The 115,343-nt window shown below is 54.5% G+C and carries 96 protein-coding genes, 1 tRNA gene and 9 pseudogenes (2 of these 106 only partly in view); 51 read left to right on the top strand and 55 right to left on the bottom strand.

Annotated features, from left to right (window positions below; genetic code table 11):
- The 4 genes from ACZ1HF_RS02860 to ACZ1HF_RS02845 form a co-directional block, all read right to left on the bottom strand.
- Window positions 1–1,784: the 5' portion of a penicillin-binding protein 1A gene (locus ACZ1HF_RS02860; protein ID WP_472656086.1), read on the bottom strand. It extends 757 nt beyond the left edge of the window; the window shows 1,784 of its 2,541 coding nt (coding positions 1–1,784); it begins with the start codon at window positions 1,782–1,784; its stop codon lies beyond the left edge, outside the window.
- Between the two features lie 91 nt (window positions 1,785–1,875).
- Window positions 1,876–2,496 (bottom strand): N-acetylmuramoyl-L-alanine amidase family protein, encoded by a 621-nt coding sequence (locus ACZ1HF_RS02855; protein ID WP_472656085.1) that lies wholly within the window; start codon window positions 2,494–2,496, stop codon window positions 1,876–1,878.
- A gap of 28 nt (window positions 2,497–2,524) precedes the next feature.
- On the bottom strand, window positions 2,525–3,079 hold the full coding sequence (locus ACZ1HF_RS02850; protein WP_472656084.1) for an AMIN domain-containing protein: 555 nt from the start codon (window positions 3,077–3,079) through the stop codon (window positions 2,525–2,527).
- A gap of 61 nt (window positions 3,080–3,140) precedes the next feature.
- The gene (locus tag ACZ1HF_RS02845; protein ID WP_472656083.1) at window positions 3,141–4,274 is read right to left on the bottom strand and encodes a pyridoxal phosphate-dependent aminotransferase; all 1,134 of its coding nucleotides are present in this window, start codon (window positions 4,272–4,274) and stop codon (window positions 3,141–3,143) included.
- 60 nt (window positions 4,275–4,334) lie between these two features.
- Between ACZ1HF_RS02845 and ACZ1HF_RS02840 the strand changes: the two genes are divergently transcribed.
- Window positions 4,335–5,675, top strand: a complete 1,341-nt coding sequence (locus tag ACZ1HF_RS02840; protein WP_472656082.1) for a M48 family metalloprotease — start codon at window positions 4,335–4,337, stop codon at window positions 5,673–5,675.
- Between the two features lie 82 nt (window positions 5,676–5,757).
- On the opposite strand, the pseudogene ACZ1HF_RS02835 reads toward ACZ1HF_RS02840, so the two are convergent.
- The 3 genes and pseudogenes from ACZ1HF_RS02835 to ACZ1HF_RS02825 all read right to left on the bottom strand — a co-directional run bounded on the left by ACZ1HF_RS02835 (window position 5,758) and on the right by ACZ1HF_RS02825 (window position 10,310).
- Window positions 5,758–8,420, bottom strand: a pseudogene (locus tag ACZ1HF_RS02835) (Rne/Rng family ribonuclease).
- 426 nt (window positions 8,421–8,846) lie between these two features.
- Window positions 8,847–9,560, bottom strand: a complete 714-nt coding sequence (gloB, locus tag ACZ1HF_RS02830; RefSeq protein ID WP_472656081.1) for a hydroxyacylglutathione hydrolase — start codon at window positions 9,558–9,560, stop codon at window positions 8,847–8,849.
- Window positions 9,561–9,632: 72 nt separating this feature from the next.
- Window positions 9,633–10,310, bottom strand: a complete 678-nt coding sequence (locus tag ACZ1HF_RS02825) for an HpcH/HpaI aldolase family protein (protein ID WP_472656080.1) — start codon at window positions 10,308–10,310, stop codon at window positions 9,633–9,635.
- Between the two features lie 232 nt (window positions 10,311–10,542).
- Between ACZ1HF_RS02825 and ACZ1HF_RS02820 the strand changes: the two are divergent.
- A pseudogene (locus ACZ1HF_RS02820) lies at window positions 10,543–10,758 on the top strand (TRAP transporter large permease subunit); the annotation flags it as partial.
- Here the strand turns inward: ACZ1HF_RS02820 and ACZ1HF_RS02815 are convergent.
- Window positions 10,759–11,850, bottom strand: a complete 1,092-nt coding sequence (locus tag ACZ1HF_RS02815) for a PQQ-dependent sugar dehydrogenase (protein WP_472656079.1) — start codon at window positions 11,848–11,850, stop codon at window positions 10,759–10,761.
- Between the two features lie 186 nt (window positions 11,851–12,036).
- Here ACZ1HF_RS02815 and ACZ1HF_RS02810 point away from each other — a divergent pair, with 186 nt between their 5' ends.
- From ACZ1HF_RS02810 to ACZ1HF_RS02780, 7 genes and pseudogenes are all read left to right on the top strand, one after another.
- Complete coding sequence (locus ACZ1HF_RS02810; RefSeq protein ID WP_472656078.1) at window positions 12,037–13,218, top strand: ABC transporter substrate-binding protein; 1,182 nt, start codon at window positions 12,037–12,039, stop codon at window positions 13,216–13,218.
- Window positions 13,219–13,282: 64 nt separating this feature from the next.
- Window positions 13,283–14,062 (top strand): ABC transporter ATP-binding protein, encoded by a 780-nt coding sequence (locus ACZ1HF_RS02805; RefSeq protein ID WP_472656077.1) that lies wholly within the window; start codon window positions 13,283–13,285, stop codon window positions 14,060–14,062.
- A gap of 45 nt (window positions 14,063–14,107) precedes the next feature.
- Window positions 14,108–14,821 (top strand): ABC transporter ATP-binding protein, encoded by a 714-nt coding sequence (locus ACZ1HF_RS02800; protein ID WP_472656076.1) that lies wholly within the window; start codon window positions 14,108–14,110, stop codon window positions 14,819–14,821.
- Window positions 14,822–14,823: 2 nt separating this feature from the next.
- Window positions 14,824–15,171: a hypothetical protein gene (locus ACZ1HF_RS02795; protein WP_472656075.1), complete on the top strand. Its 348-nt coding sequence runs from the start codon at window positions 14,824–14,826 to the stop codon at window positions 15,169–15,171.
- Between the two features lie 3 nt (window positions 15,172–15,174).
- Window positions 15,175–15,636, top strand: coding sequence for a hypothetical protein (locus ACZ1HF_RS02790; RefSeq protein ID WP_472656074.1), 462 nt, complete (start codon window positions 15,175–15,177; stop codon window positions 15,634–15,636).
- Window positions 15,636–16,646 (top strand): branched-chain amino acid ABC transporter permease, encoded by a 1,011-nt coding sequence (locus tag ACZ1HF_RS02785; protein WP_472658966.1) that lies wholly within the window; start codon window positions 15,636–15,638, stop codon window positions 16,644–16,646. Before ACZ1HF_RS02790 ends, ACZ1HF_RS02785 begins: the two co-directional genes overlap by 1 nt.
- Window positions 16,643–17,939: pseudogene (locus ACZ1HF_RS02780) on the top strand (branched-chain amino acid ABC transporter permease). The gene ACZ1HF_RS02785 and the pseudogene ACZ1HF_RS02780 overlap by 4 nt, the downstream one beginning before the upstream one ends.
- A 1-nt stretch (window position 17,940) precedes the next feature.
- On the opposite strand, the gene ACZ1HF_RS02775 reads toward ACZ1HF_RS02780, so the two are convergent.
- From ACZ1HF_RS02775 to recA, 3 genes and pseudogenes are all read right to left on the bottom strand, one after another.
- Window positions 17,941–18,228, bottom strand: coding sequence for a DUF1330 domain-containing protein (locus ACZ1HF_RS02775; protein ID WP_472656073.1), 288 nt, complete (start codon window positions 18,226–18,228; stop codon window positions 17,941–17,943).
- A gap of 1 nt (window position 18,229) precedes the next feature.
- A pseudogene (alaS, locus tag ACZ1HF_RS02770) lies at window positions 18,230–20,882 on the bottom strand (alanine--tRNA ligase).
- A gap of 182 nt (window positions 20,883–21,064) precedes the next feature.
- Window positions 21,065–22,156 (bottom strand): recombinase RecA, encoded by a 1,092-nt coding sequence (gene recA / locus ACZ1HF_RS02765; protein ID WP_472656072.1) that lies wholly within the window; start codon window positions 22,154–22,156, stop codon window positions 21,065–21,067.
- 246 nt (window positions 22,157–22,402) lie between these two features.
- On the opposite strand from recA, the gene ACZ1HF_RS02760 reads away from it, so the two are divergent.
- On the top strand, window positions 22,403–22,954 hold the full coding sequence (locus ACZ1HF_RS02760; protein WP_472656071.1) for a gamma-glutamyl kinase: 552 nt from the start codon (window positions 22,403–22,405) through the stop codon (window positions 22,952–22,954).
- A gap of 15 nt (window positions 22,955–22,969) precedes the next feature.
- Here ACZ1HF_RS02760 and ACZ1HF_RS02755 read toward each other — a convergent pair whose 3' ends face one another.
- The 4 genes from ACZ1HF_RS02755 to guaB all read right to left on the bottom strand — a co-directional run bounded on the left by ACZ1HF_RS02755 (window position 22,970) and on the right by guaB (window position 28,003).
- Window positions 22,970–24,346 (bottom strand): ATP-binding protein, encoded by a 1,377-nt coding sequence (locus ACZ1HF_RS02755; RefSeq protein ID WP_472656070.1) that lies wholly within the window; start codon window positions 24,344–24,346, stop codon window positions 22,970–22,972.
- Window positions 24,298–25,260, bottom strand: coding sequence for a hypothetical protein (locus tag ACZ1HF_RS02750; RefSeq protein ID WP_472656069.1), 963 nt, complete (start codon window positions 25,258–25,260; stop codon window positions 24,298–24,300). The genes ACZ1HF_RS02755 and ACZ1HF_RS02750 overlap by 49 nt, the downstream gene beginning before the upstream one ends.
- Window positions 25,261–25,381: 121 nt before the next feature.
- Window positions 25,382–26,554 (bottom strand): RsmB/NOP family class I SAM-dependent RNA methyltransferase, encoded by a 1,173-nt coding sequence (locus ACZ1HF_RS02745; protein WP_472656068.1) that lies wholly within the window; start codon window positions 26,552–26,554, stop codon window positions 25,382–25,384.
- Window positions 26,555–28,003, bottom strand: a complete 1,449-nt coding sequence (guaB, locus tag ACZ1HF_RS02740; RefSeq protein ID WP_472656067.1) for an IMP dehydrogenase — start codon at window positions 28,001–28,003, stop codon at window positions 26,555–26,557.
- 112 nt (window positions 28,004–28,115) lie between these two features.
- Here guaB and ACZ1HF_RS02735 point away from each other — a divergent pair, with 112 nt between their 5' ends.
- Window positions 28,116–28,583, top strand: a complete 468-nt coding sequence (locus tag ACZ1HF_RS02735) for a YaiI/YqxD family protein (RefSeq protein ID WP_472656066.1) — start codon at window positions 28,116–28,118, stop codon at window positions 28,581–28,583.
- Window positions 28,584–28,811: 228 nt separating this feature from the next.
- On the opposite strand, the gene ACZ1HF_RS02730 is transcribed toward ACZ1HF_RS02735, so the two are convergent.
- Window positions 28,812–29,525, bottom strand: a complete 714-nt coding sequence (locus ACZ1HF_RS02730; protein WP_472656065.1) for an RlmE family RNA methyltransferase — start codon at window positions 29,523–29,525, stop codon at window positions 28,812–28,814.
- 70 nt (window positions 29,526–29,595) lie between these two features.
- Window positions 29,596–30,738 (bottom strand): Ppx/GppA phosphatase family protein, encoded by a 1,143-nt coding sequence (locus tag ACZ1HF_RS02725; RefSeq protein WP_472656064.1) that lies wholly within the window; start codon window positions 30,736–30,738, stop codon window positions 29,596–29,598.
- Between the two features lie 256 nt (window positions 30,739–30,994).
- Between ACZ1HF_RS02725 and ACZ1HF_RS02720 the strand changes: the two are divergent.
- The 12 genes and pseudogenes from ACZ1HF_RS02720 (at window position 30,995) to ACZ1HF_RS02665 (ending at window position 48,643) form a co-directional block, all read left to right on the top strand.
- A pseudogene (locus tag ACZ1HF_RS02720) lies at window positions 30,995–31,293 on the top strand (virulence factor).
- A 19-nt stretch (window positions 31,294–31,312) separates the two neighbouring features.
- A complete protein-coding gene (locus ACZ1HF_RS02715) occupies window positions 31,313–32,233 on the top strand; it encodes a methylenetetrahydrofolate reductase (RefSeq protein ID WP_472656063.1) in 921 nt (306 codons plus the stop codon).
- Window positions 32,233–33,317, top strand: a pseudogene (locus ACZ1HF_RS02710) (methyltetrahydrofolate cobalamin methyltransferase). Before ACZ1HF_RS02715 ends, ACZ1HF_RS02710 begins: the two are co-directional and overlap by 1 nt.
- 35 nt (window positions 33,318–33,352) lie before the next feature.
- Window positions 33,353–33,583: an N-(5'-phosphoribosyl)anthranilate isomerase gene (locus ACZ1HF_RS02705; RefSeq protein ID WP_472656062.1), complete on the top strand. Its 231-nt coding sequence runs from the start codon at window positions 33,353–33,355 to the stop codon at window positions 33,581–33,583.
- Between the two features lie 165 nt (window positions 33,584–33,748).
- On the top strand, window positions 33,749–35,764 hold the full coding sequence (locus ACZ1HF_RS02700; protein WP_472656061.1) for an ASKHA domain-containing protein: 2,016 nt from the start codon (window positions 33,749–33,751) through the stop codon (window positions 35,762–35,764).
- Window positions 35,765–35,798: 34 nt separating this feature from the next.
- Window positions 35,799–35,872, top strand: a tRNA-Gly gene (locus ACZ1HF_RS02695).
- A gap of 495 nt (window positions 35,873–36,367) precedes the next feature.
- Window positions 36,368–36,757 (top strand): helix-turn-helix transcriptional regulator, encoded by a 390-nt coding sequence (locus ACZ1HF_RS02690; protein ID WP_472656060.1) that lies wholly within the window; start codon window positions 36,368–36,370, stop codon window positions 36,755–36,757.
- The gene (locus ACZ1HF_RS02685) at window positions 36,757–37,992 is read left to right on the top strand and encodes a type II toxin-antitoxin system HipA family toxin (protein ID WP_472656059.1); all 1,236 of its coding nucleotides are present in this window, start codon (window positions 36,757–36,759) and stop codon (window positions 37,990–37,992) included. The genes ACZ1HF_RS02690 and ACZ1HF_RS02685 overlap by 1 nt, the downstream gene beginning before the upstream one ends.
- A gap of 73 nt (window positions 37,993–38,065) precedes the next feature.
- Complete coding sequence (locus ACZ1HF_RS02680; protein ID WP_472656058.1) at window positions 38,066–40,273, top strand: ATP-dependent nuclease; 2,208 nt, start codon at window positions 38,066–38,068, stop codon at window positions 40,271–40,273.
- On the top strand, window positions 40,270–42,168 hold the full coding sequence (locus ACZ1HF_RS02675) for a UvrD-helicase domain-containing protein (RefSeq protein WP_472656057.1): 1,899 nt from the start codon (window positions 40,270–40,272) through the stop codon (window positions 42,166–42,168). Before ACZ1HF_RS02680 ends, ACZ1HF_RS02675 begins: the two co-directional genes overlap by 4 nt.
- 167 nt (window positions 42,169–42,335) lie before the next feature.
- A complete protein-coding gene (locus tag ACZ1HF_RS02670) occupies window positions 42,336–46,400 on the top strand; it encodes an Eco57I restriction-modification methylase domain-containing protein (protein WP_472656056.1) in 4,065 nt (1,354 codons plus the stop codon).
- Complete coding sequence (locus ACZ1HF_RS02665) at window positions 46,397–48,643, top strand: ATP-binding protein (protein ID WP_472656055.1); 2,247 nt, start codon at window positions 46,397–46,399, stop codon at window positions 48,641–48,643. The genes ACZ1HF_RS02670 and ACZ1HF_RS02665 overlap by 4 nt, the downstream gene beginning before the upstream one ends.
- A gap of 876 nt (window positions 48,644–49,519) precedes the next feature.
- Here ACZ1HF_RS02665 and ACZ1HF_RS02660 read toward each other — a convergent pair.
- Genes ACZ1HF_RS02660 through ACZ1HF_RS02650 form a run of 3 tightly spaced genes read right to left on the bottom strand, consistent with a single transcriptional unit; the run spans window position 49,520 to window position 52,953 of the window.
- Window positions 49,520–50,989, bottom strand: a complete 1,470-nt coding sequence (locus ACZ1HF_RS02660; protein ID WP_472658965.1) for a carboxypeptidase M32 — start codon at window positions 50,987–50,989, stop codon at window positions 49,520–49,522.
- A complete protein-coding gene (gene ctaA / locus ACZ1HF_RS02655) occupies window positions 50,989–52,125 on the bottom strand; it encodes a heme A synthase (RefSeq protein WP_472656054.1) in 1,137 nt (378 codons plus the stop codon). The genes ACZ1HF_RS02660 and ctaA overlap by 1 nt, the downstream gene beginning before the upstream one ends.
- A gap of 54 nt (window positions 52,126–52,179) precedes the next feature.
- Window positions 52,180–52,953 carry an RNA methyltransferase gene (locus ACZ1HF_RS02650; RefSeq protein ID WP_472656053.1) on the bottom strand — a complete coding sequence of 258 codons (774 nt, stop codon included), beginning with the start codon at window positions 52,951–52,953 and terminating at the stop codon, window positions 52,180–52,182.
- Between the two features lie 110 nt (window positions 52,954–53,063).
- Between ACZ1HF_RS02650 and ACZ1HF_RS02645 the strand changes: the two genes are divergently transcribed.
- Window positions 53,064–53,684, top strand: a complete 621-nt coding sequence (locus ACZ1HF_RS02645; RefSeq protein WP_472656052.1) for a thiamine phosphate synthase — start codon at window positions 53,064–53,066, stop codon at window positions 53,682–53,684.
- Window positions 53,685–53,794: 110 nt separating this feature from the next.
- Here the strand turns inward: ACZ1HF_RS02645 and ACZ1HF_RS02640 are convergent, their stop codons facing one another.
- The 4 genes from ACZ1HF_RS02640 to ACZ1HF_RS02625 all read right to left on the bottom strand — a co-directional run bounded on the left by ACZ1HF_RS02640 (window position 53,795) and on the right by ACZ1HF_RS02625 (window position 56,317).
- Window positions 53,795–54,226: a GFA family protein gene (locus ACZ1HF_RS02640; protein ID WP_472656051.1), complete on the bottom strand. Its 432-nt coding sequence runs from the start codon at window positions 54,224–54,226 to the stop codon at window positions 53,795–53,797.
- Between the two features lie 146 nt (window positions 54,227–54,372).
- Window positions 54,373–55,188: a lyso-ornithine lipid O-acyltransferase gene (gene olsA / locus ACZ1HF_RS02635; RefSeq protein ID WP_472656050.1), complete on the bottom strand. Its 816-nt coding sequence runs from the start codon at window positions 55,186–55,188 to the stop codon at window positions 54,373–54,375.
- Entirely contained in the window at window positions 55,185–55,952 is a 768-nt protein-coding gene (gene olsB, locus ACZ1HF_RS02630) for an L-ornithine N(alpha)-acyltransferase (protein WP_472656049.1), read from the bottom strand. Before olsB ends, olsA begins: the two co-directional genes overlap by 4 nt.
- A 176-nt stretch (window positions 55,953–56,128) precedes the next feature.
- Window positions 56,129–56,317, bottom strand: coding sequence for a DUF3553 domain-containing protein (locus ACZ1HF_RS02625; protein WP_472656048.1), 189 nt, complete (start codon window positions 56,315–56,317; stop codon window positions 56,129–56,131).
- 25 nt (window positions 56,318–56,342) lie between these two features.
- On the opposite strand from ACZ1HF_RS02625, the gene ACZ1HF_RS02620 reads away from it, so the two are divergent.
- On the top strand, window positions 56,343–56,939 hold the full coding sequence (locus ACZ1HF_RS02620) for a histidine phosphotransferase family protein (protein ID WP_472656047.1): 597 nt from the start codon (window positions 56,343–56,345) through the stop codon (window positions 56,937–56,939).
- Here the strand turns inward: ACZ1HF_RS02620 and ACZ1HF_RS02615 are convergent.
- From ACZ1HF_RS02615 to ACZ1HF_RS02605, 3 genes are read right to left on the bottom strand one after another with little or no spacing between them, the layout of a single operon-like run.
- On the bottom strand, window positions 56,928–57,458 hold the full coding sequence (locus ACZ1HF_RS02615) for a gamma carbonic anhydrase family protein (protein WP_472656046.1): 531 nt from the start codon (window positions 57,456–57,458) through the stop codon (window positions 56,928–56,930). The genes ACZ1HF_RS02620 and ACZ1HF_RS02615 overlap by 12 nt on opposite strands.
- Window positions 57,455–58,099 carry a guanylate kinase gene (gmk, locus tag ACZ1HF_RS02610; RefSeq protein WP_472656045.1) on the bottom strand — a complete coding sequence of 215 codons (645 nt, stop codon included), beginning with the start codon at window positions 58,097–58,099 and terminating at the stop codon, window positions 57,455–57,457. The genes ACZ1HF_RS02615 and gmk overlap by 4 nt, the downstream gene beginning before the upstream one ends.
- Window positions 58,100–58,103: 4 nt before the next feature.
- Entirely contained in the window at window positions 58,104–58,979 is an 876-nt protein-coding gene (locus ACZ1HF_RS02605) for a YicC/YloC family endoribonuclease (RefSeq protein ID WP_472656044.1), read from the bottom strand.
- Between the two features lie 164 nt (window positions 58,980–59,143).
- Here ACZ1HF_RS02605 and ACZ1HF_RS02600 point away from each other — a divergent pair, with 164 nt between their 5' ends.
- Window positions 59,144–59,836, top strand: a complete 693-nt coding sequence (locus ACZ1HF_RS02600) for a PAS domain-containing protein (protein WP_472656043.1) — start codon at window positions 59,144–59,146, stop codon at window positions 59,834–59,836.
- Between the two features lie 48 nt (window positions 59,837–59,884).
- On the opposite strand, the gene ACZ1HF_RS02595 is transcribed toward ACZ1HF_RS02600, so the two are convergent.
- Window positions 59,885–61,252 (bottom strand): class II 3-deoxy-7-phosphoheptulonate synthase, encoded by a 1,368-nt coding sequence (locus ACZ1HF_RS02595; RefSeq protein WP_472656042.1) that lies wholly within the window; start codon window positions 61,250–61,252, stop codon window positions 59,885–59,887.
- Window positions 61,253–61,421: 169 nt separating this feature from the next.
- Here ACZ1HF_RS02595 and ACZ1HF_RS02590 point away from each other — a divergent pair, with 169 nt between their 5' ends.
- On the top strand, window positions 61,422–62,411 hold the full coding sequence (locus tag ACZ1HF_RS02590; protein WP_472658964.1) for a GlxA family transcriptional regulator: 990 nt from the start codon (window positions 61,422–61,424) through the stop codon (window positions 62,409–62,411).
- A gap of 20 nt (window positions 62,412–62,431) precedes the next feature.
- On the opposite strand, the gene ACZ1HF_RS02585 is transcribed toward ACZ1HF_RS02590, so the two are convergent.
- The 5 genes and pseudogenes from ACZ1HF_RS02585 to ACZ1HF_RS02565 form a co-directional block, all read right to left on the bottom strand.
- Complete coding sequence (locus ACZ1HF_RS02585) at window positions 62,432–63,640, bottom strand: beta-ketoacyl-[acyl-carrier-protein] synthase family protein (protein WP_472656041.1); 1,209 nt, start codon at window positions 63,638–63,640, stop codon at window positions 62,432–62,434.
- A 1-nt stretch (window position 63,641) separates the two neighbouring features.
- The gene (locus tag ACZ1HF_RS02580; protein WP_472656040.1) at window positions 63,642–63,908 is read right to left on the bottom strand and encodes an acyl carrier protein; all 267 of its coding nucleotides are present in this window, start codon (window positions 63,906–63,908) and stop codon (window positions 63,642–63,644) included.
- 64 nt (window positions 63,909–63,972) lie between these two features.
- Window positions 63,973–65,039 (bottom strand): annotated as a pseudogene (lpxD, locus tag ACZ1HF_RS02575) (UDP-3-O-(3-hydroxymyristoyl)glucosamine N-acyltransferase).
- 51 nt (window positions 65,040–65,090) lie between these two features.
- A complete protein-coding gene (locus tag ACZ1HF_RS02570; protein ID WP_472656039.1) occupies window positions 65,091–66,047 on the bottom strand; it encodes a L,D-transpeptidase family protein in 957 nt (318 codons plus the stop codon).
- A complete protein-coding gene (locus ACZ1HF_RS02565; protein ID WP_472656038.1) occupies window positions 65,989–66,699 on the bottom strand; it encodes a L,D-transpeptidase scaffold domain-containing protein in 711 nt (236 codons plus the stop codon). Before ACZ1HF_RS02565 ends, ACZ1HF_RS02570 begins: the two co-directional genes overlap by 59 nt.
- Window positions 66,700–67,004: 305 nt before the next feature.
- Here ACZ1HF_RS02565 and mepK point away from each other — a divergent pair, with 305 nt between their 5' ends.
- On the top strand, window positions 67,005–67,574 hold the full coding sequence (mepK, locus tag ACZ1HF_RS02560) for a peptidoglycan L,D-endopeptidase MepK (protein WP_472656037.1): 570 nt from the start codon (window positions 67,005–67,007) through the stop codon (window positions 67,572–67,574).
- A 325-nt stretch (window positions 67,575–67,899) separates the two neighbouring features.
- On the opposite strand, the gene ACZ1HF_RS02555 is transcribed toward mepK, so the two are convergent.
- From ACZ1HF_RS02555 to ACZ1HF_RS02540, 4 genes are all read right to left on the bottom strand, one after another.
- Window positions 67,900–68,322 (bottom strand): cupin domain-containing protein, encoded by a 423-nt coding sequence (locus tag ACZ1HF_RS02555; protein WP_472658963.1) that lies wholly within the window; start codon window positions 68,320–68,322, stop codon window positions 67,900–67,902.
- A gap of 158 nt (window positions 68,323–68,480) precedes the next feature.
- The gene (locus ACZ1HF_RS02550; protein ID WP_472656036.1) at window positions 68,481–68,675 is read right to left on the bottom strand and encodes a hypothetical protein; all 195 of its coding nucleotides are present in this window, start codon (window positions 68,673–68,675) and stop codon (window positions 68,481–68,483) included.
- 249 nt (window positions 68,676–68,924) lie between these two features.
- Window positions 68,925–70,199 carry a phosphopyruvate hydratase gene (gene eno, locus ACZ1HF_RS02545; protein WP_472656035.1) on the bottom strand — a complete coding sequence of 425 codons (1,275 nt, stop codon included), beginning with the start codon at window positions 70,197–70,199 and terminating at the stop codon, window positions 68,925–68,927.
- Window positions 70,200–70,301: 102 nt separating this feature from the next.
- Window positions 70,302–70,706 carry a Fur family transcriptional regulator gene (locus ACZ1HF_RS02540; protein ID WP_472656034.1) on the bottom strand — a complete coding sequence of 135 codons (405 nt, stop codon included), beginning with the start codon at window positions 70,704–70,706 and terminating at the stop codon, window positions 70,302–70,304.
- Window positions 70,707–70,981: 275 nt separating this feature from the next.
- Here ACZ1HF_RS02540 and ACZ1HF_RS02535 point away from each other — a divergent pair, with 275 nt between their 5' ends.
- Window positions 70,982–72,298 (top strand): DEAD/DEAH box helicase, encoded by a 1,317-nt coding sequence (locus tag ACZ1HF_RS02535; RefSeq protein WP_472656033.1) that lies wholly within the window; start codon window positions 70,982–70,984, stop codon window positions 72,296–72,298.
- A gap of 50 nt (window positions 72,299–72,348) precedes the next feature.
- On the opposite strand, the gene der is transcribed toward ACZ1HF_RS02535, so the two are convergent.
- Genes der through ACZ1HF_RS02520 form a run of 3 tightly spaced genes read right to left on the bottom strand, consistent with a single transcriptional unit; the run spans window position 72,349 to window position 75,870 of the window.
- On the bottom strand, window positions 72,349–73,806 hold the full coding sequence (gene der / locus ACZ1HF_RS02530; RefSeq protein ID WP_472656032.1) for a ribosome biogenesis GTPase Der: 1,458 nt from the start codon (window positions 73,804–73,806) through the stop codon (window positions 72,349–72,351).
- Between the two features lie 50 nt (window positions 73,807–73,856).
- A complete protein-coding gene (locus tag ACZ1HF_RS02525) occupies window positions 73,857–75,245 on the bottom strand; it encodes a PQQ-like beta-propeller repeat protein (protein ID WP_472658962.1) in 1,389 nt (462 codons plus the stop codon).
- Window positions 75,223–75,870 carry a hypothetical protein gene (locus ACZ1HF_RS02520; protein WP_472656031.1) on the bottom strand — a complete coding sequence of 216 codons (648 nt, stop codon included), beginning with the start codon at window positions 75,868–75,870 and terminating at the stop codon, window positions 75,223–75,225. The genes ACZ1HF_RS02525 and ACZ1HF_RS02520 overlap by 23 nt, the downstream gene beginning before the upstream one ends.
- Before the next feature lie 250 nt (window positions 75,871–76,120).
- On the opposite strand from ACZ1HF_RS02520, the gene ACZ1HF_RS02515 reads away from it, so the two are divergent.
- The 11 genes and pseudogenes from ACZ1HF_RS02515 (at window position 76,121) to ACZ1HF_RS02465 (ending at window position 87,250) form a co-directional block, all read left to right on the top strand.
- Complete coding sequence (locus tag ACZ1HF_RS02515; RefSeq protein WP_472656030.1) at window positions 76,121–77,275, top strand: efflux RND transporter periplasmic adaptor subunit; 1,155 nt, start codon at window positions 76,121–76,123, stop codon at window positions 77,273–77,275.
- Window positions 77,272–80,951, top strand: a pseudogene (locus ACZ1HF_RS02510) (efflux RND transporter permease subunit). Before ACZ1HF_RS02515 ends, ACZ1HF_RS02510 begins: the two are co-directional and overlap by 4 nt.
- 67 nt (window positions 80,952–81,018) lie before the next feature.
- Window positions 81,019–82,050: an alanine racemase gene (gene alr / locus ACZ1HF_RS02505; protein ID WP_472656029.1), complete on the top strand. Its 1,032-nt coding sequence runs from the start codon at window positions 81,019–81,021 to the stop codon at window positions 82,048–82,050.
- Window positions 82,047–82,820, top strand: coding sequence for an MlaE family ABC transporter permease (locus tag ACZ1HF_RS02500; RefSeq protein WP_472656028.1), 774 nt, complete (start codon window positions 82,047–82,049; stop codon window positions 82,818–82,820). Before alr ends, ACZ1HF_RS02500 begins: the two co-directional genes overlap by 4 nt.
- Entirely contained in the window at window positions 82,817–83,563 is a 747-nt protein-coding gene (locus ACZ1HF_RS02495; protein WP_472656027.1) for an ABC transporter ATP-binding protein, read from the top strand. Before ACZ1HF_RS02500 ends, ACZ1HF_RS02495 begins: the two co-directional genes overlap by 4 nt.
- Before the next feature lie 81 nt (window positions 83,564–83,644).
- On the top strand, window positions 83,645–84,001 hold the full coding sequence (locus ACZ1HF_RS02490; protein WP_472656026.1) for a hypothetical protein: 357 nt from the start codon (window positions 83,645–83,647) through the stop codon (window positions 83,999–84,001).
- 76 nt (window positions 84,002–84,077) lie between these two features.
- Window positions 84,078–84,509 carry a paraquat-inducible protein A gene (locus ACZ1HF_RS02485; protein ID WP_472656025.1) on the top strand — a complete coding sequence of 144 codons (432 nt, stop codon included), beginning with the start codon at window positions 84,078–84,080 and terminating at the stop codon, window positions 84,507–84,509.
- Window positions 84,506–84,856, top strand: a complete 351-nt coding sequence (locus ACZ1HF_RS02480; protein WP_472656024.1) for a hypothetical protein — start codon at window positions 84,506–84,508, stop codon at window positions 84,854–84,856. Before ACZ1HF_RS02485 ends, ACZ1HF_RS02480 begins: the two co-directional genes overlap by 4 nt.
- Window positions 84,857–84,901: 45 nt before the next feature.
- Window positions 84,902–85,216, top strand: a complete 315-nt coding sequence (locus tag ACZ1HF_RS02475) for a hypothetical protein (protein ID WP_472656023.1) — start codon at window positions 84,902–84,904, stop codon at window positions 85,214–85,216.
- A gap of 34 nt (window positions 85,217–85,250) precedes the next feature.
- Window positions 85,251–86,620: pseudogene (gene radA, locus ACZ1HF_RS02470) on the top strand (DNA repair protein RadA).
- A gap of 12 nt (window positions 86,621–86,632) precedes the next feature.
- Window positions 86,633–87,250 carry a CvpA family protein gene (locus ACZ1HF_RS02465; RefSeq protein WP_472656022.1) on the top strand — a complete coding sequence of 206 codons (618 nt, stop codon included), beginning with the start codon at window positions 86,633–86,635 and terminating at the stop codon, window positions 87,248–87,250.
- A 60-nt stretch (window positions 87,251–87,310) separates the two neighbouring features.
- Here the strand turns inward: ACZ1HF_RS02465 and ACZ1HF_RS02460 are convergent, their stop codons facing one another.
- Complete coding sequence (locus ACZ1HF_RS02460) at window positions 87,311–87,847, bottom strand: pseudouridine synthase (protein ID WP_472656021.1); 537 nt, start codon at window positions 87,845–87,847, stop codon at window positions 87,311–87,313.
- Window positions 87,848–87,986: 139 nt separating this feature from the next.
- Between ACZ1HF_RS02460 and purF the strand changes: the two genes are divergently transcribed.
- The 3 genes from purF to ACZ1HF_RS02445 all read left to right on the top strand — a co-directional run bounded on the left by purF (window position 87,987) and on the right by ACZ1HF_RS02445 (window position 91,416).
- Window positions 87,987–89,474 (top strand): amidophosphoribosyltransferase, encoded by a 1,488-nt coding sequence (gene purF, locus ACZ1HF_RS02455; RefSeq protein WP_472656020.1) that lies wholly within the window; start codon window positions 87,987–87,989, stop codon window positions 89,472–89,474.
- A 58-nt stretch (window positions 89,475–89,532) separates the two neighbouring features.
- Complete coding sequence (locus ACZ1HF_RS02450; RefSeq protein WP_472656019.1) at window positions 89,533–89,955, top strand: HIT family protein; 423 nt, start codon at window positions 89,533–89,535, stop codon at window positions 89,953–89,955.
- A 246-nt stretch (window positions 89,956–90,201) separates the two neighbouring features.
- Window positions 90,202–91,416, top strand: coding sequence for an aminopeptidase P family protein (locus ACZ1HF_RS02445; RefSeq protein WP_472656018.1), 1,215 nt, complete (start codon window positions 90,202–90,204; stop codon window positions 91,414–91,416).
- A 166-nt stretch (window positions 91,417–91,582) separates the two neighbouring features.
- Here ACZ1HF_RS02445 and ACZ1HF_RS02440 read toward each other — a convergent pair whose 3' ends face one another.
- The gene (locus ACZ1HF_RS02440; RefSeq protein ID WP_472656017.1) at window positions 91,583–92,161 is read right to left on the bottom strand and encodes a biotin transporter BioY; all 579 of its coding nucleotides are present in this window, start codon (window positions 92,159–92,161) and stop codon (window positions 91,583–91,585) included.
- A 109-nt stretch (window positions 92,162–92,270) separates the two neighbouring features.
- On the opposite strand from ACZ1HF_RS02440, the gene ACZ1HF_RS02435 reads away from it, so the two are divergent.
- Together ACZ1HF_RS02435 and ACZ1HF_RS02430 are read left to right on the top strand one after the other, a co-directional pair.
- On the top strand, window positions 92,271–92,933 hold the full coding sequence (locus tag ACZ1HF_RS02435) for an SDR family NAD(P)-dependent oxidoreductase (RefSeq protein ID WP_472656016.1): 663 nt from the start codon (window positions 92,271–92,273) through the stop codon (window positions 92,931–92,933).
- Between the two features lie 54 nt (window positions 92,934–92,987).
- On the top strand, window positions 92,988–93,839 hold the full coding sequence (locus tag ACZ1HF_RS02430) for a trypsin-like serine peptidase (protein ID WP_472656015.1): 852 nt from the start codon (window positions 92,988–92,990) through the stop codon (window positions 93,837–93,839).
- A 25-nt stretch (window positions 93,840–93,864) separates the two neighbouring features.
- On the opposite strand, the gene ACZ1HF_RS02425 is transcribed toward ACZ1HF_RS02430, so the two are convergent.
- Both ACZ1HF_RS02425 and ACZ1HF_RS02420 read right to left on the bottom strand, forming a co-directional pair.
- Window positions 93,865–95,694 carry an ABCB family ABC transporter ATP-binding protein/permease gene (locus ACZ1HF_RS02425; RefSeq protein ID WP_472656014.1) on the bottom strand — a complete coding sequence of 610 codons (1,830 nt, stop codon included), beginning with the start codon at window positions 95,692–95,694 and terminating at the stop codon, window positions 93,865–93,867.
- A 34-nt stretch (window positions 95,695–95,728) separates the two neighbouring features.
- A complete protein-coding gene (locus tag ACZ1HF_RS02420; protein WP_472656013.1) occupies window positions 95,729–96,862 on the bottom strand; it encodes a LysM peptidoglycan-binding domain-containing protein in 1,134 nt (377 codons plus the stop codon).
- A 105-nt stretch (window positions 96,863–96,967) separates the two neighbouring features.
- Between ACZ1HF_RS02420 and ACZ1HF_RS02415 the strand changes: the two genes are divergently transcribed.
- Genes ACZ1HF_RS02415 through ACZ1HF_RS02390 form a run of 6 tightly spaced genes read left to right on the top strand, consistent with a single transcriptional unit; the run spans window position 96,968 to window position 100,470 of the window.
- Complete coding sequence (locus tag ACZ1HF_RS02415; protein WP_472656012.1) at window positions 96,968–97,531, top strand: LOG family protein; 564 nt, start codon at window positions 96,968–96,970, stop codon at window positions 97,529–97,531.
- Between the two features lie 56 nt (window positions 97,532–97,587).
- Window positions 97,588–98,034, top strand: a complete 447-nt coding sequence (locus tag ACZ1HF_RS02410) for a hypothetical protein (protein WP_472656011.1) — start codon at window positions 97,588–97,590, stop codon at window positions 98,032–98,034.
- A gap of 11 nt (window positions 98,035–98,045) precedes the next feature.
- Entirely contained in the window at window positions 98,046–98,615 is a 570-nt protein-coding gene (locus tag ACZ1HF_RS02405; RefSeq protein ID WP_472656010.1) for a hypothetical protein, read from the top strand.
- Entirely contained in the window at window positions 98,612–99,172 is a 561-nt protein-coding gene (locus ACZ1HF_RS02400; protein ID WP_472656009.1) for an SCO family protein, read from the top strand. Before ACZ1HF_RS02405 ends, ACZ1HF_RS02400 begins: the two co-directional genes overlap by 4 nt.
- Window positions 99,172–99,642 carry a rhodanese-like domain-containing protein gene (locus tag ACZ1HF_RS02395; protein ID WP_472656008.1) on the top strand — a complete coding sequence of 157 codons (471 nt, stop codon included), beginning with the start codon at window positions 99,172–99,174 and terminating at the stop codon, window positions 99,640–99,642. The genes ACZ1HF_RS02400 and ACZ1HF_RS02395 overlap by 1 nt, the downstream gene beginning before the upstream one ends.
- A gap of 6 nt (window positions 99,643–99,648) precedes the next feature.
- Window positions 99,649–100,470: a CE1 family esterase gene (locus ACZ1HF_RS02390; protein ID WP_472656007.1), complete on the top strand. Its 822-nt coding sequence runs from the start codon at window positions 99,649–99,651 to the stop codon at window positions 100,468–100,470.
- Between the two features lie 2 nt (window positions 100,471–100,472).
- Here the strand turns inward: ACZ1HF_RS02390 and mdoH are convergent, their stop codons facing one another.
- The 11 genes from mdoH to ACZ1HF_RS02335 form a co-directional block, all read right to left on the bottom strand.
- Window positions 100,473–102,371 (bottom strand): glucans biosynthesis glucosyltransferase MdoH, encoded by a 1,899-nt coding sequence (gene mdoH, locus ACZ1HF_RS02385; protein WP_472656006.1) that lies wholly within the window; start codon window positions 102,369–102,371, stop codon window positions 100,473–100,475.
- Window positions 102,368–103,891 (bottom strand): OpgD/OpgG family glucan biosynthesis protein, encoded by a 1,524-nt coding sequence (locus ACZ1HF_RS02380; protein ID WP_472656005.1) that lies wholly within the window; start codon window positions 103,889–103,891, stop codon window positions 102,368–102,370. Before ACZ1HF_RS02380 ends, mdoH begins: the two co-directional genes overlap by 4 nt.
- On the bottom strand, window positions 103,888–105,156 hold the full coding sequence (locus ACZ1HF_RS02375) for an OpgC family protein (protein WP_472656004.1): 1,269 nt from the start codon (window positions 105,154–105,156) through the stop codon (window positions 103,888–103,890). The genes ACZ1HF_RS02380 and ACZ1HF_RS02375 overlap by 4 nt, the downstream gene beginning before the upstream one ends.
- Before the next feature lie 23 nt (window positions 105,157–105,179).
- Window positions 105,180–106,553: a tetratricopeptide repeat protein gene (locus ACZ1HF_RS02370; RefSeq protein ID WP_472656003.1), complete on the bottom strand. Its 1,374-nt coding sequence runs from the start codon at window positions 106,551–106,553 to the stop codon at window positions 105,180–105,182.
- Window positions 106,554–106,763: 210 nt separating this feature from the next.
- Window positions 106,764–107,987: a CaiB/BaiF CoA transferase family protein gene (locus ACZ1HF_RS02365; RefSeq protein WP_472658961.1), complete on the bottom strand. Its 1,224-nt coding sequence runs from the start codon at window positions 107,985–107,987 to the stop codon at window positions 106,764–106,766.
- A complete protein-coding gene (locus ACZ1HF_RS02360; protein ID WP_472656002.1) occupies window positions 107,974–109,587 on the bottom strand; it encodes a thiamine pyrophosphate-binding protein in 1,614 nt (537 codons plus the stop codon). The genes ACZ1HF_RS02365 and ACZ1HF_RS02360 overlap by 14 nt, the downstream gene beginning before the upstream one ends.
- 57 nt (window positions 109,588–109,644) lie before the next feature.
- Window positions 109,645–110,112, bottom strand: coding sequence for a DUF302 domain-containing protein (locus ACZ1HF_RS02355; RefSeq protein ID WP_472656001.1), 468 nt, complete (start codon window positions 110,110–110,112; stop codon window positions 109,645–109,647).
- 69 nt (window positions 110,113–110,181) lie between these two features.
- On the bottom strand, window positions 110,182–111,006 hold the full coding sequence (locus ACZ1HF_RS02350; protein ID WP_472656000.1) for a metallophosphoesterase: 825 nt from the start codon (window positions 111,004–111,006) through the stop codon (window positions 110,182–110,184).
- Window positions 111,007–111,127: 121 nt separating this feature from the next.
- Window positions 111,128–111,727 (bottom strand): superoxide dismutase, encoded by a 600-nt coding sequence (locus ACZ1HF_RS02345; RefSeq protein WP_472655999.1) that lies wholly within the window; start codon window positions 111,725–111,727, stop codon window positions 111,128–111,130.
- A gap of 158 nt (window positions 111,728–111,885) precedes the next feature.
- Window positions 111,886–112,449: a sarcosine oxidase subunit gamma gene (locus ACZ1HF_RS02340; protein ID WP_472655998.1), complete on the bottom strand. Its 564-nt coding sequence runs from the start codon at window positions 112,447–112,449 to the stop codon at window positions 111,886–111,888.
- Window positions 112,442–115,343 carry the 3' portion of a sarcosine oxidase subunit alpha family protein gene (locus ACZ1HF_RS02335; RefSeq protein ID WP_472655997.1) on the bottom strand. 110 nt of this gene lie beyond the right edge of the window, so the window shows 2,902 of its 3,012 coding nt (coding positions 111–3,012); the start codon falls outside the window, past its right edge — the gene reads right to left on this strand; the stop codon is at window positions 112,442–112,444. The genes ACZ1HF_RS02340 and ACZ1HF_RS02335 overlap by 8 nt, the downstream gene beginning before the upstream one ends.

Raw genomic sequence — 115,343 nt, 5'->3', positions numbered from 1 at the left:
ATAGCGTAGGCTGCAACCATCTTGAACAGGGTCGTTTCCTGGCTGCCAAGCGCATTGGCAAGATAGCCCGGCAAACGGTCGTAAACACCAAAGCGCTCGGCGTAATTGGCAACGGTGCCCATGCCGATTTCTTCCGCAAGACGGACGGTCATCAGGTTACGTGATCTTTCAATACCAACCCGCAATGGCGCCGGGCCGTAGAACTTGTTCGAGGCATTCTTGGGCCGCCATAGGCCTTGCGGTGTATTCAGCTCGATCGGGGCGTCTACCACAATGGTATTTGGCGCAAAACCACTGTCCAAAGCAGCGGCATAAACAAAGGGTTTGAAGGACGACCCCGGCTGGCGTGTCGCTTGCGTGGCACGGTTGAAAACAGAGTGTTGATAGGAATAGCCGCCCTGCATGGCCAGAACACGACCAGTGTTCACATCCATGGCCATGAAGCCGCCCTGCACTTCGGGAACTTGCCGCAAGGACCATTCGCCGTTCTCGGCCGGGCGCACGTGGATCACATCCCCGACGGACAGAAGGTTGGTCGTATCCGCAGATTTCGAACCGAGCGTGCCGTCTTCCCGACGCGGTCTGGCCCATGCGACATCACGCCCCGGAATATAGCCAAGGCTTTCGCGCCCCTCGATCCCGATACGCGCGTCGGGACCGTCAAAATCAAGAACGACTGCGACGGACCAATCCGGGATATCACGCGGGAACCGCGTGGCCGACAAAGCCTTTTGCCAGCCACCTTCACCTTGCAATGCCTCGGGCTCAATCTGCACCTTTACCCTGTGAAAGACGCCCTGCCCCCGGTCATAGTTTTCCAGCGCAACACGCAGTGTTTTCTCAGCCTCTTTCTGAAGCTCCCGATCCACTGTCGCGCGGATCGTCAGGCCACCGCCGAAAAATTCGTCCTTGCCGAAATCCTTGGACAACTGACGTCGGATTTCATCCGTGAAGTAATCACGGTCCGGTAGGTTTTGACGAAACCCTGCAAAGGCACCGCTTTGAACCGTTTCCAGAGACTTGAATTTTGCAACCTCATACTCTTCCCGGGACAGATATCCGTTCTCAAACATCTCGCGCAAAACAAAATTACGCCGGTTCGTGGCCCGCTCAACCTGTCGGACAGGGTGATAGTTTGACGGTGCTTTCGGCAAAACAGCTAGATAGGCCGCTTCATGGGGCTCAAGTTGTGACAGTGTTTTGTTGAAATAGGTCTGTGCCGCTGCCGCCACCCCAAAACTGTTCTGGCCAAGGAAAATCTCGTTCAGGTAAAGCTCAAGGATTTTATCTTTGCTCAGCGTGTCTTCAATCCGCACGGCTAGGATAAGTTCCTTTACCTTCCGCTCTGCGGATCGCTCACCGCCCAGAAGGAAGTTTTTCATGACCTGTTGCGTGATCGTAGAGGCACCGCGCAAGGGCTTGCCTTGCGCGGCTTCCAGCAGGGCCTTGGCCATCCCTAAAGGATCATAGCCCGCGTGGGTGTAGAAATGCTTGTCCTCGGCCGAGATAAAGGCCTGCTTTACAATATCGGGAATTTCATCTGCAGGCGCAAAGAGACGGCGCTCGTTGGCGAATTCGTCGATCAAATCACCCTGGCCAGAATAAATCCGGCTAATCGTCGCAGGCGCATATTGCGCAAGCTGTTCGTGATTGGGCAGGTCGCGCGAATACATATAGAAAATGGCGCCCACCAACATGGAAGCACCAAGCGCGCCAATACAGGCCCAACTAAAAATAGCCCCAAAAAGGATAGTATCATCCGCAACATGAAGCGGCTCCTGCATCACAAGTATAATCGTTATAGTTTACATACTATATAGGTCAAAAGCAGTTTATGCTATATCCCCGCAAAAGGATTGATGTAAGGGGTGGGTTTTATTTCAACAGCCGCCCGCCAAGTGCTGCATCTTCCAGTGCCCAACGATCAAGTGCAGTAAGAATTCCGCGTGCCGCTTTCTGGCGCCAGCCTGCATCCATCAGATTGGACAGGTCTTCCTGTGACGACATAAAACCCAACTCGATCAGGATCGATGGAATATCCGGTGCTTTGAGAACCGAGAAGCCAGCTTTCAGATGCGGACGCTTGTGTAACTTGCCCAGCGTGTCTTGCAGCCCTTCTACCAGATACCCCGCCAGTAAATCCGTATGAGAACTTGTTTGCACCCGGGCCAGATCAATCAAAACACCTGCAATCTGATCGTCCTGTGCGCTGAGATCGATACCAGAGATGATATCCGTGCGGTCCTGCTGCGCTGCAAGGGCAGCGCTTGCTGCATCAGACGCATCTTCGGACAAGGTATATACCGCTGTCCCCGTTGCCCGGCCTTCCGCAAGCGCATCCGCATGCAGCGACAAAAAAATATCTGCCCCGGCAGCGCGCGCAATCGAGACACGGCGCGGCAGAGACACGAACTCATCCTTCGTGCGCGTCAGAACGACTTTGTAATTGCCGCTGCGTACCAGAGTTTCTTTCAGCTCCTGCGCAAAACGCAGCATCAGAGCGGCTTCTTTATGTCCCTGACGTTCAGCACCGGGATCTCATGCCACCATGTCCGGGGTCAAGCACGACGACAATCGGTTCGTCCGAGGGCTTGTTGATCGCAATATCGTCAGTCTGTGGAGGAATATCGAACACGTCGTCCTGCACCGCTGCGGCAAAATCTTCAGGGCTGGTGTTGCTCATGCGAACAACAAGCATCGCACCTCCGTCAATTGGGTCCACCTTCATACCAGCCTCAGTGATCTTCATCGGCTCTGTCAGATCCACGACCAAACGCGACCAGCCGGGTCGCACCACCCCTGCGCGCAAGCTGGTGACACTATCGGATTGATCAAGCCGGGCAATGTCACCGTCAAACGCAACCTCCCGGAAAGAGATCACCAGCCGTTGTGGATCATCAAGCATAAAGACCCGGTAAGGCACGGCTTGCGTCAGCGATAAGTGCAGTTCTGTCCCGCCCCAAACATCCTGTAGAGAAGAATTCCCCTGATCCACCCGCGCCAATGCGCGAAATTCCTGTGCAGTAGCAATACCAGCCGTGAAAACTGCTGTGAGAAGAAATAATAAAGTTTTACCCATGACCGCTCTTTTTTCCGCCAGTCATAACTCAAAAATATATCTGAGGAAACGGCAATAACGCTTAGCGCCCCGACATAAACTGTTGTAGCCGCATCAGGCCTTCGCGTATGTCTTCGGTGCTCCGCGCGTAAGAAAAACGTAGGGTCTGATGGCCTCGCACGGGATCAAAATCAACACCCGGCGTCACCGCAACCCCAGCCTCATCCAGTATCTCTGCCGCAAAGGTCACGCTGTTGTCGGTCATCTCAGAAACATCTGCATAGATGTAGAAAGCCCCGTCAGGTGGTGCGATACGGTCAAACCCGGCTTTTGGCAGCCCTTCCAGCATCAGACGGCGGTTCCTGGCATAGACTGCGCGCATCGCCTCGGTCTCGCCTCGCGCGCCTAATGCGCCAAGCGCCGCGATCTGGGCCGCATGAGGCGCACAGATAAACATATTCTGAGCCAGCCGTTCGATCACCCTGACATGATCTTCGGGAACGACCATCCATCCCAGACGCCAGCCCGTCATCGAGAAATACTTGGAAAACGAATTAATCACATAGACATCATCACTAACCTCCAACGCTGATACAGCGCGGCTGTCATACTGTACCCCGTGATAGATCTCGTCCGAGATAAATGCGATGTTTCGCGCTTGGCACTCGCCGGTCAGTGTCGCCAAGTCAGATTTCGAAAGCATCGTCCCTGTAGGATTGGCGGGCGATGCAACGATCAACCCAGCCAGATCCTCCTGCGGGATATGCGGCACATGTCGCTGTGCGACATTGGTTGGAATACCCACAGGCTCAAGATCAAGGGATTTCAATATCTGCCTGTAAGATGGATAGCCAGGCTCTGTCACGCCGACTTTATCCCCTGCATCAAACAAAGCGGTAAACGCCAGAATGAAGGCAGCCGACGATCCTGCGGTAACGACCACGCGGTCCGGCGACAGATCGATGTCGTACCAGTCTTTATATAATTGCGCGATGCCTTGCCGCAGCTCTGGCAGACCCAAAGCAACCGTATAACCAAGCGCGTCATTCTGCAGTGCAGCTGTCAACGCATCCCGCGCGGCCTGTGGTGCAGGTGTTCCGGGCTGACCAACCTCCATATGAATGATATGGCGACCAGCGGCTTCGGCTTTTCGTGCGGCCTCCATCACGTCCATCACGATGAACGGATCAACCTTGCCACGGCTTGAACTTCGCATAACTTCCCCTCAGACTTGGCATGAGTGGTCAAACCACACGCATTACCCGAAAGGAAGCCAATGTCCAGAGTGCTGAACCTGATTTGCGCAGCGGTCCTTTTTACGCTCACCGCCTTGCCTGCTAATGCACAGACTGTGATCCGTGACGCAGAACTGGAACAAGCGCTCAAGCAACTGGCGACCCCGATCCTTCAAGCGGCAGGGATGGGACCGGATCGGGTGCGCATTCTGGTGATCAAGGATAATTCGTTGAATGCCTTTGTCGTCGATAGCCGGCATATCTTTATTCATTCCGGCCTGATCACACGGCTGGACCGTCCCGAAGCCCTACAGGCCGTCATCGCCCATGAAATTGCGCATATTGCCAATGGCCATATTTCGCGTAGGGCCATTAACCAAAGGGTCGCCAATCGGGTCACTGCAATCGGTCTTGCCCTTGCAGCGGCTGCCGCGGCAAATGGCGAAGGACAGGCAGCAGCGGGGCTGGCAGCGGGCACCGCCGGGTCCGCCAGACGGGTGTTCTTTAGCCATACGCGTGCCGAAGAATCTTCGGCTGATGAGGCTGGTCTGCGCTACATGGCCCGCGCCGGGATCGACCCAGACGCCATGTCCGATATTCTGGAAATTTTCCGCGGTCAGGACGCTTTGCGCAGCCGCGTAGACCCTTATGCGCTGACCCATCCGCTTAGTCAGGACCGGCTACGGCGCGTGAAAGGTTTTGTGGCGGGCTTGAAGGCCAAAGCAAAGCCAACCTCTGCCGCATCCGCCTATTGGTATGATCGGATGGACGCCAAGTTGCAGGGTTTCCTGCAAAATCCCCGCTCGGTACTGCGTCGAAAAGAGGCCAAAGGCAACGGGGAAACCGCTGTGCTGCGACGCGCGATTGCCTATCACCGCAGGCCCAGCCCAAAGAAGGCCATATCAGAGATCAATACGCTGCTGAAACTGCGACCGCGCGACCCCTATTACCACGAACTAAAGGGCCAAATCCTGTTGGAAAGCGGGAATGCACAAGCCGCTGTAGCGTCCTACAAGAATGCTGTGGCCCTTGCGCCGGATGAACCGCTGATCCTGTCTGGTCTGGGCCGCGCCTTGATCGCAACGGATAACCCTGCCGCGTACCGCCAAGCGCTCAAGGTACTTGAAACGGCGCGGTCACGCGATCCGGGCGATCCGGGGTTGCTGCGCAATCTGGCTGTGGCTCATGCGAAGACAGGTCAAAACGGCATGGCCTCTGTCGCCACGGCTGAACGGTATGCAGTGCTTGGCCGTTTCAGTGAAGCCAAGCTTCACGCTGAACGCGCCAGCGGCGCCCTGCCCCGTGGGTCCGCCGGATGGCTGCGTGCGCAGGATATACTGGCGACGGCTGATGCCGCGGCAAAAGCAAGAAGACGGCGGTAGATAACCTACTGCTGATTATAAATACAATTTTACAGCGATATAATGCAAAACGCCGGGCATAGCCCGGCGTTTTTAAACTAACCTATCCGCGACCTAAAGACCACCAACCACGGCGTTTTGGTTTTTCCTTCGCCACCTCTTCGGATTTTGCTTCAACTGCGCCTGCATCTGCAGCAACAGTGGTTGGTGCGGCCATCACTTCGGCAATAGCCTTAGCAACTTTGTCACCATCATCCGCGGCTGCCTCTGTTTTCGGTTTTGCGGGTGCGCGTTTACGGGTCCGCTTGGGTTTTTCTTCAGCGACCGGCTTTTCCGCCTCTACCACCTCAGAGGTTTCGGCAACTGGTTCCACAGGCGATTTCTTCGCCCGCGACCGGCGGACGGGCTTTTTGGCCGGAGCGTCTTCTGTATCAGGTTTCGGATCAACCGGGGCTCCAACAGATGCCTCTTCTGATGCCACCTCTGTCTTCTTGGCGCGTGAGGTCCGCGTGCGTGTCCGAGACTTTGGCTTAGGCTTTGCCGCCACCTCTGGCGTTTCTTCTGCAGGTGTCTCCGTAGCTGCATCAGGTGCCTTCTCAGCAGAGGGAGCGTCAGCATCCGTTTGTTGCGCCTCAGGCGTGTCTGACGCTTCACTCTCAGCGTTCTGTTCATTCTCCGCGTTCTGATTAGCACGTGACCTGCCGCGCCCGCCCCGCCTGCGGCGACGCTTGCGCTTCTTAGGTTGCTCTTCGGCTTCGGCGGCTTCTTCTTCCGCCAGGTCTTTTTCAGCCGCATCATCAATGTCGGACATGTCGATGCTGTCCATCGACACGACGTTTTCGTTGACCACAGCCAAAGTACGGGTTGCCGTCTTGAACTTCTCGATCTCGAAATCAGGGCTGACTTTATGTGCGTCCCCTTCCAGACGAACAGACAGACCATAGCGCGCTTCGATCTGCGCAATATGCTCGCGCTTGGCATTGATCAGGTAGTTCACCACGGCAATAGGTGCTTTCAGCAACACCTCTTTCGAGCGGCGGCGTGTCCCCTCTTCTTCAATCTGGCGCAAGATCGACAAGGCAAGACTGTCATTAGACCGGATCAACCCTGTGCCATGACATGACGGACAAGGCTGCGTTGTTGCCTCCAACATACCCGGACGCAAGCGTTGGCGAGACATCTCAAGCAAGCCAAACCCGCTGATCCGGCCAACTTGAATGCGAGCCCGATCCGTTTTCAGTTTATCCTTAAGGCGTTTCTCAACCGCAAGATTGTTCCGCCGTTCTTCCATATCGATGAAATCGATCACGATCAGGCCGGCCAAATCGCGCAAGCGCATTTGTCGTGCGACCTCTTCGGCCGCTTCAAGGTTAGTATTCAGCGCCGTCTGTTCGATTGAGCCTTCTTTGGTCGCCCGCCCTGAATTGACATCGACTGCGACCAAGGCTTCTGTGATACCAATCACGATATAGCCGCCGGATTTCAACTGGACTGTCGGGTTGAACATGCCGGACAGATAGCTTTCCACCTGATGGCGCGCGAACAGCGGCATAGGATCGGAATAATGCTTCACGTTCTTTGCGTGGGACGGCATGATCATTTTCATGAAGTCCTTGGCAGTGCGATAACCCAGATCGCCTTCTACCAGAACCTCATCGATCTCTTTGTTGTAAAGATCGCGGATTGATCGTTTGATCAAATTCCCTTCTTCATAGATCGGCGCCGGCGCGATGGATTTGAGCGTCAGCTCACGCACCTGTTCCCACTGACGTTGCAGATATTCATAGTCGCGCTTGATCTCAGTCTTTGTCCGTTGCGCGCCTGCGGTTCGAACGATCAGACCTGCGCCTTGCGGTACATCTATTTCATTCGCGATTTCCTTGAGCTTTTTGCGGTCGGCGGCGTTGGTTATCTTGCGGGAAATACCACCACCACGCGCAGTATTGGGCATCAAGACGCAGTACCGGCCAGCAAGCGACAGGTAAGTCGTGAGTGCCGCGCCCTTGTTGCCGCGTTCCTCTTTGACAACCTGCACCAGAAGGATCTGGCGTACTTTGATGACTTCCTGAATTTTGTACCGACGTGGTCTGGGTTTGCGCGGAGTACGGATTTCTTCGGTTACATCTTCCTGGGCAATGGACTCGATATTTTCATCCTTGTCCGTTGCATCCATTTCGACAGCATCATCATCTTCGGCACTGTCATCATCCGCGTCATCTTCACCGGCAACGGGGGTTTCCACTGGCGTCTCAGCAACGGTTTCCATCGGGGAAAGTGCTTCATCCTCAGAAATCGCATCCTCAAGATCAACAACACCCATACCGGGAATTTCGGCATTTGCTGCGTCGTCCTGTTCTGCGGGCTCTGCCGTTGTAACAGCATCATCAGCTTTTGCATCCGCTGCCTTGGCCTTCGTGCGTGACCTGCCCCGCGAGCGGGTTTTTTAGGTTTATCTTCTTCCTCTGCAAGCGATTTGGCATATTCCAGCTCTTCGGCAATCAGCGCTTCCCGGTCAGCGACAGGGATCTGATAATAATCCGGATGTATCTCCGAGAACGCCAGAAAGCCGTGGCGATTTCCGCCATAATCCACGAAGGCCGCCTGCAAAGACGGCTCTACACGTGTTACTTTTGCGAGATAGATATTGCCAGCAAGCTGGCGTTTGTTTTCGGATTCAAAGTCAAATTCCTCAACCTTGTTTCCGTCTGCGACAACCACCCGAGTTTCCTCTGGGTGGGTGGCGTCGATAAGCATTTTCTTAGCCATGTTATCCGTTTGCATCCTGCATCAATACGCCCCCGTCGAAGGGTCCGTCTGAGGATGGGATGTCTTGTTTGGGCGAGATTCGACACGGGACAATTCGTGACCAACGGAGGCTGTGCCCCGGTTCTGTCATTCAAATTATCTCTTGCGCGTCGCATCGCAGTTTTATCTCCGACGCCAAAAAATGACGTCACATTTATGAAAGCCAATGCGTTCTTGAACGATACTGGCAAGGCCATAAGGCCGACTCTCCTGCTGCCTGCGCGTTGGTTTTGTCCTGCCAACGGGGCCGCAACGAAACTTCTACTGATTCAATGCCGATACCTAAGATGATCATCAAACCATAAAGCTACACTAAAGCTGTTCCAGAACGAATTACAATGACGAAGTTATAAAGGTCAGGAATGAGTTACCTTTTGCCATCAAAGCCTAAGCTCTGTCTTTCAGTCTGCGCAGCTCTGCAAAAGCCTCCGCATTGCCCGCACGCAAAAACGGGTTTGTGGCCAGTTCTTCTTGCAAGGTGGTTGGTATAGTGGCTACACCTTTCGCGCGTTTTTCAGTCACTTCTGCCATACGCAGTTTCAAAGCTTCATTGTCCGGATCAACGCTTAGGGCAAATTTGCCGTTTGACGCCGTATATTCGTGGCTACAGTAAATTATCGTCTCAGGCGGCAAAGCCATCAGCTTCTGAAGGCTGTCCCACATCATCGCAGCGTCCCCTTCAAACAGCCTCCCACAACCCATAGAAAACAGCGTATCCCCTGTAAAAACAACATCTTCCGATGCGATATAAAAGTTGAGCATATCCAACGTGTGACCCGGCGTGTGCAACACATCCACACGAAGTCCGGCGAACTCGAAATGATCACCGCCTCGCAGCACATGATCCACACCACTGATCCCATCCGGCCCGTAAACTTGCGCGCCTGTATCGCGTTTGACCTGCGCCACCCCAGCAATGTGGTCGCCGTGATGATGCGTGATCCAGAGCTGAGACAGGGGCCAGCCCGTGTGTTTCAGTGCGCTCATCACCACGGCCCCATCCCCAGCATCAACACAGGCGGTTTCACCACTGCTTGGGTCATGTATCAAGACCGCGTAATTGTCAGAGCCATATGGGAATTGATGAAACTGAAATGGCATGTGTCTCTCCTTGTTGGCTATCGTAGCGTTGGCGTCATCCGCCAATAGGTTTTCAAGTGATATCTGTGGGGATCAATCCGCATAGGTTTTCGCGACGGATCGCAGGGCATCCGCCATAATCACCAAATCACTGCCAACACCCAGAAAGCGTGCGCCAAGATTGGTATAATGGGCGATCAGCGCCGGATCAAAGGCAATGATACCCGCTATCTTGCCAGACGCGTGGATGCGCTTGATGGCGTCCTCTATAGCCTCCGTCACAACTGGCGCTGACGGATCAGCAATATATCCCATCGATGCCGCAAGATCAGATGGCCCGATAAACACTCCATCGACACCTTCAACGGCCAGAATAGCATCAAGGTTTTCCAACGCCAAAGGAGTCTCGGCCTGCACGAATAACATCACCTGATCATTCGCAGTCTGTGCATAATCGGCTTCGGCATTATAGCCAGAGGCGCGGGCAATGGCAGATGCCAACCCTCGCGCGCCATCAGGCGGGTAACGCATGGCGCGGGCCATCTTTGCGGCCTCTTCGGCGGTATCAATCATCGGCACCAGAACCGTCTGCACGCCCAGATCAAGGATCTGCTTCAGCATCCAGTCTTCCCCTTTCGGGACCCGCACCACGGGCGCAGCACCGCCCTGCATGGCCTGTAATTGCGCCAGAATGGCGGACAGGTCATTCGGGCTATGCTCCGCATCAATCAGGCACCAGTCAAACCCTGCCTGCGCGGCGATCTCAGCCACAATCGGGCTGCACAGGTTCAGCCAAAGCCCATGCAGGGCTTGCCCCCGTGCAGGGCCTGTTTCAATGGATTTAAATATGCAGGCATTGTGTGTCCTTCCCTCTGGCGCTCTGATTAGAGCCGCCAATTCACCCCAAGGCAACAGAAAGGCTGGAAACCTTGATGGCATCTCAATCGGCATGTTCGAAATGGCGCAATTCTGTGCTGACTATCATGCAGATAAAAACCCGACCATCATCGTGGTCAAGATGGCCGAGCTCTGTTTGATCACCCCGCCCATAGGTTTGAATTGCTTCGTCGTTGCAGGTGTGGCGCAAGATACCAAGATACCGATTTCGGTTCAGGGCGTCTTTCGTGGCGCATCGCCATTTTTTGTTGCAGACGTTGCGACTGTGGCGGTTCTGATCGCGTTTCCCGGTATTGTGCTGTGGCTTCCCAGCCTTCTGTGATCAGGGTGTAATCCGGTAAAGCGCGCCATCATAGACAGACAGAAACCAGATCGCGCCATCCGGCCCTTCAACCACATCGCGCACGCGACCTGTCGCGCCATCCTTCAATTGCTCAGTCTCAGTTACGCTGTCCCCGTCAAGGCGCGAAATATAGTCAAACTTCAACGAGCCGACAAACATATCGCCCTTCCAGTCCGGCCATAGCTTGCCGGAATAAATCATCATCCCCGATGGCGCGATGGACGGGTCCCAGTAATGGGCAGGTTGTTCCATGCCCTCTTTTTCGCTTCCTTCACCGATCTTGAGGCCCGAATAATGCCGGCCATAGGAAATTACCGGCCAGCCGTAATTTGCCCCCGGTTTGACCCGGTTGACTTCATCGCCGCCTTGCGCGCCATGCTCTACAACCCAAAGGTTGCCTCTTAGGTCAAGCGCAGCACCTTGGGGATTGCGGTGGCCGTAAGACCAGATATGCGGCTGCGCATCGCCCTGATTTACAAAAGGGTTGTCAGACGGCACGTCCCCATTCCGCGTGACGCGGATGACGGACCCGTTATGGCGACTAAGATCTTGAGCTGACGGCCTGTCGCCCCGCTCGCCAATCGTCAGAAAGAGAGTACCATCGCTGGCTTCAACGATGCGGCTGCCAAAGTGGCGACCTCCCGTGCTGCCGCGGGCCATCTCGAAGATTGTCTGAAACCCTTCAAGCGCAGTGCCATCTGCGCTTAGCGTACCAACACCCAAAGCCGTGCCAGCACCGCGCCCTTGTGCTTTGGAATAGCTTAGAAACACCTGCCGCGACGTGGCAAAATCTCTGGGCACCATCACGTCCAGCAATCCGCCCTGCCCTTCGGCAACGACATCGGGCACATTGCTGACCTCGATCTGCGTGCCGTCCTGCAGCAGATGAATCAGCGCACCGTCGCGCTCGGTGACAAGCAATCCACTGGATGGCAGGAAATCTACAGCCCAAGGCTCATCAAAATCATCTGCAACCTTTTGAACCGTGAGCCCCCCTTGAGAGCTTTCCATCGCAACCGCAGGAAAGCTAAAGGCCAGAATTACTGAACAGAGTATGTGTTTCCGGCTCATTTTATCCTCCTGCATATACAATTTCAGAGATATACCAGCATTCGCAATATTCCAGCACCTACGGGTGGCGAACACACAGACGTGAGCCTTCACCGCTTCGCCGAACATCATGCGTGAAGGCTTTTCTTTTCAAAAACTACAGCATAATCTCGCGCCGATAACAAAAGTTGATCAGGGAGATCAAAAATGAAAAAGCTGCTACTTGCCTCTGCCGCAAGTGTTCTCGTTTCTGGCGCGGCCTATGCGGAAGATATAAAACTTGGCGTTATTCTGGGCTTCACCGGTCCTATTGAATCGCTGACACCATCAATGGGTGACGGGGCTGAACTGGCCATGGCCGAAGTCAGCGAGTCCGGGCTGTTCTTGGACGGCTCCAAAGTGGAAGCCGTGCGCGCAGACAGCACATGCGTCGATTCCGCAGCTGCCACGGCTGCAGCGGAACGGCTTATCACATCTGATGGCGTCAAAGGTCTGATGGGGCCGGATTGTTCCGGCGTAACAGGCGCGGTTCTGGCCAATGTCGCATTACCCAATGGCATCGTGATGATTTCGCCCTCTGCCACATCACCGGGCCTGTCGGAAGCCGAAGATAACGGGCTGTTCTTCCGCACCTCTCCATCGGATGCACGCCAAAGCGTGATCATGACCGAGGTGCTGATGGAAGAAGGCGTTAAGGAAGTCGCGCTGACCTACACCAATAACGACTATGGCAAAGGGCTGGCGGATCTGTTTAAAGCCGCTTTCGAAGCCGCAGGCGGCACAGTCACTATCACGGCGGCCCATGAGGACGGCAAGGCGGACTATTCCGCCGAAGTCGGCGCACTGGCCTCTGCTGGGGGCGAGCGTCTGGTTGTCGCGGGCTATGTGGATCAGGGCGGATCAGGCATCGTGCGCGCAGCACTGGATGCAGGCGCATTTGATACATTCCACTTCCCCGACGGGATGATTGGCGCAAAGCTGGAAGAAAATTTCGGCTCTGAAATCGATGGCTCCACCGGGCAGGTTCCTGGCTCTGACAACCCCGGCGTAGACAAGTTCGCAGAAATGGTTGGCGATAAGTTCGACACCACTTCGCCATACACGGGCGAAAGCTACGACGCCGCAGCGTTGATCATGCTGGCCATACAAGCGGCCGGTTCAACAGAGTCTGCCGATTACAAAGAAAAGGTAATGGATGTGGCCAATGCACCGGGCGAGTTGATCTATCCGGGTGAGCTGGCCAAAGCCCTGCAAATCCTGAAAGACGGCGGCGAAGTGGACTATGTCGGCGCAACGGCGGTTGAGTTGATCGGCCCGGGCGAATCCGCAGGCAGCTTCCGTCAGCTAAAGTTTGAAGGTGGCAAGATGGAAACGGTCCAGTATCGTTAAAGCCCATACATAAACTCTTGAAACAGCCCGGACACGCTCTGGGCTGTTTTGGTGAAAGGCATCGATGATCACAGTTGATAATATCCACAAGCATTTCGGTGGCTTTCATGCTGTTGATGGCGCATCTCTGTCGATTGAACAGGGGTCCATCACAGGACTGATCGGCCCAAATGGTGCTGGAAAAACAACTTTGTTCAACGTGATCGCGGGTGTATTGCCCCCGACATCGGGTAGCGTGACAATGGCAGGTGAAGATATCACTGGCCTGCCCCCGCATGAGCTGTTCTCGAAAGGGTTGCTCCGCACGTTCCAGATCGCCCATGAGTTTTCCAGCATGAGCGTGCGCGAAAACCTGATGATGGTCCCCGGCGGTCAATCCGGTGAAACGCTTTGGAACACATGGTTCCGTCGCAGCCACATTGCCGAGGAGGAACGCAGTCTGGCCGCCAAGGCCGATGAAGTGCTGGAATTTCTGACAATTGATCATCTGGCTGATGAACGCGCGGGCAACCTATCCGGTGGGCAGAAGAAACTGCTGGAACTGGGCCGCACCATGATGGTTGACGCCAAAGTCGTGTTTCTGGACGAGGTCGGCGCGGGGGTGAACCGCACGCTTCTCAACACCATCGGCGACGCGATTATCCGTTTGAATAAGGAACGCGGTTACACGTTCTGCGTGATTGAACATGATATGGATTTCATCGGCAGACTCTGTGATCCGGTGATCGTCATGGCCGAAGGGCGCGTTCTGGCAGAAGGGACGCTGGACGAGATCAAAGCGAATGAGCAGGTAATCGAAGCTTATCTAGGAACGGGACTAAAAAACAAGGTTGCGGCGGGATGAGGTATCATCGGTGGAGCCCTTGGCAGAAGTATTTTGGAAAATTTGATGAGTGAGCCATTCCTGATTGGCGACACCATGTCTGGTGGTTACGGCACAGGCCCCGATATCCTGCATGAATGTACGATTGCCGTGAACGAAGGCGAGATTGCCGTGATCGTTGGCCCAAATGGTGCTGGCAAATCTACCGCAATGAAAGCTGTTTTTGGTATGTTGACGGTCCGTTCTGGTGCGGTGCGGCTGGCGGGCGAAGACATCACGGCGCTGTCACCGCAGAACCGCGTGGCCAAAGGCATGGCTTTCGTGCCGCAGACCTCAAACATTTTCACATCCATGACCGTCGAGGAAAATCTGGAGATGGGCGCGTTCCTGCGTCGTGATGATATTTCCGGTACGATGGAACAGGTCTATCACCTGTTCCCAATCCTTAAAGACAAGCGCGCACAGGCCGCGGGGGAACTGTCGGGCGGTCAACGCCAACAGGTTGCCGTTGGTCGTGCATTGATGACCCAGCCGAAGGTTCTGATGCTGGATGAGCCAACCGCCGGCGTATCCCCTATCGTGATGGATGAACTGTTTGATCGAATTATCGAGGTTGCCCGCACCGGGATCAGTATCCTGATGGTAGAACAAAACGCACGGCAAGCCCTTGAGATTGCGGATAAAGGCTATGTGCTGGTGCAAGGCCGCAACCGCTATACGGACACAGGGGCTGCCCTTCTGGCTGACCCGGATGTCCGCAAGAGCTTTCTTGGAGGATGACAATGACTATACGCAAAAGCCTTTGGGCAACAGTTACGATTGCAGGCATGTTTATTGCGCCCTCTGCTATGGCGGCCACTCAGTGTAATTTCACGACGGAATGTTTCGAGGCAGAGGCATGTTCCGAAACAAGTTTCGATCTGAGCATCGCAGATGGCGAGATGACAACTGATGCGGAAACGATCCCCGTCAGTATCGGTGGCAGCGACGCGGTGCGGGTATATGTGGGCGTCACCGACAGCGCCTTTCATGTTTTAACTCATGTGGCCAGTGGGTTTGCGCGCTATTCAACGCATATTTACGACGGGCCTCTGATGGTGGGCTACCTGGGCGCGTGTGAGGTCGAATAGCGGATGATCAGAACAGTTTTCATTTTGGCTCTTTGCGTTGGGACACCGGCAGATGCGCGCAGTTTTGGTTGCGTCTTCACCGAAACCTGCTTTGGTGCGCTGTTCTGCGAGACGATCGACAAGCGTATGATCGCAACCAACACCCCGCGCGGCCCGCTTGAAGCTTATGCAGGCGGGCGTAATCAGCTGTTGGTTATGGGTGACGCTGATCTGGTGGCAGGTGATCCTGTCGCGCGGCAATTTCGCAGCAATCTAAACCGTTGGAACAGTTTTTTGCCCAAACAGCCAAGTTACCACAACGACGGCAACTATGTATTCAACGATGCAGATGAAAGCGTCACAATCCAGTTTGGCACAGACAGTGCTGAGCTGCATATTGAACGGGACGGCAAGGCACAACTCAGCAAGCCAACGCAAAGCGATGCAAAACGCGTTTATAGCGGGCGGTGCGAGGATATTCTATGATCGACCTGCTCAATGCATTTGCAGCACTTGCCAATTTTGTGCTCGTTCCCGGTATCGCCTATGGGGCACAGCTGGCGCTTGGGGCTCTGGGTGTCACACTGGTCTATGGAATCCTACGGTTTTCCAACTTTGCCCATGGCGATACGATGGCCTTCGGGACAATGGCCGTTATTCTGTTCACATGGGGATTTCAGAATGCGGGTCTTAGTCTTGGCCCGCTGCCCACCGCCCTTCTGGCCTTGCCGTTCGGGATTGTTGTAACCGGGGTTTTTCTGCTTGGCACCGACCGGCTGGTCTATCGTTTTTACCGCCGCCAGCGGGTCAAACCTGTTGTCTTCGTTATGGCGTCGCTGGGCGTTATGTTCATCATGAATGGGTTGGTGCGTTTCATCATCGGCCCAAACGACCAGAAGTTTCTGGACGGAGAACGCTTCATCATCTCGGCCCGGACCTTCAAAGAGATGACCGGACTGAATGAAGGCATAGCCATTCGCACCACGCAAGGGATCACTCTGGTGACGGCTGTTATTGTGGTTGCCGTGCTGTTCTGGTTCCTCAACCGAACCCGTACCGGGAAATCAATGCGCGCGTTTTCCGATAATGAAGACCTTGCCCTGCTGTCTGGCATCAACCCGGAACGGGTGGTGCTTTACACCTGGTTGATCGTCGCGGCCTTGGCAACGATTGCGGGCACGCTTTACGGGCTGGATAAATCCTTCAAACCCTTCACCTATTTTCAACTGCTTTTACCAATCTTTGCAGCCGCCATTGTTGGCGGTCTGGGCAATCCACTGGGGGCTATTGCCGGGGGCTTCGTCATTGCATTTTCCGAAGTTACGATGACCTATGCCTTCAAGAAAGTCGCAGGCTATATTCTGCCCGATGCGTTGGCACCGGATGGGTTGTTGCAACTGCTGTCCACCGATTACAAATTCGCCGTTTCCTTTGCGATCTTGATAATTGTGTTGCTAATCAAACCGACCGGCCTGTTCAAAGGACAATCCGTATGACCCTGCGCGATGCTTTCCTGTTTGGTTTCGTGGCCTTCCTGATCATCATGACCGGCTTTATCCAGTCCTGGAACACTGCTGTGTTGATCCTCAACATGGGGCTGATCTCGGCCATCATGGCCCTTGGGGTAAATATGCAATGGGGCTTTGCGGGCCTGTTCAATGTTGGCGTCATGGGCTTTGTCGCCCTTGGCGGGTTGGCCACCGTTCTTGTCAGTATGCCAGTCACACCGGGCGCGTGGTCCGCTGGCGGGGGCGGGCGATCATCGCACTGCTGGCAGGTGCTGCGACAATTGCAACCGCTATAACGCTCTACAAACGCATGACGCCAGGACGGATACGCACCCTTTCGATACTCGCCACACTGGGGATCGGCTTTTACATCTACCGTTTCCTGTTTGATCCAGCTGTCATTGCAATCGAGGCGATAAACCCCGCTATAAGTGGCTATCTTGGCGGTATGGGGCTTCCGGTTCTGCTTGCATGGCCTGTGGGCGGCCTTCTCGCTGCCGGGGCAGCCTGGGCTATTGGCAAAACCGCACTTGGTCTGCGGTCCGATTATCTGGCGATTGCAACCCTTGGCATTGCAGAAATTATTATCGCCTTCCTGAAAAACGAGGATTGGCTGTCACGGGGGTCAAGAACGTGATCGGCCTGCCCCGCCCCGTTCCTTACGAGATTGACCTGCAAAACGATCCTGATTTCGTCGCCCGCGCAGCCTCTTTCGGGCTTGAGCCAACGATTGCCTCAACCCTGACTGTCAAACTTGGCTATGCGGTGTTGTTCACGGCGGTGCTGCTGATCCTGCTCTGGCTGGCACAGAAGGCGCTGAATTCCCCATGGGGCCGGATGATGCGTGCCATCCGCGACAATGAGGTCGCCGCAGAAGCGATGGGCAAAGACGTCACCGCCCGCCACCTTCAGGTCTTTATTCTGGGCAGCGCGATCTGCGGTATTGCAGGTGCAATGATGACCACACTGGATGGGCAACTGACCCCGGGCACATACCAACCGCTGCGCTACACGTTTCTGATTTGGGTGATGGTGATTGTCGGCGGGTCCGGCAATAATTTTGGCGCAGTCCTGGGTGGGTTTTTGATCTGGTTCCTATGGGTGCAGGTCGAACCCCTTGGTCTAGGTTTGATGAGCCTGATCACAGCCGGCATGTCTGATGGGTATTGGCTGAAAGATCACCTGATTAACGCAGCCGCCCATATGCGGCTGCTGACTATGGGGGTCATCTTGTTGTTGGTTCTGCGGTTCAGCCCGCGAGGGCTGATCCCCGAGCGGTAAATCAGTCCAGTTCCTCGACAATGACCAAATCACGTTCGGCAGCATTCTCTGCAAACTTCAGCGCAGCCTGATAAGCATCTGAATAATAACAGTCATGGGCTACCTGCAGGCTTGGGAACCGCGCGACAACATTGCGGGCGCGATCATTGCCTTCAAGCTGTTCATACGTGCCATTGCGCACAATAAATGTGCCGCCATGTTCTGCAATAGCTCCGGTCGCAAGCTCGGCATATTTCATGTAGCTATCCGGGTCCGTGACTTTTACATGTGCGATCCATAATGCACCCATTCTATCCTCCGATCACATTTTCTGCGGCGACAATAGCCGCATCTGCATTTTGTAGGCTCGGTCCGCCACCCTGCGCCATGTCAGGCCTGCCACCGCCCCCTTGCCTCCAAGTTCAGTCACCGCTGCCTTGACCAGATCAACGGCTGACAATTTGGGGGTTAAATCATCGGTCACGCCAGCCGCCACAGCGGCCTTACCGTCTGCATCGGCAAGCAATAGCACCGCGCCAGAGCCCATGCGCGCCTTGTGTTCATCAATCAATGCGGGCAAATCTCGACCGCTGACGCCTGACACGCTTTGCGCAAAAAACGACACGCCGTTGATCTCTTTGTCTTGTGTCTCTGCCGCTCCACCACCGCTCATCGCCATGTCCCGGCGCAGTTGTGCAATCTCGTTGCTCAGCGCCTTGCGTTCATCCAGCAAGGTTTTGACCCGGTCGCCCACATCTTCCGGGCGTGCTTTCAGCGCCAGCGCAACTTGCGCCAAACGATGGTCCTGATCCCGTAGGTAGCGGAAGGCGGCATCCCCTGTCAGCGCCTCGATCCGACGCACGCCAGCGCTGGAGGCACTGTCGCCAAGCGTTACAAACACACCTATATCGCCGGTTTGCCTGACATGTGTGCCACCGCATAATTCGATCGAGTAAGTCTGCCCATCCAGCCCCTTTCCTGTCTCGGCCCGTCCCATGGATACGACGCGAACCTCATCACCATATTTCTCACCGAACAAGGCCTGCGCGCCGATGTCGCGGGCATCGTCAGGCGTCATGATCCGCGTCTCGACAGGGCTATTCTGGCGAATATAGGCGTTTACATCCGTCTCTACCTTTGCCAATTCCTCAAGGCTCAGCGCCTTTCCATGGCTGAAATCAAACCGCAGCCGATCCTGCGCATTGAGCGATCCGCGCTGTGCAACGTGATCCCCCAATGCTTCCCGCAGGGCTTCGTGTAGCAGGTGCGTCGCCGAATGGTTTGCGCGTATTGCAGTGCGCCGGGCATGATCCACGGTGAGCTCCACGCCGTCACCAAGGTTAATCTGCCCCTCGGAAATGGTCGCAAAATGGATGAAAACATCCGCTGTCTTGCGTGTATCAGTGATGGTGGCCTGACCGCCCTCGCCTTTCAGCACGCCCGTGTCACCGACCTGACCACCGCTTTCTGCATAAAACGGCGTCTGGTTTAACACGATCTGAACCGTTTCGCCCTTCGAAGCGCTGTCTATCAGCGCACCATCTTTGACGATGGCCAGCACCTGTCCTTCAGCCTGTTCCGTGTCATAGCCCAGAAAATCTGTGGCCCCATTCGCATCGGCAATATCAAACCAGATTGTGCTATCCGCAGCCTCGCCCGAGCCCGACCAACTGGCGCGCGCCTTGGCTCTCTGTTCAGCCATAGCCGCATCGAACCCTTCCGTATCCACGCCGCGCCCTTTTTCGCGCATCGCATCCTGCGTCAGATCCAGCGGAAAACCGTATGTGTCGTAAAGTTTAAACGCCGCAGCACCGGGCAGATCGGCTTCTTCGGGCAGATCGGACAGTTCATCATCCAGTAGGCGCAATCCACGGTCCAACGTCTGTTTGAACCGCGTTTCTTCCAGCCGCAATGTTTCTTCGATCAGGGCTTGCGCACGTCCTAATTCCGGATAGGCGCCGCCCATTTGGCCGACCAAAGCTGGCACCAGCCGGTGCATCACCGGGTCTTTGGCCCCAAGCAAATGCGCATGGCGCATCGCACGGCGCATGATCCGGCGCAGCACATAGCCACGACCATCGTTAGACGGCATCACCCCGTCGGCGATCAGAAACGAGGTCGAGCGTAAATGATCCGCGATCACCCGATGATGCGTTTTACCGGGCCCATCAGGATCGCTGGAGGTCGCATTGGCCGATGCTTCGATCAGCGCGCGCATCAGATCGGTGGCGTAATTGTCATTCGTGCCCTGCAGCAACGCGGCGACGCGCTCTATCCCCATGCCCGTATCGATCGACTGGTTTGGCAAATCCTTGCGCGTGCCGTCCTCGAATTGCTCATATTGCATGAAAACAAGGTTCCAGATTTCCACGAACCGGTCGCCATCTTCTTCGGGGCTGCCGGGGGGCCACCCCAGATATGGTCCCCATGATCAAAGAAAATCTCGGACGATGGCCCGCACGGACCTGTTGGCCCCATCATCCAGAAATTGTCATCGGTGGCGATACGGATAATGCGGTCATCACTGAGCCCGGCAACTTTTTTCCAGATATCAGCGGCCTCTTCATCAGTGTGGTAAACCGTGACGACCAGTTTATCTTTTGGGATATCCAGTTCTTTGGTGATCATCTCCCAGGCAAAGGGGATAGCTTCGGTTTTGAAGTAGTCGCCAAAGCTGAAATTGCCCAACATTTCAAAGAACGTATGATGCCGCATGGTATAGCCGACATTGTCCAGATCGTTATGCTTTCCGCCGGCTCGCACACATTTCTGCGCGGTGGTGGCGCGTTTGTAATCCCGTGTCTCGACCCCGGTGAACAGGTTTTTGAACTGCACCATGCCGGAGTTGGCAAACATCAGAGTTGGATCATTGCGCGGCACCAGCGGGCTGGAGGGAACAATCGCATGGCCTTGCTTTTCGAAGTAATTCAGGAAAGTCGACCGGATATCATTCAGGCTGGGCATATTTCGGTGTCCACTCAGGCGTTTTACATTGTTCGTGCAGGTTTAGCCCTGCGCCTTATGCGAGTCCACCACTGCTGAACCCGCAATAAAAAAGGACGACCCTTAAAGCCGTCCTTTTCTAAACTAGTCTTAGCATACCGTTACGTCATGGCCGTTGGTACGGCCCATACGCAACATAATGGTCAGCTCTCGATCAGGCCATCCACGTCATCAGGTGTCGCAGCTTTTTCGCCTTCTGGCATTTCAAAATCCAAACCATGTGCGGCGCGGATTTTGTCTTCCAGTTCAAGCGCAATAGCTGAGTTTTCCTTCAGGAAGGTCTTTGCGTTTTCACGGCCCTGCCCGATCCGTTCATCGCCATAACTAAACCACGCGCCAGATTTCTCGACCACGCCAGCCTTGACACCAAGGTCCAGAATTTCGCCCATTTTCGAGATGCCTTCGCCATACATGATGTCGAATTCCACCTGCTTGAATGGCGGGGCGACCTTGTTCTTGACTACCTTCACGCGGGTCTGGTTGCCGACGACTTCATCGCGATCCTTGATCGCGCCGATACGGCGAATATCCAGCCGAACGGAAGAGTAGAATTTTAACGCATTACCACCGGTTGTCGTCTCCGGGCTGCCAAACATCACACCGATTTTCATCCTGATCTGGTTGATGAACACAACCATACAGTTGGAGCGCGCAATCGAGCCGGTCAGTTTACGCATAGCCTGGCTCATCAAGCGGGCATGCACACCGACGCTTGAATCGCCCATATCGCCTTCCAGTTCCGATTTCGGTGTCAATGCCGCAACCGAATCTACAACGACCATGCTGACAGCACCGGAACGCACCAGCGTATCAACAATTTCCAGCGCCTGTTCGCCCGTATCAGGCTGCGAGATCAGCAGCTCATCCAGATCGACGCCAAGCTTACGGGCATATTGCGGGTCAAGCGCATGTTCCGCATCGACAAACGCGCAAACACCGCCCTTTTTCTGTTCTTCCGCAACACAATGCAGGGTCAAAGTGGTTTTGCCCGAGGATTCGGGGCCATAAATCTCAACGATACGACCCTTTGGCAAACCCCCTATGCCAAGGGCAATATCCAGACCCAATGATCCGGTTGATGTCGCTTCAATTTCCTGAACGGCATTCCCGTCGCCCAGTTTCATAATTGACCCTTTGCCGAACTGCCGTTCGATCTGGGCCAGCGCAGAGTCGAGCGCCTTTTGTTTGTTCGCGTCGCGCTTATCGTTCATCTGAAGAAGTTCCGCTGTGGCCATGTAATCTGTTCCTTATTTCATACCGCCGAAGTGGCAGCAATGACTGCTTTTGTTCGCCTCTTGTTCTTTTTTCACTTATGAGATCAAAAGGAGAACATTTCAAGTTAAAACTTCAAAAGCCAGTTTTCCCGGTTTACCTTAAAGATGGGTTTACATGGGATGGGAAACGGAAGAAAAATCAGCATGCTAATTTTTCATAAACAACGGCTGGCATATCTGGCGGTCCCAAAGACCGGGACACGAACAATGCATCAAAGCTTTGAAGACAGCGCCAGCACGATTGTGCGCCACCCGCCTGAAGTTAAACATATGAATGCGCTGGTGTTTGAGCATCGGGGGCGCCGCATTTTTGACACGGCGGGCCTTGAGCCGCTTGAGACCGTTGCTGTAATCCGCCATCCACTTGCATGGCTGAACAGCTGGTATCGCTACCGCCAGCGCAAAGAAATCTTGAACCATCGCAACAGCACCGCCGGGATCAGCTTTGATGAATTCGTCGAGGCATATCTGTCAGACCAACAGCCCGCTTTTGCCAAAGTCGGAGCACAGGCTACATTTGTAACGGATAAGGAAGGCGATCTGCTGATCCATCATCTGTTTCAATATGAACGGATGCATCATTTTATAAAATTCATGAATAAGCGCCTCAGGACTAGCGTTGATATCCCTCTGATAAACCAGACGCATGACATCAACATTCCTCTTGATCCAGCGCTGGAAGCACAATTTCGGGGTCGCTTCGCTTTAGACTTTCAAATCCATGCTGCGTTGGATGAAGGGCCTCTTTCGTTCGGGTGACACTATAAAACCAACCTAGCTTTTCGTATCAGGTAATTGCGCACGGACCGTTGCTGTCAATTCGCTAAGTGAGAACGGTTTTGGCAAAAATACCGAATTGGGAATCATGGCTTTGTCATCGCCAAATGTGTCTTCCGCATAGCCTGATACAAAGACAACCCGTAGATCCGGTCGCGTCTTTTGCGCCTCTTTGACCCAAGTGGGACCATCCATGCCGGGCATCATTACATCGGTGACAACCAGATCGATGACAAGGCTCTGATCTTCCAGAATTTCCAATGCCCGTTCTGCATGTTCTGCCTCTAGCACATGGTAGCCGCGCAGTTGCAGGGCACGGCTTGCGAAGGCCCGCACCGGGGCTTCGTCTTCCACCAGAAGGATCACGCCTTCGGCAACGCCCGCCTCAATAACAGGTTTGGGTGCCTCAAGAGGCTTTGCCTCGGCAACGGCCGGTTTGTCATGGGTTGGAAAATAGATCGTGAAAGCCGTCCCCTTTCCGACTTCACTGTCCACAAAGATATATCCGCCCGATTGCTTGATGATGCCATAGACCGTGGACAAGCCCAGCCCGGTACCCTCACCTGTCTGTTTCGTCGTAAAGAACGGTTCAAACACCTTTGCCAGTTTGTCAGCCGGAATACCGCTGCCTGTGTCCGAGACCTTGACCAGCACATAATCGCCACGTGGTACAATGGCGCGGTCTCGGCTCAGGTCGCTTTTCAACCTCATATTAAGCGTCTCGATAGAAATCTCGCCCGTGCCGTTCATGGCATCGCGCGCATTCACCACAAGGTTCATGATCACCTGTTCCAGCTGACGCCGATCTGCGCGCACATGCATAAGATGGGGATCATGGTTCAGACGCAACGTGATCTGCGCACCGACCAGCCGGTTCAAAAGATGCGCAAGATCAGCCAGCGTGTCGCGCATGTCCAATACTTCCAATTGCAGGTTCTGCTTGCGTGAAAATGCCAGCAACTGCCCCACAAGTGCAGCCGCACGATTGGCGTTCTGGTTGATCTGTTCCAGATCACCGTAATCCGGATCGCCCGGATCATGGCGCAACATCAGCAGATCACAATGCCCTGAAATGGCCGTCAGCAGGTTATTGAAATCATGGGCCACGCCGCCCGCCAATTGGCCAATAGCCTGCATCTTCTGGCTTTGGACAAATTTCGCCTCAAGCGACTTTAGTTCAGTCGCATCATTGACGATTGCCATCAGGGACACTTCGCCGCCCTCAATAACGCGCCCCAGAGTGATCTGAAGAAACACATCCTCGTCCCTGGCATTAGAGCGCAGAATTTCCGGCTTATGCAGTGAGCCCCCTTCGGTTGCGTCTTTCAGCCAATCTTCAATCGGGCGATCCAGACCACTGACCAGATCCTGCAAACGCTCCCCCCTTTGCGGTGCAAGCCCATCAAATCACGCGCCTGAAGATTTGCTTCCAAAATGACACCATTGGGCGAAATCTTGACCAGCGCCACCGGGAAATCTTCCAGAAGGTTCAGCGGCGTTATTGCCCCGGTTTCATTGCCGACCGGCACGAAGAAATACTCACACCGCCCACTTTTGGTGCACTCCACCATTACAACCCGCACGGAAATGGGGCTTTTTGCCCCGGTCAAGTTGGTGATCAAACCCGAGCGAGTAGGAACATCTGTGAACAGATCATTGAGCGTTTTGGGGTGTCTGCCCACAAGGGCGTGCATGGCGTCGTTTATGAATGTGATCGCACCAGAGCTATCCGCAACCATCATTGGCAAACTGATCTTTTCGGCCTTACGCGACGCGCTGCTATCACGCTCCGTCGCATCTTCAAACGACCAGAACAGGAAATCCGGTGCAACTTCATGTACGGCAATCAGGCACCGCCCCTGAGCCGTTGCAACCTCTTCATGCGCCGCTTTTTGCCGTATCGCTTTTTGTTGCAAGCGGAATAAAAGTGCATTCGGCTTACTGATTGAACCATCCAAGGCCTGTTCCAGCGCTTTGTCCTGCAAGTCCCCCAATCGGTCACGGGCAGCACGATTATGCACAAAGATCTTGCCTGAAAAATCCGTGATGACCACGGCGCGCATATCATGCGCGATCACATCCGCAAGTTGGCGGCAATTCGCATCAGGCCTGTTTTTTCGGCTCAGAAAGAACAGCCCTAAAGCAACACCGGCAAGGGCGGCACCCGTAATAAGGACACCAACGGATATGTGTGGGTTTGATGTAAAAAAGCTGCTCAACAGCAAGGCCGCCGAAACCAACATCAACAAAGGCATATGAGCGGCAAATGACTGAATTGTTCTCGTCAAAATGGTATCCAACTTCGCTGCAAAATATAAAAAGCAGCCTTCAAAATACTGCGCAACAAACCGTCTGGCAAAAGAGTTAACGCGAGATTAATACCACAAAAAATTGCATAGATATACGCCGTCAGTACATATTCTTACGCGTCAAATACGCCACATAGAACCCATCCCCACCATCCAACGGGGTGAAGTGGCGTTGAAATTGCAAAGCCCAATCCGCGTTTTGGGACAGGAACCCGTTGATCTGGCACTGGTTTTCCAGATCAAGCAGCGAACAGGTTACATAGGCCAGACCGCCTGACGGCCCGACGAACTGACTTGCTGTGTTGAGAATATCGGCCTGCGTCCGCAACAACTCATCCAGCATATCACGGCTCAGGCGCCATTTGCTTTCGGGGGCACGCCGCCACGTCCCACTGCCCGAGCACGGCACATCGCACAACACCAGATCGAACGGAGCCTCTGCGGAGATTTGCTGACTGTCCAGAATTGTCACGTTGACGCCGGACCGGGCCGCGCGTGGCAAAAGATCAGACATGCGGGAAATATTGGCATCATGGGCAAAAACCTGCCCCGCACCGCGATCAGCCAATGCCAGCGACTTGCCCCCACCCCCGGCGCAATAGTCCAGCACACGCGCGCCGCGATCCATTGGCAGGCAGGCACATACCGCTTGAGATGCCACATCCTGCAACTCGACCAAACCTTGTGCCAAAGCCTTGCTCTGTTTGATCCTGCGGGGGTTTTCGGTCACGATCAGTGCTGCATCACTCAGATCATGAGGCTCCGCCATGATCCCGTCTTGCGCAAGAACGGCAATCGCGGCATCGACCGAGCAACCCGACAGATTGACACGCAAGAACACGGATGCACGATGCTGCAAAGCCGCCATTACAGGTGCAAACTCATTCCCCAGAGACCGGCGCAGATCTTCTGCCAGAACCTCTGGGCAATCCAGCGCAGCATTTTCGGGCAGCTCTTTGGCCTCGATACGCTCACCCGTGCTCAGCTTTGAAGGCGCGTAGCCTTCACCGCTGAACATCTCGTCCAAATCGAGCCCCTGCATCCGCGCATATCCAAGAACCAATCCTCTGCCCGTCTCGGCCCCGCCGCGCGCTGCAAAGGACCTGCGACAGCGCAAACAGTCAAACACGATGTCACGCACCTGCGCCCGGTCCTTGGAGCCTGCATAGCGTGACCCGCGCGCCCAGTTGGTCAAGGCTTTCTCGGCTGGCTGCCCCCCTAAATAGGCATCCAACACTTCAATCGCGGCTGACAGCCGCGCGGCGGGCGTCATTTAACCAACACGGTAATTCGGCGATTCCCGCGTGATCTGGACATCATGTACATGGCTTTCGCGCAGCCCCGCACCTGTAATCCGCACGAAATTCGCCCGACCGTGCAGATCAGCAATCGTAGCAGCGCCAGTATACCCCATGGCGGCCCGCAGACCGCCAACCAGTTGATGGATGACAGTGCCTGCGGAGCCTTTATAGGGCACCTGCCCCTCGATCCCTTCAGGGACCAGCTTGTCACTGGCGGCATCCTTCTGAAAATATCGATCCGCCGAGCCCCGCGCCATAGCCCCAAGCGAGCCCATACCACGGTAGCTTTTGAAACTGCGCCCCTGATACAAGATCACCTCGCCGGGGCTTTCATCCGTCCCGGCGATCATAGATCCGACCATGGCACAGGATGCACCCGCCGCTATCGCCTTGGCAAAATCACCCGAGAACTTGATTCCACCATCCGCAATCACTGGGACACTGCCCGACGCCTGCGCGCAATCTATGATCGCTGTCAGCTGCGGCACACCGACACCCGCTACCATCCGTGTCGTACAGATCGAGCCCGGCCCGATACCAACCTTCACAGCATCCGCCCCGGACCCGATCAGCGCCCGCGTCGCCTCGCCCGTGGCCACGTTGCCAGCCACAACCTGCACCTGATTGGACAGCTTCTTGACCCGTTCCACAGCGTGCCCGACCCCTTCGGAATGGCCATGCGCGGTATCGATCACAATCAGATCGACGCCTGCGTCGATCAATGCTTCGGATCGCTCGAACCCGGCATCGCCCACAGTGGTCGCTGCAGCGACCCGTAAGCGCCCCAGATCATCTTTGCAGGCATGGGGGTTCAGCACCGCCTGTTCGATATCCTTTATCGTCAGAAGGCCCGTTAGACGTCCTTCCCCATCCACAACCAACAGCTTTTCAATCCGGCGGGCCCGCATCAGGCTTTTCGCCTCGGCCAGATCCGCAGGTTCGCGCAGCATTGCCAAGTTATCTGCGCTCATCATTGCTTTCACAGGCGTCTTGTCATCGCTTGCAAACCGCATATCCCGGTTGGTCACAATCCCCACGACACGCCCGTCTTGTTCAACAACCGGAAAGCCCGACACATTATAACGGTCCTGTAATGCCTTGGCATCTGCCAGTGTCTGATCCGCAGTCAGTGTAATCGGGTTATAGACGATCCCGCTTTCAAATCGTTTGACCCGCCGCACCTGTTGTGCCTGTTCGTCGACCCCAAGATTGCGATGCACGACCCCTATGCCACCGGCCTGAGCCATGGCAATCGCCATGCGCGCCTCTGTTACTGTATCCATGGCGGAACTGAGCAGCGGAATATTCATCGCCACTGATTTGGTCACAAAAGTGCGGGTGTCTGCCGTTGATGGCAGCACATTCGATGCCCCCGGCACAAGTAAAACATCATCAAAAGTCAGGGCCTCGCGAATCTCCATGGGTCTCTCCTTGGGAGGTGCTCGTTTGGCAGTTTCCTATTACATGGATTGGGGTGGTGCGAAAGGTCGTATTTTATGGCAGAGCTAACCTTGTCACATAAACGGAGCCTTCATGCCTCTTTCTATTCTGGTCGATGCCGATGCCTGCCCTGTGAAAGAGGAAATATACAAGGTGGCCTACCGCCTTAAAGTTCCTGTTACACTGGTGGCCAATAGCTACCTGCGCACGCCCGCACATCCGCTCATTTCGATGCAGATGGTATCAGACGGGTTCGACGCCGCCGATGACTGGATTTACGAGCACAGCAATGCGCAAACATTGGTGGTCACAGCGGATATTTTGCTGGCAGGCCGATGCCTTGAAAAAGACGCGACAGTTCTGTCCCCAGCAGGCAAACCTTTTACCACCGCTAATATCGGCGGTGCCATCGCCACGCGCGCGATCATGGCCGATCTGCGGGCCGGGTTAGAGCAGACAGGCGGCCCTGCGCCTTTTTCTGCTAAAGACCGATCGCAGTTTCTCAATGCCCTTGATCGAGAACTCGGGCGGTTAAAACGCGAAGCAAATGCATCAAAGTAAATATCACTTCATGTTTATAAGAAGGAACCAATTAAGGCCATTTCAGAACAAAACCCAAGATTCTTGTCCAAAACCAGCCATTGTGGACACAATATAATCATAACCGGACAATAATACTGACATAAGCATACAATAGACCTGCCTTTGGTCGGTGCCGTTGGGGTATCTGGTGCCACTCACAGTGTAAAGCGTTCCGGTATCGACCACCTACCTCACCTGCAAAAAGTCTTAGCCCCTGAACCCGGTGGCCACGACAAATTTCTCGGAACTGTCAGACCGGCTTGCAGGTGGCTTGAAATTCGCCACTTTGGTAAATTTCTGCTTTAGCAATTTTTGCAAATCACCCTCTGCGCCGCCGGCCAGAACTTTTGCAACAAACGTCCCACCTTCTTCCAGTACGTCAAAGGCAAAATGTGCTGCGACCTCACACAATGCAATGATCCGCAAGTGGTCAGTCTGCTTATGACCCGAGCTTGCCGCAGCCATATCGCTCATCACCACATCTGCCTTACTGCCCAGCCAGTCCTTGACCTTTTGATCAGCCCCATCTTCCATAAAGTCGAGGACATGCAATTCTGCCCCTGGAATCGGGTCGACCTCTTGCAAATCGATCCCAAGAACGTAGCCTTGCGCTTTGCTGGCGCGTTCGCCCAAAGCATTCACCCGCTTGACGGCGACCTGACACCAGCCACCAGGCGCGCATCCCAGATCAACCACCCGCGCGCCGGGTAATAAAAACCGGTACTTATCGTCAATCTCAAGGATCTTGTAAGCCGCCCGCCCCCGCATGCCTTCTGCTTTGGCGCGCTTGACATAAGGGTCATTGAGCTGCCGTTCCAGCCAACGGGTCGAGGACAAGCTGCGCCCACGGGCGGTCTTGACCTTGACCGTCAGATCGCGCTGCCCGCGCCCGCTTGTATTGCGTGTCGTCTTCTTGGCCATCACTTCGGGCTTTCCATCTTTGTAGATATAGTCTTGTTGAAGGCATCCCTTACACGATCAAACCGCTGGATCAATAAGGCCCTTCTTCCAGCACACCGTCGCTACTCATCTGAGCATAAAGCAACCCTTCGCGCAGCCCACGATCCGCAACAGACAAACGGTCCGTTGGCCAGACCCGAAGCAGGGCTTGTAAAATAGCCGCTCCTGACATGATCAGGGCTTGCCGGTCCTTACCGATACGCGGATCAGCGCGACGCCCTTCCGGACCCATATGCAGATAGCTCTGGATCACATGATCAATCTGATCCGAGGTCATCCGCAACCCATCCACCTTGTTGCGATCATAGCGTTTTAGCCCCAGATGGCTGGCAGCCAAAGTCGTTACTGTGCCAGAGGTGCCGATAATCTGAAATCCTTCGCGCACCTGATCAACCTCGTGATAAGGCGTGAATTCCGACAGGTTTTCCTCGAAAAACCAGCTCATCAGGGCAAAGCCTGCTGCATCATCATTCACATCATTGAACTGATCGCGCAGGGTTGCCACGCCCAAAGGCACGGAGATCCAATCCACCACCCGCGCTGCCGGGAAGCTGCTGTCTTTCGGATCAAACCCCGTATGCAGCCGCATAATCGCCCTTGGCCGGTCGACACGTGGTACGCGGGACAGATCGATCCAGACCAATTCAGTCGAACCGCCGCCAATATCAACCACCAACAATTGTTCTGTTTTCACTGACACCAGTGGCGCGCAACTGATCACCGCCAGACGTGCTTCTTCCTCGGGCTCAATAATCTCAAGGGCAAGCCCCGTTTCCCGCTCCACCAGTTTAATGAACTCAGATGCGTTGGTTGCGCGCCGACACGCTTCGGTTGCAACCAGCCGCATACGTCGCACATTATGGTGGCGCAGCTTCTTTTGGCAGATTTTCAATGCACCCACCGTGCGGGCCATAGAACCGCGGTTTAGAAGACCCGATGCCTCAAGACCCGCGCCAAGTTGCACGGATTTTGAGAAACTATCGACCACATGGAATTGGCTGCCTTTCGGTTGCGCAATCAGCATCCGACAGGAATTGGTCCCCAGATCCAGCGCTGCATACAGATCAGCCGGGTCAGGTTCACCCAAAGGTGGCAAGTCGTGTGCGGGCCGCGCGACCGGGGCCAGCCCCGGTTTTACAAACGGGCCCGCGCTATGTGGCGATTTATCCGCCATGACGCTTGGGCCTTTCAAAAACTTGATTTATCCACAAGGTAAACACAGGTCTGTTCTGACGCAAGTTTTGTGATCACCAGATTTCATAAATTTTATGAGATATTTGAAGGTCAGCCCCTATAGCCTCATCCGACATCACACGATAATCCATATGGATGCTCACGTCGCAACATGACGCGGGATTGTCGAAATTGTCCGGTAGCTGCATTTATGTTGCTCTAGGCTGATCTAAAGTTCTGAGAGGAATAGAAACAAAATGCCCGACGTGACGATCGTTTACTGGCGCGACATTCCTGCACAAATTATCGTTGGCAAAGGCCGACGCGGGGCCAAAATGCCCCTGCCTGAACGGTTTGAACAAGCAATAGACCGTGTTGCTATGAAAATTGGGGCCAAAGACGCAGACGCTTATATGGCAGACTGGCGCAAAGCGCCTGCCTACAGCGTCGAGGGGGACCCCAAGATGTCGCAAAAGCCGAAGCTGCACGTCTGGATACAGAATATGACGCAGAGAAGATCAAGGCGCTGATCGCCAATGACGGCAATGCGGTTTGAGCATATAAGGAGCAGGCTGATGGCACTTCTGAATTTCAAACGCACGGTCGAACCAACTACGAATGGCGATCTTGAAGCGTTTCTCAAAGGCTATTCCATCGAGGTCATGCCCAGAACAGCAGAAAAAGTCGAAGATTTCCGCGAGCTGCTGCCGGAAGGAACGCGAGTCTACATCGCCCATATCGACGGCACACCGATCGAAGACATGGTTGCAACCGCCGCCCGCCTTGCAAAAGACGGCTACAAGGTGATGCCCCATTTCCCTGCGCGGATTATCAAGGATAGCGATAAACTTGCTGATTGGATCGCCCGCTATCAAGGCGAAGCCGGTGTCGATCAGGCGCTGCTACTTGCAGGCGGCGTGGCTGAACCGCACGGCGCTTTCCACAGCTCTATGCAGCTTCTTGAGACAGGTTTATTTGGCAATTTCGTACGGCTTCATGTCGCCGGCCACCCGGAAGGCAACCGCGACATTGATCCCGATGGGTCTATGAAAAATGTTGAGGAAGCTCTTCTGTGGAAGCAGAAATTCTCGGACACAACAGATGCGCATATGGCGCTGGCAACGCAATTTGCCTTTGATGCCAAGCCAGTGATCGCATGGGTGGATGCGCTGCGCGACGCGGGTATCACATTGCCAATCCATATTGGTGCAGCTGGTCCTGCCAAACTGCAAACGCTGATCAAATTCGCTATTGCCTGCGGCGTCGGCCCTTCTCTGAAAGTGCTGCAAAAGCGCGCTATGGATGTTACAAAACTTCTGTTGCCCTATACGCCTGATACATTCTTGGCCGAACTCGCAGCGCATAAAGCTGCGAACCCTGACTTCAATATCGAGGCCGTGCATTTCTTTCCCCTTGGCGGGATCAAGACCAATGCCACATGGGCAATCGAAAACGGCGGCACCTCCGCCATTCCAGCTGCAGAGAAAGATCAATAATGACCCGCACCATTCTGGAATCAAAAACAAAAACCGTTGTAATAGGGTTTGATGAACCCTTTTGCGTCATTGGAGAACGGATCAATCCAACCGGTCGCAAAAAGCTGGCCGCAGAGCTGGAACAAGGTGACTTTTCCACTGTCGAAGCGGACGCCGTAGCACAGGTTGCCGCCGGAGCGAATGTGCTGGATGTCAATTCCGGTGCCGTTTTTACCAATAAGATGGCCGAAGACCCGCGCTACGCTGACAATAATTTCGTCGAACCCCCTTTGATGAAAGAAATGATCGAGCGCGTGCAGGCGCTTGTGGACGTTCCTCTGTGCATCGACTCATCTGTCCCAGGCGCCTTGGAAAATGGTCTTGCAGCCGCTGGGGTCGCCCCCTGCTCAACTCGGTCACGGGTGAGGAAGAACGTCTGGAGCTCGTCCTTCCTCTTGTTAAGAAGTACAATGTGCCGGTCGTGGCAATCTCGAACGACGATACAGGCATTTCGGAAGACCCGGACATCCGCTTTGCGGTTGCAAAGAAGATTGTTGAACGTGCTGCCGATTTTGGCATCCCGGCCCATGATATTGTCGTCGACCCGCTTGTTATGCCCGTTGGCGCGATGGGCACTGCGGGCCTACAAGTCTTTACGCTTGTGCGTCGTTTGCGTGAAGAACTTGGGGTAAACACCACATGCGGCGCGTCAAATATCAGCTTCGGTCTGCCGAACCGACACGGCATCAACAATGCCTTTCTGCCCATGGCAATGACGGCTGGCATGACGTCTGCCATCATGAACCCGATTGCTTTGCCAGTTGGCCCGCTGAAATTGAAGGAAAAACGCGATGCATTGGCGGCGGCCGGCATTATCGTGCCGGAAGATATTGATCCTGAAATCCTTGCACAGCTTACCGGAATGGGCTCAACAAAACCGCGCCCCGGCAAAGAAATGGAAGCCATTCGTGCCGCGAATTTCCTGATGGATCAGGATCCATCAGGATCTGCATGGATCGCATTCAACAAAGCCACCAACGCTGATGGATCAGCCGCCGCAGAGCGAGGCGGACGTGCTGGCGGGCGAAGACGTCGCAGAGCATAACCGAAGGTTAAGTTTTGTCAGGTCTTTTACGGTTGATGGAAGATTTCAAGAATCGCATTGATCCCGACGGGTGGGTCCGTCTGGTTTTCAGCGCCAAAGCCGCCCGCACCGGCGGTGTTGTCAGGCGCTCTGCCAAATGGGTCGAACGCGAAGTTGGACGTAAGAAATTTGAGGCCGAGGTGCGCAAGCGCGGATTTCATATGATAGAATGCGGTGGCCAGCTGATCGTTATTTGCAACAAAGGCGGCCTGCGCGTTGTTTGTTAAAGAACTCTTTATCAAGTATCTTGTACGATTTTTCGTAGAAAAATCGTGAATAGGCTTTGCAAAAAGCAAACTGCAACACAGACAGCCCCGCCGACACCGCAGAACGTCATTGCATCCACGCGGGCAAGTCCTAAAACCGACAGCAGGTAAGCAAAGGCAGATCTCATGGCCGATCCTCTCGTTATTTTCACCCCTTCCGGCAAACGCGGGCGGTTCGCAGTTGGTACGCCCGTTTTGACCGCTGCACAGCAACTGGGCGTGGATCTGGATTCTGTCTGTGGCGGGCGCGGGATTTGTTCAAAATGTCAAATTACGCCCTCTTATGGTGAATTTTCCAAACATGGCGTGAGCGTTCAGGAAAACGCGTTGTCAGAATGGAACAGTGTTGAGCAACGTTATGACGACAAGCGCGGCTTGCAAAAAGGCCGCCGCCTTGGGTGTCAGGCCACCATCCAAGATGACGTCGTCATAGACGTGCCCGAAAGTTCACAGGTTCACCGTCAGGTCGTGCGTAAACGCGCCGAGGCACGCGACATCACCATGGCCCCCGCGATCAAGCTGTTTTATGTCGAGGTCGAGCAGCCCGATATGCACGATCCCTCCGGTGATCTTGAACGTCTGATCAAATCGCTGCGTGCCGACTGGCAACTACCACACCTGACCGCTGATTTTTCTATTCTACGCGGTCTTCAACCAACTCTTCGTAAGGGCGGCTGGAAAATCACCTGCGCTGTCCACCTTGAAGAAAACCGCATTATTCACCTGTGGCCCGGCTTTTATGAAGGCTCCATCTATGGTCTTGCCATAGACCTCGGCTCCACCACTATTGCAGCTCATTTATGCGATCTGCAAACGGGGGAGATCACAGCGTCCGCTGGCATCATGAACCCGCAAATCCGTTTCGGCGAAGACCTGATGAGCCGCGTCAGCTATTCGATGATGAACCCCGGCGGCGATCTGGAAATGACCAAAACCGTGCGCGACGGGATCAACACCCTGATTTCGGACATCGCTGGGGAAGGCCAAATTGATCCCGCATATATCATGGACGTTGTTTTGGTGTGCAATCCGGTCATGCACCACCTATTGCTGGGCATTGACCCGTTTGAGCTGGGTCAGGCGCCTTTCGCACTTGCCACCTCGGATGCGCTCAACCTTCGGGCAACGGATCTCTCGCTGAAGCTCAACCCAGCAAGCCGCGTCTATATCCTACCCTGTATCGCAGGGCATGTGGGCGCGGACGCCGCTGCGGTCGCCCTGTCAGAAGCCCCTGACAAATCCGACGATCTTGTCCTTGTGGTTGATGTCGGCACCAACGCTGAAATCCTGCTTGGGAACAGGGAAAAGGTTCTTGCCTGCTCGTCCCCGACCGGGCCTGCCTTTGAAGGGGCTCAAATCAGTTCCGGGCAGCGCGCAGCCCCCGGCGCTATCGAACGGGTCGAGATAGACCCCACCACGAAGGAGCCGCGCTTCAAGGTCATCGGGTCTGATCTGTGGTCCGATCAGGCCGGTTTTGACGATGTGGTCGAAACCACAGGCATCACCGGCATCTGCGGCTCCGGTATCATCGAGATGGTGGCAGAGATGCGTCTTGCAGGTCTGCTTGATGGTCCCGGTTTGATCGGCTCGCCCGAGCAAACTGGCACCGCACGCTGTTTTCAGGACGGCCGGACCTACAGCTACCTCGTTTGGGAGGATGAGGCCCGCAAAATCACTGTGACCAACCGCGATATCCGCGAAATACAGATGGCCAAAGCCGCGCTCTATTCCGGCGCACGGCTGCTGATGGATAAGTTCGGCGTCGATAAAGTCGACCGCGTTGTTCTGGCTGGCGCGTTCGGCGCGCATATCTCGCCGAAACACGCGATGGTTCTTGGCATGATCCCAGATGCTCCGCTGGACAAGGTCACAAGTGCTGGTAATGCCGCTGGCACAGGCGCACGCATCGCTCTGCTGAACACCAAAGCCCGACGCGATATTGAAGCTACAGTCCAGAGCATCCACAAGATTGAAACAGCCATCGAGCCCCGCTTTCAGGAACATTTTGTCAACGCTTCAAACATCCCCAACGCGGTCGAACCATTTCCCATCCTGAATTCAATCGTCACCCTGCCCGATGTCAACTTCAACACAGGTGGTGGTGAGACACCCAACCGCCGAAGACGCCGCCGTACCTCTTGACGATGCCCGAACCATCGCATAGCTCACATCCAGCGCGGGTATGGTGAAAAGGTATCACGAAAGCTTCCCAAGCTTCAGTTACGGGTTCGATTCCCGTTACCCGCTCCAGCGTCGTTCTGTGGAACGTCAAATGACCTTGAGCTTCATGTCATAAGACCTATCGGGGCTTCCGCTCTGCCGACAGCCCGGCCCGCAGGGCGACGCCCACCTGTGCTTCTCGGCGATACAAAAACTCCAGCTTCAGGCCGTGAAGTGGGAGGATTGGTATCTCGCGGTTCCCTGAGCGGCGAGGTCCAGGCTTTCAATCGGTCGGAGGCGGATGCGTGGTCTTGCGGAAACATGTTGCGATGTCCGCACCATGCCCGGACTTAAGAATATGAGTTACAGCTGCAGATCGTCGGAACTTGTCGATCATTCGGGGGCATGGTCTCTAGTCGACGGCATCAAACCTCCGGCACAACACTCGGGAAGACGTGTCCGAAGCATGCTACATATTTCGGACACAGCATGACTATCGGGCGGCCCCCTAGCGCGAGGTTGCTTTGAAACGCTTTTTGCTCTAACAGTCATATTTGACGGTTAAATATATATTGGACGTCAAATATGGCGGTTAAGGTAAACTCAGTAAGCGCACGACGAGCACTTGAATCCATGGGTTCGAACGTCAAGACTGCACGTTTGAAGCGCCGGATCTCCGTGAAGGGTTTCGCGGAACGGGTCGGTGTGTCCGAAAGCACGATCGCGCGTCTCGAAAAGGGCGATGATGGCGTGAGCATTGGCACGCTGGCGATGGCCTGTCTCGTCCTTGGTGAGATCGACCGCATATCCGATTTTCTTGATGCTGGCTCAGACGATACTGGCCTGCTTCTCGACAAAGAGGCGCTTCCCAAGCGGATCGACCGCAAGCGAACAACCGGTCAGACTGTGAGCAAGAAAGGCCAATCTCAACCCGTCTCTGACAGCGATGATGATGATGAAGGGGTCGGTTTCTGATGCCGGAAGCGATCGTCGCCCTTGGGGAAGGTAAGCGTGTCGTCGGCCGTCTACGCTTTGAGAGTGACGGCCGGCGTCAGCATTCGCAGTTTGAATATGCCTACGAATGGCTGATCGCACCTGACCGTTTCGCGCTGTCGCCCGGATTGCCGCTACGTGAAGGCAGCCACTTCAGCACCGGCAAGGAGGACAAGCGTTCGGCATTGTCCGGATGCTTTGCCGACGCTGCGCCGGATTCGTGGGGGCGGGCTTTGATGACCAAGGCGCTCGGTGGAGGTCTCAGCGAGTTCGATTATCTGGTGCTGTCCGATGACCGCACACGGCAGGGCGCGTTACGGTTTCTCGGAGAAGACATGGAGCCGCTGTCCGACCTAACGCCTCCGATCCCGCGTTTGGTCGAACTTGAACGGTTGCGTGGGCTTGCCCAGCGGTTCGAGCGCGATCCCAGTGGCGCAGAGGAAGAGGCGCGTGATCTGGCCGGTGTCGCCGGATCGCTTGGTGGTGCGCGCCCGAAGGCCAATGTCGAGGGCGATGGCCACCTCTGGATTGCGAAGTTCACCTCCGCACAGGATACGAAACCGATCGAACGCGCCGAGGTCGCCACCTTGAAACTCGCAGCCATGTGCGGACTGCGGGTTGCCGAGGCGAAGCTGGAATTGCGGGACAGTGACAGCCCGATCGCGCTCATACGGCGGTTCGACCGCCGCGGCGAGACGCGCATCCCCTATATTTCAGCGAGAACCGCGCTGGACTGGCAGGGCGACGAAGGCGGCTACTACACGGATATCGCCGATGTGATCCGGCAGATTTCCAGCAAGCCCGTGGATGACCTGCATGAGCTCTGGCGGCGGATCGTCTTCACCATCCTCGTGTCGAACAAAGACGATCACCTGAAAAACCACGGCTTTATTTACGCGGGTGGAGACAGATGGCGGCTGTCACCAGCGTTCGACATCAATCCCTCACCGTCACGGCACAGGATTTTGGAAACGGGTATCGTTCAAGGCGGTTCGTTCGATGCCTCGCTCGATATCGCACTGGACGCCTGTGAGTTTTTCGATCTTGAACCAACCGCGGCTAGGCAAGGAGCATTTGAGATAGCTGAAATAACAACAAAGCAATGGAAACAGGCCTTGCGCGATGAAGGTGCATCACCTGGAGAAGTGCGGACATATGATAATGCATTCGAACACGCAGAAAGCGAGAAGGCTCTGAAGTTGACTGACTATACGTAAGATCTGAATAGTCGAGCTTGGGGTAAGGGTCGCTTTGTAGCTATCGTTCAGGTGAGCAAAAGGAACAAAAACAATGCACATCGATACTTTGCGAATTCGAAACTTTCGACGTCTTAAAGATGTGCAGATTAACTTGGCGTCTGATCTCTCTATTTTCGTTGGAGCAAACAATAGCGGAAAGACCTCGGCTTCGGCCGCTCTCCAACTTTTTATGGCTGCCTCTCGTGAACGGTTCTCGGTACATGATTTCAGCGCTGAATCATGGGCAGAGATGAACGCCTTCGGCGAGGGTGTGGACGGTGCAAATCTCCCAACCATATCGCTCGACCTTTGGTTTCATGTTCAAGCTCAAGATCTTCATCGCGTTGTCAATCTGTTGCCAAGTCTCGCCTGGGAAGGAAACCTTGTCGGCATCCGCGTCGAGTTCGCGCCAATCGATGCGGCCTCACTTCTTGCCAATTTCAGCGAGGCCCGAGAAAGAGCGCGCGCCAACATTCGCCCGGGTGCGAACGGCGAGGCCGACTATCATCCAGAACCGAGAACGCTACATGACTATTTGGCGGCCAATCTGAAACTGGAATATGAGCTGCGATATTATGTCTTGGATCATGCGCAATTTGATGCGGAATTCAATGAAGCCGCCGGTTACACGCCGCTCCTGTTGACTCCTGACAAGGGGCGAAGCGGGAAGGACATTTTGAGTTCGCTACTGCGTGTCGATTTTTTGCATGCGCAACGTCATCTTGCAGATGCCGCGGCAGGCAGTCGCGTGGAAGAGCTTTCGCGATGCTTGAGCCGATTTTATGACAGAAATCTGGAGAAGCGCGGCGACGACTTTGATGCGATTCGTGCACTGGCGGATTCTGAGGCTATGCTCAATGACCACCTTCAACGCGTGTTCGAACCAACATTGAGTCGACTCAGTACCCTTGGATATCCTGGACTTTCCAATCCACGGCTATTGATTAAGTCGGCGCTTAACCCAGCGACGATTATGAGCAGTCATGATGGCGCGCGCGTTCATTACGCACTCGGCGATCCCGAAGAAGGCATTGATCCTCCGACACTTCCAGACCGCTACAACGGGCTGGGTTTCAAGAATCTTATCTACATGGTGGTCGAACTCCTCGATCTTCATGCCCAATGGATGGACATAGAAGAAAACAGGCCTCCGCTTCATCTCGTTTTCGTGGAAGAACCGGAAGCACATCTTCACGCGCAACTTCAGCAAGTGTTTATCCGCAAGGTCTTCGATATCCTTGCCGTGGAAGGCGAAGAGCGCGAAAACCATTCAAGCCAGCTGGTAGTCACCACACATTCGCCGCACATCCTTTATGAGCGCGGATTTCGACCGATCCGTTATTTTCGGCGAAACACAACGGCGGCGGGTCAATCTTCAGATGTGCTCAATTTGTCAGCGTTTTATGATCAGACAGCCAATCCAACTCGAGACTTTCTAGAGAGATATCTGAAGCTTACGCACTGTGATTTGTTCTTCGCAGATGCCGCAGTGTTGGTGGAAGGCAATGTGGAGCGGCTGTTGTTGCCACAGATGATCGAAATGGCTGAGCCCCGTCTCCAGTCCGCTTATCTGAGCATACTAGAAATTGGCGGAGCCTTCGGTCATCGGTTTCGCACGTTGATCGAGTTTCTGGGAATAACCGCGCTCATCGTCACGGATATCGACAGTGTAAGAGCTGGCATCGATGATGCGGCGGTTGAAGAGGAAGGGCCGCATGATGATCAGGAAGAAGGTGGTCCGGGAAGCACCTGTATGGTGCATGTTGCGGATGCTGTAACGTCCAACCAGACACTTATCCAATGGTTGCCCGCGCGCACAACGATTGCAGAATTATTGGGTGCCACAGACGATCAAAGGACTCAGACCCGTGCCGAGAACGGTAATGCTTTGGTGCGCATAACATATCAGACCGTTGTTGACGTCAACTGGTCCGCCGAACACCAGTTGATGGCGGGTCGCACACTTGAAGAGGCGCTCGCGCTTGAAAATTTGGATTGGTGTCAGGATGTAGCGCGCGCCGACCTCAAGCTGCGCATACGTGGGGGCGACGGTCTAACGATCGACCAACTCGCTGAGCGCTTGCACAAGCGGATCAAGGGATCCAGCTTCAACAAAACTGACTTCGCGCTGGCGCTTCTCGCGCAGGACCCTCAAACGTGGATTGTGCCACGTTATATAGCCGAAGGGCTTCATTGGCTGGCGGACGAAATCACGCCAACTTTGCCGCAAGTTGAGGGCGAAGAAGGAGTGGCTGCATGACCAATCGTATCGGGCAGCCGGATACGGATGCCGACCGGAAGCTGCGCGAATGCCTCGATCAGCAACCGTTGACAAACTTCGTGATGGTGGCAGGAGCGGGTTCTGGGAAGACGACGTCTCTCGTGAAGGCGCTTGCTCACCTTTCAACGACTCGCGCAGCCGAATTACGAAGACGAGGCCAACAGATCGCTTGCATAACTTATACGGACATTGCGGTTGGTGAAATATGGGGTGACGTGGGCAATGACAGCCTGTTCCACGTCTCGACAATTCATAGCTTTCTCTGGACGATTGTAAGTCCGTTTCAGCAAGATCTGAAGCTTTGGGTGGAAGGGCGTATTGAAGAAAAGATTGCCAAAGCACAGGAGCGCTTGGACAACCCGAGGACGCGCGCTAACACTCGCGAAAACTTGGCTCGAGATTTGGAACGCTATCAACGTCAGAGTCAGGCGCTCGCGGACGTAAGCCGGTTTAAGTACGGCACCGGCAGCGATTATGCCAATGGCGTATTGGGTCATGACGATATCCTGAAGATTGGCCCGGCATTGATCGAGGAACGGCCTCTACTGCGAACACTCGTTGCCAATCGGTTTCCGTTCATTTTCGTTGACGAGAGCCAGGATACTAGTCCGATCTTCGTTGCTGCTCTAAGGCAGATAGCTGAAACTGTGGGCGCACGCTTTTGCTTGGGTTTCTTCGGCGATCCGATGCAGAAAATCTATACAACTGGTGCTGGACCAATTGAGTTGGCTGGTGGCTGGAACGAGATAACAAAGCCAGAAAATTTCCGATGCCCTACAAGTGTCCTTACGTTGATTAACAAAATTCGTGCTGAAGACGATGGACTTCAGCAAACTCGCGGCCGAATGATTGAACGAAATGGGAATCTTGAAGCGGTCGAAGGCTCAGCTCGACTGTTCATTTTTCCATCCGATGATCATAGAACCGAGCGTCTGGCGCAGGTGCGGCAATGGCTTGCGACGGCAAACGACGATCCGCTTTGGCAAAGCGACGATGCCGCTGCCGATGCGCGGGTACTTGTCCTTGTTCACCGCATGGCTGCAAAACGTCTCGGATTTCCCAATCTTTACTCGGCACTCAATGATCAGGCACCAGCCAATCTGAAAGATGGGCTACTGGATGGTACCGCATGGGTTTTGAGGCCCTTCATGACGTTCATGCTCCCACTAGTCAGCGCCGCGGAAGAAAAAGCGGATTTTGAGGTCATCTCCTTGTTGCGTGGGTACTGCCCGCTGCTCGGCAAGGACCGTATTGCGGACCAGGACATCCCAGAGCTGATTAATAGACTACGTAAAGACGTGCCGTGCTTAGTCGAAATGCTTCAGCCGGGAAGTGACGTCACCATCCGGCAGGTGCTTGCATTTTTGAACGAGTGCAACTTGGTAAGTCTCGATGACCGGTTCGCTACCTATCTCGCAAACACTGTTGAAGCTCTGGATGAACTGGAAGTGGGTACTGAAGAAGCAGCTGTAAATGCATTTCTGAATTGCAGAGCGTCAGAACTCTGGGGCTATCGTCAATACATAGAGGATCAATCACCTTTTGCCACCCAACAGGGTATCAAGGGCGCGGAGTTCGAACGAGTGTTGATTGTCCTCGATGACGAGGAAGGCGACTACAACCTGTTTTCCTACGGAAAGTACTTCGGCATCGCGCCGCTTTCAGACACCGACCGGAAACATCTCCAAGAAGGAACAGACTCAGTGTTAGGAAGGACACGACGACTGTTTTATGTGTGTTGTTCACGTGCAGTGAAAGATTTGGCCGTTGTGCTGTTCGTTCCTGATGTCGCTGCGGCCAGGGAGGCTATAGAGGGTAAAGAAATCTTTCCAGCCGCTGACATTTATGAACTTGCTGCCTTGGCTGTGGTCTAGAAGTCTGAATAGGAAACGAAAAGCAGCCTTTCGCTGTCGGTGCAGCGTCCATGTCGGCGTTACGAAATTACGCTCATTGACAGCTCTAGGTATCAGAGGAACTGTTTTGCGAGTGCATCGTGTGTTGTCGACTGCTAGGGTACCAAAAACATTGAGGAAATCGTGAGTTGAGCAGTGAAATCGCAAGCCAGGGCAGTCTATTTACTTCCGACTTTTTGACCGAGACCATTCAGGATATTTCGGAATGGAACGCGCTTGGTGAAGCTGATCTTGATCACTTTGAAGATAGTATTCGAGCTCATTTTGAACTATTTCCAATTTCCCAAACCCCGAACGAGAGCCAGACTGAAGACGATCTGATCTGGCCAATTCTTGAAGCGCTTGGCTGGACAGAGTCCCTTCGCCAGCAAAATCTTTCCCCGAAAGGCCGTGAAGACGTGCCTGATGGATTGCTCTTCGAAAGTGCGGAGAAAAAGGCGAAGGCAAATAGCTTTTCTGAAGAGTGGAAGCGCTACGAGTTTGGCCGTGCCGTCGTCGAATCCAAGAGGTGGGCGCGCCCCCTTGATCGACGATCTGGCAGGCGCGGAGAGGAAACCGCCCCATCGACGCAGATGTTGCGTTACTTGCGCCGCATTGATGACGTAACCAGCGGTACGCTTCGTTGGGGAATTCTGACCAACGGCTCAAAATGGCGGCTCTATTTCTCAGGGGCGCGATCTGTTTCCGAGCAGTTCTTCGAGCTCAACATCGCTGCGATCCTCGATTTGCCTGGGCACAATGACGGTCTTTTCGCCCTTGATGTAGAAGATCGTCGCCATTGGCTGAAGGTGTTTTACCTGATCTTCAGGCGTGAAGCGTTTGTTCTTGCAGGCGCTGAACCTCGCACATTTCATGAAAAAGCCCTTGAAGAGGGGAAGTTCTACGAAGAGCGCGTTGCTGAAGACCTATCCAATAAGGTCTTTGGGGAAGTGTTTCCCATTTTGGTGCGCGCCATCGCGCAGGCCTCTCCCGAGGCCAATCTGCAGAAGGTGCGTGAGGCGGCTTTGATCCTGCTCTACCGTCTCTTATTCATTCTTTACGCTGAAGACCGCGACCTCTTGCCGGTCAAAGATGCCCGCTATGATGATTACGGACTGCGCAACAAGGTGCGCCTCGATGTCAAAGAGCGCAAAGACAAGGGCGATGTTTTCTCAGAGACGGCCTCACGCTACTGGGGCGCAATGGCCGATCTATTCATGGCGATCGACCAAGGGGACGCTTCGATAGGCTTGCCTCCTTACAATGGCGGGCTCTTCGATCAGGAACGTCACTCGATCCTGACAAACATCCGTATCTCCGATGCGGTTATGGCGCGTGTGATCGATGCTCTGTCTTTCGAAAACACCCCAGACGGCCGAAAATATATCAACTACCGCAATCTCTCGGTGCAGCAACTTGGTTCGATCTATGAGCGGCTTCTCGAATACGAGGTAGCGCGCGACGGCGACGAGATCACCATTCAACCGAACATTTTCGCGCGCAAGGGATCGGGCAGCTTTTACACCCCCGATGACCTTGTACAGCTCATCCTAACGGAGACTCTTGAGCCACTTGTTGCAGAACGCAGGCGTGGGTTTTTGGATAAGATCGAAGAGCTGGGCCAAGGCGACCTCGCAGACCATCGCAAGATCGGCCAGCTCAAGCGCCTTGATCCTGCAACTGCGCTTCTCGAACTAAAAATCTGCGATCCTGCCATGGGCTCCGGCCACTTCCTTGTGAGCCTTGTAGACTTCATGGCTGACCAGGTGATCGCAGCAATGGCTGAGGCGGAGCTCGAAGCGCCAGAGGACTGGGGCGACTACATCTCGCCGCTCGGCGAGCGGATCGACACGATCCGGAACACGATCCTTGCCAATGCCGATGAGCGCAACTGGACGATCGACGAGGAACAACTTGACGACCGCCACATCATCCGCCGTATGGTACTGAAGCGCTGCATCTATGGCGTGGACAAGAACCCCATGGCTGTGGAGCTCGCCAAGGTGGCGCTTTGGCTGCACACGTTCACCGTAGGTGCTCCGCTGTCCTTCCTCGATCACCATCTTCGTTGCGGGGACAGCCTGTTCGGTTCTTGGGTGAAACAGGGCATCGACAAAGCGGCGACCTACGGTACGCCGCTCTTACTTCATGAGCCGATGAAGCGTGCTCTGCGGGCGGCATCCAAGATGCAGATCGTCGAAGGGCTGACTGATGCTGAGATCGCCGAAGCGCATCGTTCCGCCGATGTGTTTGCCGAAATTGAGGATATGACCGCGCCGCTTGATGCTCTGTTGAAGCTGATCCACGCGCTCGAATGGCTCGACATCAAGGACAAAAAACAGAAGGCCGCTATCAAAATATTCTTTGACGGCCAGTTCGGCGACCCACTCGATATCGCCATGGGCAAGAAAGGTCCAAAGACCAAGCGCGAGGAGGGACAGCGGTTCGCCGAAATTCTCAAACAGGCCCGCACCCTTATCGCAGAAGAAAATTTCTTAAACTGGCAAGTGGCTTTTCCTGGTATCTGGTCGAATTGGGAAGAGGAGACATTGACTGGCGGGTTTCATGCCGTGATCGGTAACCCACCGTGGGACGTGTTTGAATTTGAGGAACTAAATTGGTTTTCCACTCGTCGACCTGAAATCTCGAATGAGGAAAGTGGAGCAAAGCGTAAGGCGAAGATCAAGGCACTGAGTGAAGCCAACGATCCACTTTGGCAAGACTTTCAAAAAGCTAGTGAGCGGGTGAACGCAGGAGCAAGGATCGCCCGGAAGTCTGGCATCTACGAAAAACTTACCTCCGGAAAACTAAATCTTTACAAGCTTTTCGTTGAGCGCGCTTTCCAGATTGCAATGCGAGATGGTTTTGTCGGGCTTCTCGTGCCGTCCGGTATTGCATCAGATAAAAGCTCGTCTGTCTTTTTCAAAGAAGTGGCGACCCAAGGTAGGCTTAAGACGTTGTATGACTTTGAGAACCGGAAAGTCTTTTTCCCTCATGTCCATGCTTCGTTCAAGTTTTGTGCATTTATCGCTAGCCCCTTTCCTACCGATCATGAAGCCAAATGCGCCTTTTTTCTGAATAGTGTGTCTGCACTTTCCGATCCTGAAGTTTGCTTCACGCTCCGGCCTGAAGATTTTTCTCGTGTGAACCCAAATACGGGGACAGCTCCTATTTTCAGACATCGTCGGGATGCTGAGTTAACGACAAGGATTTACGATGCTGCTCCTGTATTGATCGACAGGTCGTCTGGTGCTGAAGTTAAAATATGGGACGTAACCTACCGTCAAAACTTAAATATGACATCAGATTCCGAGTTGTTCCGAACAAGAATTGAACTTGAGGAAGACGAGGGCGCTTATCAGATCGAACATAATCATTGGGAAAATCCTGAAGGGCGTTGGGTTCCCCTCATTCAGGCAAGAATGATTCATCAATTCGATCATCGGTTTGGAGGCGTAACTAGGCTGGAAGGTAATTTATCTAGCATGATGGGGTCAGAGCGTAGTGCGGTTGAATCAAAGTCTGATCCTGCCTTCTCACCAAGCCCCGCATACTGGGTCCTCGCTTCAAAGACAGAGCTTTCCCAACCGATACCGTATCTGTGTTTTCGCGATATAGCACGAGCCACAGATGTGCGAACAATGATTGCTAGTTTTGCACCGGAAGCCGGGTTCGCGCACCCATTGCCGCTACTACTTTCTACGGACCAGAACCTATTCTTACTCCTAGGAAACTTGAATTCTATTATTGTCGATTACGTTTTGCGGCAGAAAATACAATCAACGCATGTCAGCTTCTACATTCTAGAACAACTCCCGGTAATCCCACCTTATAGGTTCAGTGATACGCGTTTTGGCCCCAAAGCTGCTTCTGAAGTTGTGAGGGAAGCAGTCCTAGAACTGACCTATACTTCCCACGACATGGCCCGCTTCGCCCGAGATATGGGTTATGTGGACGAGGCCGGAGACGTGAAGCCGCCCTATGTTTGGGACGAAGAGCGCCGCCTTGTGCTACGTGCCAAACTCGATGCCGTCTTCTTCCACCTCTACGGCATCACTGATCGCGACGACATCCGCTACATCTACTCAACCTTCCCGATCGTCGAACGCGAAGAGAAGGCAGCTTATGGCGGCACGTATCGCTCGTGCGAACTTTGCCTAGCCTACATGAATGCGCTTGCCTCCGGAAATCCTGATGCGGAGATCAGGCTATGAGTAACATCAATGTTAAACGAGCCGTCGAGAATATTCGTTCAGGAACCAATGTTTACACGCCACTTGTTGAAACGGTCGTGAATGCTATCCAGGCGATTGAGGCTGGATCACGTGAGGACGGGCGAGTCGACATCCTTGTACAGCGTACGAGCCAGCAGGAGCTAGAAGGCGGACAGCCGCCAGTCGAAAGCTTCACTGTTGTCGACAACGGAATCGGTTTCGATGACGAGAACAGAAATTCGTTCGATACGCTTTACTCAGATCACAAGATTGCCCAAGGCGGGAAAGGTTTCGGGCGTTTTACCTGCCTCAAATACTTCGACGACCTTACCATAGAAAGCGTATTTCTAGGTAAAGGCGGCCTCAAAAGGCGCGCCTTCGGTATGGGCAAGCAGACTGACATCATCGTCAATGAAACTGTTGAGGATTGCACCGATGGGGAAATTGGGTCGCGGGTGATGATGCGAAAGGTTAGGCGCCCCTTTCCAGATAAAAAGATCACGACGATAGCGCGAACACTCGTTGAGCGGCTATTGCCCTACTTTATCGACGAAGACTATCAATGCCCCGAGATCGGTATAGCTGAAGAGGATGGTACTGGACGCATCATTTTAAACAACTTCGTGAGCAATCAACTTGCGGCGATGATTCAAGAGATCAAGCTCATAGATGGCGGAATTTCCCTCGGATTGGGCGATAAGGAACAAAAATTTCAAGTTCGTGTCTTCAAGCTCTTTTCGCCAAGAAATCAGAAGAGCAAAATCAGTTTGGTTGCAGATCGGCGGGAAGTGACGGACACCGCTATTCACAGCTTTGTGCCTGAGTTTGTGGATGAATTTTTCGAAGAGCGATCAGTCAGAGGTGATGATCGAGATCGCAACTATATCGTCAAGGCCTATGTGTTCGGTCCATACCTTGATGCAAACGTGTCGCTAGAGCGTGGTGGTTTCGAATTTCCGAAGGGAGACGACCTCTTACATCCAATCTCGCAAACCGAGATCGAGCAGGCGGCTGCGCATATCGCTCGCGATGCATTGGGAGATACGATTACGGCGCGCCAAGAGAAAAAACGCGCCCAGGTTCGGGATTACGTTGAAGCTTCTGCACCGTGGCACCACACAATCGCAGAAGATATTGATCTTTCGTCAATGCCGTACAATCCGTCGCCGGAGCAAATCGAAACAGTTTTTCAAAAAGAGAAATTTAGCCAAGAGGTGGCTATTCGGCAGCAAGTCGATCGGATGCTCGGCGAAACAGATGTGGACGGACTTAAAGACGGCTTGCCCAAGATACTTGATCAAATATCTAAAACGAGCCGGAACGATCTCATCCACTACATTGCCTTGCGCAAGCATGTGCTGACGCTGTTTGGCAAGAGTTTTGAGCTTACGGACAATCAAAAATACCCATCCGAGGGCACAGTTCACGACATCATTTTTCCTCGCAAAGGAGACACGGTCGCAACGGCATATGAGGATCACAATCTTTGGATTATCGATGAGAGGCTCAATTTTACGAATTATGTGAACTCAGACAAACCAATTTCTGGTGGAACCTCTGAGCGCCCAGATTTGATGGTTTTTGACAGGCCAGTTCTATTCAGGGGCGACAACGAGGCAAGTAATCCGATCACTGTTTTTGAATTCAAAAAGCCTGGGCGTGATGATTTTGTGAACCCGTCTTCGAAGGAAGACCCGGTGCAACAGATTATCCGGTACGTAAACAGTGTCAAAAAGGGAAAGTTCAAAACCCCCAAGGGACGGCCGATTTTAGTCGCCGAAAATACGCCGTTCTACGGCTATGTGATGTGCGAGATCACCGAGAAGGTCAAAGAGTGGCTTGAGATGGAAAAGGAATTCACGCCAATGCCTGACGGTGGTGGGTGGTTTCGGTGGTTTGGCAACAACAACCTCTACATGGAAGTTTTGAGCTGGGATACAGGCGCGTTTCAGACGGGCAACATAGGCCGTCTGGTCGATATGGTCGTTGTCCCTCAGCGTGCTGTGGATGTTGATGTAGCGCAGTCCACTTTCGTCGGTCCATGGTCGCAACATGCCATGCTTCATGAAGGTCGAAACGATCCGCCCATGGCTGGCACCGAACGGATTGCTGAGAATAAGGACTGGAAGATGCCAGCCTTCAGGCCCGCGCATGTTGGACTGGATGGTCCACATCATGTCCCAGCCCGCTTTCGTGTAGTTGCCCGCTTCGTCAAAAAAGGCGGCGGTGTAGGTCTTCCCTGAATTGAGGCGTATTGTTTTGTGTCTGAGAACGGTCGAATTTCGACCGACGCGATCCCATCAGGGAACTGAATGCTGATCGTACCTGCGTTCTGGTTTCGGGTGACGTTGGCCTTCCCAAAGGCCATGCAGAGCATCAGGAACAGTTCATTCCCGATCTGAATGCACCCGGCGTGGCTTTCACGGCCCAAGAACACACGGGACCTATGACCTTGCTGGGTGATGACCCGAACGATGGTCAGAAGCATCCCTGTGGTCTTCCCGCTTCCCCGGCTATTGCTGTGGTGTCTCTTTGTAGCTTGGTTAAACTTCGCAATATCATCCAAGAGGGCTGGTAGCTTCTCGAATGCCGATGCCAGGGCTTCAGAATTTGTTGATTGGCCCCTAACGAGTACAATATTTTGTTATAGCTGTGCGTGATTTCGAACGACTCCCAAAAACGATGGCCAAATGTCGGCTTCACCTTCGAGATACTTCTTCATGCCTCTTGCACTTGGAAAGCTCACATTGTCAATTAATTGGTAGTCAACGATAAAATCGTTGGTCCGCCATAATTTATACCCTTCACAACGTCCACACGAAGCTAGCAACTCTAAGGTTTAAATGCCCCATTTCCTTGGATTAACCTTTGAACACCGGCGAAATGCAGAGTGTGCGTCCGACAAGGTTGGGAAGCCGTGAAACCACGCAACTCCAACCCGACTCCAACCACAAGGTTAAGCATCGGGCCTTGTGGTTATACCATGTTGCGAACTTTTCTCAGGACGTCGGACGCGGCTTTTTGGTCTTGCAGGTGGTAGTGTCACGCTTCTTCATGAGGCCCGTCTTGGCCAGCGTTAGAGCCTTTTCGATCTCCTGCCCCATCTCAGCATGCCAAAATCAGATGCCGTATAAATCCGTGAACTTTGCTTCTAGGTATTCCAGCAATGGCTCTTCGGTGGGGTCAGAGCCACAGGCGCGGGTGATGACGTCGCGGGGCTCATAGAGGCCGCCGTGTTGTTGCAAGCTGTCGCGCAGCCAGTCTGTTGCGGCGGATGTATTGCCAGTCGCAAGCTGCATGTCCAAGGCAGGCACGGCCTGCCGTAAGGATTGATACAGGCAGCCGGCATAGACATTGCCAAGGCTGTAGGTCGGGAAATACCCGAACAAGCCGAAGGACCAATGCACATCCTGCAAAACACCATTTGATGGCTTGTCCACACTGACACCAAAATCTGAGGCAAACCGGGCGTTCCAGGCATCTTCGAGGTCATCAACCTCCAGCTTACCCTCCACAAGCTGGCGTTCCAGATCAAAGCGCAGCATGACATGTAGGTTGTAATGGACTTCGTCAGCCTCGGTACGGATGAAGCCTGACCCAACGCGGTTCACCACTTTGTAAAACGCATCCTCGTCCGCCACACCAAAATCACCAAACTGATCGCGCATCTGCCCGTAAAGCCAGCCGGTAAAGGCGCGGGACCGACCAAGCTGGTTTTCGTAAATCCGACTTTGACTTTCATGCACGCCCATAGACACACCGGATCCCAGCGGGGTTAGGGCAAAATCTGGTCGCACGCCCTGTTCATAACAGGCATGACCCACCTCGTGGATCGTGGAATAGAAACAGTTGAACGGATCACGTGGAGACACCCGCGTGGTGATCCGCACATCCGTCCCGGACCCGCTTGAGAAAGGATGCACCGCCTTGTCAATCCGGCCCCGTGTCATGTCATAGCCAAATACTTGTGCCAGTTTCGTAGATAGTGCGAGCTGCCCGGCTTCCTCAAATTCGTGGTCCAAGGGCGCAGGCGCATCTGCGTTTAAAACACGCTCTCGCAAAGCCACAAGGCGGGGACGCATCCGGTCAAACAGGTTCTGTAATTCTGCGCCGGTCATGCCTTGTTCGTAATCATCCAACAGAGCGTCATAAAGATCACCGCCATCGGCCAGACAGGCGGCTTCCTCGCGCTTGAGGTCGATCATGTGTTTCAAGGTGGGTGCAAAGCTTGCAAAATCATCCTCGGCCCGTGCTCTGGCCCAGATGCCCTGCCCTTTTGAGGTGTGCCGGGCAATGTCCGAGGCCAGCTTTTCGGGGACTTTGACACTGCGCATATAGCTGCGTCTGATCTGGCGCAGATTTGCCTTGGCAACATCATCATCTACCGCGGCATTCTCTAGCCAGTCGCCGATCTTCGGATCCGTGCGCCGCCCATGCAAAACCGCTTCCAGCGCTGCCATCTCTTCCGAGCGCAGATCGGCAGCACCTTCCGGCATAACCGTTTCCTGATCCCATCCCGTGCGGCCCGCAACGGATGCCAAGGCTTGTGTCGTGCGGTTATGGGCCATCAATTCATTATAGGCGTTCATCATGATCTCACAGATTGGGTCGTTGGATACATTGTTAGGAAACGGGCGCGCAGGATCAAAGTCACAAGCACCACTGCGCCGAACTGGTGGATAATGGCAATATGCCAAGGGGCTGCATAAAGCACCGTGCCAATGCCCAGAACAAGCTGGCCAAACAGCATCGCTGCCATCCAGTCATAGGCTTGCTTGGTCGCCCGGTTGGCTGACCGGCGGGACCGCTGCCAGACAAAGAGGCCAAAGGCAAACAGCAGATAGCCAAGGACGCGGTGGTTGAACTGCACCAAAGCCTCGGACTCGAAGAAGTTACGCCACCAGGGGCTATGCTCAAAGGCCAGCGACGGAAACACATCACCGGCCATCAGCGGCCAATCGGTATATGTGCGACCTGCATCGATCCCGGCCACAAGCGCGCCGACGATGATTTGCAGATAGCTCAGATGCAGCAAACCAGACACCATACGCTTGAGCGATGGTTCCGCATTACGACGGGCTTGCAGCAACTCAGCCTCAGAGCGGCCCAGTTTCATAACAGACCACGCAATCAGGCCAAGTATGACAAAGGCCAGTCCCAGATGTACCGCCAGCCTGTAGGACGCGACATCGAGCATCGTGCCTTCCAGCCCAGACGACACCATCCACCAGCCGATAGCACCTTGCAAACCGCCCAAACCGCCCAACAGCAACAGCTGTCCGGTCCAGCCTGTGGGGATTTTCTTGCGCAGCAGGAACCAGAAAAACCCCAGTGCCCAGACCAATCCGATGACACGGCCAAGCTGGCGGTGCCCCCATTCCCACCAGTAAATCACCTTGAACTCGGACAGGCTCATCCCCTTGTTTTGTAGTTGGTATTCGGGGATTGCGCGGTATTTCTCCAGCTCGGCCAGCCACGCAGCCTCTGACAAGGGCGGGATGGCCCCAGTGATCGGGGCCCATTCGGTGATCGACAAGCCGCTATCGGTCAGGCGCGTCAAGCCACCAACAGCGATCATCACCACAACCAGCGCAAACAGGATCATCAACCAGATGCGGATCGCGCTCCGCGCTCCGCCGCGTTTTGCACGATCAATTGCACCGGGTTCCGCCTGAACCTTCTCGGTCGTCTCGACCTCTTCAAAAATACTGCGTTTCTGTGCCATATCTGCCCTCAGTCTCTGGCGTGCAACCTATGTCGCGACCGTGTGCTCGGCAAGTCAGTCATCGCGTTCTTTCCAGCGCACGAATTGCCGCAGCATTCCGTGGAATATCTGAGTATCAGCCTGTGTCATCGGCATACGTGACAACATATTGCGCAGGTTCAACTTCATGCTGTCCGCTTTATCCTCTGGATAGAAGAAACCGGCTGCGTCCAGTCGTTGCACAAAATGCTGGTAAAGCTTTTCAATCTCGATCCCTTCGGCAAATTTTGTCTTGACCATCTCGACCAGCTCGGGCGCGTCATCTCCAGTCTGTCTGCGCCATTCATAGGCCACCAGCAGCACGCATTGCGCCAGATTGAGCGATGCAAAACCGGGATTGACCGGCACCGAGATAATTGCGTTGGCCTGCGCAATGTCTGCATTTTCCAACCCAGAGCGTTCTGGCCCGAACAGCACCCCCACGCTCTGGCCCTCGGCCAGCAACTGCCGTGCATGGGCCATGGCGCGTTCTGGCGTCATCACGGATTTGGTCAGATCACGCGACCGGGCCGTGGTTGCAAAGACATAGTTCAGATCCCCCAAGGCCTGCGCGGTCGTCTCGTACACGCCCAGCTTATCCAGAACACGTGACGCGCCCGATGCGGTGGCGACGGCCTTCGAATTTGGCCAGCCATCACGCGGATTGACCAGCCGCATATGTTCAAGCTCGAAATTCCACATGGCCCGCGCCGCAAACCCGATATTTTCGCCCATTTGCGAGTCCACCAGAACAACGACGGGTTGCGGGCCGCCCCAGTCAGAAGATGCAGAGTGATCAGTGCCAGACATTGCCATTTCCTCAAATATTGCCGGGGGTTTAAGCGGCTGACCCGCGCACTGCAATGGTCTTGTGACGCGCGCACGCGCCCGCTATGACAAGCAGAAAAAGGAATACCACTATGGACGCGCCGGACATCCCACAGATTTATCTGATTACCCCACCCGAATTTGAGCTGTCCTCGTTCCCGGCACAATTGGCCCATGTCATGGACGCCGTAGACATTGCCTGCCTGCGCCTGAGCCTTGCGACCAAGGACGAGGATCGCATCGCGCGCGCCGCTGATCTGATCCGTGAAGAGGCCCATAAGCGTGACGTCCCGCTGGTTATCGAAAGTCATTTTTTGATGGCTGAGCGTCTGGGCCTTGATGGTGTTCACCTGCTTGATGGTGCGCGCTCGGTGCGTCATGTGCGCAAAGAACTGGGACAGGACACGATTGTCGGTGCCTTTTGTGGAACCTCCCGCCATGACGGGATGAACGCTGGTGAAGCGGGTGCTGATTATATCGCCTTTGGTCCGATGACAGACACAGCCCTTGGCGACGGTAAAACGGCTGATGTCGAGATATTTAAATGGTGGTCCGAAATGATCGAACTGCCCGTCGTTGCCGAAGGCGCGTTGACGGTCGAGATGGTGGAAACCCTTGCCCCCACCACCGATTTCTTTGCTATTGGTGAGGGAATCTGGAAAACAGAAGATCCCGCTGCCACCCTTAAGGCGCTGCTTGCGCCGCTGGCATAACAAAAAGGTGAGACTGATCCAGCTTCAGGGAAGCTGGACGTTATCAATATCAGGAAATGGCTTTACTTCAGGCTCAAATGACCGGTCGAGTAGTTTGATCTGATCGCCAATCAATTCTGACCTGGCGGAGGAGCGTATGCGGCATAAACCTCGGCGGCAGTCATGGTTTCCGTCTTGTCGGCCAATGTGTAGAAGGTCGGCTTCCTATCAACGAAAACCTGTAGGGACAGATGCAAATCTGACTGATCATCGAGTATTCCAGCGGCTATCTGGAATTCGTTGCTATCTATGATGTGATAAAACAGATTTGACCCACATTTCTTGCAGAAGCCACGCTCCGCCCAATCGGAAGACCGTATCTTTGTTATGGAGTCCTCGCCCTCAAAAGTTACGTTTTTGCACGTTACCTCGAAATACGGCCCAGACGTCCAGCGGCGGCACATGTCGCAATGGCAGGCGGCCACTTTGGGTTCACTTGCAATGCCGGTAATTCGAACCGCACCGCACATACATTTTCCGGTTAGCTGGATCCCTTGCGTCACAATGCTGCTTTTCCTTAGTCGGCATTAGCTTTACCGCAACTCACTCTAACGTGCGCGATCCAAATTGGATTGATCTTGATCATCGGCCACATAGAGGCGCTTGGGATCCGCTTCGCCTGGAAGATGCAACCGGCCAAGTGCGTCGCTCAGGGCCGTCCATGCCCCTCGCGCACGACGGCTTCACAGGCTGCGGCCAATGCCTTGCGATCTGCAAAATCTGACACCTTTAAGGGCGCATGGTAAATCACGCGCACGCTGCCTTGCGGGGACGCCGCCAATACATGGAGAAAATGCGACCCAAATTCCATATCGCCCCACCAGCCGTAAAACCGAGGATCAGCACCGTCAGGGGCGATGTAGCGCACCGAAACAGGTTGTATGTAGAGAATATCGCGCAAAGCGTCTGTGAAGAACGCAGCAAAGAGCGTTGATTTGAAAAGCAGAACCCTAAGACTGTCAGTGCTGGTCCCTTCGGGAAAGAACAGCAGCTTATGGCCTGCTTTCAGGCGATCTTCCATCAATTGCGCCTGTAGTTTGGCCTCTTTCGGGATGCGGCTGATGAACATTGTCCCCGATGCTTTTGCAAGCCAACCAATGACAGGCCAGCTTGCCACCTCGGATTTTGAGACGAAGTAAACCCGCTTACGCGCATTGAGCACAAAGATATCCAGCCAGGACGCATGATTGGCCACAACGGCCCCGCTTTTCTGTATCGGCGTGCCCTCTGTCTGGAAACCAAGTCCGAAGACGCGCAACACATTCCGAAATGTGATCTGCGCAATATAGGGCGTCCAAGGACGGTGAAGACCATAGAAGGGGCGTTCGATCAAGCGCAGCAAGAACAGACCGCACGCGCCGCACAGGATCAGCAGGACCAAAGGCACGCCGCGCAGCACAATGCGCGCCCACCCTGCTGGTGTAATCCGCACGACTGGTGGTTCTGTGTCACTGGTCCAGGTCATGGGGCCTTAGCGTAGCGGTTGCGATCTTTTGCAGACAGCCGTGCAACATCAATCACCATACATACATCAATTGTATTGAACGTGTGGTCGACAAACGCACCATCCCCCACCTTACCCCCAAGCCGAAGGTAGGATTTGATCAGTGATGGGGTCGCCTTCATCGCAGACGGCCTGTTGATCTGCTCAGGCGCGATCAAATCCATGCTTTGATATGTTTTGGAGCGTGGGCGAAGTTCGGGCGGGGCCAGATGCGCATGATAAAGATGGGACAAAGGTTCCGCCAAAGCGCCCAGATCGACGCCTGGAAAGCTGGCAACGCCGAACAATAGCTCGATGTTATGTTGCTCCACATAGGATGCCAAGCCCTGCCATAATTCGTACAAAGCGGCACCTCCGCGGTATTCGGGATGCACGCAGGACCGGCCAAGTTCCAACAGTCGCTTGCCCGAGGATAGAAGCGGCGCGAGGTCATATTCATCCTCACTATAAAACCTGCCGATCGCAGGCATCTGGTCGCTGCGCAGCAAACGGTAGACACCAACCACGTGGTCCAAGTTTTCTGCATCACGGGCCGGATCAATCAGGATCATATGGTCAAAAAAAGGATCAAACGCGTCACGCTCCAGATGGTTGCTATGATCAACAGCCTCACCTGACCCGCCAAGCTCTTCTATAAACACACGGTAACGCAAGCGTTGGGACGCACGTAAATCCTGCTCTGTTTGCGCAAGTCGTAGTTCAAATTCTGTGGTTAGAATGCTCATGCATCCTTATGGCTGCTCTTTACCTGATTTGACCAGAGTAATCATATTAACCCTATTCGGGGCAAATTTGGTGGATTATGACAGTTATGTGACGAAGAGATCAAAAACTAGTAACTCAGCCTGCAAAACGACGTTACTAAATCACAAACGGCTCTTATTTTGACCATCTTTGCTGGTCAATCATTGCGAGTAACACGAACAAGACTGACATTTGACCCATCAATAACGATTTTCCCGCAGTGCTCAAAATTAACCGTAACCTTACCGCCTATGTTCGATTGAACTTGCCCCAAACCCCAGTCGGGTTGATCGGGATGTTTTACGATCATCCCGGGTTCCAATAACGCATTGAGATCTTCGAACATGGTACAACCTCTTGGATTAGACAGAATGACATATGATCTGAAAGACGCCACTTCCCTGTTAGGGTCTCGCATCTGCCATGACCTTATCAGCCCATTAGGCGCAATCAGCAATGGTCTTGAACTTCTTTCAATGTCATCTGCAACGAAATCCCCGGAATTGAAACTGATTGAAGAAAGCGTTGCCAGCGCAAACGCCCGCATCCGTTTCTTCCGCGTCGCACTTGGCGCTGCCACCGGATCACAGGTTATGGCCCGCTCCGAAGTTCTCAAGCTGATTTCCGACTGTTACGCAATTGGACGGCTCAACATCCGTTGGGAGCCGACCGCCGATCCAACACGGACCGAAGCAAAGCTGGGCTTGCTTGGCATCATGTGTATGGAAGCAGCCTTGCCCCAAGGCGGCGAAATCCACGTCATGTCTGATCGCGGTGTCTGGCAAATTCGCGGGTTTGGTCCGAAAATCCGGTTCGACACGTCCCTTTGGGCCGTTCTGGATGGCAGCGCGCCCACCGATGTCAATTCGTCCGAAGTCCAATTCACACTGATGCGCGAAGCATTGGATGGTATGGGCCGCACGGCACAAATCGGTCATTCGGACAGCGCCGTCTCGCTACGGTACTAAACTTAACCCATCCCGAAAGCGGCGCATGTTGTCCTGATAGTGCAGAGCCGACGCAACGAGGCCCTGTTTCATCTGGTCCGACAATTCTTTGACCACCTTACCAGGTGCCCCCAAAACCATGGTTCCATCCGGGATCACCTTATTCTCGGTGATCAAGGCCCCTGCCCCAATCAGGCAACCCTTGCCAATCTTCGCGCCGTTCAAGATCGTTGCCCCCATCCCGATCAAAGACCCCTCACCGATCTCGCAGCCATGCAACATCGCCTTGTGACCAATGGTGCAGTTCGCCCCGATGATCAGCGGGGAGCCCATATCGGTATGCAGGACACAGTTTTCCTGAATGTTGCTGCCAGCGCCCAGATGGATCGCCTCGTTATCGCCGCGCAATGTGGCGCCAAACCAGACCGACGCGCCTGTTTCTATCACCACTTGACCAATCAGGTTGGCATCAGGCGCAATCCAGAAATCCCCATCCTGCGGCAAGGTAGGCGCAATCCCCTCAAGCGCGTAAATCGTCATGTCTTGCGTCCTTCAAATTCATCATTGAGATCGCGGACCAGCTCCATCAACCCCGGCTGGCGTGACCGTTTCAGCCGCTCGGCGACAAGGATCGCCCGCAGCTCGACCTCTGCTACGTCGATGTCCCGATTGATCAGGCAATAATCATACTCGGCCCAATGACTGATTTCGTCTCGGCTTTTCTGCATCCGGGCCGCGATAACCTCATCGCTATCCTGCGCGCGGGATCGAAGGCGCTTTTCCAACTCCTCGATGGACGGCGGCAAGATGAAGATCGACACCACATCTTCGGCCAGGCCAGAGTTGCGCACCTGCTGTCCACCCTGCCAGTCAATGTCGAAAATCACGTCTCGCCCCTGCCCTATGGCGTCTTCAACCGGCCCTCTGGGAGAGCCATAAAGATTTCCGAAGACCTCTGCATGTTCCAGCATCTGACCATTATGCACCATATCCATGAAGGTCTCACGGCTGCGGAAATAATATTCTCGTCCATCTTCCTCACCCGGACGTGCCGCGCGGGTTGTGGCTGAAACCGAGAAACTTAACGTGTCGTCCCAACCAATCAGACGTTGCGCCAAAGTCGACTTCCCCGCCCCCGAAGGTGAGCTGAGAATAATCAGGATACCACGACGAACCTGCATGGGGTTACTCCACGTTCTGAGCTTGTTCGCGCATCTGATCGATAATCGCTTTCAACTCAAGCCCGACCCGCGTCAGATCGGTCGAGCCGGATTTGGAACACAGCGTATTCGCCTCGCGGTTGAATTCCTGCATCAGAAAATCAAGCTTGCGCCCGACGGGTCCATCTTGTGCCAACAGATCACGGGCGGCCAGCACATGGGCCTGCAATCGATCCAGCTCTTCTGACACGTCGGCTTTAACAGCCAATAACGCCAGCTCTTGGGCTACGCGGTCAGGGTCTGCACCATCGCTGTTTGCCAAAACACTTGCCAAATTATCTTTCATCGTCTGCGCTACCTGATCTCGTCGCGCCTCTGCCAAGTCTGCCGCCTGTGTCACGAATGTTTCAATCTGGTCTAACTGTGCCGCCAATATACCTGCCAAGGCGAGCCCTTCGGACTGGCGCATTGCATCGAAGGCATCGACCGCGGCATCAAGGCTGCTTAGCACAGCCGCGACCGGAAGTTCCGCCATACTTTCATCGCCAACGGATACAACGCCGCGCAAGGCCAGATAGCCCGCAGCGTCAGATGCGGGCAGCTTCAGCCCCTTGTTCTTTGCCATCGACCGAACCTGAATCGCAGCATTGAGATAGAAATCCAGAGCCTTTTCATTGACCGTAAAGGATGTGCCACCACCATCATGTTCAGCACGGAGCGATACAGAGATACTGCCACGGTGAAACCGCTTTTGCAGCCTCGCGCGTATCTCGGCCTCGGACGGGTTGAGCTGCTCTGGCATACGCAAACGCACGTCCAGGCCTTTGGCATTCACACCGCGCATTTCCAGGGTCCACGTAAAACCGTCCGCCGCCCCGACCTCAGAAGCAAAGCCCGTCATGGATTTTATCATGCCGTTAACCCTTTAATACTTTTGCAACTTACCAAAGCCTCGGACTGTGCTTATTAACACTTCAGTAACTATTTCGCGTTAGGGTTAACAAACCCTGAACGTAACGACAACTACAGGGCTCTGCGCTACGCGGGTCTGCGTAAGGGGTAAATATGGAACGCACAGACCACACGGGTGCCAACGTGGTGCCACTATGGACCTATCAGGCTGCAATGGACACTTCTCCGATCAAAGACATGCTTGCCTACTGGAGCGAGCTTTGTGCAGGCAGGCTTGTCCCCTTGCGGTCCGAAATTGATCCAAGGGCTATTGTTCCACTTCTGGAAAACAGCTTCATCCTTGAGCGTAAGCAACCCGGTCTGGTGCGGTTTCGGCTGGCAGGCAACTACCTGAATGACCTGATGGGGATGGAGGTACGTGGCATGCCCCTGCGCGCACTTATTCGGGCGGGCAAGCGTGCAGAGTTCAGCGCCTCGCTGGAACGTGTGTTTGAGGCGCCAGAAATTCATGAATATCACCTGACCTCGGATAACAGCCAAGGCCTGCCCATGCGCGCCCGCATGCTGCTATTGCCGCTCAAAAGTGACTTCGGCAATATTGACAAAGCCTTGGGCTGCCTTGCCCCCGAAGGCGCGGCCAGCGCAACACCGTGCAGGTTCACTGTGACAGAAACCCGCGTCACCGCGATCCGCACAGGCAAACTCAGCCGCGAAATGGTGCATGCGCTTTATCCAAACGACCGCCTTGCAGGCTTTGCCGAAGGCCAAGCACCGTTCACACCACAGCCCCCAAGGGCGAAAGGCAAACCAGATCTTCGTCTGGTGAAATCAGACCTGCAAGATTGAAAAGCCCCGAGTAAAAGCCAGAAGGCCTTTACCCGGGCTTCACCTAATTCAAAGCACGGCGCGTTTGGCTTCGGCGCGGCCGGACAGCTCTTCCGCAACCAGAAATGCCAGTTCCAAAGATTGTGATGCGTTCAAGCGCGGGTCACAGGCGGTGTGGTATCTATCCGACAGATCCTCATCCGTGACAGCCCGGACACCGCCGGTGCATTCCGTCACGTCTTTGCCGGTCATCTCGAAATGGACACCGCCGGGGACTGTGCCCTCAGACTTATGGATCGCAAAGAATTCACGCACCTCGCGCAACACGCTCTCAAAGGGCCGTGTTTTATAGCCAGTCGAGGATTTGATCGTGTTGCCATGCATCGGATCACAGGTCCAGACGACATTGGCCCCTTCCTGTTGCACGGTTTTGATCAAGCGCGGCAGATGCTCGCCAACATTGCCAGCCCCGAAGCGCGCAATCAGCGTCAGGCGGCCCGCTTCGTTGGTGGGGTTCAGCTTGGACATCAACACTTTCAGATCGTCAGGCGTTGTGGTGGGACCGCATTTCAGACCAATCGGGTTCTGCACACCACGGGCGAATTCCACGTGCGCGCCATCTGGCTGGCGGGTCCGATCACCGATCCAGATCATATGACCTGATCCCGCCAAAGGCATCCCCGTCGTTGTATCAACCCGGCACAGCGCTTCTTCATATTCCAGCAAAAGCGCCTCGTGGCTGGTGTAGAAATCCACACTGGCCAGTTCTGCGTTATTCTTGGCCGTCAGCCCCGCTGCTGTCATGAAATCCAGACTGTCCTGAATTCGGTTCGCCATATCGCGGTATTGTTCAGCCCGCTCCCCTTCCGTAAAGCCCAATGTCCAGGCGTGAACCTGATGAATATCCGCATAACCGCCCTTCGAGAAGGCGCGTAACAGGTTCAGAGATGCCGCTGCCTGTGTATAGGCCTGCAACATCTTCGAAGGGTTCGGCATTCGGGCTTCCGGGGTGAAATCCAACTCATTGATGATATCGCCGCGATAGCTTGGCAGTTCCAACCCGTCCTTCACCTCTGTCGGAGCCGAGCGCGGCTTGGCAAATTGTCCGGCCATCCGGCCGACTTTGACCACGGGCACCTTGGCCCCGTAAGTCAGCACCATGGCCATCTGTAACATGACCTTGAACGTGTCGCGGATCGTATCTGCGGAAAATTCCGCAAAGCTTTCAGCACAATCCCCACCTTGCAACAAAAACGCCTCGCCACGGGATACGGCAGCCAATGACGCTTTCAGCTTGCGCGCCTCGCCGGCAAAGACAAGCGGCGGATATTTGGCCAGCTGCGCCTCGACGACGTTCAGCGCGGCTTCATCCGTATAGTCGGGCATCTGTATCCGAGGCTTGGCTCTCCAGTCCGACTTGCTCCATGTCTGTGCCATGGTCATTGCTCCATTCAATGGTCTCAAATTTTATTCAGGCTGTCTCTATAACGTCGTCTGTGGGGGCTTGCCAATGTCGAATTCTATGCTCAGGGTATTTGCTTACGAAATGGACGAAACTACACGTCCAGCAGACTGGAATGCGCGCGTGGCACAAAAGACCCCTGACATGGAACCGATGATTGACGTTGATGGGTCGCACCGGAAACGGTTCATCTTCGTCCTTCTGGACAAGTTCACAATGCTCAGCTTCTCCTGTGCGATCGAGGCCCTTCGGATCGCCAATCGCGTATCTGGCAAACAACTCTACACTTGGAAACTGGCTGGTGAAGGCGGCGAAACCACCTATTGCTCAACGGGGACCGGATTCAAACTTGATATGGACCTAGAGGAAATCAACCGCGATGACATCGTGTTGATATGTGGTGGTATAGAAATACAAACCGCAACGACCAAGAAATTGCTTAACTGGCTGAGACGGGAAGCCCGGCGGGGGGTAAGTGTCGGGGGTTTATGTACGGCCAGTTATGTGATGGCCAAAGCCGGACTGCTTGATAAAAAACGCGCGACGATCCACTGGGAAAACCAAGACAGCTTTGTGGAAGAGTTCGAAGACATAACCCTGACAAAATCGGTCTACACGATCGATGGCAACCGGATCACTACAGCGGGGGGGACATCGTCCATCGATATGATGCTCAAGCTGATTGCCACGGATCATGGTCAGGATTTGGCCAATCTGGTCGCCGACCAGCTGATCTATTCATCGATCCGCACCGATCAGGATCAGCAACGCTTATCGATCCCGACCCGCATCGGCGTGCGCCACCCCAAGCTCAGCCGCGTTATTCAGATCATGGAAGAAAACATCGAAGACCCGATCAGCCCATCCGTTCTGGCCAGTGATGTCGGCATGTCCACACGCCAGTTAGAGCGGCTGTTTCGGCGGTATCTGAACCTGTCGCCCAAACGCTACTACATGGAAATCCGCTTGCAAAAAGCGCGCAACCTGCTGATGCAGACAGATATGAGCGTGATCAACGTTGCCCTTGCCTGCGGTTTCACCTCGCCCTCGCATTTCTCAAAATGCTACCGGGCGCATTATGATACGACCCCCTATCGGGAACGCGGAACGCAAGGGATGCGGGCTTCAAATTGACCTGCATTTTCCGAATTGCTTTAGATGCTTTTCAAGGCCAGCACAGCGTTCATTCCACCGAAAGCAAATGCGTTTGACAGGGCTACCGGGACTTTAGCTTCGCGTGCCTCGTTCGGGACTACATCCAGCGCGCATTCCGGGTCTGGCTCTTCATAGTTTATGGTCGGCGCGATGATGCCATCCTTAACGGCCATCACACAGGCCAGAAGTTCAATCGCGCCAGTGCCACCGATCACGTGACCATGCATAGACTTGGTCGATGAAATCATCAGGTTGTCCGCATGGGGACCGAACACATCGGCGACAGCCGCGCATTCGGTTTTGTCATTCGCGGCAGTGCCTGTGCCATGGGCGTTGATATAGCGCACTTCGGATTTATTGATTTTGGCATCACGCATAGCCCCGGCGATTGCGCGGGCCGCGCCTTGTTTGGACGGCATGACGATATCAGCCGCATCCGAGGTCATGGCAAACCCGATCACTTCGGCCAGAATATCTGCCCCACGGGCTTTGGCGTGCTCATAGTCTTCAAATACGAAGATCGCAGCTCCCTCGCCCTGCACCATGCCATTGCGATTGGCCGAGAACGGACGGCAGGCGTCCTTGGACATGACGCGCAGCCCTTCCCATGCCTTGACGCCACCAAAGCACAGCATGGATTCAGCACCGCCCGTGACCATTACTTTGGACATGCCGCTGCGGATAAGCTGAAAGGCCTGCCCCATGGCATGGTTCGAGGACGCACATGCCGTTGCCACGGTGAAACTCGGCCCTTTGAGATTATACTCCATCGACACGTGGCTGGCCGCTGCATTGTTCATCAATTTAGGAACAACGAACGGATGCACCCGGTTCTTGCCCTCTTCATAGACAGCGCGGTAATTTTCATCCTGCGTGTTCATACCACCCCCAGCAGTACCCAGAACGACGCCCGCCTGCGCTGCAAGCTCACCAGAAAAGCGCAAGCCCGATTGCGCAATCGCCTCTTGGGCAGCGATCAAGGAAAACTGCGTGTAACGATCATAAAGTGATATCTGCTGGCGGTTGAATTTCGCCTGGGGGTCATAGTCACGCACCTGCCCGCCAATTCTAATCGACAGCCTGTCCACATCGCGGATGTCCAGTTCCCCGATACCGCAGCGCCCTTCCCGGAAAGCCTCCAGCGTTTGCGAAACGGACACACCAAGTGCATTGATTGTCCCCTGTCCGGTAATCACAACCCGATGCATGTCAGCTCTTTTGCTCTGCAATCAGCCCTTGAACGGCTGTGACAATCGAGGCGACACTGGTGATGTCGAATTCACCTTCTGTCGGATCATTGGCATTAAAAGGGATCTGAATATCGAAAGCTTCTTCTATCGCGAAGATGCTTTCCACCAGACCCAGACTGTCGATTCCCAAATCTTCAAGCGTGGAGTCTGGTTTCACATCCTCAACCTCCAAAACAGCCTGTTCGGCTATAATGGCGATTATTTTGCTTTGAACACTATCTGACATAGCCTCCCCTGACGCTGTCGCAGCCTGTCCCCACTTAAGAGATATTATCCAGATTTGCCACCAGCTAATTGCCTTGCTTGAAGGACTTCATAAATCGTGGCAAGCGGCGCAAAGCTTTCTGGATTTCCATATGGGTTTCCATCTTGACCGCAGGGCTTCCCAAAATTGCTCTCCCGGCTGGCACATTGGTGTAAATCTTTGAGGCCCCGCCAGCAACAACATCATCGCCTATAAAGATATTGTCGCTGACACCACATTGTCCGCCCAGAACAACCCGATTGCCAATCTGTACAGACCCTGCAACCCCCACATGCCCGCAAAGCAAGCAATCATCGCCGATTTGCACGTTGTGACCGATATGCACAAGATTATCGAGCTTGGTTCCATCACCGATATGCGTGTCGCGGATCGTTCCGCGATCAACCGTCGCGTTGGCACCAATTTCAACATTATTTCCAATAGTTACCGAACCAAGCGAATGTATACGTGTCCAGCTTTGCTGGCTCGCCCCCCCGTATCCCCAAGACTTTGACGCACGTTTTCCACGCCGCTTTTCTCTGGCGTAACAAAGGAAAACCCATCCGCACCGATCACAGCCCCCGCCTGTGCAATGAAGTTGTTTCCGACAGTGATCCGGTGCCCAATCCGCACCCCTTGTAAGATCAGGGCATCATCGCCGATATTGGCCTCTTCAGCGATACTGACATGGGATGCAATCCTCGCGTCTTTGCCTATCTGCACATTCCGGCCTACCACAACGAAAGGCCCGATCGCAGCACCCTGCCCGATCTGAGCTGACGGGTCGATGATGGCGGATGGATGAATGCCCGAGGCGATCTCGGGGCCGGGATCCATCAACTTGGTCAGCCCTGACATCGCGTAACGCGGCCGTGGTACAAAGATTGCAGCTTTCAACCCCAGCGTCTGCCAATCCGCGCCGGACCACAGAATAGCGGTTTGCGCCTGACCTTTGGCAAGATCACCTGCATATTTCTCGTCCATTGCAAGGGCAATTGCATCTGCAGAAGCAAGACCGGGTTCTGCCGCGCGCGCAACTTCAATGGATGCATCACCTTGAACGTCTGCGCCAAGCGCCTTGGCAATTTCACCGACAGTATAAGTCTTACTCATCCATGCCCCGCTAGAGAGTCAGGCGCGCATTACGCGCCTGCTCTGGCAGGTTTAGCCCTGAACTGAGCGCAGTGAAACCCCGGCATTTGCGAGTGCTGCAAAAATACGCGCATCACGACCATAAACATCGCGTCGGTAATTTGCCCTTCCCTTGGGGTCGACCCATGCGGTGTAATAGACCAGATGAACCGGCAAAGGCTGTGCCAGCTTAACTGTCCGCTCTTTGCGGGTTTTCAGTATGTTTTGGAAATATCCTTGCGCATCGCTTTCCTGAGCTTTCAGAAGCTCATAGGCAAAGTCGAACGGCTTATGAACCCTTACGCACCCATGGCTGAAGGCACGAGCCTCTTTGCCAAACAGGTTTTTGGACGGGGTGTCATGCAGATAAATATTGTATTTGTTCGGGAACATGAACTTGACCAGACCAAGAGCATTACCCTGACTCGGGGGCTCTTTCATCGAGAATGGGAAAGTCTTCGCGTTATACTGTGCAAAGTTGATTGCGTTGCGGTTCACAATCTTTCCGTTGGGCGCGATGATCTGCATCCGGCTGACGGCGTTCGGGTTGCGCTTGAGCAGCGGCAGATATTCTTTCGTTGTGATCGAGCGCGGGATATACCACGACGGGTTGATCACCATATGTTCCATCACATCCGAAAATTCAGGCGTGCGGCGGTCCGGATCGTTCTTGCCCACAACCACGCGGCTGCGGAAGGTGGACTTGCCGTTTTGGATGATATCAACGTGATAATCCGGGATATTGACCCAGACATGCTTTTTGGCCAGCGGGCGATTGTTCCAGCGCTGCCGTTCCAGTGCGACAAGGACCTGTTGCAGACGTTGCTGCACACCTTTGTTCACCTCGGCCAAAGTGCCAGGGCCAGCGACGCCATCAGGGTTCAGCCCATGGAAATGCTGAAACTGCTGCACACCAGCGGTCAGCTTTTCATCATATGTCTGGCTGGCTGATTTGCGCATGTACCCCATGCGGATCAGACGGTTGCGCAACTGAACAACCGCCCCCGGATTGCCCCGGCTTGAGGGCTTTGGCCTGAACCATATCACCCCAGCCGCCACGAGCCATCAGTTTTTCAAGCTTAACCTTTTCCTTTTGCAGCCGTACATATTCCGGCTTGTTTGGGGTCATCTTGCGCAGAAATGCCTGCGGTGAGGATTTAGAAAACGCATCAAGTGTAGCAACCTGATCGTAGCGCGCGACTTTCATTACCAGACCGCTATCGACACTGCGCGGATTTAGTACGCCAGATCTCAGATCATCTGCATATGCCAGAAAGCGGCGTGCCGCCTCGACCTCGACACGGCCCTGATCCCGCGGCGTTCTGGCGGCCTTCATGAGACCCGCCAGTTCATCTGGATTATAACGCGCAACAGGCAAGCCATGATCATCAGCTTTGGCAAATGCTTTCATCAAGGCGCTTCTACGACGCCTGTCACCATTGCCCGTAAATAATGGTTTGAAACCGCGCTGACGATAGAATTCAGTCAGCGCACCATCCTTGGCGGCAGCTTCAGCGATGGATTGTTTCAACGCCGTAACCGCCGCATCGGCACGTCCCGATACAAAAGCAGGCATCATAACACCAGCCGCACCCGCGGCCATCATGCGCAATGCAGAGCGACGATCAGTTCTAAATTTCATCCGTGTTTTCCTTGTAAAACAAATCAACATTTACCTAAAAACAATTTTATACCCACCCTGCGAAGTCCACTCACAATCCTGAGACTATATCGATTTTCCATGGCGCGTTGCCCAAGCGTCACTTTTTTGCATCACGTAAGGTCAATTATCCTTGATGCGCGAGTTTTTGCCCATTTGCACCAAGTTAAGGTATTTCTCGTAGAGTTCCCTTGAGTTCAAGAATCACCTTGTGCATAAAGATTGCAACCGGGGGGTTCAGACAATTGGCTGCGTAAGTGGCTTGACGAACGGGACAGGCATAATTCATGGGCGAAAGACAAAACGCTAATGTAACGCGTCGTGCGTTACTCGGGGCATTTGCGGCAACGGCAGTCACAGCAGCACCAGTCTATTCAGGTGTATTCGGGTTTCTAAAGGGCGCTGGCGATGTTCGCCGCCTGACGATGCATTCCGGACGCACCGGCGAACATATCGATATGATCTACTGGATTGAGGGTGAATATATCAAAGAATCCCTTGCCGAAGTGAACTACTTTATGCGCGATTGGCGTCAGAACTCTGCAGCAAATATAGACACACGCACGATTGATATCATGTCGGCCTCGCACAATCTGATGGGCGCTGATGAGCCCTATTTGTTGTTGTCCGGCTATAGATCCCCACAAACAAATGCCATGCTGCGATCTAGGTCACGCGGCGTTGCAAGAAACTCCTTGCATATGAAGGGTCAGGCAGCAGATTTGCGTCTCAAGTCCCGCTCTGTCGGTCAAATAGCACGCGCCGCTGCGTCTTGTTCCGCGGGGGGCGTTGGACGCTATTCGGGCTCTAACTTCGTGCATATGGATTGCGGTCCAATCCGCACATGGGGCCGGTAAGCCACCTTTGAATATCAATATAATGAGCCGCCATCGCATTGGCGGCTTTTATTTTTTGACACATTGTCAACCCTACGACACCACGCCTCCATCAGCCTACTAAAACAACGGCAGCTGGCAGAAACTTGCCGCAAAGCTGCGAGCAATGATCCGCTTACGGAGCCGGTGTTGTCAGCCCCACGCATTTCCCCGACTGGGCAAGCCGGAACCATGTGCCACCTCGCAGTTTCCCCCTGAGTTCCTGTACACAAAATTACCGAGCCTTCTTTCAACTCGGGGATATAGGCCCGCGTTTTGACGAAACACGGTTATATAGATTCCATTCTTAACGCTCTATCTCAAATCCAGGCGCAGCCAATTCAAAGCCTTCAAACTGAAACCCTGGCGATACGGTACATCCCACAAGCGCCCAGCCATCAGGCGCAGATGCGGCCTGCCAGTGATCTTTAGGCACAATAACCTGCGGGACCTGCCCCACCGTCAGATCAGGACCAAGGTGATATTCCGTCGCTGGCCCCGCTTGGGTTGCGGATACAGACAGGATCAACGGCGTTCCCGAATAAAAATGCCAGATCTCGACCGCATCAACCCGATGCCAGTGGGACCGCTCCCCTTGTTTGAGCAGAAAATAGATGCACGTGCCGTGCGGCCTACCCTCACCGGTTTCATCCACCCAAGTCTGGCGATACCAGCCACCTTCAGGGTGCGGCGCAAGGTTTAACTCAGTGATCAGATCATCGGCGTCCATATGCGTTGTTACCTCAGCAACACACAGTCGAAAACCCATCAACGCAGGCCCGACCTGACGCTTTCACGTGTCTTTTCTACTTCATAAGAAGCATTGAGATGACGGCCAAAATAAAAGCCCCGTACAAAGTGCGGGGCCTTTCCATGTCAGTTCAGAAGTTAAGCCGCTTGCAAAACCTGGCTATTATCCTCCAGAAGCGCCTTTAGGTCTTCCATATACAGACGCTTGATGTCCTCGCGCGCTGTTTCAACCATTGCTTGCTCTGGTTCAGTTGTCTCAGCGCTCACAAGACGCAGAAACGGTTTTGCAAGAAATGCTGGTAGCGCGTTACTCAGTGCCTTTGTCTGATTCATGTTCATCATCCCGTGCCCCCTCGAGCCATGCTTCCGATGAAATGAATATGTCAGAAAACTGGTCAGCTTTTACGGGGAACCGGACATAGTTTTACCCCGTAAACACTGGGAAAATCAGAGGAGACGTAGACTAACGCCTTGTTATACAACAATATTATACTCCAAGCCTCTGATTTTCAGACGTAACGTCAAAATATCAAAATCTGTGGCTCCACCATTAAATTACCGCAATTCGCAGGGTCCGATCCCTTATTTCAGAACCGCCCGCCCAGCATATTGCGCGCTTTCGCCCAAGGCTTCTTCGATCCGGATAAGCTGATTATACTTCGCAAGCCGATCTGAGCGCGACAGTGATCCCGTTTTGATCTGCCCGCAATTCGTGGCCACAGCAAGGTCTGCAATCGTCGCATCCTCAGTCTCGCCCGATCTGTGTGACATTACGTTCCGGAAACCGGCCCGGTGCGCCATATCCACAGCGCGCAATGTCTCGGTCAGCGTGCCGATCTGGTTTACCTTCACCAGCATCGCGTTGGCCGAACCTCGCTCGATCCCCTGTGCCAACCGTTCCGGGTTGGTCACGAACAAATCATCACCCACAAGCTGCACCTTGTCGCCGATCTCATCGGTCAGCATCTTCCAGCCGTCCCAATCGTCCTCGTCACAGCCGTCTTCAATCGAGATAATCGGATAATCACCGGCCAGCGCTGCCAGATAGGCTACGTTTTCTTCGCGGCTCAGGGATTTGCCCTCGCCCTTCATCTCATAAATCCCATCCACACAGTATTCGGTGGCCGCACAATCCAGCGCCAGATAGATATCTTCGCCCGGTGTGTAACCGGCTTTCTCGACCGCCTTGATGATGAAATCCAGCGCATCGCGGGTCGAGGCCAGATTGGGCGCAAAGCCACCCTCATCCCCGATCCCGGTGTTATGTCCTGCCGCTGACAGCTCTTTCTTCAAGGTATGAAAGACCTCTGATCCCATACGCACAGCCTCGCTGATATTGCTCGCCGAGACAGGCATGATCATAAATTCCTGAATATCAATCGGGTTATCGGCATGTTCGCCCCCGTTGATGATATTCATCATCGGCACCGGCAAAACCCGCGCCGAGGTGCCACCAACATAGCGATAAAGCGGCTGCGTCGTAAACTCCGCCGCAGCCTTGGCCACAGCCATCGAGACCCCAAGGATCGCATTCGCGCCCAGACGGCCTTTGTTATCGGTGCCGTCGATTTCGATCATCATCTCATCAATCGCGACCTGATCCGTCGCATCCTCGCCCAACAAGCTTTCCGCAATCTCGCCATTCACGGCCGCCACAGCCTCCAGCACGCCTTTGCCAAGGTAGCGCGCCTTATCGCCATCGCGTTTTTCCACCGCCTCATAAGCCCCGGTCGAGGCCCCCGATGGAACCGCTGCCCGCCCCATCGTGCCGTCTTCCAGAATAACGTCCACCTCAACTGTGGGATTGCCGCGAGAATCCAGAATTTCACGGGCGTGAATGTCGATAATTGTGCTCATGGGAAGATGTCCTTTGAGAAAGAAATGACGTTGCGGCAGGTGTAACGTGGCGATGGTTGAGGGGCAAGGTGGTGTTGTTTCACCCAGCCCCGGTTTGGATGGCTATTCTTTCACCCCATACAGTTCCAACCGATGCCCTTTCAGTTTGTAACCCAGCCGTTTGGCGATTTTTTCCTGTAGCTCTTCGATCTCGGGGTCGACGAATTCGATCACTTCACCCGTTTGCATATCGATCAGGTGATCATGGTGATCGCGTTCTGCGTCTTCATAGCGCGCACGCCCGTCGCCGAATTCCAGCTTGTCCAGAAGCCCGGCCTCTTCAAACAGCTTGACCGTCCGATAGACAGTCGCGATTGAAATACCGGGATCTACCGCCGTGGCGCGTGTATAGAGCTGTTCCACGTCGGGATGATCGTCACTGTCCTGTAACACCTGTGCTATGACACGGCGCTGGCCGGTCATACGCAAACCTTTGGAAACGCTGCGCGAAATGATGGTGTCGGACATGGGCGCCCCCTCTCGTTTCTTGTTCTACAAAATCATGCCAATGGGCTCCACCCCCAATTGAGGCTTGACTTGTGGCCAAAGAAAGCGCAACTGCAACACCAAGACGACGCATATTCGTGCCGCGTGGGCTGATCCGATCAGCACAGCACTGTGTCGCAAAACGTTCCCAATTTCACGCGAAAGGGTCCGGCGGAAGAACCACTTCCGCGCCCTATTAACGCGACCTGCACGCCATTTGGCGGTTTGCAGGCATATTGTCTTTGAAAGGACATAGATTGACTAAATTCGAAGCCCTCGGCCTTAGCAAAAAGCTATCCGAGAAACTGGCCGAAAACGGCCTGATCAACCCGACCCCTATTCAGGAAGAGGCGATCCCGATTGTCTTGTCTGGCCGCGATGTCACGGGCTTGGCCCAGACCGGCACCGGTAAAACCGCAGCTTTTGGCCTACCTCTGATCCATAACCTGATGAAAATAGGCACAAAGCCCGCATCCAAAACTGTCCGCGCTTTGATCCTGGCCCCAACACGGGAACTTGCAAAACAGATCTGTGATGCGCTGAAGCTGTTTCAGGGCGGCGGGCATCTGAAGATCAACATGGTCGTAGGTGGCCTGTCCATGAACGCTCAAAAAAAAGCGCTGGAGCGTGGTACAGATGTGCTTGTCGCAACGCCTGGTCGCCTGATCGACCTTTTGGAACAACGCGCGCTGACACTGGATGATGCCAATTATCTGGTACTGGACGAGGCGGATCAGATGCTCGACATGGGCTTTATTCATGCACTGCGCCAGATTGCGAAGCTATTGCCGTCCGAACGCCAAACATTGCTGTTCTCAGCCACCATGCCAAAACTGATGGAAGAACTTGCCGGCACCTATCTGAACCACCCGCGCCGCGTGCAGGTCGCGCCCCCTGGTAAGACCGCTGACAAGATCACGCAATCCGTGCATTACATTGCCAAAGCGGCCAAGAATGATCTGCTGATTGAGTTGATGGACAAACACCGCGACGATCTGGCGCTGGTGTTCTGCCGCACCAAGCATGGGGCCGAAAAGCTGAAGAAGCTACTTGAAACCAAGGGCTTTGCCGCAGGGTCAATCCATGGCAACAAATCGCAAAACCATCGTGACCGCGCCTTGACAGATTTCAAAGCTGGGAAATTGCGCGTGCTGGTTGCGACCGATGTGGCTGCGCGCGGCATCGATATTCCGGGCGTTGGTTTTGTCTATAATTATGACCTGCCCAATGTCCCGGAAAGCTATGTGCACCGCATCGGCAGAACCGCCCGTGCAGGTCGTGAAGGTGAAGCGATTGCCTTCTGCGCGCCGGATGAGATGGGTGAAATTAAAGCCATTGAGAAACTGCTGAAAATCACGATCCCCGTGGCCAGTGGCCGGCGTTGGGCCCGATCTGAAGAGGAACAAAAGCCCAAACGTGGCGGTGGTGGGCGTCGCGGTGGCGGCGGTGCAAAGCGCGCAGGCGGAGCACAGCAGTCAGGTGCAAAACCTGAGCCTTCCAATGATGCATCTGGCAAACCCAAACGCAGACGGAACCGTCGCAGACGCGGTCAAGGGCCTAAGGTCGCAGCCTAAAGATCACTGGAGGCTGCAAAGCCGGGTCTGCAAGACCGGGGGCTACACGCTTAATCGCGCCGCCCTTCGATATGTTTACGCAATTTCGAGGGCCCCGGTTTTTTGCGGCCCTTGAAAGGGTTGGCCTCGTTCTGGCTCCGCATAAACAGGCGAATTGGTGTGCCGGGCATGTCGAAATCCTCGCGCAGGCCGTTGACCAGATAACGCGAATAGCTTTTGGGCAGCAAATCCGGATGCGACGCCATAACCACAAAGCCCGGCGGACGTGCTTTGGCCTGCGTCATGTAGCGCAGTTTGATGCGTTTGCCTTGTGGCGCAGGGGGTGGGTGTTGCTCTAGCATACCGACCAGCCAGCGATTGAGCGCTGCGGTCGGAATGCGGCGGTTCCAGACTTCATGCGCCTCAAGAATAGCCTCGCGCAAACGATCCAGACCGCGCCCGGTAAGCGCAGAGACCGTGATCAACGGCGCGCCGCGCAGCTGCGGCAAAAGGCGGGTGAATTGCTCTTTGAGCTGGCGGAGCTTGTCCTGCTTTTCGCCCTCAAGATCCCATTTGTTAACAGCAAGCACAACAGCCCGACCTTCACGCTCGGCCAGATCAGCGATGCGTAAATCCTGCTGTTCAAACGGAATGTCCACATCAAGCAAAACCACAACCACTTCGGCGAATTTTACTGCGCGCAGGCCATCTGAAACGCTTAACTTCTCAAGCTTGTCCTGCACTTTGGCTTTTTTGCGCATGCCAGCCGTGTCAAAAATACGGGTGGGCATACCGCCCCAATTGGTCATGACTGAAATAGCGTCACGGGTGATACCGGCCTCTGGCCCAGTTAACAGACGCTCTTCGCCAATGATCTTGTTGATCAAGGTGGATTTACCTGCGTTCGGGCGACCGACAACAGCAATTTGCAAAGGTTTAGAGGCGGTTGGGGCCTGATACGCAACCTCTTCCTCGCTATCTTCTTCAATCGTCACGTCTGTCTCGGGCTCGGCCACGGGCCCCGTTTCTTCTGCCAGTTCGATCAATGGGCGCAGGGCGGCGGCAAGGTCGGCCATGCCTTCCCCGTGTTCGGCAGACAAACCAATGGGATCACCCAGACCCAGAGAATAAGCCTCGATCAGACCCGCCTCGCCTGCTTTCCCCTCGGCCTTGTTCGCCGCAAGGATCACATTGGCGTTCTTCTTGCGCAGGATATCGGCGAAAATCTCATCGGCGGGTAACAGACCTGCGCGTGCATCAATCAGGAACAGGCAGGCGTCGGCCATACCAACGGCCCGTTCCGTCAGCGCGCGCATACGACCTTGCAAGGATGCATCCGTGGCCATCTCAAGGCCAGCCGTATCGATCACCGTAAATTTCAGATCACCCAGCCGCGCGGCACCTTCACGCAGATCACGCGTCACACCGGGTTGATCATCAACCAGCGCTAAGCGCTTGCCCACCAGACGGTTGAACAGCGTGGACTTGCCAACATTGGGACGGCCAACAATGGCCAGCGTGAAAGACATAAGATATGCTCCGAAAGGGGATCAGGAGCGCGTCATACAGGCAAAAGCCTCTAACGGAAAGCGGCGAGTTGCCCTTTGTCGGTAATCACATAGAGCGTGCGGTTCACAACAATCGGGTTAGACGCGGCACCACCCGGCAGATTTGTCGTGCCTACCAGCCTGCCAGTTGCCGGATCATAGCTGCGGATCACGCCATCATTGGACGCAACGATCAAACGCCCCCCGGCAAGGATCGGGCCGAAATGGGCAAAGACTGCCTTGCGACGCTTGATCCGTTCCTTGACGAAGTAGGGCAGATCGACACCCCAGATTTTGCTGCCGGTTTCAGCGTCCAGACGGATCAGTTCAGCTTGTTCAGAGATCAGAAAGACCGAGTCGCCTGATGGCCAGACCGGGCTGTACGCCCCTTCGCTTGCGGTCCAGATACGGTCGCCCGATGCGGCTTCAAGTGCTACGACACGCCCGCCTTGGTTGGCAGCGTAGATACGGTTGCCGAAAATCACCGGATCGCCAGTAACGTCCGAGATGTTGGCATAAGCCCTGCCGCGCCGTTGTCCTGCGACAGAGGACCCCCAGACGCGAATACCCGAGGTTTTCAAAGCCGCAGAAACTTCCCCCGAACCAAAAGGGAATATCGCCAGACGGTTTGAAACCGCAGGCCCTGCCCCACCAGTGATCACGGCTTCGCTAGGGGTTCCGGGCAATTGCCAGCGAATACGTCCCTGTTTGACGTCCAGTGCCCAAGCGCTGCTGTCACGGCTGACAACATAGACGAGCCCGCCTGCCACAGTTGGCGCAGCCGTGATCGGGGCATCAAGTTTCTGGCGCCATATCGTTTTGCCGTCCGAGGCGCTCATAGCATACAGCTCACCGAATCCGGTCGTGGCGAAAATCACACCATCGGCAAAAGCCAACCCACCCCCAGACGCATCACGTTCCCTGTCCGTGACACGGATCAGCTGCTTGTTCCATACGACATTGCCATTAGGTTTCAGCGCGGTGACACGTGATTGCGAATCCATCGCAAATATCAGCCCACCCCCGACAATCGGGTCAGCCGTGATCCGCGCGCGGCGTTTATTGCCTTCTCCGATAGACGTGCTCCAGACCAAAGAGAGGGACGAGCCAAGGGCAGGATGGGTGATCTTGTGGGTATTGTTGCCGCTGCGATGGGTCCAGTTAGCGTGGTTTACTTGTGCAGGGGCTGAAAAAGCACGCGTAGCCTGCGTGGCATCTGTTGATTGCTCCGCCCCAGTCGCGCGCGGATCACGAATGTCAAATCTTTCTCCGTCAAGAATGACTTCCTTTTCGCCGCATGATGCAAGCACCATAAGGGTTAGCCCCAGCATTGCCCGTTTTGAGAAGATCACCGCGCCCGCGCCCCTGTATTTTGTTTCGTTTGACACGCCAGCAAGCTTAACCAGCTTCCAGATTGCCACCAAGGGCAACAATCAACTCTGATGCACGGCGTTGCAAGCCCGGAGTGATACCCGCGTCAATCAGAAGATCACGCAGGATTACAACCGCCTCATCAACCTTGCCAGTTTCGATCAAAACCAGTGCTTTTTGCTCTTGCGATAGCAGCCGGAACGGCGCACCAGGGCCGCTAAGCGCATCAAATTCAGCGATACGCTCTTGTGCAGGCGTATCACGCGGCAAGGCCAGCGCCTTTTTAAAGGCGGCCAGATCCCGGTATATTGGCGGAACATCGCCGAGCGTCTCGACCTGCTCCAAAGCTGTAATTCCGCCGCTCGTAGCACCTTCGTTCAGCGCCGCTGCAGCGGCCAGATGACCTGCAACTGCCGCCTGCGATGGATCAGAGGTCTCAATGGCCCCAAGAGCCTCGGCAGGGTTTTCTGCATCAATACCAGATAAAATACTGTCACCGAAGGCTGCTGCCGCCGCCCGCTCATTGGCCTTGCGCCATTCATTCACGGCGGCTCCGCCGACGATCAGAACGATAGCGACCCCGCCAATCCAGCCCCAACGCTTGAGAACAAGGAATAGCTTGTCCCGACGGACCTCTTCGGTGACTTCCTCGATGAAGCTGTCTGTATTGCTCACGTAAACCTCCGCACGGCATTTGCCGAATTCATCTGCTCTTACCCCGAAGCTGCAAAGCTTGCCAAGGGGCAACGCGCAGTCAGTGTGCGCCCATGCAAGACACTGCCACTTGCACAAAATTCTGTAAAAAAGTAATCTGAACCGGTCGGTTTAGTGTATTGCATATTGAGAACAACTTGCCGGGTGTGGGCGATGTGCTTATCTGAAAAACAACAACACCAATATGGCCGATTATCGGCAAGGTAGAATTATGCGTATTTTTTCGATCATACTTGCTGCGGTAGTTGCATCTGCTTTGTACCTGATGGTGTTCGAGCGTGATCGCCTGATGGCTTTTGCCGTCAATGATGGCGAGGCTGTTCAGACCGAAGCCCCAGAGCCCGAGCAAGCGGATGCACCCGCTGATGAAAACGACACGCGTATCGTGTCGGTTATTGCCATGAAATCTGAGGCTGAAAAAATCGACAGCGTTGTGTTACTGCGCGGCAGAACAGAGGCTGCACGTCAGGTTGATGTCCTTGCAGAAACGACTGGCCCGGTCAAATCAGAGCCTCTGCGTAAAGGAACTTACGTCGAAGCTGGGCAATTGATGTGTGAAATCGACCCCGGTACGCGCCTTGCTGCGCTGAACGAAGCCGAAGCCCGGCTGACTGAGGCAGAGGCGCGGCTTGCGGAAGCCGAAATCAACGATAACGCCGCCAGAAAGCTCAGCGAGGGAGGGTTCGCAACCGAAACCCGCGTGGCAGAAACCCGCGCTTCCGTGCAATCTGCCCGCGCTGGCGTGCAAGCCGCGGATGCCGGTCTTGCAGTTGCGAAAAAAGAAATTGAACGTTTGCAGGTCACAGCACCTTTCGCGGGTCTTCTTGAAACCGACACGGCAGAGCTAGGCACCCTGATGCAACCGGGTGTACTGTGCGCAACGATCATTCAACTCAACCCGATCAAGCTGGTGGGTTTTGTGCCAGAAACCGAAGTGTCCAAGGTTACAGTTGGCGCCCCGGCCAAAGCGCGCATGACATCGAATGAACAGGTCGAGGGTGAGGTTATCTTCCTGTCGCGCTCAGCCGATCCTGAAACACGCACCTTCCGCGTCGAAATTTCTGTGCCAAACGAAGACTTGAAAATCCGCGACGGCCAGACCACCGAAATCCTGATCTCGTCAGAAGGGCAAGCTGCCCACCTGCTGCCGGCCTCCGCCTTGACGCTTGATAACACCGGTACGCTGGGTGTTCAGATCGCCGATGGTGACAAGGCTCAATTCGTTCCTGTGTCAATTCTGCGTGATACGTCCGAAGGGGTCTGGGTCTCTGGTCTTCCGGTTGCGGCAGATATTATTGTTGTTGGGCAGGAATATGTAACAGATGGCGTGCTGATTGATGTAAGCTACTCGGAGCCGGTACAATGATCGGCATCGTCGATTGGGCGGGTGCCCGCGCCCGAATGATCATCGCCTTTATTGTGATGTCCATTGTTATCGGCTGGGCAGCCTATACCAACCTTCCAAAAGAGGGCGAACCGGACATTGAAATCCCGGCATTATTTGTCTCGGTTCCATTTCCCGGCATTTCAGCTGAAGACAGCGAAAAGTTGTTGGTCAAGCCGATGGAATCCAAATTGCAGGATCTGGATGGCTTGAAAACCATCACAGGTACTGCGTCGGAAAACTACGCCGGTGTTGCGCTTGAGTTCGAATTTGGCTGGGACAAGACCAAAATTCTTGCCGATGTCCGGGATAAGATGAGCCAGGCTGAGGCGGAATTCCCAACCGGAGCCGAGCAATACTCGATCAACGAGATCAATTTCTCTGAATTCCCCATTGTGATCGTGGCTTTGTCGGGCGACCTGCCTGAACGCACTTTGCTACGCGTGACCAAGGATTTGCAGGATACACTGGAAGCCTTGCCACCCGTGTTAGAGGCAGGTCTGGCCGGGCATCGCGACGAGATGCTTGAGGTGATCATCGATCCACTGGCGCTTGAGGCCTATAATGTCAGCGCCAGCGATCTGATCAATGTGGTCAGCAATAACAACCTTCTGATTGCAGCAGGTGAAGTAGACACGGCGCAGGGCGCTTTTGCAGTAAAAATCCCTTCGTCTTTTGACGAACCGCGCGATGTATACGATTTGCCGGTGAAGGTGAATGGCGACAGCGTCGTAACACTTGGGCAGCTCGCCGATATCCGGCTCACTTTTGAAGATCGCGTTGGAACGGCAAGGTTCAACGGCACCGATACGGTTGCGCTGCAAGTGGTGAAACGCAAAGGCTACAATATTATCGATACCAGCCAGCTTGTGCGTAAAGTTGTTCTTGAAGAACAGGAAAAATGGCCTGACGAGTTGCGCGATGCAATCCGCGTTGATGTCACGCTGGATCAGTCCAAGACCGTCGATAACATGGTCAAACAGCTTGAAGGGTCGGTCCTGACCGCAATTGCGCTGGTGATGATCGTGGTTCTTGCCTCGCTAGGCGCGCGCTCGGCCTTGTTGGTGGGATTCGCTATTCCGACCTCGTTTCTGTTGTGCTTCATCCTGCTGGGGCTGATGGGGATCAGCATTTCCAACATTGTGATGTTCGGTCTGATCCTTGCTGTAGGGATGCTGGTCGATGGCGCAATTGTGGTTGTGGAATATGCCGATAAACGCCTGCAGGACGGCGCAGGCCCGATGCAGGCCTATACCGATGCCGCCAAGCGAATGTTCTGGCCTATCGTGAGTTCGACCGCAACGACACTGTGTGCCTTCCTGCCGATGCTGTTTTGGCCGGGCGTTCCGGGCGAGTTCATGGGGATGCTGCCTGTCACGCTTATTTTTGTTCTGTCGGCGTCATTGATCGTGGCGCTGATCTATCTGCCTGTTATGGGGGGCGTTGCTGGCCGCCTGAGCGATTTCTTTTATCGCCGTGCTGAGACTTTCAAAAACATGCGCTGGTATTTGCACGTGCTTTCCTTTGTGGGCCTTGCGCTTGCTATCTTGGTTGGCGTGGCTGGTATCAGCGTGACGACACCTCAAATCGGGGCTACCTTTGGCCGTATCGACGGAACAAACATACTGGGCTCTGTGATCCCGCAGATATCAATTGCGCTAGTGGCTTTGTTGGCTTTGCTCGTCTCGGCAGGCTTGGCGCTGGCAGGTGTTTTGTACCTGTTCTGCGCTGTTTTAGGGGTTGTAGCCCGCTTCACAGGGGGTGTGACACGCTTGTTCACATCAAGACGCCAAGAGGATCGGCACAAACTGAAATCGGGCTATCGCCGCACCTTGTTCGGGCGCTTCACAGCGCTGATTGCTCATAATCCGATTATGCCGCTGGCGGTGCTTTTTGGCATAGCAATTTTCGTTTCCTGTACATTTTTTATCTTCACAAATAATAGCAAAGGTGTCGAATTTTTCGTCGAATCCGAGACCGAACAAGCCATTGTTTATGTTCGCGCGCGGGGCAATTTGTCGCTTGATGAAAAAGACGCTCTGACATCTCGGGTCGAAGCTGTGATTTCCGAAGTGGATGGCATCGACTCGATCTTCGCGTTCGCTGGCGAAGGTGGGCTGAATACGAATACCGGCGGCGCAAGCGGACCACTGGACACAATCGGGCAGATCCAGATTGAGCTGGCTGAATGGGGGACGCGCCGCGATGATATCGAAATCCTGGATGATATTCAGGCCCGCATGGACAAAATCCCTGGCATCAAGACCGAAATTCTCAGCCAGGACCGTGGCCCTGCACAGGGCAAGCCCGTCAATTTGCGACTGAAAGGCGACAATTGGGAGGATCTGCAAGAAGCCACTAATATCGCCCGAGCCAAGTTCGAAAACACGGCTGGTCTGATTACCATCGAAGACACGCTTCCCCTGCCCGGTATCGACTGGCAGATCGACGTCGATGTAGAGGCCGCAGGCCGTTACGGCGCGGATGTGGCCACCGTTGGCGCAATGGTGCAGCTTGTGACCCGCGGATTGCTGCTGGATACGATGCGCGTAGATTCATCAGACGAAGAAATCGAAATCCGCGTGCGCCTGCCCGATGCAGAACGCGTGCTGTCCACCCTTGACGGCCTCAAAGTGCGTACACCTGACGGGTTGATCCCGCTGTCAAACTTCATTTCCCGCAAGCCTGTTCCGAAACTGGGTCAGATCGACCGGGTCGATCAATCACGCTACTTCGATGTGAAAGCAGATGTGGCCCCCAATCTGACCAATGATGACGGTCAGCCGATGACCGCGAATGAGCGGATCGCCTATATCACAAACTGGATTGAAGAAGAAAACCCCTTACCCGCTTCGGTCAGCTTCGAATGGGCTGGCGATCAGGAAGAGCAGGAAGAAAGTCAGGCATTCTTGTCCTCTGCTTTTATGGCGGCTTTGGGGCTGATGTTCATCATCCTTTTGGCACAGTTCAACAGCTTTTATAATTCTGTCCTCGTCCTTTTGGCCGTTGTTTTGTCAACCACGGGCGTATTGATCGGAATGATGGTTATGGGGCAGAAATTCTCGATCATCATGACCGGCACAGGCATTGTCGCGCTGGCTGGTATTGTTGTGAATAACAACATCGTGCTGATCGACACCTATCAGGAATACAGCCGCTACATGCCCCGACTGGAGGCCATCGTGCGCACAGCAGAGGCCCGTATCCGTCCGGTCCTGTTGACCACAATCACCACGATGGCAGGCCTTGCGCCAATGATGTTCGGGTTGAGCCTGGATTTCTTCGGGGTGGCTATTCGGTGGACTCGCCCACAGCACTTTGGTGGAAACAGCTTGCCACCGCAGTTGTGTTTGGCCTTGGCGTCGCCACAGTATTGACGCTGGTGCTGACCCCGGCCCTTCTGGCCTTGCGCGAATGGATCACCCTTGGGGCCTACAGTTCACTCAAACAACTCAGAGCCCTTGGTGGCCGCGGATCACGATCAGCCCGCGATCTGGCGCTGCAACGCTCTGCACGAAAAGTAGCCGACCCGCTTTTGCTGTGGTCAGAACCGGATGTGCCGGAGCCTGAAGCAGACGCTGGCGCGGCCCAGGCCGAACGTAAAGAAGAAACCCCACAAAAACCCACAAAAAATCGCTCCCTTCGGGCGGCTGAATAAGGCCGGGCAGCGTCTTGAGATGTTTTTGCGCTTGACCTCATATACGGCCCTGTCAAAACCGTGACCCATGGGAACGGCAACTCTTACCATTGATCTAAGCGCCATTGCGGAAAACTGGCAGGCGCTTGACCGGCTCAGCGGGGTCGAAACGGCTGCCGTCGTCAAGGCTGACGGGTATGGCATTGGGGCAGGCATAGCCGCCAAGACTCTGGCCAAGGCGGGCGCGCGCCGGTTCTTTGTGGCTGTGACCGAGGAAGGTGCCGCGCTGCGCGCCGTGTTGGGCGCTGGCCCCGAGATAAATGTATTCTCCGGACATATGAAGGGTGATACGCAAACCCTGTCAGATCTTGAATTAACGCCGATGCTAAATTCGCCCGAGCAGATTGCGCGCCATAAGACCCACCTGCCCGACCACCCGTTTGGTCTTCAAGTGGACACAGGCATGAACAGGCTTGGGATCGAAGCCTATGACTGGCAACCCGAAATGGCCGAAGGTGCCACATTGGTGATGAGCCATCTGGCCTGCGCTGACACCCCAGACCACCCGATGAATGACGCACAACTGAAGACATTCCTCGACATGACGGCAGGTTTGCGTATCCCACGATCACTAGCGGCAACAGGGGGTGTGTTGCTGGGCGCGGGGTATCATTTTGACCTGACACGGCCCGGTATCGGTCTCTATGGTGGGCTTCCCTTCGCCGATGCACAGCCGGTTGTTTCGCTCGATCTGCCTGTCATCCAGGCCCGTCGTGTCAGAAAAGGGGAACCTGTCGGGTATTCCAACACATGGACTGCGCAAGAAGACAGCACAATTGCAACCGTCTCGGCGGGCTATGCTGATGGCTTGATCCGCGCCATATCCGGCAAAGCCACGCTTTATGCAGGCGATACCCCCTGCCCGCTTGTGGGTCGCGTCTCGATGGATTTGTTAACGGTGGATGTGACACATCTGGACAAAGTGCCGGATCGCCTAAGCCTGCTTGCGCCCCAGCAAACCGTCGACCAGCTGGCCGAGGCTGCAGGCACAATCGGCTATGAAATCCTTACCAGCCTTGGCCACCGCTATGCGCGCCGCTATGTCGGGGCACCTTCATGAAGTATCTTGCCGCGCTTGGCCACATCACTCTGGTAGCACTTGCGGCCATCGGGCGCATCACGCTCTTTGCGCTGACAGCGCTGTCCAATCTTTTGCGGCCACCTTTCTATGTGAAAGAAATCGGCCATGCGCTTATGTCCATTGGGTATTTCAGCCTTCCTGTTGTCGGCCTGACCGCCTTGTTCACCGGCGGCGCGCTGGCGTTACAGATTTATGCAGGTGGCGCGCGGTTCAACGCTGAGGCCGTCGTGCCGCAGATCGTTGCCATCGGCATCGTGCGAGAGCTGGGCCCTGTCATGGTCGGCCTGATGATCGCAGCGCGGGTAACGTCGTCTATCGCGGCCGAGATTGCCACCATGAAAGTGACCGAGCAAATCGACGCGTTGGTCACGCTCTCGACTGACCCGATGAAATATCTGGTCACACCCCGCGTTCTGGCCGCGATTATCGCCGTGCCCCTGCTGGTTGGCGTCGGTGACACGATCGGTATCATGGGCGGCTATATTGTGGGTGTGCAGACACTGGGCTTCAACCCGGTAACATACCTGAATAACACCGTAGATTTCCTCGACGCGATCGATATCACGTCCAGCTTGACCAAAGGCTTGGCCTTTGGGCTGATTGCCTCGCTGATGGGGTGCTATTACGGCATGCATTCAGGCCGTGGTGCGCAAGGTGTGGCAGCGGCGACGCGCGATTCCGTTGTTGCCGCCTCGATCTTGATCATCGCAGCTAATTTCGTTCTGACGGGGGTATTTTTCTCGGCATGATACGATTTGAAAATATCCGGAAATCCTTTGGCGACAATAATGTCTTGCGCGGCGTGAATCTGCATATTCCCAAAGGCGAAAGCATGGTGGTCATCGGCGGTTCGGGCACCGGTAAATCGGTTGCGCTGAAATGCGTACTGGGGCTGGTGACACCGGATACAGGCAAGATCCTCGTTGACGGTAAGGATGCGACCAAAGGCGATCATGACGCCTTTCTGGCGCGTTTTGGTATGTTGTTTCAAGGTGGCGCGCTGTTTGACAGCCTCAGCGTCTGGCAGAACGTGGCGTTTCGCCTGCTGCGTGGTTCCTTAAAACGACCCGCAGACGAGGCGCGCGAGATTGCCATTGAAAAACTGCGCCGTGTGGGTCTGAAATCCGATGTCGCGGACCGCTACCCGGCCGAACTGTCAGGGGGCATGCAAAAGCGCGTCGGTCTGGCCCGCGCCATCGCAGCAGAGCCCGAGATTATCTTCTTTGATGAACCCACCACAGGCCTTGACCCGATCATGGCGGGCGTGATCAACGACCTGATCCGCGAAATCGTGGTTGAGATGGGCGCAACCGCCATGACAATCACCCACGACATGACATCAGTGCGTGCCATTGCTGACAAGGTTGCCATGCTTCATGACGGTGTCATCAAATGGACTGGGCCGGTTGGCGAGATGGACAATTCAGGCGATCCTTATCTGGATCAGTTCATACATGGACGCGCCGAAGGGCCTATTGAAGCAGTTCGGTAGCGTAATGCAGAAGGTTTTCTTATATTTGCCATGTTTGGGTGACAAATCATCCTCCCAACCAAAGACTAAGGCAGGAAAATAATGGATATCGAAACCGTCAGCATCTGGATCATGATTGTCAGCTTCAGCTACCTGCTGGCAGGGCTTCTGGCAGTTGCGGTTATTGGCTACCGGCAAGCGCAGCTTGTGGTCGCTGTAAAACATTTGCTGAAGGAAATGATACCGTTCCTGATGCTGATGGCTTTTGGGCTGCTGTTTGCAGTGTTCGTCGAGACGAACCTGCCCCTTCTGGCCGCCGCCGTCGCTGCGTTCTGGACCGGCACCAATTTGCGTTATGAGGTCATTTCATCCGGTGCCAGCACCCGCGCCTACGACATTTTTCTGGCTGCACTGACCCTTGGCAGCGCTGTGGTGGCTGGTGTGATGTTATTCAGCTAAAAGTGTGTCGCGGCCTGCTGGAAGGTATGTTTATGGCTAATCGCTCTCCCGCGCATGTCACAATAAATAGAAAAACATGACCATTATCAAGCTTCTCAACCTGTCCCTTCTGGTCCTGTTCCCGCTTTCTTGGGCAGCGCCTTTATTGAAAGCTGGTCTTCTCCCGTTCTTCAGCCTTGATGAAATCTCGGTTCTCACCGGGCTGCAATCGCTTTGGGAAAAGGACATTTTTCTGGCCGTACTAGTGACATTCTTTGCTTTGGTAGCCCCTTACCTGAAAACCATCGGCCTGGCGTTAGTACATTTCGATCTGGCTTCGCCAAAACTGCTGCCAATATTTGCCATTATGGGCAAGCTGGCCATGGCAGATATTTTTCTGATCGCATTATACATCGTAGCCGCCAAAGGGGTTGGCGTGGGCCGGTTAGAGACCGGGTGGGGTTTGTATATGTTCACCGCCTGCATATTTCTGTCGATTTTCTGCTCATATATGAGCAGCAGGAAGTGAATAAAGCACATGAACTTGCTCTCTTGCTGACCACGGGACCGTCATGGGCGATGCTGTGGTCAATTTACCGAAGCACCAAAACATATGGTCTGGTGCGCGCGAATTCTGTCATCCTTACTGCTGCAACGCTGATTGGCATCCTGTCTGTCCTGCAGTACCTTGTTCTGAGGACGATCTGGGTTGATATAAATCTGATGGTCGCGCTTTCACCAGTGATCGGCAGCATCTGCGTTTTCACCGGGCTCGTTGCAATGTGGAACGACCCGCATGTGTCAAAAATTCTACCCTTCATACAAGCGGTTTTCGGCTTTCTTCTGATTATCGGTCTTCCATGGCAGGGCGTCTAAGGTATACAATGTAACAAACTGATTTAATTAATTTTCTGGAATCATATGATGCTTGATCTATTGATCGGGATTGTCCTTGCCGCGCTGCTTTTCGCAGCTTTTCTATGGCAGCTTTACAGAGCAGTCGTATTAAAAGGTGTCGGGCGGATCATCGCGGCAGGGCTTTGTGTTGCAACAGTTTTGGGAATGGTCAGCCTAAGCTATCTTATGCCCTTTCTCGCTCAAGCCGCTGGTATATGTTGTCTTATCCTTGGATTGGTAGCCATTTGGCGTGATCCAGGCTGGGCAAAGCTGTTGCCGCTGGTTCAGGTCGCCTTCGGCATCCTTTTGATATTCGGCTTGCCGTTCGGCAGTGTCTGACGCATTTTCGCGCCAGATAGTGCAAGGATATCTTATGGCCAAGGCCCCCTCTTTCACCTGCACCGAATGCGGCGCATCCCATGGCAAATGGTCAGGGCGATGCGATGCCTGTGGCGCATGGAATGCCATCATTGAAGAGGTGCCACTGTCATCGGGTCCAGCCAAAAAGACCCTTGGCACAGCCCGCGGCAAGCAGATGGAACTGAGCACCTTATCCTCGACCGAAGCCCCTCCGGCGCGCGCATCCTCCGGCGTAGGGGAATTGGACCGCGTGTTGGGCGGCGGATTGGTCGAAGCTTCGGCAATTCTGGTCGGCGGCGATCCGGGGATCGGAAAATCCACCTTACTGCTACAAGCCGCAGCACGGTTTGCGCGCAATGGGATGGACGTCATCTATGTCTCGGGCGAAGAAGCAGCGCAGCAAATCCGCATGCGTGCCAGCCGTCTGAACCTGCAGGACGCGCCGGTCCAACTTGCGGCAGAGACCAATCTGCGCAATATCCTGACCACGTTGGACAAGGAACACCCGCAACTTGCCGTAATCGACTCAATTCAGACCATGTGGGCGGATAACGTGGAAAGCGCGCCCGGATCGGTCTCGCAAGTCCGCGCAGCGTGCCATGAATTGATCAGTTTTGCTAAAAAACGCGGCACATCAGTGATTCTGTGGGTCATGTGACCAAAGAGGGCCAAATCGCCGGCCCGCGCGTGGTTGAGCATATGGTGGACACAGTTCTCTACTTTGAGGGCGAGCGTGGCCATCAGTTCCGCATCCTGCGCGCAGTCAAGAACCGGTATGGCCCAGCCGACGAGATCGGGGTGTTCGAGATGACCGGACGTGGGCTTACCGAGGTCACAAACCCCTCCGCTTTATTCCTGTCAGATCGCGACAAACCGGCCCCCGGATCGGTGGTTTTCTCAGGAATTGAAGGGACGCGGCCCGTTTTGACCGAGATTCAGGCGCTTGTCTCGCCCTCGCCCCATGCGCAGGCCCGACGCACCGTTGTCGGGTTGGACGGCCAGCGTCTGGCAACTATTTTGGCGGTACTGGAGGCCCGTTGTGGCATTCCCTTTGCAGGCTTGGACGTCTATCTGAACGTCGCCGGAGGTATGCGTGTCATCGAACCTGCCGCCGATTTGGCTGTTGCCGCTGCGCTACTTTCCGCGCGAGAAGATGCCGCTTTACCCCCTGACACGGTTGTTTTTGGTGAAATCAGCCTGTCAGGTGCGTTAAGACCTGTTACACAGGCTGAAAATCGGTTGAAAGAAGCCTCAAAGCTTGGCTTTTCGAATGCCATTGCGCCCGTGCAGAAGAAATTGGGCGCTGTAAAGGGAATGACACTGCGGACGATGCCGGACCTGATCACTTTCGTGAACGAGATTTTTGGCGACGGACAAAGTTGAGGGAGTAAAGGTATGGATTTTACAATAATTGATGGAGTGGCAGCGCTTGTCATTCTTATTTCAGCAATATTAGCCTATTCGCGCGGCTTCGTGCGGGAATGCTTATCGATTGTCGGCTGGGTTGCTGCTGCGGTTGTGGGCTATCTGTTTGCAGCACAGGCCAGACCTCTGGCACAGGAAATCCCGTATCTCGATACATTGATCGAAGGCTGTGAGCCTGCAACGATTGCAGCATTTGCCCTGATTTTCGCGGTGGCCTTGATTCTGTTCTCGATCTTCACACCGATCTTCTCAGGCGCTGTGCAACGCTCGGTTCTGGGTGGGCTGGATCAGGGGCTTGGTTTCCTGTTTGGTGTTGCGCGGGGTGTGTTGCTGGTCGTCGTCGCGGTGCTGATCTATGACCGCGTCATTGCTGATCAGGCCATTCCAATGGTTGAAGACAGCCGTACCAAAGAACTCGTCGGGCAAATGTCGCAACCGATCAACGACGCAATTCCTGTCGATGCACCGGGTTGGATTGCCCAGACTTATGATGATCTCATTGCAAGCTCATGTGGTCCGACAAGCGGTGGCGGCAATACTGGTGGCGACACAGACAGTGCAACACCACCGGCATCGACTGACAGCTGATCCAAACATACCAAAATGGCGGCTCATACGGGGCTGCCATTTTGCGAAACAGCGAATACATCAAACTTCTCGGTATGTGCCGCTGTCTAGCCCTTCTATTCCCCATTGTCCTATCTGCGTGCGTATCAGCCTGAGCGTTGGATGACCGACGGACGCCGTCATACGCCGCACCTGGCGGTTGCGCCCTTCTGTTATGATCAGCTCAAGCCAAGTGTCAGGCACCGTCTTGCGGAACCGCACGGCAGGCGTGCGCGGCCAAAGCCAATCTGGCCCATCTACGATACGGGCTTTGGCCGGGCACGTCTTACCATCCTTTAGCTCAACCCCATCGCGCAGTGCAGCCAAGGCCTGATCAGACGGTGTCCCCTCGACCTGAACCAGATAAGTCTTGGGTAATTTATGCTTTGGATGCGCAATCTTCGCCTGCAACCGACCGTCATCCGTGAGGATCAATAACCCTTCGCTATCACGATCAAGGCGCCCCGCCGCATAGACATCCGGCACATCAATGTAATCCGACAAGGTTGCCCTCGCCTGCCCGTCTGTGAATTGCGACAACACACCGTAAGGCTTGTTAAAAAGAATGATCCGCGCCATGAGCTATGTCTTGGCATGATCTGTGCCGTTGCGGCAACTCGCAAAACACAGATAAATGCGTCCAACTGCCTCGTGACTTTACGAACAGAACCGCCTATCTCTGTCACAAAGCTGTCACGCGGATTCGGAGCTGCCCTAAATGAACCAACCGGACATCCCTCAGCCTGAAGCTGGCTGGCTGTCGCACCCCTTTGATGATGACAAGCTGAAAGAGGAATGCGGCATATTTGGTGTGGTCGGCGTAGCTGATGCCGCGAATTTCGTAACCCTTGGCCTGCATGCCCTGCAACACCGCGGTCAGGAAGCGGGGGGTATCGTCGCCCATGACCCCAAGCAGGGCTTTAACTCGGCCCGCCGATTTGGGTATGTGCGCGATAACTTCACCTCTCACAAGGTGATGGAAACGCTGCCGGGGCCGCTGGCTATTGGCCATGTGCGCTATTCTACGGCGGGCTCCAAAGGGCAAACGGCAATCCGCGATGTACAACCGTTTTTCGGGGAATTCTCGATGGGCGGGGCAGCCATCGCGCATAATGGCAATATCACAAACGCAGATGCGCTTAGACGCGAGTTGATTGACCGTGGTTCGATCTTTCAATCCTCCAGCGACAGCGAATGCATCATCCACTTGATGGCTCGTTCAATGGGGCGCAGCATTCCTGACAGAATGGAAGAAGCCTTGCGCAAGGTAGAAGGCGCGTTTTCCGTCGTTGCCATGACCCGGACTAAGCTGATCGGTGTGCGCGATCCGCTGGGCGTCAGACCACTTGTTCTGGGCAAGCTAGGCGATGGTTGGGTTCTGTCATCTGAGACCTGCGCACTGGATATCATCGGGGCGGAGTTCATCCGAGAGCTTGAGCCCGGCGAAATGATAGTGATCACTGGCGGCGTGGTGGACAGCACCTTCCCCTTCCGCCCAGCAAAATCACGCTTTTGCATTTTTGAGCATGTCTACTTCTCACGCCCCGACAGCATCATCGGCGGACGCTCGGTCTATGAAACCCGCCGCCAGATCGGCGTAGAGCTGGCAAAGGAAGCCCCGGTCGATGCGGATATTGTGTGCCCCGTGCCGGACAGCGGCACCCCAGCAGCGATTGGCTTTAGTCAGCAATCCGGCATCCCCTATGCCATGGGTATTATTCGCAACCAGTATATGGGTCGGACATTTATCGAGCCGACCGAGCAGATCCGCAATATGGGCGTTCGTTTGAAGCTGAACGTCAATCGGGCTTTGATCAAGGACAAGCGCGTTATTTTGGTTGACGACAGCGTGGTGCGCGGCACGACATCACGCAAGATCAAGGAGATGATCCTTGATGCAGGGGCCGCAGAAGTGCATTTCCGCATCGCATCGCCCCCCACTGCCTGGCCGTGTTTTTATGGTGTGGACACGCCACAGCGCGAAAAACTGCTGGCGGCAACAATGTCCGAGTATGAAATGCGGGATCACTTGCAGGTCAACAGCCTGAAATTCATCTCGCTTGACGGGCTCTATAAAGCCGTGGGCGAAGCGGCGGGCCGCAACCCAGACACCCCTCAATATTGTGATGCATGCTTCTCGGGCGAATATCCGATTGCGCCCAGCGATATGATCACAAAAGGGTTCGAGCTGAAGGCGGCTGAATGAAGGGTTCGCGCAGGCTGCGCCGGATCAGAAAAACACCATTGCCTGATTGGATAACCCTATGTGCATATTTTGTTCGATTATCGCCAAAGAAAGCAGAGCTAGTTTTCTATACGAAGATGCAAAATGCCTTGCATTTATGAATATTCGACCAATTAACCCCGGCGAATTTATGGTTATACCAAGAGAACACATTGATCATTTCACAGATATTTCTAATGACTTAGCAGGTCATATTTTAAGCGTTGCGCAACGGTTCGGAAGAAACTTACTGCGCGAATTCAAACCTTTACGTATAGGATATGTCGTACATGGCTTTGGTGTTCCGCATGCGCATCTCAACGTCATTCCATTGCATGACAGCAGTGACATAATTTCTGCAAAACATGTCATTGTAACCGGTGATCAATTCAATATCTCGTCAGAAAAATTATCTACCCCCAAGCGCCAAGAACTTGATGATCATGCGAAAAGACTTTCGTAAAACTCTTCCGACTTAAAATCGAAGACTTTTCATCAACTTATGGAAAGCGAACGACCGCTTCGGAATTCTTGAATAAACAACACAATATTGTAAAACACTTTAGAGGGGTCGGCGATGGCGTCGCCAACATCACAGATGTGACTCCTTTTAACCTTCCTGAACGCCGGGACTTTTCTGTGCCGCTTCGCGGTTTGGGGAGGCCAGCTCGCCCAAACTGTCGCAGCTTCGAACCGAAGGAGCCAAGCGATGGTTAACTCACAAAACCGTCCAGAATTTTACCGTTTTCATCAAGGAGAAAAGATACTCCCCTTTGCAGATACCGAATATGACGCGCGCCTTGCCAAATTACGCGCGTTTATGTCGGATCAAGGCATCGATGCCTGCGTGTTCACTTCCATGCATTGCATCGCTTATTATAGCGGTTTTTTGTATTGCGCTTTTGGACGGCCCTACGCCCTTGTGGTGACAGCTTCCGAGAATGTGACCCTCAGTGCGGGAATAGACGCGGCACAGCCTTGGAGGCGGAGCTATGGTGACAACATTACCTACACCGATTGGCAGCGGAATAATTACTGGCGTGCCGTTCGTTCGGTTACGGGGACTGGGAAATCAATTGGTTTTGAGGCCGATCACTTGACGATGGCACAAAAGAAATTGCTCGAAGAATTTTTGCTTCCAAAGACCACTGCTGACGTGGCCGCGGCCTGTATGCGGCAAAGAATGCATAAATCGGTAGCCGAGATAGAGTTGATAAAAGCAGGCGCCAAAGTAGCGGATGTCGGTGGCTACGCTGTAAAAGATGCCGTAAAGGCTGGCGTGCGCGAGGTCGATGTGGCGATGGCAGGCCGCGATGCGATGGAACTTGAGATCGCACGACGGTTCCCCGACGCAGAATACCGTGACACCTGGGTTTGGTTTCAATCTGGAATTAACACCGATGGGGCGCATAATCCTGTCACGAGCCGTCGGCTGGAGGTTGGTGATATTCTAAGCTTAAACAGCTTCCCGATGATCAATGGCTATTACACGGCTCTGGAACGGACAATGTTCGTTGAAACGGTTGATCCAGAGAGCCTAAAGATTTGGGAAGCGAATGTCGCGGCCCATGAGTATGGGATGAGCCTTCTCAAACACGGCGCAAGCTGTGCCGAAGTCACCGAACATATCAACACTTTCTTCGCCGAGCGGGACTTGCTTCAGTATCGCACATTTGGATATGGGCATTCATTTGGAATTCTCTCGCATTATTATGGCCGCGAAGCCGGGCTGGAGCTGCGCGAAGATATCAACACAATTCTGGAGCCCGGGATGGTCATATCCATGGAGCCAATGCTCACAATCGCGGACGGAAAACCTGGAGCAGGCGGATACCGCGAACATGATATTCTTGTGATCACTGAAGACGGGAACGAGAACATTACTGGATATCCGTATGGACCGGAATTCAATGTGATTGCTTGATGATTAAGCTTAATGCACCAGCATCCGCAAGCGGGTGTTGGCGCATTTACAGAGAAATCTCACTCCGCCCCACGCAGCAGCCTTCATAGCCCAAGTCGCAAAAAAGCCGCCCCGAAATGTCGAGGCGGCGTTATTCTTTGTTTTCTAGAGCGCATCAGCGCGCCAGTTATGCCTTGCGCGATACGACCTTCAGAGCGCCTGAAACCAGCAGCGTAGAAATCACGATCTTGACCGCATCCCCCAACAGGAAGGGGCTGACCCACCCGGCCCAGATTTTCGCAGCAGAGGTTCCGACCCATCCGGCTTCAACACCAAACGCACCTGCAACAGCCATGGGCCATGACACGCCAATCGCATAAAGCAGAACAGACCCAACCAGTGCCGCAGCAATCATTGTGGCAATAGAACGCCCGGCCGCCAGCCCGGCGACATAAGCCAGCGCAACAAACCCCAGAAGAAAGCCAGCCGTTGGTCCGGCCATGTAAGCCAAACCCGCCCCGCCATTTGCAAACACAGGCAGACCCGCTGCCCCTTCAGCCAGATAGGTCAGCACAGTCACCGCCCCCAATCGCGCCCCGAAGCTGAGACCAACAATCAGAATGGCCAGTGTCTGTAGCGTCAGCGGCACCGGAAAGAACGGCACAGAAACCTGTGCTGCCAATGCGATGAAAAGCGTGCCGCCCAACACCAAAGCAATCTTTTTGATAAGCGTGTCAGAGCCGAATGCGGCTTGTGAAAGTGTCATGGGAACCCCCTTGGACCATTATTTCCTTGAACCCGTTTTTCGCGTTGGACGACGGAAAGTCAAGCGATCCGCTCTTGATAAGCCTGCGCAGGGGTGAGAAACCGGGCCTATGACAAAAACAGAGCAGAAAATCGCCCTTGTCACGGGGGCCTCGCGCGGGCTTGGAAGTGCTATTGCAGAACTGTTGGCGCAACGTGATTTCCATATAATCGCCCTTGCCCGCACTGTTGGTGGGTTAGAAGAACTGGACGACCGCATTCAGGCCGCTGGTGGTCATGCGACCCTTGCGCCGGTTGATTTAACCCAAGAGGACGCGCTGCGTCAGATTTGCCGGGGCATTCATGATCGCTGGGGCAAGGTGGACCTTTTGGTCCATGCAGCCATTCATGCCCCGCCCTTGGCACCTGTTGCACATATTGATGAGCGCGACCTTGACAAAACACTGGCGACTAATGTCCGCGCCACAGCACGGGTGATCGCAAATATGGAACCTCTTTTGAAGGCAGCCGATGCGGGACAGGCTGTCTTTTTCAATGATCCGGCGAAAGCAGACAAATTTCATGGCGCTTATGGTTTGAGCAAAGCGGCACAGTTACGTCTGGTCCGTACTTGGCAGAATGAAGCGACAAAGACCGGACCAAAAGTTCATATTCTCACCCCAAACCCCATGGCGACAGCCACACGGGCGCGGTTTTATCCCGGCGAAGACAGACATATGCTCGCCAAACCCATCGCAGAGGCAGAGCGCTTGCTCGCCGATCTATTGAAATGAAAATATACATTTTTTGTCTAAAGATTGCCCCATTCCTTTGGCACAAAAACCTTTATGTTTAGGAAACTTGTTCTCTGCCTCCTGTTAGGCCTTGCGGGCACGGTCCATGCAAAGGACACCAGTCCGCACCAGAAACTTGAAACCGCCGCGCAGGCGCGTGAATGGCAAGCCGTGGGGCGTCTGCAATTGGGCAATTCCGGTTTTTGTACCGGCGCTTTGATTAGTCCGCGTCTGGTGCTGACCGCCGCACACTGCGTATATGTGCCCGGCACCAGCAGGTTGAGAAAAGCCAGCTCGATTGTGTTTGAGGCAGGTCTGCGCAATGGTAAGGCCGCTGCCAAGCGGCGCGCACGGCGTCATGTGGTTCATGAGGATTTTGTGAACAACGTCCCATCCACACTTGATCGCATTGCGGCGGATGTTGCGGTTATTGAGCTCGACTCCCCGATTATTGATGCAAGTATCACCCCCTTTGAGCGGCACTATAAACCCCGACCCAATGACAAGGTGATGGTTGTGTCCTATGCGCGTGGACGCGAAAGGACGCTAGCACTGGAAGACGGGTGCGAGATGATCAGAGCCCTTGAAGAGGTGCTGTTTTACACATGCGATGTGGATTTCGGCTCGTCCGGTTCCCCGGTATTCGTCATGACCGACGCCGGGCCAAAGATTGCCTCGGTGATCTCCTCACTCAGCAAGCGCAACAACGAAAAACTGGCCCTTGGCATGTCACTGGATCCGGCGGTGGATATTCTGATCCAGCGCCTTGCCATCACCAATCCGGAATCACTTTTCGTTAAGGCACCTGCCGCTGAAACATCGCTTAAGCGTGAACATCGGAGCATAGGCGAACAGCTTGGGCGCGTATCAGAAACCAAAAGCAAATTGCCGCAAATCACACGGTAGAGCTATCTGCAAAAAGGCACTGTCCCTAAGCTGCCTCTTCTGCTTCTTCTGCTGCTTGACGATACCACATGGACGCATAACGCCCTTCTTTCGCCAACAGCGTTTCATGCGTGCCTTGCTCAACGATCACACCGTTTTCCAGCACGACAATCAGATCAGCATCGGCGATAGTGGACAGACGATGTGCGATGCTGATTACGGATCGCCCCTGCCCCATTTCGCTTAGGCTGTCCTGAATATCGCGCTCTGTCTCGGAATCCAGCGCCGATGTCGCCTCATCCAACAACAGGATCGGAGGGTTTTTCAGCAAGGTACGCGCAATACCCACCCGTTGCTTCTCGCCCCCGGACAGCTTGAGCCCGCGTTCGCCTACCGTGGTTTCATACCCGTCAGGTAGATCAAGAACGAAGTCATGGATTTTCGCAGCTTTCGCGGCCTCTTCAATCTCGGCGCGGGACGCTTCGGGACGGCCATAGGCGATATTGTAAAGGATCGTGTCGTTGAACAGCACGGTATCCTGCGGCACCACCCCGATCTGAGCATGTAAACTGTCCTGCGTTATGTCGCGCACATCCTGCCCATCAATCAGCAGCGCGCCATCATTTACATCATAGAACCGGAACAACAACCGCCCGATGGTTGACTTACCGGACCCAGATGGCCCGACGATGGCAATGTTTTCGCCTGCGCCAACGGTCAGGCTGACACCTTTCAGGATTGGGCGGGCAGCTTCATACCCAAAGAAAATATCGCGCAGCTCAACCCTGCCGCCCCCCACCTGCAAAGGCTTTGCATCGGGCTTGTCCTTCACCTCGGCGGGTTGATCCAGCAGGTCAAACATCTCGCCCATATCAACCAGTGCCTGTCTTATCTCGCGATAGACCGTGCCCAGAAAGTTCAGAGGCATGGTGATCTGGATCATATAAGCATTTACCATCACAAAATCGCCGACGGTCAGAACACCATTATTCACCCCAACGGCGGCCATCACCATAACAGCGACAAGCCCCCCGGTAATCAGTACGGATTGGCCAAAATTGAGGAATGCCAGCGAATAGGACGTCTTCAATGCAGCTTTCTCATAGCCGGCCATAGCCACGTCATACCGCGCTGCCTCTCGCGTTTCGGCACCAAAATATTTGACTGTTTCAAAGTTCAGAAGACTATCAATAGCTTTCTGGTTCGCGTCTGTGTCCTGATCGTTCATCTCTTTGCGGATTTTGACGCGCCATTCGGTCACGGCAAAAGTGAACCAGGTATATAGTGCGATAGTGCCAACGACGACGACCAGATACCAGATGTCAAAAACCAGCGCGAGGATCACCGCGATCATCAGAAGTTCCAGCACAAGCGGCCCGATCGAGAACAGAAGGAACCGCAACAGGAACTCAACGCCCTTCACACCCCGCTCAATAATGCGCGACAGCCCCCCGGTTTTGCGGGTGATGTGGTAGCGCATGGACAGGCGGTGAATATGGGTAAAAGTTTCCAGGGCCAACTGCCGCAGCGCCCGCTGCCCGACCTTGGCAAAAACCGCATCACGCAGTTGCTGGAACCCCACGGTCATCAACCGCGCCATGCCATATGCCACTGTTAGCCCGACGGCCCCAAAGCCCAGCATCCACGCCGCAGGCAACTGCTGATCAGACAGCATATCGACGGCAGCTTTGTACAGAAACGGGGTACCCACGGCGATCAACTTGGACACGATCAGCATCACAAGTGCCAGCACAACACGGCGTTTCACCCAAGCCTGACCATCCGGCCACATATAAGGAGCCACACGCCGCACAGTACGCCAGCCGCTTTGTCGTAGGTCAGAATTCAGGCGTGCATCGGACACAGGTGTTGGCATGGGGGCTTCTTGCTAGGCTAATGAAGTTCCTAACCTAAGTCGCCACACCCGATTTGACCAGAGAGGATACTGATCTGTTGTCAGCCCCCGGCACTTCAAAGACCTGTCCGGGATAAATCAGATTAGGGTCACGGATCAGGTCACGATTGGCGTCATAAACCCGCACATATTGGTCGCCGCTGCCGAATTGTTCTTCGGCAATTGCCCACAAAGTGAAGCCCGGCTGAACAATAATGGCACTGACGGCGTCTGCTGCAAGGTCCGCCTCTTCCCGTTGAAACGGCGTTTCAACGCGGGACGAAACCGAACCGTCTGCTGCGATCTCATCGACCCGCAGGCGATAAACGCCTGCATCGATCTCGGGCAAAGGGGCAGCCCATGTTCCATCTCCGGAAATCTCTACGTTCTGGATCGGGCGTTCGTTAAGGTAGACGCGCGCATACCCATCAGCAACCCCACGGCCCGCCAGGGCAACCTCGCCTTCGGTGTCATAAGTGATTGTATCAATCACGATATTGCTCACCACACTGGGGCTTTCGCCTTCGGATTGGGGCGCGGTCGGTTGCGGGGCAGGTTGCAGGACCCTCACACCAGTCTCATCAGCCAAAACCACAGGCGGTTTATCCGCGCGCGTTACAAGCGCAGGGGCTTGCTCAGTCTCTGTTTTGACAACAACCGGAACGGTCGGAGGTAACAATACCGTACCACTGCTGCGAAGACGTTGCCCATCTGCCAGTACAGCCTCGGCGATCATTTTCCTGGCCTCTGGCGACGGGTCAAGTTTAACAAAAGCCACAAAACTTCCGGAGACATCGGTTGTCGCCGTGCCAACGATTTCGGTTTCGACCATAATTTCAATGTCGGCATTCGGTTCGCTCTTGCCGGCAATAACGGTTGTACCGTCAGGTTCGACCCGGACCAGATCAAAGACTGGGGCTTTACCGGGCGCGACATCGGGCTCGGCCTCAGGCGCCGGTTTGGCTTCGTCAGCGACCGGATCAGACAGGTCAGGTGCAACCACATCTGTCTGTGCAACCTCTTGCGGCACCTCAAGCGTGACTTGCGGGGGGCGAAAAAAGACCATCACACCAAGCAACAGAACCACAGCTGTCGCCGCGCCTGCGATTATTTTTACGTTGTTCGATCCCAAACCTGCCCCGTTTGCCATCGTATGTCCTTCCAAGACGCCAGCGTCTTTTTAGAATAGCTGGCTTGTATGCCCCCGAAATGGTTAATAACACATTCTCATTCATCGCCAAACCCGGAGCGCCCAATGCACCACAAGTTGAAATCCGTCTGTGTCTATTGTGGCTCTCGCTTTGGCAATGATCCGGCCTATCGAGAGGAAGCCACCGCACTGGGTCAGGCACTTGCAACCCATGAATGGCGTTTGGTTTATGGCGCAGGCGACGTGGGGTTAATGGGTGAAGTCGCACGCGCCACGCAATCTGCGGGCGGCCAAACATTTGGCGTCATACCAGTGCATTTGTTCGACCGCGAGGTCGGCAAACGGGATCTGTCGACCTTCGTTGTCACCGAAAACATGCATGAACGTAAGAAAGTCATGTACATGAACTCTGACGTGATTGTTGTGCTGCCGGGCGGGGCCGGGTCGCTGGACGAATTCTTTGAGGTCCTGACATGGCGCCAGCTTGGATTGCACACAAAACCGATTTTCGTGTTGAATACGAACGGCTATTGGGACGCGCTGATCGCACTTATGGATCAGATCATTGCGCAGGGCTTCGCAGAGGCCAGTCTCAAAGAATACTTTGAGCCTTGTGGAACTGTGGCTGACCTCACCGACCGATTAAAAACCACCCTGACCCAGATGTGATGACGAGATCGCGCAAGCCTTTGTTATGGTGAGATGGAATCACAAGGGGGATAGATATGCGTATAACCTCGGCCCTGATGGCCCTTTGTCTGGCGACACCCGCCATGGCCGCAGAGGGGGAACGAATTCAAGTTACTGGCGAGATCATTGACACGTGGTGCTATTTCTCCGGCGTTATGGGCGGGCCCGACGCAGTTGTTGGCACGGCGCATCACACCTGCGCACTATGGTGTTCTGCTGGCGGTATTCCTGTAGGCCTGCTGGGCGATGATGGTGAGGTATATATGGTCCTCAAAATCGAAGGTGACGATGCCAATGCAGGCGGAGACACAGCGCTTAATCTCGCAAGTCACGAAATTACGGCGGATGGAATGCTCTATAAGCGGGATGGGTTGAATTATCTGGTGGTCGAAAAAGTGGTGACAGATAACGGTATCACAAACCTGAACCACGAAGATTATGGCGTGGTTCCCGGCTTCGCTATTCCCAAACCCAAGAACTGAGGTGGCCTGATATGAAACGATTGATAGCACTTGCCGCCCTGATCGCCAGCCCTGTCGCAGCACAGGATTTCTCGGAAGGATCGGCAGCAAAAAGCTGGAACCTTTACGCGGAACAACCGGCGACCTTTAACGCAACAGTTGTCGATATAACTTGCGAAATCACAGGCGATTGCGCCGAAAACTGCGGCAATGGCGACCGTCAACTTGGCCTGTTACGTGCCGCTGACGGCGTGCTGGTCTTTCCTAACAAGAACAACCAGACGTCTTTTAACGGTGCTGCCGTCGACCTGTTGCCCTTCTGCGGCAAGGAGGTCGAGGTCGATGGGCTGCTGATCGAAGATGAGGACATCAAGGGCGCAAAGAACATCTATCTGGTGCAGACAATCCGGGAAGCAGGCACTGACGACTGGACCAAAGCCAACCAATGGACCAAAGCATGGGAAGCCAAAAACCCCGACGCGACCGGCAAAGGCCCCTGGTTTCGCCGCGACCCGCGTGTCAACGCAAAGATTGCCGAAAACGGCCACCTTGGTCTGGGTCTTGAGATAGACGAAGCGTTCAAGAAAGAGCTGTTTGAATGAGAGCGCTCGCGCTGATATTTGGCTTGACCGCCACACCGCTAGCTGCACAGGACATTCCCCTGCCCTTCGATCTGGGCGGGGAGTACGAGTTGTTGAACCAGACCGGCACTGTGCACACGCAAGCGGACCCGGAGGGTAAACATCAGCTTTTATTCTTTGGATATGCCAATTGCCTGCAAATCTGCTCGGCGGCATTGCCGCTTATGGCTGAAGTGGTGAATTCCGTACAGGATGACGGCATCGACTTGCGCCCTGTGATGATCACAGTCGACCCGGACCGTGACACGGTTGAAAAGATCGGCCCGGCACTGGAACAGCATCACCCGGATTTCATTGGTTTGACTGGTACAGAAGATGCGTTGCAGGTGGCCTATGACGCGTTCTCTGTCGAGAAAGAAGAAATCTTCTTTGATCCTGAATATGGGCCGATTTATTCCCATGGAAGCTTTATCTACCTACTTGATGGTGACGGAAAGTTTCTGACCTTGATCCCACCGATTGTAGCGCCTGAAGCGGCTGCAGGTATCGTGGCGAAATACACGAAAGAGACAGGTTGATGCGCAAAACCCTGCCTCGCCGCGCCCTTCTGGGGGGCGGCATTTTGATTGTCGGCGGCGCTGCTGTTTATGCGGCTGGCGGGCGGAACCTGTTTTATTCCCTGATCACTGAAGATGCACCCGGCGAGAAGATTGCAGCGCCCAGAGCCCATGAATTAGCTAACTCAGGCAAGATTACCTTGGTCGATATTCGCCGCCCTGATGAATGGGCCAGAACGGGGTCTGGCGAAGGGGCCTTACGTCTGGATATGCGGCGCGAGGATTTTGTCGACGCGCTACTGGCAACCACTGGTGGGGATAAATCCAAACCCGTAGCGCTGATCTGCGCGCGCGGGGTTCGCTCGGCCCGGCTGAATAACAAGCTTATCGAAGCCGGATTTACCAATATTATCGATGTTCCCGAAGGGATGCTTAGCTCTGGCGCGGGGCCCGGTTGGATCAAACGCGGCCTGCCCCTGAACAAGAGTTAAGCTGCGATGAAATCACTTTTATCGGGCCTTGTAGCCACATTGTGTGCCACAACAGCGCATGCCGGATGTATGGAAGCCAAGGCCCCCTGCGAAGTCCCTATGGGTAGCTACCATTTGGCCTTGCCAGCGGATGCAACAGAAGGCGCTAAGCTACCAGCTTTGGTGTTTTTGCATGGCGCAGGCGGGTCCGGCAAAGGTGCGATGCGCATGAAAACCGCGCTGGAGCGGGGCTATGCCGTGATCGGGCCGAACGGGTTAAAACGCGACGGATCGCGCTTTGGGCCCGGTTGGTCCTTTCACCCCGACCGCCCTAAAACACGCGATGAACTGGCATTCCTGCGCGAAGTGATGGACGATGCAACGGACAAGTACGGCATCGATCGCGAAAATATCCTGCTTGCAGGCTTTTCGATCGGCGGCTCCATGGTCAGCTATCTTGCCTGCGATGCCCCTGATTTGGCACGCGCCTATGCGCCGGTGGCTGGTGGGTTTTGGCGACCTCATCCCGCGCTTGACGGCTGTCAGGGACCGGTGGATCTTCTGCACACGCATGGCTGGCGCGACAAAACAGTACCGCTGGAAGGGCGACCTTTAGGGGGCGGGCGTATTTATCAGGGGGATGTCTTCGTGGCCCTTCAAATCTGGCGTGAGGTCAACAACTGCGACGGGATGCGCGCCGACACGTTCGATACGGATGGTGCATTCTGGCGGCGCAAGTGGGACAGTTGCAAAAACGGCTCGCTTGAATTTGCTTTGCATCAGGGCGCGCATGGTATCCCGAAAGGGTGGGCTGACATGACGCTGGATTGGTTCGAAGCGCTAGATTGAGCTTATTCTGCCGCGATACGGTCGCTGTCTTCTAATACTGCTTTCAGTTTCAGGCGTTCTCGGCGCGCCGAGCGAATGATATGAGGCGCGTTGAATACATCCTTCGTTCCCAGTTGACGGCCCAGCCAGTTGAACCGGGTCAGGCGCAGTCCGCTGACTGCGGACAAAAGCACTGCAAACCCAAGGCTAAGCGCGATGGGCAAAAGCCACAGCGAGACCAACCCGTGCCACATCCCAACCAGTAGCGCGATGCCGAACACGGTTTCAAAGACATGGAATTTCAACATAGTCAGAAGGCTATACTTCCCCCCTGCCCGCGCTTGCGGTTTCCAAGTTTCCCGATATCCAACAAATGTGCGCAACACAGCTATGGATTGTTGAACCATCATGATTGGCGCATAGGCAATGGACGCGATGATCTCGGTCAACAGTGACAACAGAAATTGCCCTAAACCGCCGACGTCTCGCAGTCGGACCCCCGCATGGGAAATCGCACTGGCGCCCAGAAATTTTGGGGCAAGCAACATGCCATACATGAAAACAAGGATTAACAAGTTGTTCATATGGCTCATTTCGGGCCATGCAACCTGCGGGTTCGCGCCAGAGAAATAGCGGATCACATTGACCTCTTCCCCTTTGCCGATCAGCGCCCAGATCGACAGCAAAAACAGCCAGGCAGGTGACAGAAGGTAGCCCATAGCCCCATGGAACATATGAAAGCGGCTGACCGCGTGGAAACCTTTGGAGCCAAGTATATTGAGGTGTTGCAGATTACCCTGACACCAGCGACGGTCCCGAAGAACATAGTCAATCAGGGTCGCAGGCACCTCTTCATAGCTGCCTTTGATACGCGGCATGAAGCGCACGGCCCAGCCTGCGCGGCGCAGCAAGCCTGCCTCGACAAAATCATGGCTCAGGATCAACGCACCTTTGGAGCGCAAAGTATTCAGACGCGGCAACCCCGCGCTGGCGGCAAAAGCGCTGGTGCGTATGATCGCGTTGTGACCCCAGTAATTGCCCTCACGGTCAGACCATTTCGCCAACCCTTCGGCAAGCGCGGCCCCGTAAACGGTACTGGCAAATTGCTGAACGCGACCAAACAGCGTTTCAGCCCCGAAAAGTTGAGGAAAAGATTGGATCAAGCCGGCCGAGGGGTCAGAGGACAGTTCATCAGTCAGGTCGATAATGGCTTTGCCGCTCATCAGACTATCGGCATCCAGCACCAACATAGCCTCATAGGCACCGCCCCAACGCTCAACCCAATCTGCCAGATTGCCAACCTTTCGGTCCGTATTGTCCGGTCTGCGGCGGTAATATAACTTGACTGTTTCAGGCAGTCGCGCGCGCAAAGTGGCAAAGGCGCGTAATTCCTGCTCAGCGATGATCTCATCGCGTGTATCGCTGAGAATAAACAGCGTATAGTCATGCGACGTGTTAGACACCGTCAGCGCATTAAGCATGGCGCAAGCATTGCCAAAAACATCTGCTGGCACCTCGTTATACACCGGCACCAACAACGCAACGCCCATCGGCCTAATTTGCTTCACAGGTTTGGGTGTCTTGTTCAACCGCTCACGCAGCATATTGAGGATGCCAACCGTTACAGTGCTGACTGACAGTGAAATCCAGAAGAAAGTTACGGCAATCAGACCGATTAACAAGGCTTCAAAACCGCTGAGCCCGCCCATTGCGAACCAGTCCGTGAAGGCTGCGATTAACGCAAAGGTAGTCAGGAACGCAGGCAGAAAAGTCGCCAGACGCCACAAAAACGCGTTCGAGCGTGCAGGGACAGACGGCCCTTCACCCACATCGTTTGCAGCATTCAAATCCTGAATCGGGCGCATGAGCGGATGCTCAGGTGGCATCATCGGAGCCGCAGTTATGGACACAATCCGGTTCATGCAGTCCACCTATAAAGAAACACTTCTGTCAAAGACGATCCGTCACGCTTCAGCTGGGCACGAAATTCTGCCGTTGTCGCATCTCCAGGCTCGAAGCTAAACGCAAGTCGCACGCCACCGGTTCCCGGATTGCGCTCTAAAACCCCCTCGGACACAGTACCACGATTGCTGCTTACGAAGCGCTTGATATCACTCAGATCGCCCTCAAATGCAGGATGATCGGCAAAATCGATGGCAACGACAGTTTTGACCTGATCAAATCCCTTACCGATCCGTGTGTTGATAATCGAAGCCACATTACGCGGCCGCGCAAAGTCCTGTCCCCACAACATTTTGTAACCAAAACTGTGTTCCGTCCCTTGCGCTATAGCTTCGCGTGGACGCCAATAGGCAACGATATTGTCGTAGATTTCCCGGTCAGCAGGAATTTCCACCAACGTCACAGCACCTTTGCCCCAATCTTCGTTTGGCTTGATCCATAAAGATGGGCGGTTGTGATAATCCGCCTCAAAATCCGCATAATCTTCGGGTTCGCGCGAGCGCTGCATCAGGCCAAAGCCACGGGGGTTTTCATCCACGAAGTTACTGACCTGAAGCGTTTTCGGATTTGCCAGAGGGCGCCACAACAATTCACCATTGCCGTTATGGACAAGCAGTCCTTCGCTATCATGAACTGCCGGGCGAAAATCATCGAAACGGTTACGGTTGGTCTGATCAAACAGAAACATTGATGTCAGCGCGGCAAGGCCCACATGGCTAAGCTCTTCGCGCGCGAAAATCGTTGCGGTTACATCGCATTCCGTTGGCGCACCGGGTGAGATGTCAAAGCTGTAAAGCCCTGTCACACTGGGGCCATCCAGAAGCGCGTGGACAACTATATTATGGTCCCCATGCTCAGGCGTTTCGATCCAGAAATGGGTAAAGTCGGGAAATTCTTCGCCATCAGGATCGGCTGTCTTTACAGCAATACCACGTGCAGACAGCCCGTAATTCTGTGTTGCGCCCAGCGACCGGAAGTAACTGGCCCCCTGAAAAACAAAGAATTCATTAAACTGGTTAGGCTTGGTCAGAGGATTGCGCAGACGAAAGCCGGAATAGCCCAACGTGCTTTCAATGGGCAGTTCAACGTCAGAGTCTGATTTATCAAACAGATTGATATCGAAACCAAGCGTCTTTGCGATACCGTTTTCCACCACGGCAATTTGCACAGGCCGCGTGTAATACAAACCCGGATGAAAGAAATCCATATGAAACGGTAAATCGGTGTCGGTCCATATACCTTTACTGACATTGAACCGGATAGCACGGTATTGATCATAGGTCAGATCGCGCCATGCGTCCGGCACTTCAGCCATAGGCACATAAGGTTCTGCTGCTTTCCGGCGAGCCAAGTCTTTCAAACCGTCAAGGGAAAAAGGCGCTTCGGCTTTGATCAATGCATGCGTTGTCTCGGTCGCCCAGGCAGGCGATGCTGTCAAAGCAGCAATAGAGCCGATAAAACTACGTCTTGAAAAATTCATTTCGCCGCTTTCACTCGCCAAGGCTGGCCTTTAACCCAAGCTACGAAATAAGCGACCAAAATCATTAATGTAATCCCCACAAGGTTTACGAGGACTGCTGTCAGCGCTTCTCTGCCAAACTGGTCGAACATAAAGCCCATTATCCGCGCAAAAACCATCGAAAAAACGAAAATTGCCAAGGATTGCTGGCCAACCTTCCTGATAACCGCCACCGTTTTTGCCCAGATTTTTGAGGCGGCTTCCGAATTATCGGCAATCAGGTGCCGGCCACCTTGGCCTGCAATAACCCAGCCCAAATATCCAAGCGCTAGGAAATGCACATATCGCAGGATGCCAAAATCCGTTTTGGTAATCAGTTCACGATTTTCTTTACGCCAGTCCTGAGCCCAGTCAAATCCGAATTCGCGTATGCCAATCCCAGACACCGGAATTATTGCAAATACGATAAACGCAGCAAAAGCAATCATCACCATATTGACCGGCGGCGCGGGTATCCAGCCGCGCATGAATGCAAAGCCGGTAAAAAATATCAATTGCCAGCCGAAGGGGTTAAAGAACCACTCCCGGTCAGACCACGGCTCGGCAGGCAAGCTGAGTGCCCAATCCTCTGCCCCAAACCATGCAAAGATACCATCCTGCGCGCAGAGCCACAGGGTCACGACAACCACAGCCGTTAACCAGAGGTTGACACGGCTCAACAGTATAACGACCGGCATCATCAACAAAATACCCATGTACATAGGCAAAATATCGAAATAATTAGGCACATAGGTCAGTGTGAAAAGCCCAACCAGATTATCGGCAGTGCTCGCCACGACCTCTTCTTTGATAATCTTACCCTCAAAGAACGGCATAAGATTCAATGTTCTAATATATTCCTTCTCGAAGATCATGAAGCTGTCGAGAAACGCCATCAACATGGCAATCGAGAAGAACATACACAGATGGGTCCAGTAGATTTGCCAAATTCGGTAAATCACTCGGGCCGTTCCTATTCCCCAGCCCATCCGGTCAAATGTACGCCCAAATGCTATGGCCGATGCCATGCCAGAACAGAATACAAAAATCTCTGTCGCGTCCGAAAAGCCCCAACGCCCGGGAATCCAACTGGCGAAAGCATTACCAGGTGTGTGGGAAATCATGATGATAAACATCGCAATGCCACGGTAGAAATCCAGCCGCGGATCACGCATACTCGCAGCAACAGCAGGAGCCGCAGCGGAGGCTGGAACCTGTGACGTAGAGGATGCGGTGAGCATAGCCATTTCTGAGCGCCAGTTGTGGTGTCTTATTCCGCGGGCATGCGGGTTGCACGACCCGATGCATGGCGACCTTCTTCAATCAAAGCCATGCGAACTGCGGCGTAGCCATCATCACTGCCAGCGCGTTTGGAACGACGTTCCTTCAGGATTGCTTCGGCTTCATCCAGGAAACCCGCGCGGATACCGCTGTCGATGGTCAAACGCTCAAACACATCGCGCTGCGCGTGGCTGCCGCCAGCGTTTTGCATGGTTTGCCGGGCGCGGGCGAGATTGAGGAAGGCGGTTTTGAAATCTGCCTCACCGAAAGCTTCCAAACCCGCTGCGGCGCTGAGGCCAGGATTGGCCATCAAACGATTCATTTCGGATTTGTTTGATTTTGCGTCACGGTGCATCCGCCCCATCAGCTTGGTAATGGCAGCATCACGATGCCCGCCGACAAGCGCCAGCATGTAATGCAGGTCCGCAAAAATCAGGCAGCCATCTTCTGTGCGGGTCGCTGACAAGTCCGCCAGTTCTTCCCAGCGATCACCAACATCCACGCCGTCCAACTCAAGCCGGCTCAGCAGCGATGTCGCATTCGAAATATCACGGTAATCATCGGTTTTATCAGCACGAATTTGTTCGTCATAAAGCGACATGACCACGTCATGTTGACCCAGATCAAGATGCATCAGCGCCTTGTGCCACCAGACGTGATAGCGAAAATTGTTGCAATGCGCCCAAGCCGCTTCACGCCCGGTCAACCATTCCAGACCACCCTTGGCGTTGCATGTCATGTCATAAACATGAGCTACCGCATGCAGGCCCCAAGCATCATCCGGACTGATGGCCAGCCCCATGCGCCCAACGGTTTCAGCGCGAGCGTATTCGCCGGTCTCTTCCAAAGAAAAAGCGTGGCATCCCATAAGATAGCCACGCCCTGCATGATCGGGATGATATGCTCCCATCACCGCTTCGATAGACTTGCGCATACCTTTGCCGTCGCCCAGAATAAATCGGATCGCATGGCTCAGCTTCATAGCAAGCGTGTCTGTCGGGTGAACGGCAAGGATCGCTTCTAACTGCGCGATAGCCTTGGATGGGCTACCCGCCATCCAGACCTTGAGAGCATCGATAAACCCACGTTCGCGCGCTGTGATTTGCGTCTGCATTGCGGACGCTTCTGCAAGCCCCAAAGCTTCACGTGCTGTTTCAATCAGCTCACTACGGCCAAGCAACAGATAGAACATACCCTTAACAGCTTGCCCCAACGCAAAATCGGGCTCGCGTGTCAGAACATCACCAAGATGTTTAGGTGTCTCAGCCCCATGGGCCATGAACGCCAAAAGCGTAGCATTCCAGCTGGCAAGTGTTTCACGCGACTTCAGCGTTGTGTCTTGCCCAAATACATCTTCATACATGCGACTGTCCGATCCTAATAACTCGCAGATTTATCCAATACCGGGATAACGCATAGATAATATCCGTAAACGCCTGCCGGACAGGAATAACGGATATGTGAGAGGAAACAAGCAAACGGTGAACTCCCTTACAAAAATGCACCGTTTTTGGGCGGAAATCTGCCTTCCTTGAAAGACTGCGCCAGCGGATATTTCACACTCCGCTCAATTTCAGGTCATCTCGCCCAAACCCTTGTCGTCTTTCAGACTTTCCACAACAATTTCCGTATCTTCGCCGAAGCGGGGCGGCGGGCGACGATACGTGATCGGCGTCGCAGACAACTGTAGTGGGTTTCCGATCAACCTGACGGCCCCGTCCGCAACATCCTGGCGCGGCATTTCGACAACCATATTATGCGCTTGCGCCTGATCTGACGAGAAAACCTGATCAAGCGTTTGGACAGGACCAACCGGAACTTTCTGCGCCTCCAGCCCGGCAATGATGTCCTGCACACTGCGTCGCGCCAGAAGCGGTTGTAGCGCTGCAATCAACGCCTCACGATTATCCAGCCGGGCGGGGTTGGTGGCAAAGCGCATATCCTGCGATAGCTCAGGCGCACCTAGCCACGTGCAGAACCTCTGGAATTGACTATCATTGCCCACGGCAATGATCACATGACCGTCCAAGCCTGCAAAAACCTGATATGGCACAATGGTCGGATGCCCATTCCCGCGCCGCTTGGGCAGATCCCCCGTGGTCAGATGACTGACCCCTTCATTGATGAGCCAGGCAATCTGGCTGTCCACAAGGGCCACATCGATATGCTGCCCTTCCCCGGTGCGGTCGCGGTGGCGCAGGGCGGCCAGAATGCCAACCGTGGCGTACATTCCGCACATCACATCTGCGATGCCAACACCCACTTTCATCGGCTGGCCGTCTGGCTCGCCTGTCAAAGACATCATGCCGCCATAGCCCTGCGCCATCAGATCATAGCCGGGCTTTGCGGCATTTGGCCCGGTCTGTCCAAAGCCCGAGATCGAGCAATAGATCAGATCCGGCTGCGCCTTCAGCATTGTCGCATGATCCAGGCCATATTTTTCCAGCCCGCCCGGTTTGAAATTCTCAACGATCACATCTGCGGTTGCAGCAATGGCCTTGATAATCTGCTGACCCTCATCGGTTGCAATATCCACCGCGACAGACAATTTGTTGCGATTGGCGCACATGAAATAGGCAGATAAATCCGTCGGCTGCCCGTCCGGCCCCTTAACAAACGGAGGCCCCCAACTGCGCGTATCGTCCCCACCTGTCTTGGGGTTCTCGATCTTGATGACTTTTGCGCCAAGATCACCCAAAAGCTGTGTGCAGGTCGGGCCCGCAAGAATGCGCGTCAGGTCCAGAACCACAAGACCATCAAGCGCACCTGCCCTGTCCTGCCCCTTAGATCCGGCCATCATAATCCTTTCGGTCGATCACGGCACCAATGACCGTGAAAGTATCGGCTACTATTGCGCCTTCCAACGCCGCCCGCAATTCGGCTCGGTTTGTGACGGTATGACCATGCCCCCCAAAAGCACGTCCAATGGCCGCAAAATCATGCTGACCAAAATCCACGCCCTCATTTTTCATCTGCCGCTGTCGTTGTTTCAATTCGATCAAAGCAAGGCTGGCATCTACAAACACAACGAAAATTGTATTCAACCCATGTTCCGCCGCCGTAGATAATTCGCCAGCGACCATCAGCATACCAGCATCACCTGAAAAACTGACGACTGTGCGCGAGGGCGCGACATATTTCGCCCCCATCGCCAGCGGCACAGCGCATCCCATCGTACAAAGGCCCGATGATTGCAACAAGGTCCGGGGTTGGGTGCAAGTCCACATTTGCGACAAAAGGATACGATGCGCACCGGAATCCACGGTGGCAATAGTATCTGTCGGCAGCACATCGCGGCATTCAGCGATAACCCCTGCTGGCCCCCAGTCATCCTTGCTGGAAAACGCCTCTGAGAGAGCAATCTTCAGCTGTGCGATTTCGTCTCTGGACCGCGCGGCAAGAGGCGTAACACCTTCGCTCAAAACCTCAAGCGCAGCACCCGTATCAGCTATGAAACTCAGACCAGCCTGATGCATGTAATGATGGTTTGGCGATGCGGTGATATCGATCATGCGGGTTGTGGTGGGGTCCCAGACCTCGCGCCAACCGGGGCGCATTTCGATCGGATCATACCCAACGCCGATAATAAGATCACTGTCCTGCACGAACGGCAGCAAGTGCTTGTCGGCCAAAGGCGACAAGCCCGCCCCGCCAAGGGACAAGGGATCATCCTCGGGGATGATACCTTTGGCTTTATACGTCGTGATAACAGGCGCCCCGAATTTTCGCGAAAATTCGACCACCGCCTTTGCAGAGCCGTCTTTCACCACATCAAGACCCGCGATGATCACAAGGCGCTTCGCTTGCGACAGCCATGTGCGCGCGGTTTCAAGGTCTTCGCCCACAGGTGCCACTTTCGAAGGCGCCGCGTGGCGGCGCAGCTTCGGTGCTGCAATTGCATCCGCAACCGAGATCGGGACGTCGATATGCACCGGACCACTGCGCCCTTCGGTTGCGATACCGACAGCTTTGTCGGCAATTGTGTCGGCCCCATTCGCTGTCAGGGTAAATGTAGCTTTGGTGATCGGCTCAAAAACTGCGCGGTGGTCCAGCACCTGATGAGTGTAAGTCAGGGCTTCGTCCGGGTCGACGCAGCCAGTCAGCACGATCAGCGGCACGCGGTCCTGTTCTGCATTTGCGACGACATTGACGCCATTCATCGCCCCCGGACCAACGGTTGCCACCATGATCCCCGGAGCCCCGTTCACATGATGCGCCCCTTCTGCCATAAAGCCCGCAGCGTTCTCGTGCTTGCAGAGGACGAATTCAATGCCTGCCTTTTGAAGCGCATCAACGATCGTCAAAACCTCGCCACCCGGCATACCGAATGCGTGGCGGCACCCGGCCTCGTATAAACGTCGCGCCAGCAAGTCAGCGGCCCGCAAACTGTCACTCATAATCATTGCCCTCAGAAATTTTCGCGCGACCCTAGCGCCGTCACGCTGGAATGTCGATCAACCCGCAGCAGCCTCGGCAATAGTTGCAAAAATCGCGTCAAGCTCACCCGCTGCGATACCCAGATCAGCTCCTGCGTCTTCCATGTAAGGTGTAAAAACATGGGTCGGCGTTTTGTAGGATAACGTTGCGGTGCCATCATCATTTTCGGTCACATACATCCTGATAGGCGCCTCAATCATCGCGGCAGTACTTAAATTCAAGATGCGCACAGCATAGACATTGTTGAACACGCCAATCACCCGATTACCGGGAATAGTGATACCCCGCGATTTGGCTGCACCCGTTGGGCCCGCTTGCGTGACAACGCCCATCTTGTTGGCGGTCACGGCCGCTTTGACATCATCAACAAGCTGCGCATAAGGCTTTTCCGTTGGGATCACGACCCACCCATCGCGCGCCGATAAAGAACCCGCCGAGGCAAACCCGCAGCACAGCAAAAAAATCAAAGACAAAATAACACGCATCGAAAATCCTTTCCTCAGTCTTCGTTCTCATATCAGATGAAAACCGCGCGACCATTCACAAGTTCGAAATCACGTCCTGTCAGCACCTTGCAGCTCAATCAGGACAATCTCGGGAATTACGCCAAACCGTAATGGCGCTTGGGAACACCCCAAGCCCCCTGAGACGATCAGATTGCGCGTCCCATCCACAATATGCCCATAGGCGTAGCGGCTGCCATATTTGGAGGGAACAACCGGAGTTCTCCCAAAAATACTGATCTGGCCACCATGAGTGTGGCCCGCAACGGTCAGGCCGATATGATCAGGCACCTGCGGGAAAATGTCAGGTTCATGCACTGTAAGGATGGTAAAGGCCTCCCTTGGGATGGGGGCCAATGTCTTATCCAGATCATCGATCCCGATATGCGCGTTCCTGGGACGCCAGAAAGCGGTCTGGCAGCCAAGCCCGGCCAACCACAAGTCTTGCGCCAATTCCAGCGCTTCGTTTTCAAGGGTGCGGATACCACGCTGCGCCAATTGCTGCGCAGTATTGCATGGCCCGGCATTGCGCGCCTGCGCGGCGGGGTCATCCCACCAATCGTGATTGCCCAGAACGGCATACACCCCCATAGATGCACGCAAATCGGCAAGGGCATGGGTGATCTGTTCCAATGGGATCGGGATCTGGAAGCGGCGATGCTCTGCCGCAAGATCACCGGGGATCAGGATCACATCGGCGTTAAGGTCATTCGTGCGCGCCACGATCCGTTCAACCCGCGACAAAGGCATAAACGGCAGACCTGCATGCAGGTCCGAGACGACCGCAATACGTAAACCTGTCTTAAGTTTTGGCGACGCAAGTGTGTAGCGCGTGACGACCTCTTCCGTGTAAGGTCTGATCCAGTAGCCTCGCATTTCTATTTCGCCTGTTGTGTGATGGGCATCATTGTGTCACGGCCCAAATTCCAGTGCCAAAATATGAAAAGCCCCGCACCGGGGTGCAGAGCTTTATTGGGTTCTTTGGTCTCTTGTTATCTTACATCCGCGAAGCGACGTTTTCCCAATTGACCAGATTATCAAGGAAGTTCGTCAAATAAGCAGGCCGTTTGTTGCGGAAGTCAATGTAATAGCTGTGCTCCCAGACATCGCAGCCCAAAAGTGCGGTTTGACCAAAGCAGAGCGGGTTTACCCCGTTCTCGGTCTTGGTCACTTTCAGACCGCCATCCTTGTCCTTTACCAGCCAGCACCAGCCGGACCCGAACTGCCCCGCACCTGCTGCGGAAAACTCTTCACGGAACTTGTCCACTGAGCCGAAACTGTCTTTGATCGCGGCCTCCAGTTCGGACGGCATCGCAGGTTTACCCGGACCCATCATTTCCCAGAACTGGTTATGGTTCCAAAGCTGAGAGATATTGTTGAATATTCCACTCTGCGCCACTGCATTTGCGTCATAAGTGCCGACAATGATCTCTTCCAAGGATTTTCCGTCCCATTGCGTACCTTCAATCGCCTTGTTGCCGTTGGTGACATAGGCATTGTGGTGCAGATCATGGTGATATTCGAGCGTTTCCTTTGACATGCCGTTATCAGCCAGCGCGTCATGTGCATAAGGAAGTGATGGAAGTTCAAAAGCCATTTGGGCCCCCTGTTCTGGTGCTGCAATTCGATGTGTCTTAACTGAGCGCTACAGGGCGTAGCGTCAAGAGCTCAGATGATGAACGCTCAATTTGAGGGATTGGTTTCATAATCAAACCGAATTACAGAACAGATACCTGCTGCGTGCGGGCAAACCCTTTAATAATACCCCACCTCACTGCCCTCTTTTGCGGACAGGCTGAGCGCGTTGAATACATATTCGGCCACAGAGCGGAAGCAGATCAGTTCAATCGTTTCTTTATCGCGCATCCAGAACGCAGCCGGGGTTTGGGCCAATCGTGTGCGGCGGATCTGACCTTCCGGGAAGGTGTCTGGTGACATATCCACGGGGGCGAGTTTGGCGATAACTTCGCAGGTCCGTGGGCCGGTGATCTGGAATGCTGCGCGGGCATCAGAGACATTGACAACCAGCGCATGTTCCTTGGCCAAAACCTTCGCAATCTTTGCCGCGCTGGCCTCGGCCTGCGCGTAAGGCGTCATGATCAGCAACTCATCCGGGCTCATCCATGCGATACCATGCTCACCGGCGCAGTTACATGCCCGTTGGTCGGGGAAGCCAACATCTGTGACGCTGGCGACAGCTTTCTTGACTTTCGCCGAAGCCAGATCACCCCGCAGTGTGATCATGCCACGCAGGCCCATTTCTGTGACCTTGGCGAAGCCTTCAAAGCTTGCCCCCTGAAGTGCGCTGACACTAGACATTTTGCTTCTCCCCATCTGGGTCGTAGAACACCGGAGAAACGATCTTGGCTTTGATAACAGTGCCATCGACTTTCGGGAAGTCCAGCACTTCGCCCATCCGGTCAGGGCCATGCAAAACAAGCCCCATGGCGATGCCTTTGCCAAGCGTCGGTGAATGATAGGTTGATGTTACGCGCCCTTGGGTTTCGCGCTGGCCGTTTGCGTTGGTTCCGTCTGCTACAGCATAAGCACCATCAGGCAAAACTGATCCGTCCAGCGTTTCCAGCCCCACAAGTTTCCAGCGGTTCGGGTCAGCCATATGCGACCGCTCTTGCGCGCGCTTGCCAAGGTAGTCGTCCTTCTTCTTCGAAATCGCCCAGCCAAGGCCAAGGTCTTGCGGGATGACGGTACCGTCCGTTTCATCGCCGATCATGATGAACCCTTTCTCGGCGCGCAGGATGTGTAGCGCCTCGGTACCATAGGGGGTCACGTCAAATTCCTGCCCGGCCTCTATTAGCACATCCCAGAAGGCGCGGGTTTGGCTGGCGGGCACGGCGATCTCATAACTGAGCTCGCCAGAGAAAGAGATACGGAAGACCCGCGTATCAAACCCGGCAATCTGCCCTTCGGCCCATTGCATGAAAGGCAAGGTCTCTTTCGAGACATCCATACCGCCCAATTTTTCCAGAACTTTCCGTGCATTCGGCCCAACAACAGCGATCTGGCCAAATTGCTCTGTCACATTGGCGGTGTAGACTTGCCAATCCCACCATTCGGTTTGCAGCCATTCTTCCATATGCCCATGGATGCGCGATGCCCCACCCGTCGTGGTGTGGCAGAGCCACGTATCATCGCTCATCCGCGCAACAACGCCATCATCAGTCAAAAAGCCGTTTTCGGTACACATCAAGCCATAGCGGCATTTTCCAATGGGCAATGTGCTCATCATATTTGTGTAAAGCATATCAAGGAACTTGCCTGCATCGGGCCCCTTGACGATGATCTTGCCAAGTGTCGAGGCATCCAGCAAGCCAAGGCTGGTCCGCACGGCCGTGACTTCGCGCGCAACGGCTTGATTCACGTTTTCGTCTGATTTCTGGAAGCAATAAGGGCGTCGCCAATGACCGACCGGCTCCCAATATGCACCGTTCTGCGCGTGCCACTCATGCAGCGGGGTCTTCTCAAGCGGCTGGAAAATATCAGCCCGCGCCTCGCCAGCAATCGCCCCCATCGAAATCGGTGTATAAGGCGGCCGGAACGTGGTCGTGCCGACCTGTGGGATTTCCGAGCCAAGACTATCAGCAAGAACGGCAAGACCGTTAATATTGCTCAACTTACCTTGATCGGTGGCCATCCCAAGCGTAGTGTAGCGCTTGGTGTGCTCAACGCTTTCGAACCCTTCTTGCGCGGCAAGTTGAACGTCTGAAACCTTCACATCGTTCTGAAAATCAAGCCACATCTTTGAGCGCAGCTTGTAGCCCGCACCTTGCGGCATTTTCCAAACCGGGGCCATGGGCGCTTGCGGCGTATCCGTGCCCACGGGCGCCGCTTTCCTTGCAGATTTCAGACCAAGGCGTTTTGCTATGGTTTTCGCCGCCTTATCCGCATCTTCCAGCACTGCATTTGTTTGCATAACCCCATTTGCAGCACCCGCAACGGCCACGAAAGGCAGCCCGTCTGCCCCTTTTGGCGCACGGTCGGGATCAGGACGGAAATGGGCATGCGCGTCGTCCCAGATCAGCTTGCCACCGCAATGGGACCACAAATGCACCACTGGCGACCAGCCGCCGGACATGGCCACTGCATCACAAGGGATCAATCGCAGTGTCTTGCCTTCACCGGCTTGCGGGCTGATCTCAACCCCAGTGACACGTTTTGACCCGTTGACCAGCGCAACGGCCTTGCCGTTTTCAATCCGAATGCCCAGGGCACGCGCCTGCTCTGCCAAAGCACCGCCGCCATGGGGGCGTGCATCGACGATCATCGGCACCTCTAAGCCCACCTCTTTCAATGTAATCGCCGTCTGGTAGGCATCATCATTGTTGGTAACAATGACAGTCCGATCCCCCGATGATACGCCGTAATTCACGGCATAATCCCGCACCGCAGATGCAAGCATAACACCGGGAATATCATTTCCCGCAAAGCTCAGAGGCCGCTCAATCGCACCAGTGCAGGTCAGGATTTGCTTAGCGCGAATACGCCAGAGGCGGTGGCGCGGCAGATCCAACGCAGGGGCATGGTCGGTCAGACGTTCATAGCCCAGCGCGTAACCATGATCATAGATGCCAGCACCCATAAGGCGTGTTCTGATCTGAACATTTGACATCTTTTCAAGTTCTTGCAGGGCGCTGTTAATCCAGTCTTCCGCAGGCTTTCCATCAATCTGGGCATTATCTACCGGCGCACGACCGCCCCAATGGGCGGTTTGCTCGACCAACAGGACCTTGGCCCCGGCCCGCCCGGCAACGCATGCAGCCTGAAGACCGGCAATACCGCCACCAATAATCAGCAGGTCGGCAAAAGTATAAAAATGCTCATACCTGTCCGTATCACGATCCTTTGGCGCGCGACCCAAACCAGCAGCTTTGCGGATAAACGGTTCAAAGACATGTTTCCACGCAGGGGCCGGAGCCATGAAAGTCTTGTAATAGAAACCAGCAGGCATGAAGCGCGCAGCAAGATTATTCACTGCGCCAACATCATAGTTCAACGATGGCCAATGGTTCTGGCTTTCTGCAGTGAGCCCATCAAACAATTCAGTTGTTGTGCCGCGCGCATTGGGTTCAAACCGACCACCTTTGCCAAGGTTAAACAACGCGTTCGGTTCTTCCGCGCCGCTTGCAATGACGCCGCGGGGGCGGTGATATTTGAACGAACGGCCCATGAGCATCTGATCATTCGCCAAAAGCGCC

This window comes from Litoreibacter sp. GN1-5 (assembly GCF_055693805.1).
Note: the sequence above shows the minus strand (reverse complement) of the source record. Positions and strands in the feature narration are given on the sequence as shown.

Excerpts from the sequence above, each read along its gene's own strand:
- ACZ1HF_RS02855 (WP_472656085.1), bottom strand. The coding sequence starts at position 2,496 with ATGCTGCGTTTTGCGCAGGAGCTGAAAGAAACTCTGGTACGCAGCGGC.
- ACZ1HF_RS02850 (WP_472656084.1), bottom strand. The coding sequence starts at position 3,079 with ATGGGTAAAACTTTATTATTTCTTCTCACAGCAGTTTTCACGGCTGGT.
- ACZ1HF_RS02845 (WP_472656083.1), bottom strand. The coding sequence starts at position 4,274 with ATGCGAAGTTCAAGCCGTGGCAAGGTTGATCCGTTCATCGTGATGGAC.
- ACZ1HF_RS02840 (WP_472656082.1), top strand. The coding sequence starts at position 4,335 with ATGTCCAGAGTGCTGAACCTGATTTGCGCAGCGGTCCTTTTTACGCTC.
- gloB (WP_472656081.1), bottom strand. The coding sequence starts at position 9,560 with ATGCCATTTCAGTTTCATCAATTCCCATATGGCTCTGACAATTACGCG.
- ACZ1HF_RS02815 (WP_472656079.1), bottom strand. The coding sequence starts at position 11,850 with ATGAGCCGGAAACACATACTCTGTTCAGTAATTCTGGCCTTTAGCTTT.
- ACZ1HF_RS02810 (WP_472656078.1), top strand. The coding sequence starts at position 12,037 with ATGAAAAAGCTGCTACTTGCCTCTGCCGCAAGTGTTCTCGTTTCTGGC.
- ACZ1HF_RS02805 (WP_472656077.1), top strand. The coding sequence starts at position 13,283 with ATGATCACAGTTGATAATATCCACAAGCATTTCGGTGGCTTTCATGCT.
- ACZ1HF_RS02800 (WP_472656076.1), top strand. The coding sequence starts at position 14,108 with ATGAGTGAGCCATTCCTGATTGGCGACACCATGTCTGGTGGTTACGGC.
- ACZ1HF_RS02795 (WP_472656075.1), top strand. The coding sequence starts at position 14,824 with ATGACTATACGCAAAAGCCTTTGGGCAACAGTTACGATTGCAGGCATG.
- ACZ1HF_RS02790 (WP_472656074.1), top strand. The coding sequence starts at position 15,175 with ATGATCAGAACAGTTTTCATTTTGGCTCTTTGCGTTGGGACACCGGCA.
- ACZ1HF_RS02775 (WP_472656073.1), bottom strand. The coding sequence starts at position 18,228 with ATGGGTGCATTATGGATCGCACATGTAAAAGTCACGGACCCGGATAGC.
- recA (WP_472656072.1), bottom strand. The coding sequence starts at position 22,156 with ATGGCCACAGCGGAACTTCTTCAGATGAACGATAAGCGCGACGCGAAC.
- ACZ1HF_RS02760 (WP_472656071.1), top strand. The coding sequence starts at position 22,403 with ATGCATCAAAGCTTTGAAGACAGCGCCAGCACGATTGTGCGCCACCCG.
- ACZ1HF_RS02745 (WP_472656068.1), bottom strand. The coding sequence starts at position 26,554 with ATGACGCCCGCCGCGCGGCTGTCAGCCGCGATTGAAGTGTTGGATGCC.
- guaB (WP_472656067.1), bottom strand. The coding sequence starts at position 28,003 with ATGGAGATTCGCGAGGCCCTGACTTTTGATGATGTTTTACTTGTGCCG.
- ACZ1HF_RS02735 (WP_472656066.1), top strand. The coding sequence starts at position 28,116 with ATGCCTCTTTCTATTCTGGTCGATGCCGATGCCTGCCCTGTGAAAGAG.
- ACZ1HF_RS02730 (WP_472656065.1), bottom strand. The coding sequence starts at position 29,525 with ATGGCCAAGAAGACGACACGCAATACAAGCGGGCGCGGGCAGCGCGAT.
- ACZ1HF_RS02725 (WP_472656064.1), bottom strand. The coding sequence starts at position 30,738 with ATGGCGGATAAATCGCCACATAGCGCGGGCCCGTTTGTAAAACCGGGG.
- ACZ1HF_RS02715 (WP_472656063.1), top strand. The coding sequence starts at position 31,313 with ATGGCACTTCTGAATTTCAAACGCACGGTCGAACCAACTACGAATGGC.
- ACZ1HF_RS02705 (WP_472656062.1), top strand. The coding sequence starts at position 33,353 with ATGGAAGATTTCAAGAATCGCATTGATCCCGACGGGTGGGTCCGTCTG.
- ACZ1HF_RS02700 (WP_472656061.1), top strand. The coding sequence starts at position 33,749 with ATGGCCGATCCTCTCGTTATTTTCACCCCTTCCGGCAAACGCGGGCGG.
- ACZ1HF_RS02690 (WP_472656060.1), top strand. The coding sequence starts at position 36,368 with ATGGCGGTTAAGGTAAACTCAGTAAGCGCACGACGAGCACTTGAATCC.
- ACZ1HF_RS02685 (WP_472656059.1), top strand. The coding sequence starts at position 36,757 with ATGCCGGAAGCGATCGTCGCCCTTGGGGAAGGTAAGCGTGTCGTCGGC.
- ACZ1HF_RS02680 (WP_472656058.1), top strand. The coding sequence starts at position 38,066 with ATGCACATCGATACTTTGCGAATTCGAAACTTTCGACGTCTTAAAGAT.
- ACZ1HF_RS02675 (WP_472656057.1), top strand. The coding sequence starts at position 40,270 with ATGACCAATCGTATCGGGCAGCCGGATACGGATGCCGACCGGAAGCTG.
- ACZ1HF_RS02665 (WP_472656055.1), top strand. The coding sequence starts at position 46,397 with ATGAGTAACATCAATGTTAAACGAGCCGTCGAGAATATTCGTTCAGGA.
- ACZ1HF_RS02660 (WP_472658965.1), bottom strand. The coding sequence starts at position 50,989 with ATGAACGCCTATAATGAATTGATGGCCCATAACCGCACGACACAAGCC.
- ctaA (WP_472656054.1), bottom strand. The coding sequence starts at position 52,125 with ATGGCACAGAAACGCAGTATTTTTGAAGAGGTCGAGACGACCGAGAAG.
- ACZ1HF_RS02650 (WP_472656053.1), bottom strand. The coding sequence starts at position 52,953 with ATGTCTGGCACTGATCACTCTGCATCTTCTGACTGGGGCGGCCCGCAA.
- ACZ1HF_RS02645 (WP_472656052.1), top strand. The coding sequence starts at position 53,064 with ATGGACGCGCCGGACATCCCACAGATTTATCTGATTACCCCACCCGAA.
- olsA (WP_472656050.1), bottom strand. The coding sequence starts at position 55,188 with ATGACCTGGACCAGTGACACAGAACCACCAGTCGTGCGGATTACACCA.
- olsB (WP_472656049.1), bottom strand. The coding sequence starts at position 55,952 with ATGAGCATTCTAACCACAGAATTTGAACTACGACTTGCGCAAACAGAG.
- ACZ1HF_RS02625 (WP_472656048.1), bottom strand. The coding sequence starts at position 56,317 with ATGTTCGAAGATCTCAATGCGTTATTGGAACCCGGGATGATCGTAAAA.
- ACZ1HF_RS02620 (WP_472656047.1), top strand. The coding sequence starts at position 56,343 with ATGACATATGATCTGAAAGACGCCACTTCCCTGTTAGGGTCTCGCATC.
- ACZ1HF_RS02615 (WP_472656046.1), bottom strand. The coding sequence starts at position 57,458 with ATGACGATTTACGCGCTTGAGGGGATTGCGCCTACCTTGCCGCAGGAT.
- gmk (WP_472656045.1), bottom strand. The coding sequence starts at position 58,099 with ATGCAGGTTCGTCGTGGTATCCTGATTATTCTCAGCTCACCTTCGGGG.
- ACZ1HF_RS02605 (WP_472656044.1), bottom strand. The coding sequence starts at position 58,979 with ATGACGGGCTTTGCTTCTGAGGTCGGGGCGGCGGACGGTTTTACGTGG.
- ACZ1HF_RS02600 (WP_472656043.1), top strand. The coding sequence starts at position 59,144 with ATGGAACGCACAGACCACACGGGTGCCAACGTGGTGCCACTATGGACC.
- ACZ1HF_RS02595 (WP_472656042.1), bottom strand. The coding sequence starts at position 61,252 with ATGGCACAGACATGGAGCAAGTCGGACTGGAGAGCCAAGCCTCGGATA.
- ACZ1HF_RS02590 (WP_472658964.1), top strand. The coding sequence starts at position 61,422 with ATGGAACCGATGATTGACGTTGATGGGTCGCACCGGAAACGGTTCATC.
- ACZ1HF_RS02585 (WP_472656041.1), bottom strand. The coding sequence starts at position 63,640 with ATGCATCGGGTTGTGATTACCGGACAGGGGACAATCAATGCACTTGGT.
- ACZ1HF_RS02580 (WP_472656040.1), bottom strand. The coding sequence starts at position 63,908 with ATGTCAGATAGTGTTCAAAGCAAAATAATCGCCATTATAGCCGAACAG.
- ACZ1HF_RS02565 (WP_472656038.1), bottom strand. The coding sequence starts at position 66,699 with ATGAAATTTAGAACTGATCGTCGCTCTGCATTGCGCATGATGGCCGCG.
- mepK (WP_472656037.1), top strand. The coding sequence starts at position 67,005 with ATGGGCGAAAGACAAAACGCTAATGTAACGCGTCGTGCGTTACTCGGG.
- ACZ1HF_RS02555 (WP_472658963.1), bottom strand. The coding sequence starts at position 68,322 with ATGGACGCCGATGATCTGATCACTGAGTTAAACCTTGCGCCGCACCCT.
- ACZ1HF_RS02550 (WP_472656036.1), bottom strand. The coding sequence starts at position 68,675 with ATGAATCAGACAAAGGCACTGAGTAACGCGCTACCAGCATTTCTTGCA.
- eno (WP_472656035.1), bottom strand. The coding sequence starts at position 70,199 with ATGAGCACAATTATCGACATTCACGCCCGTGAAATTCTGGATTCTCGC.
- ACZ1HF_RS02540 (WP_472656034.1), bottom strand. The coding sequence starts at position 70,706 with ATGTCCGACACCATCATTTCGCGCAGCGTTTCCAAAGGTTTGCGTATG.
- der (WP_472656032.1), bottom strand. The coding sequence starts at position 73,806 with ATGTCTTTCACGCTGGCCATTGTTGGCCGTCCCAATGTTGGCAAGTCC.
- ACZ1HF_RS02515 (WP_472656030.1), top strand. The coding sequence starts at position 76,121 with ATGCGTATTTTTTCGATCATACTTGCTGCGGTAGTTGCATCTGCTTTG.
- alr (WP_472656029.1), top strand. The coding sequence starts at position 81,019 with ATGGGAACGGCAACTCTTACCATTGATCTAAGCGCCATTGCGGAAAAC.
- ACZ1HF_RS02500 (WP_472656028.1), top strand. The coding sequence starts at position 82,047 with ATGAAGTATCTTGCCGCGCTTGGCCACATCACTCTGGTAGCACTTGCG.
- ACZ1HF_RS02495 (WP_472656027.1), top strand. The coding sequence starts at position 82,817 with ATGATACGATTTGAAAATATCCGGAAATCCTTTGGCGACAATAATGTC.
- ACZ1HF_RS02490 (WP_472656026.1), top strand. The coding sequence starts at position 83,645 with ATGGATATCGAAACCGTCAGCATCTGGATCATGATTGTCAGCTTCAGC.
- ACZ1HF_RS02485 (WP_472656025.1), top strand. The coding sequence starts at position 84,078 with ATGACCATTATCAAGCTTCTCAACCTGTCCCTTCTGGTCCTGTTCCCG.
- ACZ1HF_RS02475 (WP_472656023.1), top strand. The coding sequence starts at position 84,902 with ATGATGCTTGATCTATTGATCGGGATTGTCCTTGCCGCGCTGCTTTTC.
- ACZ1HF_RS02465 (WP_472656022.1), top strand. The coding sequence starts at position 86,633 with ATGGATTTTACAATAATTGATGGAGTGGCAGCGCTTGTCATTCTTATT.
- ACZ1HF_RS02460 (WP_472656021.1), bottom strand. The coding sequence starts at position 87,847 with ATGGCGCGGATCATTCTTTTTAACAAGCCTTACGGTGTGTTGTCGCAA.
- purF (WP_472656020.1), top strand. The coding sequence starts at position 87,987 with ATGAACCAACCGGACATCCCTCAGCCTGAAGCTGGCTGGCTGTCGCAC.
- ACZ1HF_RS02450 (WP_472656019.1), top strand. The coding sequence starts at position 89,533 with ATGTGCATATTTTGTTCGATTATCGCCAAAGAAAGCAGAGCTAGTTTT.
- ACZ1HF_RS02445 (WP_472656018.1), top strand. The coding sequence starts at position 90,202 with ATGGTTAACTCACAAAACCGTCCAGAATTTTACCGTTTTCATCAAGGA.
- ACZ1HF_RS02440 (WP_472656017.1), bottom strand. The coding sequence starts at position 92,161 with ATGACACTTTCACAAGCCGCATTCGGCTCTGACACGCTTATCAAAAAG.
- ACZ1HF_RS02435 (WP_472656016.1), top strand. The coding sequence starts at position 92,271 with ATGACAAAAACAGAGCAGAAAATCGCCCTTGTCACGGGGGCCTCGCGC.
- ACZ1HF_RS02430 (WP_472656015.1), top strand. The coding sequence starts at position 92,988 with ATGTTTAGGAAACTTGTTCTCTGCCTCCTGTTAGGCCTTGCGGGCACG.
- ACZ1HF_RS02425 (WP_472656014.1), bottom strand. The coding sequence starts at position 95,694 with ATGCCAACACCTGTGTCCGATGCACGCCTGAATTCTGACCTACGACAA.
- ACZ1HF_RS02420 (WP_472656013.1), bottom strand. The coding sequence starts at position 96,862 with ATGGCAAACGGGGCAGGTTTGGGATCGAACAACGTAAAAATAATCGCA.
- ACZ1HF_RS02415 (WP_472656012.1), top strand. The coding sequence starts at position 96,968 with ATGCACCACAAGTTGAAATCCGTCTGTGTCTATTGTGGCTCTCGCTTT.
- ACZ1HF_RS02410 (WP_472656011.1), top strand. The coding sequence starts at position 97,588 with ATGCGTATAACCTCGGCCCTGATGGCCCTTTGTCTGGCGACACCCGCC.
- ACZ1HF_RS02405 (WP_472656010.1), top strand. The coding sequence starts at position 98,046 with ATGAAACGATTGATAGCACTTGCCGCCCTGATCGCCAGCCCTGTCGCA.
- ACZ1HF_RS02400 (WP_472656009.1), top strand. The coding sequence starts at position 98,612 with ATGAGAGCGCTCGCGCTGATATTTGGCTTGACCGCCACACCGCTAGCT.
- ACZ1HF_RS02395 (WP_472656008.1), top strand. The coding sequence starts at position 99,172 with ATGCGCAAAACCCTGCCTCGCCGCGCCCTTCTGGGGGGCGGCATTTTG.
- ACZ1HF_RS02390 (WP_472656007.1), top strand. The coding sequence starts at position 99,649 with ATGAAATCACTTTTATCGGGCCTTGTAGCCACATTGTGTGCCACAACA.
- mdoH (WP_472656006.1), bottom strand. The coding sequence starts at position 102,371 with ATGAACCGGATTGTGTCCATAACTGCGGCTCCGATGATGCCACCTGAG.
- ACZ1HF_RS02380 (WP_472656005.1), bottom strand. The coding sequence starts at position 103,891 with ATGAATTTTTCAAGACGTAGTTTTATCGGCTCTATTGCTGCTTTGACA.
- ACZ1HF_RS02375 (WP_472656004.1), bottom strand. The coding sequence starts at position 105,156 with ATGGCTATGCTCACCGCATCCTCTACGTCACAGGTTCCAGCCTCCGCT.
- ACZ1HF_RS02370 (WP_472656003.1), bottom strand. The coding sequence starts at position 106,553 with ATGTATGAAGATGTATTTGGGCAAGACACAACGCTGAAGTCGCGTGAA.
- ACZ1HF_RS02365 (WP_472658961.1), bottom strand. The coding sequence starts at position 107,987 with ATGGCCGGATCTAAGGGGCAGGACAGGGCAGGTGCGCTTGATGGTCTT.
- ACZ1HF_RS02360 (WP_472656002.1), bottom strand. The coding sequence starts at position 109,587 with ATGAGTGACAGTTTGCGGGCCGCTGACTTGCTGGCGCGACGTTTATAC.
- ACZ1HF_RS02355 (WP_472656001.1), bottom strand. The coding sequence starts at position 110,112 with ATGCGTGTTATTTTGTCTTTGATTTTTTTGCTGTGCTGCGGGTTTGCC.
- ACZ1HF_RS02350 (WP_472656000.1), bottom strand. The coding sequence starts at position 111,006 with ATGCGAGGCTACTGGATCAGACCTTACACGGAAGAGGTCGTCACGCGC.
- ACZ1HF_RS02345 (WP_472655999.1), bottom strand. The coding sequence starts at position 111,727 with ATGGCTTTTGAACTTCCATCACTTCCTTATGCACATGACGCGCTGGCT.
- ACZ1HF_RS02340 (WP_472655998.1), bottom strand. The coding sequence starts at position 112,449 with ATGTCTAGTGTCAGCGCACTTCAGGGGGCAAGCTTTGAAGGCTTCGCC.